The following is a 115,343-nucleotide window of genomic DNA, read 5'->3' as shown; positions in this document are numbered from 1 at the left end:
AACACCCGCAGCATATCCAGGTTATAAGGCCTGTCGGAATTGACTTCCTGCAACATTCCCTCCAATAAAGGCTGAATGTCGGCCATTGCCTGGTTATTGACAGTAATCACCCCTTCAGCGGCCACTCCGCTCAAAAAGGGGAAGCGTTCCACATAATCAGGATCTTTCAGAAAACCAGTAAAAAAACCAGCGGAAACATTGATCACATATCCTTCTGTAGGGCCTTCAAAGTACCATCCATGCACCTGACCAGGTACCATAAAGTACAACTGTCCGGCTTTCACAGGGAAACGTTCGAAATCAATCGTATGCGTTCCACCGCCACTGGTAAAAAGTGCCAGATGATAAAAGGAATGACGATGTGGAAACTGGATGTGACTATGTGCAGCGAGATAGTCCGGAAACCTTGCTATCACTACTTCTTCCTGGGTAGGCTTTCCCATTACCAGGGAACATATATCGTATGTAGGAATCGCTGCCTTTGCCATGATGTTACAAAGGTACTAAGCGGCAGGTTCACCGGGTTGTGGAATTAAGAGCTTTAATGGTACTTTTTACTTATTGGGGACATTTGCCTCAAATCGGGCTAAAAAAGAACTGCGCCCTTTCGAGGCGCAGTTCGTATTATTATTTAACATATTTGGTCAGCCACTGATCCATTTCCCACAACATGTGAAGAATGCTTTCCTTAGCTGCATAACCATGACTTTCCTGCGGCAGGAACACCAGGCGCGCAGTACCGCCATTTCCTTTCAGCGCATTGTATAAACGCTCTGACTGAATAGGGAAAGTACCAGAGTTGTTATCTGCCTCTCCATGAATCAGCAGAATCGGCGTTTTCAGCTTGTCTGCATAAGAGAAAGGAGACATTTTATAATAGATATCAGGAACCTGCCAGTAAGTACGCTGTTCGTTCTGGAAACCGAAAGGAGTCAATGTACGGTTATAAGCGCCACTACGTGCAATACCAGCTTTAAACAAATTCGTATGTGCAAGCAGGTTAGCGGTCATAAATGCGCCGTAAGAGTGACCACCCACCGCTACGCGGTTTTTATCGCCTACTCCCATATCGGAGATCTTATTGACAGCCGCTTCTGCATTCATTACCAGCTGATCCAGGAAGTTATCATTTGGTTCTTTATCGCCTTCTCCAACGATAGGCATTTCTGTAGCATCCATTACCGCAAAGCCACGGGTTACCCAGAAGATCGGAGAACCGTAAGTAACGCGGGTGAAACGGTATTCAGAACCACGTACCTGCGCAGCATCGCTGGCAGATTTGTATTCGCGCGGATAAGCCCACATCAATACCGGCAAACGACCATCTTTAGCAGGATCATAACCTTTAGGCAGATACAGCATTGCTGTCAGATCCACGCCATCTTTACGTTTATATTTCAGCAATTGCTTTTGAACGCCCAACAGTTGTGGCTGCGGATGAGGGAAGGCAGTCAGCGTAACAGTTGACTTCTTTTTCAGGTCCTGTAAAATATAGTTTACAGGGGTAGACACGGATTCGCGGGAAGTAACCACTACTAATTTTACCGGATCGATCACATCTTCTACCTGCTCATAATAAGGCGCTTTTGAACGCCAGATGATATCCTGTTTTTTCGTTTTCAGGTTGAACTTAGAGAGGAAAGGTCTGTCGCCTTCAGGGGATGCACCTGCCGCACGCATAAGCATGTCGCCTGCAGGAGAAACATACACCACTGATTTACCGTATTGGTTTTTCACGGTTACAGGAGTTCCCGGGTCATTATAACGATCATTTTCTGATCTGTCGATTACCACCACCGGCGCCTGTGCCACATTAGAAGGATTGAAAGTGCTCACTTTAGTGCGTTGCTGAGAATTATTCGCTTCTGTCAGCAATGCCAGCGTAGCGCTTGACCAGGATATGCCGTAGAGTCTTTCTGGCGTTTGTGCCAGTACCACTGCTTCAGCGGTGAAAGGCGCATCCAGACTTTTCAACGCATCGCGGAAAGGCACCTGTTTTTTAGGATCGCCACCATCGAGGGCTTGAATCCAGGTGATGGTAGCCGGCGCATCTGCTCTCCAGTTGAATCGGCGCGGATAGTTAGAGGTAGCATCAAAACCTTTAGGACGAACTTCATCCAGCGGTTTTTCAGATAATACTTTTACTTTCTCGCCGTTCATTTTCCAGATAGCAGTAGTGGTTGGGAAACGATCTGCCCCTACCAGGTAGGAATATGGGCGATGCATTTCGCTTACCAACAGGTATTGTTTATCAGGAGATGGCGTAGCGTCAGCATAGATAGCAGGTTTACCTACTACTTCTTCTTTGCTACCATCGGTGATTACGAGTTCTGACTGGAAATAATAATCAAACAGTTGTTCATCGAAAGGATTTTTCAGCATATCCTGGTAAGTAACTGCCGGAGCAGCTTTACCGCTGGTTTGCTGTACGGTTGGCCCTTCCGGCGCCAGAGGTTTCTCAGGCGCATTACCGATCGCTGTTGGTACCGCCTGTATCAGGAAACGGTTTTCATCCAGCCAGGTATAAGCTGCGCCATAAGTATTATTCAGTTTTCTGCTGCTCACCTGTTTAGCGGCGCCAGAGGCCACATCCGCTTTCCACAGGGTGATGCTGCTATTATCTGATACAATAAAAGCAATGCTTTTCTCTGAAGGACTCCAGGTTACACTGCTGATGCGTGCATTTGCCGGCAGTCCGGTTACTGCATACTCTTTACCACTGCCAACTTGCTTGATCTTAATAGCAGTTACGTAAGCCGCTCTGCTGGGACCGAAGTTCGCAGGATTAATACGCATGCCCGCCAGGCGATATTCTGGCTGCGACAATTCTTCAATAGATGGATAGCTGGAGCGATCCATAATTAACATCATATCCCCTTTCCCGCTGAAATCAACTGATGGCGAAGGAGCTGCCATGGCCAGTTCCATAATGCTCTGCGGAGGTGTCTGATACTTCAAAGCCTCCTGTGCATACACCCTGAAAGAGATTAACAGGGATAATGACAAAACCAATTTTCTCATATAGCGATTTAAATTAAAACAACAAATATCCAATTACATAGGTCGATCCCGACAAAATAGAACTATTGGGATGGAATCCAAAATGTTTTGTGATAAATGAAATGTTTCCGGTTTAAATGAACAACCTATTATAAAATATTATACCTTCGCAAACATCTGATGATATGATGAATAAAATAGCAGCACCTGTTAAAAGATCGAGTCTTGCCGAAGAAGTAGCAGGACGTCTACAAGACGCCATCGTTTCCGGTAAATATGCCGTGGATCAGCAATTGCCTACAGAGCCTGAGCTCATGGCTCAGTTTGCCGTAGGGAGAAGTAGTATCCGGGAAGCTATTAAGATGCTCGTTAACAGGGGATTTGTGAAGGTGCAGCAGGGACTAGGCACCTTTGTCATATCACAGATGGGTTCCGGCGAGCCTCTGGTGCAACGCCTCCAACGGGCTGATTTCGAAGACCTGAATGAAGTAAGGCTGGTCCTGGAAGTACGCATCGCGGAAAAAGCTGCTATGTCGCGCAACCAGAAAGATATTGAGAAAATGAAGGGCTTTCTGAAAAAGCGCTATGAATATGCGGTCAGCAATCAGCTGGAAGCCTGTATACAGGCGGATATCGACTTCCATAATGCCATTGCGCAGGCCGGGAAAAATGAGATCATGGTAGAATTATATGGCACAGTTGCCGGTATGTTGTTGAAATCATTCGTGCTGCGTTATGGTAATACACAGACGTTTATAGATACACAGCACCTCCATGATGCATTGCTCCAAAGTATCATAGACAAAGATCCGAAGCGCGCATGGAGCTGCGCCACCAAAATTGCAACACACGGCAAATAGCCGTGATTTTTTACCTATAAACATCAGATGATCTGATCTTAAATTCACATCCATCATGTCTACAACATTAGCCGAACAAAAGGAACCGCAGATAGCGGAGAAAGTGGCCCAGCAGACCGTTTTCTCCATTCTGATTGCCCTTAGCTTTACCCATCTGCTGAATGATACGCTGCAATCCCTCATACCCGCCATCTATCCGCTGGTAAGGGAATCGCTGAAATTATCCTATTCCCAGGTAGGTCTTATTACCCTGACCTTCCAGATGTCGGCCTCCATCCTGCAACCCCTCGTTGGTTTGTATACCGATAAGAAACCACAGCCCTATTCCCTGGCCATTGGGATGAGCTTTACTTTGCTGGGACTGGTGAGTTTATCCTTTGCCCATACCTTCGCCATGGTACTGGTTTCCGTAGCGCTTACCGGCGTCGGTTCCGCAGTATTTCATCCGGAAGCTTCCCGACTGGCGCATATGGCGGCTGGCGGCAAACATGGTATGGCGCAATCCTTATTCCAGGTAGGCGGGAATGCCGGCAGCTCTCTGGGACCATTGCTGGCAGCAGCCATCATCGTGCCTTTCGGACAAGGTAATGTGATCTGGTTTTCTCTGGCAGCCTTACTGGCCATCGTGGTGATGTTGAGAATCAGCAAATGGTATAAAGGCAATATGCACAGAGCCAAGCCTAAGAAAGTAGCAAAGCAACTGGAGCAACCGCATCTCCCGAAAGCGACTGTTGTATTTTCTCTTACTATACTACTGGTGCTGATCTTCTCCAAATACTTTTATATGGCCAGTATGACCAGCTATTATACTTTTTACCTCATTAATAAATTCCATGTCAGCGTACAAAGTGCGCAGGTATACCTGTTCATATTCCTGTTTTCCGTTGCTGCCGGTACTTTCATTGGCGGCCCGGTGGGAGATAAAATAGGACGGAAATATGTCATCTGGATATCTATCCTAGGCGTAGCGCCGTTTTCATTGCTGCTGCCTCATGCCAACCTGGCCTGGACAGCCATTCTCAGTGTATTCATTGGCGTTATCCTTTCCTCTGCATTCTCCGCTATTCTCGTGTATGCACAGGAGCTGGTACCCGGAAATGTTGGTATGATTGCCGGATTGTTCTTCGGACTGGCATTCGGGATGGGCGGCGTCGGTTCTGCCCTGCTGGGTAAACTGGCGGATAATACCAGCATCGATTACGTGTATCAGGTATGCGCCTATCTGCCGCTGATAGGACTGTTGACAGGGTTGCTACCCAACCTGGAAAAGCGTAAAAGTTAGCGTTTAACTGATTTCAGTTAGATTCGCACAAAATTGAAAACGACATGTGGAAAGGAATATTGCTGGTATTGTTGGGGGCATGTAGCTTTGGCATATTGTCTTCTATTGTGAAACTTGGCTACCAGCAAGGATTTACGCTTGGAGAACTTTGCAGCATCCAAGCGGGATATGGAATGATAGTACTGTGGTTGATTCACCTGCTTTCCGGGAAAGTCACCTACGGACTTAAATCGAAAGATGCCCGTACCTGTTTTATTTTGGGTAGCAGCACTGGTCTGGTGAGCATTACCTATTATCAGGCGGTTCATTATATCCCTGCGAGTCTGGGTATCATCCTGCTGATGCAGTTTACCTGGATGAGCATGATCGCTGAATGGATTATTTACAAGAAAAAGCCGACAACCATTCAATGGGTAGCTGTAGCATTCATCCTGGCAGGTACTTTCCTGGCGGGAGGAATATTGAACAGCAACCAGACAGAAATCAACCTGAAAGGTGTTGGATTTGGCCTGCTGGCGGCGTTTTTCTATACCATATTTATCGTAGTGAGTGGTCGCATAGGGCGGTCACTCACTCCTGTCCTAAAAAGTGCCTGGATTGTTACTGGCGCATTTATTCTGATTACCCTTATTTTTCCGCCGACATTTATTGTCAACGGGCGTTTTACGGAAACTAGCTTATGGCTTTGGGGTATTCCCCTGGCATTGTTCGGAACGGTATTACCGCCATTCCTTTTCTCCAAAGGCATGCCTCAAACCGGGGTGGCCCTGGGAGCCATTCTCAGCGCAGCAGAACTGCCTGTAGCCACTATTGCCGCCACTATTTTACTGCATGAGAAGATTACGCCCCTCCAGATGCTGGGGGTAGGCGTGATCCTGGGAGCTATAGTACTGGCCAATCTGAAGAAAAAGGTTGCACCGGTAGCAGAGAAGCAGATAAATTAATCTTTTGGGAGACACAGGTCCGGGACTTTAAAGGCACTTTTTTTATTTATCTTTGCTGCCTCGTATTAGAAATAAGTGAATTACGAATAGATTTTCCATGAAAGCATTTAACTTTTTTATTCTATATCGTTTCCCAATAGGTATCGTCCTGTTGATAGGCGGTATTATCCTTGGTGCAACAATCGGCTGGTGGGAAGCTACCATTTTGCTGGTGTTGGCGGTGATTTGCATTGTAACACACCTGATGTTCGGTCCAATGCGTCTGGTACAGGAAGCTGTTGAAGCGGGCGATCTCGAAAGAGCTACTGCCCTGATGAACCAGGTTAAATTCCCTAAACTGCTGTATAAACCTATTCGTTCCGTATATTTCTTCATGCAGAGCAATATGGCGATGTACACCAATGACCTGGATAAAGCAGAAGCTACTATCCGTCAGAGTATTCAGTCCGGTAGCCCGATGAAAGAATACGAAGGCATGCAGTACTTCCAGCTCGGTACCATCGCTTATCAGAAACAAGATCTCAAAACTGCTGATCAAAATCTGAAAAAAGCATTGCGTATGGGCCTTCCTGATAAGGAAAATACCGCTGCTGCCCTGCTGACACTCGCTTCTATCGCTATGTCACGCCGCGACTTCAAATCTGCCAAAGAATACTTCCGCAGAGCAAAAGCGCAAAAACCTACCACTTCCCAGATCGTTAACCAGATCAAGGAAATGGATAAGTATATTTCAAGAATGCCAGGTTGATTGGTCAATCTGTCTTCTATATAAAATATTTAAAGCAGGATAAAACTTTATCCTGCTTTTTTTATTACATATGATCCATCATATCTTTTATTAATTAAGCAAATGTCATCGAGAATCATTTTATCAGCCTTGCTACTATCCGCCACCGCTACGGCCATAGCGCAGGATAGTAGTCGCATCAGCCAATTACAGGGCGTCACTGTTACCGCCACCAAAGGCCCACAGAAAGCCAGCGAAACAGGGAAAGTAGTCACTATACTCTCCCATGAGTATCTTCAGAAAAATAGTGGCAAAACCATTTCTGATATCCTGAATCAACAAACAGGACTCGTTATTAACGGCGCGAATAATACGCCAGGAACCACGCCTATCGTGTATATGCGCGGAGCAGCCGCGGGAAATGTGCTGATACTGGTGGATGGTATTCCTGTAAGCGATGCCTCCCAGATCTCCGGCGCATTCGATCTGAACTTTATTTCGCCGGAAGAAGTAGAAAGGATTGAGATCCTGAGAGGTTCGCAATCCACCCTTTACGGGTCCGATGCCGTAGCAGGTGTGATTAATATTATCACCCGGAAGGCAGGCGACAAACCATTCGGAGCCGGCGCCAGTTTGGGCTATGGCAGCTACAACGACAAGCAGGCAGCCGCCAATGTGCATGGACATCTCCGTAAATTCTCTTACCTCGCCGGTTACAAATATGAAAAAGCTGATGGCTTTTCTGATGCCGTAGACACCACCGGACATGCCAACTACGATAAAGATGGATTCCGCCAGCACAGCGTATTCGCCAAACTGGGACTGGAAGCCGGCAAACGTTGGAATCTCCAGTACCTTTTCAACTTCAGTAATTATCACCATGCCCTCGACGAAGGCGCTTTTGTGGATGATAAAGATTATACCGGGAAGTTCAATTATATGCTGAATGCCATTCACGGCACTTATCAGTTTAAAAAGGGCACCTTGCATTTACTCTATAGCTACCAGTCCAACAACCGGAAAATCGTAAATGATTCCGGATATGTGACCACTACCGGCTATGCGAAGTTCGACAGTACCTTGTTCACCTCCCGCACCCATCAGGCAGAAGCTTATGTAAATGTGGACTTCCTGCCGCAATTACGATTGGTTGCTGGCGCCGCTTACTCCAGATCTACCGACAGCCAGAATGATTTCCTGGTGTTCAATTCTCCAGGCGCTTCCTTATATCATACCCAGTTATCACCAGACAGTGTGAAAGTGAACCAGATCAGCGGATATGCAGACCTGTTATTGCGTAACCTGGGCGGATTCAACCTGGAAATTGGCGACCGATATAACCATCATAGTTTATATGGCGGTAATAACACCTTTACATTTAACCCTTCTTATCTGCTGGATAACAGGCATAAGTTCTTCGCCAATATTTCATCAGGCTATAAGGTTCCCACCCTTTATCAGCTGTATTTCCCGGGTTATGGCAACAGGATGCTGAAGCCGGAACAAACATTGAGTTATGAAGCCGGTTACCAGGTGATGCTGTCTAAATTGAATTTCCGGGCAACTGGTTTCTATCGGAATACCAAAGATTTGGTGATCTTCTATTTTGATCCTGTGACCTATTTCTCTCAGTACCAGAATGCCAACCGTCAGAAAGCATATGGGGCTGAAGCGGAGCTGGAGTGGAATATTACGAGAGACTTGCATCTCACCGTTAACTATACTTACACAGATGGCCGGGTAACGATACCTCAGGCTGGTGGCAAGGATACTTCGTATTATAATCTCTACCGTATCCCAAAAAATGCCGTGAATGCCAGTTTGGGCTACCAGGTAACCAAGGCATTTTATGCCAGCGTAGCTTATAAGTATATCGGACAGCGCTATGAAGGCCCTGTGGCAATGGGAGATTATTACAACCTGGACCTTTACGGTGAATATAAATTTGGTAACTTGCTTAAAATTTTCGCCGTATTCCGGAACATAACAGATTATAAATATTTTGATATTACCGGATTTAATTCGAGAAGGTTTAATTTTAACGCCGGTTTACAGTTTCACTTTTAAATACTAAAACCAACATATGTCTTTAAAGAATCTTAATCCACAATTTGGCTTGCTGCTGTTGTTTATTCTGGTAGCAGGAGTTATCAGAGTTGTGTTGGGGGCAGATGCGAGCATGTCTCCCATTGCGATGTATACGCCAATAGGCGCTATGGCGCTGTTTGGCGGAGCCACTTTTCAGCAGAAATGGAAATCTTTCGTATTTCCTTTGCTGGCCCTGTTTGTAAGTGATGTAGTGCTGATGCAGGTGTTTCACAAAGAATATGCATCTGGTCTGCTTTACAGCGGTTGGTACTGGACATATCTGAGCTTCATTCTTGTTGTAGTGGTAGGTCAGGTAATGATTAAGAAAGTGGCAGTGGGCAATATTGTGCTGGCTTCAGTAGCAGCGGCAGTTGTTCATTGGATTGTATCTGATTTTGGCGTTTGGATTGCCGGCAGCACCGATCTGACTACCGGTAAACCTTATACAAAAGACATGGCAGGCTTTATCAGCTGCTATGCACAAGCTATTCCTTACATGAGGTTCTTCCTCATTGGTACCCTGATCTATTCCGCAGTATTCTTTGGCGGTCTGGTAGCAGTACAAAGCAAAAAACTGCGCACTGCGCATTAATTCCTTATTACTATCAATTAATTTAGAGATTCATTGAGTGCAGAACCCCGGTTTTGCACTCTGGAATCTCTAAGTTATTTTAGGGCCTATCTTCTGGAGATAGTAGCATCAGCAATATATCTGTCAATAGCACGGGACAATCGTAAAATAAACCAATAGCACATGCGCAAATTTTCACGCTCCCTTCAAATGCCGCTTGTACTGGCAGCATTCGCCATGATGGGAATTACAGCCTGTCAAAAAAACGAGGCAGGCGTCACCATTCCTCAGGTTGTTGACCCAGTCATAACGAACGGAAAAGACACCATATATCTCGGAGACAGTCTCAAATTATCTCCAGCGCTCAGTAATATCGCTGGCACCCCTACCTATCAATGGATGGTCAACGGTACCATCGTAAGTACTGATTCCAGCTTCCTTTTCAAGCCAACAGAAAGAGGCGACTATACCATTTCTTACAGGGTGACAGCAGGCAATGCGCAATCTCCTTTGTACTACCGTATTAAAGTACTGGAACCATTTGAAAATGGTTATTTAATTGTCAATGAGGGTAATTTCCCTGGCCTCGGTAGTGTGAATTTCTACCGCAATGGCGACGACACGATGATGCTGAATGTGTATAGCCGCGTAAATCCTGGGAAAACACTGGGAACAACCACTGAATATGGCGCCATTCATAACAACATTTTATACATGGTTTCCAAACAGGGCGCTTTTGTAGCAGCAAATGCTTTCTCCCTGAAAGAAACCGGTCGTATTGCTTCTTTACCGGCAGAAGGTCATGCTTTCCTGGGTGTGGATAACAGTCGCGGTCTCCTGAGTACCGGTGACGGTATTTACCAGGTAAATCTTGCCACTTTCACCCTGGGTCCTAAAGTAGCCGGTATTAGCGGCGAAGCAGGCGGCATGACAAAAACAGATAGTTACATTTTCGTACTGACACAGACCGATGGCGTGGTAGTATTGAATATCAGCGACTTCTCCGTTGTTGCCAAACCAGTGAAAGCGGATGTAGGTTTTGCGAAAAGCCAGGACGGCCGCGTATGGGCAGGTACAGGTACTAACCTCTACTCTATCGATGGCAGCACCCTTGCTGTAAAAGCCTATACTGTTCCTTTCACCATCTACGACAGCTGGGGCTTTTGGAATCCAGGTTCTTTCTCCGGTTCCAGATATGAAAATGCGATTTACTTCGCACAAACCGGCCAGTATGGCGGTGGTACCAATATCTACAAATTTGTACCTGGTATAGATACTACGCTGACTGTACCGCTGGTTAAATTACCGGCAGACAAAGAACTATATGGTGCAGGCGTTCGTTTTAATTCCAGAGATACTACGCTGGTGGTAACTGCCATGAAACCAGGATACGGTACTAACAGTCAGCAGAACACTTTGCTGATTTATAATGCGATTAATGGTACGCTGAAAAAGAGCATAGACTATACCGGTTATTTCTTCCCGGCGATGCCAGTATCCAACTAATCATTTCATATATGATATATTTGATCACAGGCGGTGTCAGATCAGGGAAAAGCAACTATGCGCAGAATCTGGCCTTATCGATGAGTGCACATCCGGCATATGTAGCCACGGCCCGCATCTGGGATGATGATTTCGCAGAGCGGATAGCCAGACATAAATCCGATCGTAGCGCCGCCTGGATCAATTATGAAGAAGAACGTTATGTGAGTAAATTGCCCCTGGATGGGCATACCGTTGTTATTGACTGTGTTACCCTTTGGCTTACCAATATCTTTGAAGAAACCTCTCACGATGTGCAGGCCAGCCTGACCGCCATACAGGCAGAAATTGACGCCTTGCATCAAAAAGCCGGTAATTTTATAATTGTCAGCAATGAAATAGGAATGGGCATACACGGCGAAACTCTCATTGCCCGCAAGTTTGCAGACTTACAGGGTTGGGCCAATCAGTATATTGCCCGTGTAGCCAATACCGTTGTATTATTGGTATCCGGTATCCCCGTTGTGATTAAAAAAGAATAGCAATAAACGATGATTACACCCGTATCTAATGTGCTCAGGGAAGCATTGCAAGAAAAGATAGATCAGAAAACGAAGCCACCCGGTTCATTGGGAAAATTAGAGCAGGTGGCATTACAGGCAGGACTGATCCAGGAAACCCTGGAGCCTAAAATTACCAACCCTGCCATTATAGTATTTGCTGGAGACCATGGAATTGCTGCGGAAGGACTTGTAAATCCTTTCCCACAGGCCGTTACCACGCAAATGGTTTACAATTTTTTAAAAGGAGGAGCAGCCATCAATGTATTCTGCCGGCAACAACAGTTGGCACTGAGAATTGTGGATGCAGGCGTGAATCATGAGTTTGCCGGTCATCCTGGATTGCGCGATCGCAAAATTGCATTGGGAACAAAGAATTATCTGCACCAACCTGCGATGTCATTAGAACAACTGCAGCTTGCACTGGATGCAGGCGCTGCTGAAGTAGCGGCTTTGCACCAGGAAGGTTGTAATACCATAGGCTTTGGAGAAATGGGAATAGGAAATACTTCTTCTGCCGCATTGCTTATGAGCCATTTTACAGGCATCCCCATCGATAATTGTGCTGGAATTGGTACAGGTACCAATCCACAGCAACTGGCACAAAAGAAGGCCGTACTCCGCCAGGTACAAGCCAAGCATGGCGCTCCAGCCTCTCCAATGCAGGCTTTGGCAGCATTTGGCGGTTTTGAAGTAGCCATGATTTGCGGCGCTATTCAGAAAGCGGCGGAATTGAAAATGATTATTGTGATAGACGGGTTTATCGTATCTGCTGCTCTGCTGGCAGCGGCGGCGATGCAGCCTGCGGTTACCGGATATTGCGTTTTCGCTCACTGTTCCAACGAAAATGGCCACCAGGCTATGTTACAACAGTTAAAGGTAGCTCCGTTGTTGCAATTAGATATGCGTTTAGGAGAAGGTACTGGCGCTGCCCTGGCGATCCCGCTCATTCAAAATGCAGTCGCGTTTCTGAATGAAATGGCCAGCTTCAATAGTGCTCAGGTTTCAAATCGTACAATATGAGGGAGCAATGGCAACTATTCCTGACCGCCCTCCAATTCTATACTCGCCTTCCCGTTCATGTACGCGAACCCTATAGTCCTGATTTACTGAACAGAGCCACCAGGTATTTACCACTGGTAGGCTGGGTTACAGGAGGATTTATGTTGCTGGTGGTATGGGCCTTCGGCGACATCGCTCCGCGACCACTGACCGTGCTCTTAGCGCTCAGCGTTAGCATTTGGGTGACGGGCGCCTTCCATGAAGATGGATTCGCAGATATGTGTGACGGCTTCGGAGGTGGATGGACCAAAGAGCGCATCCTGGAAATCATGAAGGACAGCCGGATAGGTACTTACGGCATGTTGGGACTCCTTATGCTGATGGCAGTTAAACTGGTATCGCTGATGTGCCTGCATGTACATATCATGATGCTGGCAATCATTGCCGCACAACCGTTAAGTCGGTTCACCGCACTCACCATCATTTACACCCAACGATATGTAAGAGAAGATGAAGACAGTAAGGCTAAGCCTATCGCCAAGGGAATAAGCACCCAGGACCTCATTTTCGCAGGCGTATTTGGGCTGGGACCTTTCCTGGCAGTGACTTTATATCTCCAGAACTATACATTACTGATCACTGTCCTCGCTTTATTCATGGCCCGCCTGTATATGGCGCGACTAATGCATAAATGGATAGGCGGATATACGGGAGATTGTCTGGGTGCAGTACAACAGGTCTCCGAAACAGTCATATATTTGTGTTTTTGTATTTTGGCATGGAAATATACCTGATCCGGCATACCACGCCGGCCGTAGAACGTGGAATTTGTTACGGTTTTTCTGATATAGACGTAGCGCCAACTTTTGAGAGTGAAGCAGCCCGCATCAAGGGTTTGATGCCAACTAAGCCGATGGATGTATATGCCAGTCCGCTACAACGTTGTTCCAAACTGGCTACCTATCTGTATGGTTCCGGTTTTACTACCGACAGGCGTTTAATGGAGCTAAACTTTGGCGACTGGGAGATGCAGCGTTGGGAGGATATGGGACCTGATGCTTTACAGAAATGGATGGACGATTTTGTGTATACCAGGGTGCCAAATGGAGAAAGTTATGAAGACCTGTATCAGCGGGCACTAGAGATGCTCAATGAGGTGATTTCCAAGGGTCGTGATGCGGTACTTGTTACGCACAGTGGGATCATCCGGGCGTTGCTGGCGCATGTGTCTGGTACGCCACTGGAAAAATCCTTCGACAGAAGAACAGAATATGGTAGAATTGCTTGCCTGGAAGCAGAAAACAATCAGATAGAAATAGTTTTTTATAATTCGTAATATATTTATTTACAATATATTAAGCATATTACATGAAATATGCGGGCAAAAACCTGAAAAAACCGGAATTCGTGCTAACTTTATGTGCTGATTGACCATTTATAAATACAAAGAACACTCTAAAAATCTGTTATAATGACAACATCATTCTTGAATATTCCTTTTTTGTTTCTGCAGGAAATTGGTGGAAAAGAAATACTGCTGATTCTGGTGGTAGTTCTCTTATTGTTTGGTGGTAAGAAAATTCCAGAATTGATGCGTGGTTTGGGCAGCGGTATCCGCGAGTTCAAAGACGCGAAAGATGAGCCAAGAAAAAAACCTGCGGCTGAAACTGATACTAAAGAATAGTTTCTGTTACCTTCTAATAAGAAAAGGTAAATCGTGCATGAATCAATCACGATTTACCTTTTTATTTTTACCTGAATCCTTGTTTCAGGCAGCAATCTGCACTTCTCCTCCACCCATGTAGGGCGTTGTATCACTGTTCATTGTGAGATATTTATTTCTGAAATACCAGGAAGACGCTACCATCAACAATATTCCAAATACGGAACCTGCCAGTACTGCATCCATAAAAAACTGACTCCAGGAAAGGGTTACGCTGCAAAAGTTCTTCGTTAGCATGACCATTACGCTTCCCAGATACCCAAAAGAATCCGCTACATACATAATAAAGCCCACATTGCTGACATATTTGAATACTGCGATCAGTCGCTCAAAGAAGATGCAATTAAAGGGAATATAGCCCATATAAAGCCCAAGACCAGCAAGTGTCATCCAGGACACAGGCCCGATCTGATGTGAACGGAATAATAAGGTACTGATGATGGCTATTCCAAAGCCGGCAACCACGATGAAATGGTTCACCATAAAGGCGATGTAATTATTCTTTATAAATACCAGCAACCCTAATATCAGGATGACTGCTACAGACACCGGAATTTCTGTTTGTGTGAAGATCGCGGAAGTTTCTCCGAAGCCTAAGTCTTTCCAGATATCTGCGGCAAAATTATCCCGCATATCACGCAATACGGTGAGCAGGATGTAACTGGTGATCAGTAGTACCAAACCAGGGAAGAACATCTTCAGGAATTTCTTTCGTTCTTCTTTATTCATGGGCGCTCTGCGGGTACGCAGGCGCTCATCTTCTGCAGATGGCGGCGGTATCTGCTCTAACAACAGGATAAATATCAATATGGGTACAATGAATATAAGGCCGGTAACAAATGGCATCCAGCTTTCGCTAATGCCCCAGTTTAATATAGTGCTCTTTCCCACCGACTTTACAAACCCCGATGAAAATATAAAGCTGATACTGAGTACAGCTCCCATAAACTCTGTGCTGCGTCTGCCTTCCAGGTAGCTAAATACCAGTCCCCAGATCATTCCCAATGGAAAACCGTTGAGAAACATAAAAGGAATATTATAGGGAGACGGCACTATGGCGAATAGCAGTAGCGACATCCAGGATGCGGCTATCAATACGAGGATACTTTTGGCGCGACTGGCGCCTTTCATTTCTGCAATGAACCGGATACCATAGAATTTGGAGCAGGCATATCCAATGGTTTGCGTAATTACTAACCAGATTTTATAGTCGATGCCCAGGAAAGTCATTCCGTCAAAAATGGCTGCTGTGAAGGGTTTCCTAAACGCATACATGCACGAATAGGTACCAAATGCCACCAGGGCGGCATACAGGGAGAAAGTCAGATTATTGGCCTTTTGGAGGCGCTGCTGTATCCACGGAATAGTCACCATCAGTATTCACTGTTTCTCCAAAGGTGATCTTTCAATGTAAACTAAATGTTAAGCATAACTAAACTTATTGTTAAGTATTATTAAACTAAATGAATACTAAATCCCTTGATAATGAGAACGGCCCGACATCTTCGATGTCGGGCCGTTCTCATTATCAAGGTTATCCACTATTTAAGGAGCCACATGGAGGCATTGATATCATCTGTCTGGCTACCAAACTGGCTTTGCAGCGATGCGGTCCAGTTAACGGTATTGGCTGTACGCTCGTTATCAGGATATTTCCAGCGTTTAGGAATGATACCAGAGTTGCCAGTACCGGCACCTGTGCTGAAAGTAGGAATACCTGTACGGCGCCAGTTGAAATAAGCTTCCCAGCCGGAGTTCTCAAAGAATGCCAGGTACTTCTGTCCAATTATCTGGGAAAGTCCCTGGGCATTATTACCCTGATATTTCACCGCTGGTTGCAGGTAATAAGTATCGAAGCTCACCGGGATGGTATCACTGGAACCCTTATACGATTTTACGATATTGCCTTTCGCAGGGATTCCATAATAGTCCATAGATGCATGAATTCCAGCCACGTAAAAGGCCTCCGCGTCTCCACTAATCCAACCGCGGTTAATGGCTTCCGCAATGTTGAAGCATACCTCTGGATAACCGATTATGACACCGGCTTCTCCTGCATAGTTACTGTAATAGCGGGAACGACTTCTCACAGAATAAGCGGCAGTATCCACATTTGACATCAGGGAAGACATATCTTCCTGGCTCTGGCCGGAAGGAGCGCCTACATAAGCAGTGATATCCGCAGGCGTTTTCTTGTTCTTATTGATCTGTAAAGTTGCCGGTTCTGCGGTAATGTACGCCCTTGGATCATTCAACGATACTAATGTATTCAAGTAGGTAGCGGACATATTATAACGCGTAGCATCATTACCCAGGTTATCCGGATTAGATGGATACTTATTGATGTTGTTATAAATGTATTGCAGATTCTGGCTCATATCCTGGATGATAGGATATTTGGCAGGATTGGTATACATGGTTTTGAAAGCGGCTGCCACTTGCAGATCGTTATCGCCAGTTTTGTTACTCAATGCAATGAGTACACGCAGGTGAAAACTATTGACAATGCGTTGCCATTTACCCAGATCATTGCCCAGGTAGAAATCGCCTTTCAATGCCTGTCCTTCTGCCGTGTTACTTTTATCCGGATTGTTGATCAGTTGAGAGAGGTCTGTGTTCGCATCTTCGAGCCATTGCAGGATCTGTACGAATACTTCCTTCTGGCTGGCATACTTAGGAGCTGCGTTATTTAGTCCTTTGTTGGCGTCTTTCAGAGGTAAATCTCCTACCAGGCTTGACATTCTGTAGTAGAAAAATGCGCGGAAGAATTTGCCCAAAGCCGTATAAGGATTGACCGTCTTTCCACCCAGTCTGGCTGCTTCTGCTTCCATTTGCTGCACGTTCGTCAGTGTAAGGTAGCTGTTGAAATCAACGCCACTCCAATCATAACGCTGATCTCCATAGTAGTTATAGTTACAGCAGTCGAACTGATTCCAGCGCATTACATTGCTCCAGGGCTTATCCACGTTGAGATCTGAGAGAATACCGCCAATTACCAGACTTGGAGGTACTTGTGCAGGACGATTCTGGTTTATACCATAATCATCGAATTTTTTATTACAGCTGCTGAATACCAATCCAGTAAGGGCAGCCAGTGTTAATATTTTGAACGATTTCATGATTTGCTGATTAGAAAGTGAGGTTGATGTTGAAACCATAACTGCGGGTAGTAGGCGTTTGCAGTGTAGATGAGCCCTGATCGGAACCAGGGTACTGATCCATATCTACATCCTTATTCTTAGCGAAATACAGGAGGTTACGACCTACAAAAGAGATATTCGCATTACGGATGAAAGTCCGCTGTAACATAGACTGTGGCAGGGAATATCCGATGGTTACTTCGCGGAGTTTAGCGAAAGTCTTGCTGATCAGGTTAGCCTCATTTGTTTTATAGTAAACGCTGATATAGTCTTGCAGGAAAGTTTTGGTGGTATTTGGTGCGAACTGTAATTTATCCGCATTGGTAACGTTACCATTATTATCGTATTGGATAGGTACATTGTTAGCTACCACAACACCTTCGCCCAGCCATGATTTCACGCCTTTATAATCCTGATAACGGGCATCTCCCATGGCTCCTTCAACAGTTTGGATATTACGTCCGCCACGGAAAGTTTGCTGCTGGATGTAATCGATCAGGCTACCGCCTACGCGGCCATCAAACTGGAAGCTGAGTGTAACGCCTTTATAACGGAGGGTGTTATTTACGCCCCAAACCCAGTCTGGGTTAGCGTATCCCAGCAGTTGCTGAGTAGGATTCACGATAGGACGACCATCTGGGCCATTGATAATTTTACCATCAGGAGTTCTAACGAATTTAGTACCATAGAAAACATCTACTCTGTCTCCTACTCCAACGAATGGATTCAGTTTGGTTTGGTCGCCATAGATGCTCACGTAACGCTCTTTAAAGGCAGACCAGTTAGCCGAGATATCCCAGCTCAGACCGTTGCTGGAACGGATCGGAGAGCCATTCAGCGTTACCTCCCAACCTTTCTGGCGGGTGGTTACGCCATTCACTAATGCGCCGGTATATCCGGTGGACATTGGTAAAGGCAACGTATAAATTCTCGGACCATTCAGGTTATTATAGTAGGTAACGTCTAAGCCTATACGATTATTCAAGAAACGTAAGTCCATACCGCCTTCGTAAACCTTACTGGTAAATGGTTGCAGGTTTGGATTAGGAATCAGCTGGGTATAGTAAGCGCCAGCCTGTGTTTGATAAACCGGTGTAACGGTGTAGTTAGCAGAGTTTTGGAAAGTAGGTCCATCGTAGCTCGACTGGTATTCAGTACCATAACCCAGTGGGTAAACAGCCATTGGAGTAGCGCCGATAGTAGGCTGCGTGAGACCGCCTTTCACGTTAGCATAGGAGCCTCTGAATTTCAGGAAGGAGATAAAATCCGGCAGCTTTACGTAGTCAGAAACAACGGTGCTCAATGCTACAGAAGGATACCAGTAGCTGTTATGGCCTGAAGGCAGGCTGGAGTTCTTGTCCAGACGATCGGTGAGAGAAACGGTTGCATATTTTCCCAGATCTATGTCTACATAACCATAAGCGCTCAATACAATCATTTTCGCGATATAGTTAGTTGCGAACAGCGGATCACGGCTGTTAGCAAAGCTGTACCATCCTGGCGCATTCAGGTAGTTAGTAGATACGAAGCTGGAGTTATATTTATAGTTACGGAGGTTACCACCTACAGAAGCGTGCACACCGATTTTATGTGGGAAGATGTTGGTATACGTGATCAAGGCGTCTGTATTGTTTTCGAAGAGTGTGCGCTTATCTTCTCTGTAGTCGCCTTTACCTTCTTCACGACCGTAAGGGTGGGCGGAATAAGGCATTTTCTCATTGCGCATCAGGTCATAACCGGTTACCTGGGTACGAATCAGGGCTTCCAGTTTGTCGGTGATTTTATAGTTCAGTTTCACATAGCCGTTGAGGTCTGTTTTATAGTGACCGCGCAGCCATTCGTAGGTCATGAACCAGGGGTTGTGATAGCGTTGGTATTCCGCATAGATAGACTGGATACCTTCTTTACCAGGCTGCCAGTAGTGGCGCATATCATCCATGCTCCAATCGGCGCCTGCCCAGATGAGGGTATTATAGATAATACTGTTTGGACCGTAGGTAACATCGGGGAAGTTGTCTGTATACTGACGGTTATAATTCAGGTAAGCATCCAGGCGGAGGCGTGGATTGAAGTTATAACCTGCGGAGATATTGAAGTTAGTGATATTCAGCTGGGTGTTAGGTACCAGGCCTTTTTGATAGGAATGGGACAGCGAGAAGCGGAGATCAGCTTTATCTGTATGGCTGGATACAGCCAGGTTATTGGTACTGAGCATACCTGTTTGCAGGAAACGGGTAAGGTTATTTTTACCGCGGGCTACCCATGGCGTACCTGTTCTTTTACCGGTAACCGGGTCAACGGGGCTGTCGTATTGTGGGATCAGTTGACCTTCGAATTTAGGTCCCCAGATGTCATAGTCGGCATCATTTGTACCACCGCCTTTACCATCTACGAATGCGTATTTACCGTGATCGCCGGGGCCGTATTCATCTTGTACTTTAGGGATAGCGATGAATCCCTTATTGAACATGGTGCTGGAGTTGAATTCAATGGAGAAGCCGCGTTTATCTTTAGAACCTCTTTTTGTGGTGATCATGATGGCGCCATTCAGGCCGCGGGAGCCGTATAGAGCGGAGGCGGTTACACCTTTCAGTACGGTATAGCTTTCGATATCGTCTGGAGAGATGTTCCAGGTATCGGAGTTGATGGGTACGCCGTCTACTACATAAAGATTGATTTTATTACCGCGGAGGAGCACCAGTGGTGGGCCGAGGAGTTCGGCAGATGCGCCTACGGTGAGGCCCGCTACTTTTCCTACAAGACCGTTTACGGGGTTTGGTTCGCGGGCTTTTATCAGGTCGGCTCCTTTCACTTCCTGTACGGAGTAGCCTACTCTTTTCACTTCTTTTCGTATACCCAGGGCCGTTACTACTACTTCATTGAGGGCTTTTTTATCGCCTTGTAATTCAATGGTAGCAGTATTTTTTCCGTTCAGGGGGAATGTAGAAGCATTAAAACCGATAAAGCTGACGATGAGGGTAGCATCTGGAGAAGCAGAGAGGATAAAGGCCCCGTTTACATCCGTTACGGTTCCTTTCGGAGATCCTGCAATTTTCACGGAAGCACCGATAATGGGTTGTTTATCATCTGCGTTGATAACCTTACCAGAAATGGTGGATTGGGCAAATACTGTTGCGGCTGAAAGTAACAGCAACAGAAAGGCGCTCAGCCGTTTGACGGCTGATGGTTGTAGATTTAGATACATGGCAATTTAGATTAACGGGGGATTTGTTACCATGCAAAGGTTAGGGTCAAATGTGACCAAAATGTTAACCTATACTAAATTTAATGTTAAGTATTTGTAAATACCCTTTTTCCTTTATTTATCGCTTTCCAGGAAGAAGTAGATGACGAGGATGAGGGCATCTTCTTCGCCAATGTTGGCGGGTTTGTGACCGAGTCGGCCGTCGAAGAAGAGAGAGTCGCCTTCTTCGAGGAGGTGTTTTTCGTTATCGATGAGGTATTCTACTTTTCCTTTGATGATATATTTGTATTCGTAGGCGTCTGTTTTGACGGTATGGGTTCTGCGGGCGCCTTTTTTCAGTTCCAGCAGGACGATATCAACAGGGAAGTTTTTGATGTTTTTAGTGAGTACTCTTTTGTATTGGAATCCTTTTGCGGGTTCTTTTTCGAAGGCTTGGTAGGAGGATTTTTGTTTTACGATGACTTTACCGCCTTGGTTTTGCTGGTCGATTTCGTTGAAGAATTCGTTCATATCCAGGTTTAGGGCGCGAATGATATTAATCAAGACTAGCAGGGAGGGCACGGTGCGATTGTTTTCTATCTGGGAGATGAGGCCTTTACTGACTTCCGCTTTATCGGCCAGTTCCTGGATGGTGATCCCTTTCGCTTTTCTTTTTTCTTTGATTTTATTGCTGATCTGAATAATGATATCCTCTGTCATGACGCGTTTGATAATTAAAACAAATATAGCCAATGCATTCAGCACTTCTGTCTATATTTACGGAATCTAAAATAATCCTGATGTTTAATTTCGGCCAAATTCTGACTATTACCTTTACATTATTTGCTGTCATAGATATTTTGGGATCTATACCTATATTGGTATCACTGAAGGAGAAACTGGGGCATATAGATGCTGGTAAGGCCACTATTGCATCGGGGGTATTGATGATATTGTTTCTGTTGGTAGGGAAGCCATTTTTGCAGCTAATGAGCGTAGACGTGCATAGTTTTGCAGTGGCGGGGTCTATTGTGATCTTTGTTATTGGGCTGGAGATGATTTTGGGGATAGAGTTATTCAAGAGTGAGAAAGATGCCAAGGCGGGTAGTATAGTACCGATTGCCTTCCCTTTGGTAGCGGGTTCCGGTACTTTAACCACGATTATGTCTTTAAAAGCCAACTTCGACGAGGCTAATATTCTGGCGGGGATTGTGCTGAACCTGACCTTGGTATATATTGTATTGAGGAGTCTGAGTTATATAGAACGTTTGCTGGGAAAGGCCGGATTAATGGTGATACGTAAGTTCTTCGGGGTGATTTTGCTGGCGATTGCAGTGAAAATATTCAAGTCAAATATCAATCTTTAATGTAATTTGGGATTGTAAAGCAGAAAATGTAGTTTTGCCGTCCTTTCCGGCCTCGTAGTACAATGGATAGTATAAGAGTTTCCGAAGCTCCAGATTCAAGTTCGATTCTTGACGAGGCTACTAAAAACATATTTCGCCTGAATTTGATTTTATCAGATTCAGGCGAATTTCATTTAGGGATGGGGGGAATCTGGTTGAAAAGCGCTCACCATTTATGATTGGGTAATTCGAGATTTTGGACGTTTCAATGCTATTTCAAAGTATGATTTGGAATTGTTCAAATTATCAAACCTTATCATAAACTAAAGAACAGATTGGGGATATGACCATTCATATTAGATCAATTTGGCATTAAGTTATTAATACATCATGAGTCATAGATAAGCTGCCATAGGCTTAAACCGTATAAATTTGAAGTAAGCTTGCTTACACAAGCAAATAATTATTCCTAATTTAGCCATCTGTTAAAAACGACGCACCTGCAAAACCCATAAATAATGATACCTAAAGTAATAATGCCGTCAAAAACTGAGCATGCAATCAAGCACAGCGAATTTTTGAACAAGGCACACACTTCAAGTTATCGCAAGGACATTGATGGATTGAGAGCCATTGCTGTACTAGCAGTAATTGTATTTCATTTCGGATATCTACCCAATGGGTATCTCGGTGTTGATATTTTTTTTGTAATAAGTGGGTATCTGATTACAAAGATTGTCTATAATGAAACCTTAAAAAACGAATTCTCCGTTTTGAAATTCTATTTAAGGAGAATTAGACGTATCATTCCTTTGGTGCTATTCACCTCGTCCGTTGCACTCATTATTGGTCTCCTGGTAATGTTACCAGATGATCTTGAAAATTTAAGTCAATCTATAGTGGCAACCAATTTCTTTGCCAATAACATATTACTACTTATAACATCAAGGGATTACTGGAACACTGTCAATGAGTTTAAGCCATTAATGCATACATGGAGTCTGGCTGTTGAAGAACAGTTTTACTTATTTTTCCCTGTAATTTTCCTAGTTTTTAGCGGTAAGAAAATCAAATGGATACTACCGCTTCTAATTGGACTTACAATAATTTCCTTAGCATTATATTTGTTTGGTACCGACAGCTCCAAGGCATTCTATTGTATTCAATATCGCTTTTTTGAGTTATCTATTGGAGGGATTGCAGCAATTCTATTCAGCAATAAATCGATTAGTGGTTGGTACAAATTAGTTTTATTTGCTATTATAATTCCAATTCTGCTTTTCGATTTAGGCCTTTCTCAGAAGGTGCAGTTATTACTTATTGTAGCAGCCTCTACGATAATGCTATTGCCATCGGATGGCAAACAAAAGCCCGTCGCATTCTTAATGGAGAATAAAATAATGATGGCCATAGGGAAAATTAGTTTTAGTCTTTATATGTGGCATCAGATCATTATAGCATATAGTCGTTATTTTGTATTTGAAAAAATAACAGTTACTGATACCCTTATTCTTTCTATCATTATTGTTATACTGTCGATATTCTCCTATTATCTTATTGAGCAACCATTCAGAAATAAATCCATAGTCAAGAATTCGACATTATTATTTATTACGGGAACACTGTTTATTATAACAACAGCTAGTTCTCTATTCCTTTATAGAAAGGCTGGCATTATCAGAGATGTACCTGAATTAGATATTTATAGTTCCACAATAACAAACAACTTCAGTTTCTCCGGTTATAAAAGAAACGCTCATATTGAATACAACGCAGCAGTGTATGATTTGGACAAAAACTTCACTCAAAGCGACAAAATAAAAGTCTTGGTTATTGGCAACAGTTTCGCAAGAGATTGGGTTAATGTTTTGCAAGAATCTAAATATGCTGGCAAAATAGAAATTTCGTATGCAACAGACTTTAATTCAGCAAAAGATTTGGCAGCGCGTATTAGTCAATCCCAATACATCTTTTTCTCCTGCCTTCCTAAGAAGGATTTCGACTCCTTATCTCTTCGCTGGAATATCCAAGCATCGAAATGTTGGAACATAGGAACAAAACAATTCGGGGCAAATAACGGTATTATTTATAATAGACGGGGCAATTCTGACTACTGTTCACAACGCATAAACGTTGCCGACGATATTAACCAAGAAAATATTAAATTCAAACAAGAGTGGGGCAATAAGTTTATTGATTTACTTGGGTTGGCGACAGACAGTACGGGGAAAATTCCAGTATTTACTCCCAATTGTAAATTTATAAGTCAAGACTGTGCCCATTTGACAAAAGAAGGGGCCAAGTATTTTGCACAATTACTAAATAACAATCCTACGATAAATATTTTTGAAGGAAAATAAGCAAGAATCATATCGGGATGGAAATATGGGGTCTATGAATAACGGTGTATCCCTAAAAACTGACGGCCCAACTGAATTATTCTTAAAAAATTGATTATTAAATAATTATCCCGGCTAACTTTGGCAGCCGGGATTTTTCTTTCCTGTGAATAGGCTTTCGGAGTCATATGAGACAACGACTCTTGCCCCCAACTCTTACAATTCATCAATGTTCAATTAGTCATCTTCATTATCCATATTTAAACCTCAGAATTATCTTTACTTGGTTGCAATCAATTTGATATTGTTAATCTTTTGTTATTGACAGGAATCTTGAGGTACTATATTAACTTCTAAACCCTTCTTTACTTAATAAAGTAATTGCCAACCTACATTTATCCCCTAGGATAAACCCAGTTGTATCCGTGATCCCTATTACGTTTACAGAACGAAATAGATATAAAACACGCAGCGATACACTAACCCAAAACTTCCACAAATACAACGCTACTATTTGAGTTGTAGGGGAAGCGTTTAATTCAAATTCTTAACATTTAATAAAAAAATGATGCTGAATATTATTAAGCATTTCATGCCACCAGCATGCATTATGCTCGGTGCCGGGCAGTCCTTAAATCTGGGAGAGTATACGCTGTTTATTAAACTAGCATCTCTACCTACGTGTTCCGGTTTATATTTTAGCTTCCCTCATTTAGAAATTATGAAGGGAGAGAAAGTAGCAGTGTATGCCAGTAATGGTAAATATCAAAAAAGGAATATTGATGGAAGGACGATCCATTGTCTGTATTTCGGGGAGGGCAGCAATTTTTGGAACAATCCAGAAATAAAATCAGCCAAAGTAGAGTTGGCTAAGATTGATCTTAACAGTGGTTTTGGTATAAATTAATACCTGTTAGTAGTTCAATTTCCAGGCACTCCCGAGTCAGGAAAGTGGGGTGCCTGGGAATATCTATTATGCAATGATCTTTGGGCTTTTATTGGAGCTCGCTTAATTCGAGCCATCTCATTCCTTTTTCATCAAGAAGTTGCAGTATTTCTCCAATCCTGGTCGTCATGGGTTCGATTTTTTCGAATGCCAGTTCTCCACCAGATAGTGCCGCTTCTATTTCCTTTTTTTCAGCTTCCAGTTTCTCAATGTCTATCTCCAGCATTTCAAACTCGCGCTTTTCCTTGAAGGACATCTTCTTGGGCTTTTCAGCGGGAGCAGTGGGTGTACTAACGCTAGCGGCTATAGGCTTTTCTGTTTTCTGTGCCTGTGTCTTCTTACGTTCCTCTTCTTTTTCCCATTCGCGATATTGGGTATAGTTACCTGGATAGTCACGAATTTGACCCTGGCCCTCAAAAACAAACAGGTGATCTACCAGTTTATCCATGAAGTAACGATCATGGCTCACAATGATAATACAACCCTGGTATTCCTGCAGGAATGATTCCAGGATACTTAGTGTTGGAAGATCCAGGTCATTCGTAGGTTCATCCAGTACCAGGAAGTTCGGGTTTCTGAAGAGGATTGACAGCAAGTGAAGACGCCGCTTTTCACCACCACTGAGTTTGGATATATAGGTATATTGCTTTTCAGCGGGGAAGAGGAATAATTCCAGGAATTGGGCAGCGCTGACTTTTGTACCATCCGCCAGTGGAAAGTTCTCCGCGATATTCTTAACGAATTCAATGACACGCATATCTTCCTTGATCAACAGGCCTTCCTGGCTGTAATCGCCGAAAATGATCGTTTCTCCAACGTTGATTTTTCCAGAATCTGGCTGCTCTTTTCCAAGTAGCATGTTAATAAAAGTAGATTTACCAACCCCGTTTTTACCGACTACGCCTACACGTTCTCCTTTTTTGAAGGTATAATCAAATCCTTTCAGGATGGAGAGATCACCATAGGATTTATATACTTTCTTCAGTTCCAGGATTTTGCCACCGAGGCGGGTCATCTTCACGTTCAGTTCCAACTGCTGGTCCTGAATACGGGTGGTAGCTTTTTCCTTTACTTCATAGAAGTTATCCTGGCGAGCTTTGGATTTGGTGGTACGTGCTTTGGGTTGTTTACGCATCCACTCCAGTTCCTTACGATAAAGGTTTCGGGCCTTTTCTACAGAAGCTTTATCGCTTTCTTCCCGAGCAGCTTTTTTCTCCAGGTAATTTTCATAATCGCCCTTATAGATAAAAAGTTGTTCCTGATCGAGTTCCATTATCTCGTTACATACGCTATCCAAGAAATATCTATCGTGAGTAACCAACAACAGCGTCACTTTTTCCTGGTCCAGATAGTTTTCCAACCATTCGATCATACTTACATCGAGGTGGTTGGTAGGTTCATCCATGATCAACAATACATGTCTGTGTTCAAATCCGATATCTATCAGCACTTTTGCCAGGGCAACACGTTTCTGCTGACCACCAGATAGGCTACCGACAGGTTGATCCAGGCGGTGAATATTCAGCTTTCCGAGGATCTGCTTTACTTTGGAATCAAAATGCCAGGCATTCAGCTCATCCATTTTGGCAATGGCAGCAGCCAGTGCATCATGATCCGGCTCCGCCCCTTCGTCGGTAAGCAGTTCGTATTCCTTTATCGCATTCAGTATGGGATGACTATGATCGAAGATGTTTTCTAATACATTTTTAGACAGGTCAAAGTCAGCCTGTTGTTCAAGCATAACAACGGTAACATCCTTGTGAATCCATACTTTGCCATCATCAGGGCTTTCTTTACCACACAAAATTTTTAGCAAAGTGGATTTACCTGATCCATTGAGCGCCACCAGCGCGATTTTATCACCTTCTTCTATATGAAAAGAAATATTACGAAAAAGTGGTTTGGTTCCGTAAGATTTCGTGAGTCCTTCTACTGTTACATAATGCATTAGGCGAAGTTATAAGGATAATTCCAATTATCCAGCTATCTATCGGGTTGGGAGGTTGCTGTTTTTAATTTCAGGCATTTTTCGTATATTCAAATAGGGTTATGTGAAGATTGGTCGTGAAGTTATCCTGTACCTGCAGCGCACCTCGGCCTTTGTCCATTTCTCTTTACCCCCTTTTACGCATAAAAAAGCCCTTACGCGATATTCCGTAAGGGCTTGCAAGCGGGAAACATCCCATTATTAAAAATCGTAATAGAATTGACGGAAAGTGCTTCTGAGCCCCAGACTGAAAATCAGATCAGTACTTTTGGAGATATCGTTACTTAATCTTCTTGCAGCCAGAGATGTTTCAACCCGTAGATTGTACTTAGGGTTGAGTACATATGCAATAGTGCCTTGCGCATAGAGTAAATTAGTTCTCACTCCCTGTCCTATATAATTCCCATATTCATTAACGCGGGTAGTATAAGGTTTGGAGATATCATGCCCATAGTTGGTTTCCGGGTTCGGATCGTCACCGTACATTGCATACATCAATTCACCACGACCATACCACCTTTTATATTTGTAGGTAACGATACCCAATCCTTCCTGGAAATTGGCTCCCAGAGGATGGGCCAGAGACTGATTATAGTGTTCGTAGTTGATGAGCGTACTTTTATAGCTGTAGGTATAAGGCCTTACAGCATTATACTCTCCCTGGAAATCAAGGTTTTTCACTTTAAAGATGTCAAATGCGCGGAAGCCAAGCTGCCAGGACTGTTTGTTGGCCCACCAGCCTTTACCGCTGGTAACTTCCTTCAGTTTAAATTCATCCAGCACCAACTGACCATACAATGTGACTTTAGGAAACAGCTTAAATTTAGCATTAGCTCCTACCAGGGCGTTATCAGATGATCCTTCGGAGAATTCGGCAGAACGGAGGAAAATGATTGGATTCATGTAGCTCCAGTCGAAACCGCGTTTTCTGCCGGAGGAATCTGCATCTGGCCAGATAACCGCATCAAACAAACCGATCGTCAGTTTTTTGCTAACGTTCCAGTCCAGGAAATGGAAAACTCCCCATTTTTTATAGTATCCAAGATCGTCATAGGCTTGTGCAAAATCTTTACTGTGTTTGTCCATGAATTGCGCCCACATAGCAGTGTATTGGACACTTCCCAGATTTGCAGTTACTTTTAGATAAGGATAACTAAATGTGATATCGGACAGTATTAGTGATCGATAACCATCGCCAATGAAGTTCTGTCCATATCCCATTGTAAAATTCAGGTACTTATTTGGTGTATAGGACAATAAAGCATTGGCGTAATTAAAATCGAAAGCCTTTCCTTCACTATAACTTTTGATTCCTCCCTGACCAGGTACGATATCATTCCGACGAATGTATTGATCCAGATAATAAGGGAATTTGCCTTGATTCTCGTAGAAGGAGGACTCAAAATAAAACTTAGACCCAATATTGGCCTGGATGATGGCGCCGCGAGTATTTAACCAGTTTGTGCGGCCACCTTCGCGACTTTTACCGATTTGAAAATCGGGCAGGAAGTCAATAAAAACGTTGTATTCTTTATTTCTGAATTCCAACAGGTGTTCCTGAAATAATTTTCTATAGATCCAGCTGCGTCTGGTTGTATCCTCTTGGGTGTACATAGCGCTGGTATCTACATGCAGAATGGGCTTGAATGCTGTATGATGATTGCTGGTGTCGAGATACAGTTCCCGGATGTTTTGATAGTTATATGGCAGTATAACTGGCAACTTCTCTTGCGCAAAGGCGGAACCGGTCAGCAATAACAATGCGATGACCTTAACAAGGTGTTTCATTAATTCGATTTTGAGATAAAGGATTGGCTACACATGAACAGGCTACACAAACACTCACTTTACAAATACTGGAGCAGACGGAACAATAAAAGCCTACCAGTAGGCAAAGATAATGTTTTCAGTTTTATCAGTTGCGACAGTGAAGGGATCAAAGCTTACAGAGAAAATCATGCCGGCATTCAGACTATTGCTGATGCCGGCCTAATATTTACAAGTATTTTCCTTGTTGTTGTTCTTTCAGCTTTTCAGTAATCAGCTTGATTTTTTGTTCTTCTGATTTGGGGTATATCAACAACACATTATCATCATCTACAATAATATAGTCTTCCAGTCCTTTGACAACTCCCAATTTTCCAGGAGGTAGATGAATAATGTTATTGCGGGCATTCTCCAGGTGTATACTGGCATTTCCGTAAACGTTATTATCCTCTTTCTTTTCTGCCACCTCATATAAGGAGGCCCAGGTTCCAAGATCACTCCATCCGAAATCCGCAGGTATTGTATATACATTATCTGCTTTCTCCATGATAGCATAATCAATAGAGATATTGGGAGACTTAGGATATTCGGTATCGATGAATTCCTGCTCAGCAGCAGTATTGTACACCGTATTTCCTTTTTCAAAAAGTTGGAAAATATCTGGCGTATATTTTTCAAATACCTGTAAAGCCGTCTTTACATTCCAGATGAAGATACCGCCATTCCAAACATATTCCCCACTGGCAAGGAACTCTTTTGCTTTTTCCAGTTGGGGTTTTTCCGTAAACTGTAATACTTTATGAACGCCTTCCGAACCTGTTCTATCATATCGAATATAACCATATCCCGTATCAGGACGGGTTGGCGTTATGCCTAAGGTAATGAGGTAAGGTTGTTTTTCGGCAGTTTCCAGACCTTTCTTTATGTTCTCCAAAAATATATCTTCATAGAGAATGAAGTGATCCGAAGGAGCTACTACCATGTTGGCATCCGGGTCCGCAGCCGCTAATTTAAAAGTAGCGTATGCAATACAAGGAGCCGTATTATTTCTGGACGGTTCACAGAGGATATTTTCCACAGGAATACCCGGGAGTTGTTCCTGTACCAATGTTTTATAGGCGGCATTGGTAACGATATAAATATTTTCGGGAGGACATAGCCGCAGAAACCGGTTGTAGGTCAGCTGCAACAGTGATTTACCTATTCCAAGAATATCTATAAACTGTTTAGGAAAATTATTCCTTGATTTTGGCCAGAACCGGCTTCCGACGCCGCCGGCCATTATAAAAACATGGTTGCTTCCTGAATTCTTCATAACTATTTTGTGGACGACCAATTATTTTTTTTCACGTCTTCGTATACGGCTGTAATTCCTTCTTCCAATCCAATACTAGCTTTCCAGCCATAGCCAAGGAGTTTTGAAACATCCATTAATTTTCTGGGTGTGCCATCTGGCTTGCTGGTATCAAAACGAAGTTCGCCGGTATACCCAACAATTTTTTTGATCAGTTGTGCCAGTTCTCCGATGGCGATATCTTCTCCTACACCAATGTTGACAAGCCCCTTTTCATTATAATGTTGCATTAGATAATAACAGGCATCTGCCATATCATCTGCATGCAAAAATTCACGTTTAGGCGTACCCGTTCCCCATATTTCCACTGCCGGGAGATTATTTACTTTAGCCTCATGCATTTTCCGCAGCATGGCTGGTAATACATGGGAGTTATGCAGGTCATAATTATCATTAGGGCCATACAAATTTGTAGGCATTACAGAGATGAAATTACTTCCATACTGATCCCTATAGGCATCACACATTTCAATTCCGGCAATCTTCGCGACTGCATATGGCTCATTGGTTGGTTCCAGTGGGCCCGTAAGCAGGTATTCCTCTTTCAGTGGCTGTGGCGCCAGTTTTGGATAAATACAGGAAGATCCCAAAAACATAAGTTTCTTCACACCGTTTATATGCGCATGATGAATCACATTATTCTGGATCATCAAATTCTCATAGATAAACTGTCCGCGATAGGTATTATTCGCCATGATTCCCCCTACTTTAGCAGCAGCCAGGAAAACATAGTCTGGTTTTTCTGTTTCAAAAAATGCTTTTACTGCCGCCTGATCTCTCAGATCCAATTCAGCCGAAGTACGCATAATAATATGCTCAAAGCCAGCTTTTTTCAATCTTCTTACAATAGCAGATCCCACCATTCCACGGTGCCCAGCTACATAAACTTTATCCTGTGGATTCATAACTATTCGAATTGATTTAAAACTTTATAGCCATTGTCTTTCAGGAGCTTTTCCTGGCGGAACAATTCCACATCAGCAGCCATCATTTCTTTTACAAGTGCAGGCAGATCATACTTTGGTTTCCAGCCTAGTTTTGTCTGTGCTTTTGTTGGATCTCCTATCAGCAAGTCGACCTCAGTTGGCCGGAAATAACGAGGATCTATTGCTACAACTTCCTGTCCTGGCTGCAAAGGGCATTCAGGTTTCGAAATTGATTTTACGTATCCTTTTTCATCTACTCCTGAGCCTTTGAATTCAATCTCAACACCAATCTCAGAAAATGACATTCGGATAAAATCTCTTACGGTAGTGGTAACGCCGGTAGCGATGACGAAATCCTCTGGTTTTTCCTGCTGGAGAATTAACCACATGGCCTCCACATAGTCCTTTGCGTGTCCCCAATCCCTTTTGGCATCCAGATTCCCCATAAAGAGCTTATCCTGCATGCCTAAATACAATTTCGCAACTGCCCTCGTAATCTTCCTGGTAACAAAGGTTTCTCCTCTCAATGGGCTTTCATGATTGAACAGAATCCCATTACAGGCATACATATTATAGGCTTCACGATAGTTGACAGTTATCCAGAAACCATACATTTTAGCCACAGCATATGGAGATCTTGGGTAAAATGGCGTATTTTCTGATTGCGGCACTTCCTGCACCAACCCGTATAACTCTGATGTAGATGCCTGATAAATCCTGGTTTTATCCGTCAGGCCGAGGATCCTGACTGCTTCCAATATGCGTAAAGTCCCAACCCCATCTACGTCAGCGGTATATTCCGGAGACTCGAAACTTACCTGTACATGACTCATAGCCCCCAGGTTATAAATTTCATCCGGCTGAACCTGTTGTATGATTCGGATCAGATTCGTGCTATCAGTAAGATCACCATAATGCAGTACCAACTGAACGCCATTCTCATGAGGATCCTGGTAAAGATGATCGATTCTGTCTGTATTGAAAAGAGAAGACCGGCGCTTTATACCATGAACTTCATAACCCTTCTTCAACAGTAAATCTGCCAAATAAGCTCCATCCTGTCCGGTTATACCTGTTATGATTGCCTTTTTTTTCTGCATATATGCTAATTATTTGCCATTCATTGGAAGTAACAAATATACGATTATTCCTTACGGTCCTGAGTGATACTATTGATTGTGAATGTTAGCCCATCCTGTAATGAGCATATTGGCTTATAACCTGTCTGAAAAGCTTTGTCTGCATTAAACACGGTTGTAGCGCAGAATTTCTTAATACGTATAGAACTGATAGGGAATTTTTTACCGGATACTTTTGCGACAATATCCAGGCAAACGCCGCCCATATATCCTACTGCGTAAGGTATTTGTATACTGGAGATCTTTTTTTGTAATGATTGTTCAGCTTCCAGCAGCAGCTCTTTTGTGCTAAGGTCTGGCTTGTCTGCATAATTATAGAGAAAATATCCTTTTGCGTCCTGCTGGAGCAGGTAGGAGATAAACCCTACGATATTATCCACATACGCCATGGATTTTTTATTGTTACCCTTACCAATCATTAAAAATCGGCCTACTGCAATCTGCTTCAGCAAGTTATACACATTTCCCCTGTTGCCGGGGCCAAAAACGACGGTTGGTCTTATGATGACCAGCTTCCTGTTCTCCTTATCTTCTTCATACCATTGTCTTAATAGCTCTTCTGCGTGCCATTTACTTTTGCCATAGTGATTGAATGGATCAACGGCATCCGTTTCTCTAGGCTCAGATTTATTCAGGCCATACACCGCCACCGTACTGGTGAATATAATTGAGTTGATACCTTTTTCCCTCATTACATTCAACACATTCGCGGTACCTTCCACATTTACATCATAATACAATTGCACCGGATCAACATCATCCCTATGTTCTGCTGCCAGTAATACTACAGTACTACCAGCTGGTACAGACTTCCGCAGAGCGTCCATTGACCTCACATCTGCCGATGTAGTAACATCATTGTGAAGCGCAGAAGGGTTTTTATCGATGTTGATAACGGTTTCTTTCTTGTTTTTTAATGATGAAATCAATTTGGTTCCAATAAAGCCGCTTCCACCAATTACAGTAAAACTCATATGTATAAGATGTTTGTATTTTCAGATAAACACACGCTTGTCTACTTAATATCCATTACCTCATTCAACCATCCTTCCAGAGAATATTTCTGATAGATCATGGTTGAAACAGGAGTATATGCCGTTTGTGCAAAACCAGGGGCTATGCTGGAACTGGTTCTGTCCAGTACCAAAATATTCCCGGGATTATAAAAATCATATTTCACAATGTTTCTATTGGTCGTTACAAGTTTCTTACCTGCCCCCAAAGCCTCAATAGTTCTCATTGTAAGCCCGGTCTGATTAGGATGCTGTATATCCACAATTGCCCTGGACTGTGAAACAATATCCAGTACTTGTTGCTTATTTAATTGTGAAAAGCTGATATCCTCCTTCTTTACTTGCTTAAAGCTTTTATCAAAAAGAACACGACCGTAATACAATATTTTGCTTGGGCAGTAAAAGAAAGTAAAAAATCGGTTATCCTTACCGTTCTCTTTCACCAGATTCATTACCCAGTTATATCGATCACTATGCGCAGTTCCAATGAAGGTATAATCGTACTTCGGCGATTGCTGTTTCAGATCTTTGTAGTCATCTATGTAAAAGAGCGGACGAAATTTAATTGCTGGATATTGCTCTGTATCGGACAGATCGAAAGATAGTATCCTGTCGAAATATGGGAAACATGCAATTGCATTCTGATTATTCCGGATACTATCGTATTGGTACATGATTGTCCGGCATTTCGGAAAACGCTGCCTGAATTGCTGCAGGAATTCAGGGGGAATAGTTTCTCCCTTTATCAACAACAGGAAATCATAGCCATTAGTTGCAATAATTTTCTGCAGGATTCCCTCGTAATAACGACGTATCCTGTTCTTAAGTATTTTCTTATTGAGCCTGATTAGTCCTCTAACCAGCACTGAATTAGAGGGTCTGTCATCATAAAAGGTCACGTTTGCCCCAAGGCCTTGCATCTTCTTCAGTATCTCCTTTTCATAGTTGAAGAAACTGGGAGAAATAAATAATATAGACTTACCTTCTAACATTTTGCAGTCGCACCTTTATTTAAAATTATCATAAAAATCTAGTACTTCCTCATAGCAACGCTGCCAGGAGTATTGTCTGGATCTGTCTAATCCCGCATCCATCAATTCCTTCCTCATCGTATCAGACTGCAACATTTTTATCCTGGACGCGAATGCATCAGGATGTATATCTGCTGACAACAATGCCGCTGTTCCAGTAACTTCAGGGATAGAACTTAATGCAGTAGAGACGACCGGACATCCAGCCCGCATTGCTTCCAGCAATGGGATACCAAATCCTTCATAACTACTGGGATATAAGAAACAATATGCCAGATTATAGGCCCAGTTCAATTCTTCATTACACAAACGCCCGAAGGTTAAATACTGTCCTGGGATTTGGCTGTTCAGTAATTGCTCCTCTTCTGGATTCAATGGCGCCCCAACTATTGCCAAGGTGTAATCCTTTCCTAAACGGGCAACGGTTTCAACTGCTACAGGGAAGTTTTTATAGACAGTACGGTGACCTACATATAGAATTATCTTTTTATCCAAAAATGGCTGAAACTTTTCTGGCATAGCAACTTGTTGCTTATCCAGCCTGAAATAATCATCACTAACACCATTCGGGATCACTTTGATCGCAGTCTTAGCCGCTGATGGAATTATATTCAACAGGTCTTTACGAGTATTTTCTGAAATACAGATGATACCCGCTGCTTTACTAACAGCATATCGCTTTTGAGTAGAGTGTACTATGCGAGCAAGGCCTTTAATATAGTGTTCATAAGTAAAATCATGGACCGTCACGATATTACTAATGGACGCCTGATTGGATATGCGATAATAAGAAGAATGGAATATACCAGATCCTTCAATCTTCTTTGTTAATGGGAGGTATCGTACAACAGGCAATGGCAACGCGTCTTCATATATAATATTCGATAGATCCAGTTGCGGTCTGCAAATATTGTCTGAGTTTTTCCTCTGTTCAAAAAATGTGGTATTTTCCTTTACAATTCTTGCAATCAACTCTGTCCAGTACACTGATACTCCACCAGAACGCTGTAGAAAATAAATAATATTATCAAGATAAAGATTCATTCTAGAATATGTTTAAAACTTCAGGATTGGCATATGAGAAAATAATGAATCGATGAGTTTGTTCTGAGTTTACACTCATATCAGTTAACACGTATTTTATCAATTCATATTTTCTAGTCATATCAGGAGCTCTTGAAATTTGGTAACACTTGAAGTGCAGTATTCACATACTCCCTTGCGATACGGGCACAGCTAAATTCGTTTGCCCGTTCTTGCACTGGCCGCATTTCCCGCGGTTGTTGCAATTCTATACGGATAGCTTCCGCCAGGATCTCAGGAGTGGTTCTAACAGGTACCATTCTGCCATACTTTCCATTCTCAAGCACTTCTTTCACACCCGCCGTGGCTGTTGCCACCACTGGTATTCCAAGCGCCATAGCTTCCACTGTTGTAATAGAGAATGTTTCAGAATCAGAAGAGGATACCATTACAGCTGATCTGGACAGATAAGCATATGGATTGGTTTTTTCTCCAGGAAAATCCACCCGGTCTTCAAAACCTGTATTACGGGTTGAATGCAGCAGGTTGTCTCTTTCCGGCCCATCTCCAATAATAATCATTCTTAAGGATGCATCTTCTTGTGCAAGTACGGCAAAAGCCTGAATCAATAATTCAAAATTTTTCACGGATACCATGCGCCCGATAGCGATGATCACTCTTACATCTGCAGTTCGTTCGAGCCATGGATGGCCCGCTTCTGCCTTAGCTAATGAATACAGCAATTCATTCACCACTGGGTTATAGATACGTTTAACCTTTTCCGGAGACAGGCGAATAGATTCAACCAAGTATTGTCTAAGCCCGTCTGAAACTGCCACTACTCGCTCTGCTTTGGGATATAACCATTTCATTAAAGAGCCGGCATACTTTCCCACGATACCCAGGGCTTTCAATTCTGAATCCGGGAAATTATGGTGGGTAGCAATAATGCTACACTTCCGACCAGTCAGCCGATTTGCAGCGATTGCCATAAAGTTGAGATATTGTGGCCCGGTGAAAATAACAGCTCCCTTGTTACCCTTCATATAAGACATAATAGGGAAAAGTGATTTTTTCAATCTGGTATTCAACACTACTTTACTCACCTTACCGGACAACAACGGCTCCAGAATACCGCCACTATGGAATATAACCAGTTCAACAATCAATCCTTTCTCTGCAAGTTCATTGGCAAGATTGACAAATACTTTTTCCCCTCCACCTCCTGAAAGTGATGGCATAAGAAAAACATATTTGATATCCTGTGTTTGTAACATATTAGCTTTCTCTACTACTTGTACAGTCCTTTTTCTTTTAATTCCTGAATAGATTTATCATAGGCACTTTCCTTTACTTCTTGTGTTTGCACCCACTCACAAAAGTGTTTCAAACCTTCTTCAATTCCGACTGCTGGTGCAAAGCCAAGGAGGTTCTTTATTTTGGTAAGATCCGCATAGCAATGTCTAATATCTCCAACCCTGAATTTTCCGGAGATGGCTACGGGCACATTTGTACCATAGTTTTTGATCAGGAGGTCTGCGATCTGCATTACGCTTGTTCCCACACCGGTTCCAACATTAAATACCTGATTTGCCGCAGCCGGATGTTCTATACCAAGAATAGTAGCATTTACTACATCATTGATAAATACAAAGTCTCTGCTTTCTTTTCCGTCTTCAAAAATATTAATAGACTTTCCATTTTTGATAAGTGTACTAAAAATGGATAATATGCCGGTATAAGGGTTTGATAAAGATTGACCTGGACCATATACATTCTGATATCTAAATGCAACACCTTCCAATCCCATGGATTCACAGAAAGTCATTACCAATTGTTCCTGATTCTGTTTGGTGATACCATATATAGAAATAGGATGAATGATGGCATCTTCATCAGTAGCCGTGACTTCCAGATGGGTAGTACCAGGCCATTTCACTTCAAATTCTTCCGCTTCCATATCTGCCGACTGGCGGGAGAGTGGATATACATGTTTCTTTAATTCCGGGCTATAATATTTCCCTTCCCCATATATAGCACGTGAGGATGCCACCACAATACGTTTTACGGAATGTGGATTATTAGCCAGATGATCTAATAAAACAGCCGTTCCCCGGATATTTACATCAGCATATTTTTCTATTTGGTACATAGATTGTCCTGTACCTGTTTCTGCTGCAAAATGCACTATGATCTCATTATCTGCTATGGCGCGTGCAATGTCTGCAGCTTCAGTAACAGAACCATGAATAAAATTTACTTTTCCTGCAATGGATTGATACAAAGCAGAGGTTATAATCGGGTCATGTCCGTGAATCTGGGGGGACAGGTTATCCAATACGGTTATCTGATAGTTTTTTTTAAGGAGCTGCAAACAAAGGTTGCTGCCAATAAAGCCCGCGCCGCCTGTAATTAATATTTTCTTCATTTGATACTGTTTATCTTTTTTGGGTTTTGATATAGCCACTATTTCAAAACATTTAACACCCATTTACTTAACGAATAATCTGCAAAAGGAATGAACGTTGACTCTTCCCGTTGCACCGCTAAAACGCTTTTTATGGTATCTTCCATAGTACCATTCAGAACAGTTATATATTTTTCATCATAGAATGGTTCATTCTTAATATTTACATTTGTAGTAACAAGATGACAGCCTGCAGCAAGAGTTTCAAAAGTCCGAATAGTCAGACCCGTCTGGGTAGGTGACTGTACATCCAAAACCAGTCTAGAATTTATTAGCAACTTACCAAAATCCTCCCTGGCAATTTTTCTGGTACTTACTTCTGTAGACTTGAATTTTCTTTGACCGTTCAGCATATTTAGCCAGAACATCATCTTGGGAGTATACAGATGTGTATAAATATTTGCAGTTGTCCCCGCGACGGCCTGCTTAATTTTTCTAATTATTTCCAGCCTATTCCCATGATTGTATCCTACAAACAGGAGGTCTATGGAAGCTGGCGTAGGTGGACGGTTTTCCCGGAGTTTATAGAAATAGTCCAATGCAAACAAGGGTTGATAGGCATATCCCATGGCCTGGCAATCTGCTGTATCAAAACTATATACCTTATCAAACTGATTAGCAAGGGCGGAATAGTTGAAGTTTTTCAGACTATCCCATTCATACAAGATAGTAGTTGCATCAGGATGTTTTTTTCTAAATTCAGCAACCATCTCAGGTGTCATATCCTCTCCACGAATGACGAATAGACAATCATAATTATTTTGATCTACCAGATCCAGGAACTCTTTATGATATCTGTTCCTTCTTTTTTGAATTAAACCTGGTGATAATCTATGTTTTATCTGTTTAAGCCATGTATTTTCAAATGCGTTATCAGGCAAAAAATCCACCTGTATACCGAGCGCTTCAATTTCTTTTTTTATCTGTTTATAATAGTCAAAGTAAACAGTGGAAACAAATAATATTTTCTTGTACGGTATCATACCAATATATTAATTCAGGTTCATTGTTCCACACTTACCAGCGTGTTTGGTTTTTTCAATCGGTTTATCAGTCGTTTACCAATGTCTGTACCTTTCTGCTCTATCAATTTATACGAAAGAGAAGAAAGGAAATAACTAACAACCAGTGTACATACAAAAACTCCTCCAACCGTTAAAACGGAAGGAAGGTTTAAGCGGGCAAGAAAATGCATCACCACACGGATTACTACGAAATGAATCAGGTAAAGGCTGAAACTAACCTTTCCCAATGATATCATGTATTTATTAACAAATATAGGGAATTGCCAGATGGAGAGCCCTCGAACCAATAACCCAAATCCAATCGCAATGAGAAAGTGCTCCTGATAGTAACCATATGGATTTAGATACTGCCCACCTGTAATGACCAACCCTATCCAAAGAACAGACAAGAGAAGTAATCCAGCAGCCTTGAGCTTAGCATTCTCAGAATTGGTACTCCCTGGCTTTCCAATCAGGAAAAACAGGACAATACCAATAGCAAAAACAGGTAACTGATTGGGAAGCCAGAAATATAAAAACCAAGGGAGCCAGGCAGAATAATCTTGACCACTCATCCGCAAAACGTTTATAGCCAAGTATTTACACAATATACTTATAACCAATGTTGCGAAACCAAACAGGATTGCTGATTTTAAGTTCCGGATTTTACGATAAAGAATTGGAATCAGTAGGTAGAATAACATTTCTACTGCGACAGACCAGCCTCCAGGAGGTACATAATTTATGGCTACATTGGATGGAAATACACCATTCAAAAACAACATTGCCAATATCATATACCCAAAATGAAAATCATTGGGATAAGTTGACGGTGGATTGAATAGGAGAATAAGCGAGTAAAAAATAATCGCAATGTAATACATCGGGGCAATACGAAAGAACCGGCGTAAGAAGAAAAAGGGAACTGTCTGTTTGCCATCCAGCTGTTCACGTTGTCCGTATGACATAAACAGTGTCAATGCGCTGGCGATGAAAAACAATTGCACTCCATATTGTCCTTTTGAAAAGAGACTGGCTGCAAGGGGAGATAAACCCACAATGCCCTGAGCGGAGTGCACCAGCACTACAGCAGCAACTGCCAAACCTCTTACTGCATCAATAAAGTCAAAATGTCTTATACTGTTATTTTCTCCCATGTTTTTCGCTTCCTGATAAAGTAGTAAATAAAATATGGTATCACAAAAAAATCAGCGAACGAGAACATTCCACTTGCAAAGGTGATGATAGTCGCATAAATCAGAAATAGAAATGCAGCCGCAGCATACGTGTCTTCCCTATTCTTGTAATAATAAATACCAAGACTTATGGCCAGCATTACATAAAAAAACGTCCCAACAAAGCCTAAACGCAAAAAGAGGTTAGGCCATGCAATATCACCCTGATCAAGCTGGACTGGCTCTCCTTCTTCATTCAGATGCCCTACTATAAATGGTTGTCCTCCGAAATCCTTCTCATGAATAAACCCTATACCAAAAATTCGAGATTTTGTATCATTACTGACATACGCAGCCCTTTCCGCTGTCAATGCCATTCTCCAAGTAAATGTAAGGTTATTGTCATCAGGCTTTTCAAAGTTACTGGAAAAGCCGCCGCCCAAGTCGCTAAAGGAACTCATCACCCTGGCTCCTATAATAGGAAGCGCACATAATGCAATAAAGACAAAGACAGGAATGACTTTCTTTCCGGCTTTTAGCAAACCCGCGAGCATAGCTACAAAAACCGTAATAAACAACCCAAGAATCAGGGTACGGGTCAACGTCAGCAATATTGCCAGCACAAAAAGGATAAGCAACTGATTCTTATATTTCAGTTTTTCTTTCGGTAGCAGTAATGTTATAAACAGAAATATGTAAATAAAATAAGGGAGGTTCGTTGGTCGATACCATAGGAAGCCTGGTTCATAAGACTCCGATAAACCGCCCATTGTCAGTAACCGGACTCCGGTTACCATCTGTGACATGAAAAGTATGGTCTGGAATATAGTGAGTTTGAATAAACTTCTTCCTAACCTATAAAAGAGTGGCAGTGGGATATCCGGCAGTATAAAAAATATCAACAGGTGAAAATACTGTCGAACCATCAAAAGAAACCCAACAATAGAGGGATTACGTTGTAAATCCACTACAATTGCGATAAAAAGAAAAACATAAAACAGATAAATCCATACTCTTACATTATCCTTTTTATATGCTGTTATTCTTCCTGTGATCAAATAAGAAAGAAACACCACAATGGTAAATATCAATGCATAGTCCTTCCCATAATAATTCAATCCGAAAAGCATTATTTGCTCCGGAACAAACTGGAATCCATCTGTTAACAGGAAAAAGTAGAGCATCAGCCCTACATATTTCCTACCACTCAGGTATAACAGAATCGCTATGATGGTAATTACAAAAAACAAGTGCTATTTGTATATATTATAATAAATTATAAAATCAATTTAAGCTTCTGCATACCTTTCAACAGGAATGGAAGAGAAACTATTCCAGTCAATGCCACTGCAATGGCAGATTCCGCATAAATAGAAAGATGCCATGCATCCTGAATATACTTACGGATGATACATTGATATAAGACTGTAAATAATCCGATTGTCAGAATCGGTATCAACTGGCGGGTTTTATAAGCAATCAGCTCTCCAAAACTCCGTTGCATTTGCTTAAATACACTACCAATCATCAGTATATCAAACAACCAGTAAGCGACCAAAGTGGCACCCGCAATACCGCTAATACCAAGTTTCAATCTAACAACCACCAAACAGAGCACTGTATTTACTACGCCAACTATGAAAAAAATCAGGGCAGAAATTTTCTGTTTATTTAATACGAACATGGCATTTGCAGAGAACCCAGTCAAAAGATAGAAGTAGGTGGCAAATACAGAAATCTGTGCTGCCGGTACTCCATCAGTATATTTAGGCAGGAAAATAGTTACCGCCGGTAATAGTAATGCTATCACCACTCCTATAACAGGTGGTATGATCTGACATAGCACCTCTTGGGGGAGAATAACATGTTTCTTAATGACATCGTCATTCACCGTAGATCCGAAGGCAGCATTCAGGTGAGTAAATAATACTATGCTGAGGGAGTTGACAAATAATTTGAGTGGTAAATTGATGAAGCTGGCAAGACTATAAAGTCCTACTTCTTTAAAATCGAGGTATTTGGCAATGATCAGCCTATCTATTCCTTCAAATATAGTGGCACTAATATCCTGCAGATATAAGGGAATAGTTACAAATAGTAGTGACTTGAATAACGTATTATTCCAATATAATTTATAGGCAATGGGCCTTTTTATGAAATAGTACAGGGAGTTAGCCACAGCAATCAGCAATGTAGTAATCAACAGGGCGGTATACCCCCAGAAGTAAACCACTGGAATGCTTACCAGGGTGAGAATGCCCGAAAGTATACTGGCATTTCTTAATACCTTATAATTATTTAGTCCTTTTGTTAGGATATTTCCATATGCGCCTACTATCTGTGCTATATAAATCAGCGCTACAGTCACAACCGACAACTGTAACAAATGGTTTGTGATAGAAGTAAAAGCATAAATCAACAGACCGATAGATACTAAGGGCGTGATGATCAGCTGATAGGTAAGTACAATATGTGCAATTCTATGTGCTTCTTCTGTTTTTCCATCCGCCTGCAAGGTGATAAAATCACGACGCATAACGAATGGAAGGCTCAGGCTAAAAACAGCCGAAAGATTGATGAATACCTTTGCCGTCTGCCAGATACCATATGTTTCCGGCCCCAGGAAACGCGCATAAAAATACCCTGAAATAAATGCAACCAGGAGAGTTACTACCTCTCCTGTAAACATTTTATAAAAACTACTTTTAACCTTATGGACAATATTCGCGCTCATTTGTTAACTCACCAGTTTCGGATTGGGATCAGTCTCATACACTTCTTTATAAATAGCTTCCGAAAACGGCGCTACTTTCTCATGAAAATTCTCCGCATTGAAATTGAACAGATCAATATCATACGTACTTTCCTTTACTCTCCAGAGGAAGTTCAGAATTTTCTCATCAGTCAGTTCGAATGACTTCAATTTCGACAAAAGCGTTTCCAGCTCGTAGAGGGAGTGGATATCAATGGTTACGCCATTCTCCCTGTAAAAAGATCTACCAAGCGCTACTACCTTCTTTTTATACATAATTGCCTCAAAGCCTACGCTGGAATTAATAGCGATAATAGCGTCTACTTTCGGAATAATGCCATGTGAATTCATGTGAGGAGGCACTAATATCACATTGGGTAATCTGGAAATGCGTTTTAATTGATCTAGTTTATATTGTCCTCTACCATAAGGATGCTCCTTTACAATTAATTTGTAAGGATATGGAATATAGGAAGACAAGGTCTCTACCAGTGCTGCCTGGTTTACAAAGGGCAACCCTCTTTGGGTAAGCTGAGAATCGTTTGGTACGTGTAATGGGAAATAGAAGTATTTTTCCTTTTCAAAATCCAGTTTTCCGTCATAATACACAGTGGCCATCTGTCTCCTGTAGATTCTTTTCACATATCTGGATAATGAATTCCGGAAGTTGTGTTTTTTGTCGCCAGTAGTATCTTTGATTTCCCGTTTAATTTTGTTCACCGCCTTGGAAAAGTAATTCCATTTGAACTTCACATCAAAGATCTTAGGATCGCCCCACAGTCTTGTCTGAGAGGTGGTATATTTATTTACATATTGCAGAATCCAGTCTCTGTCATCCTTTGATATTACGGGATGCAGCGGCTCCGATGGGGTTGTCTTGAAGCGTTTTTCATCTTTATGGAAATGAGTACGCAGGGCAAAACTGGAATACCCGAAATAATTCATATGTCCACCATGCAGTCGACACAATAACCGGAATGCATTGTGGTCGAATTCATCGCCTTCATAGGTCAGATACCTTTTTGCCTTTGGACCATCCTTCAATGACCAAATAGCATGTATATACTTACATGCCTGTCGACGCCAATAGTCATCCCCCAGATTGAAAAAGATCTGTTCCGTTCTGTAGAAGGAGTTAATGCTTTCAAACTTCATTTCCTCCATCAGTTGTACACAGAAAGACTCATCGACCTCTGCAGGCAGTTCCGGCAAAAGAATGTAGTCTGTAATACCTTTGGTTTTCCAGACATTGGCAACGTCCTTTACCACCGTAAACAAGAGTACAGTCAATCCCTTCTTTTCCAGGTATTTTTTCACTTCAATATAGAAGTCTGCCACCCAAAGGTCAGCCCCTACATGCAAACATATATCGTACGTTTTATTCAGCATAGTAAGCATTGGCGACAGCATTTTCAACAGCTGCTGTCAGTCAGTTTAATTAATTAAATGATAGTCCATCCACCATCTACCACCAGGTTATGTCCGGTAACATACTTGGCATCATCTGACAAGAGATAGCAGATAGATGGAGCGATATCTTCTGGCAACCCCATTCTTCTCAGTGGAACTTTCTTCTCATAATTATTTACAAAAATGGGATTTTGATTATCAAAAATTCCACCCGGAGAAACGCAGTTTACTCTGACATTAAACGGACCGTAAAATGCAGCAAGATAACGTGTCAATGTAATTAATCCACCTTTAATGGCGGCATAACCAGCTTCATTCAACATAGTAGTACCTTCATAGACTGTAAAGTCTGGGCCAGTAATACCATAAATAGAAGCCATATTGATTAAGGACCCGCTTCCTTGTTTCTTCATCTGATTCAAGGCGACCTGACAACATTTGGTATATCCAATCAGGTGCATATCCACATTAGCTGCCAGGGAGTCCATAGATTCGTCTTCAAATGGCAGCTCCCCCCAATCACTTGTTCTTGGATAAGCATTGTTCACCCAACCATCTATGCGTCCGTACTTTTCAACCATTAGTGCTACTGCCGCTTTAATCGATGTTTCAGCAGTGATATCACAATTAATAAATCCTGCATCAAGGTTCGTTTCTTCTGCAATATCCAGTGTGATAACCGTACCTCCACGCTTTTTAATTTCGCTTACAAAAGCGCTCCCTAACAATCCTTTCCCCCCGGTTACTGCTATCACTTTATTCAACAGTGAACTCATTTCAGACAAATTTTAAGTATTTCAAAAGCTTCATTAATATTATTCATAGGTAAGTCCTGGCCTTTGATATAGGCAAGAAAATACTTCATTTGTTCTATATAGGTATAATATACCTCGGTTTTCTGCTGGAAGATAATTTCACCATTTCTCTTCACGGATCCTCCCACCAGGTCAGCTACGAGAGTGGCATCTTCAAATAAAATTTCCAACTCACGCTTAGTATCTCTTCTGTAATAATTCAACGTAAGATTAGCTGTAAACGCTGGATACTCCAGATTGTAATGTGCAAAATCAATCGCCGGAATATCTAAAGAGGATTTGTTCGTCAGCTTTTTCTGACTGGATAATGGCAAGCCAAATAACCAACATGCATAATCTAGCTCATGAATCAGATCCAGATGTACGCCACCTCCCAATTCAGGAATGGCACTATATATTGTCCTGAAGTCCCGCTGTGGTCGCCAATCTGGAAGATAGGATCCCGTGTAGATATTGACTTCATTTATCTGCGCAGTAGTTTGTCCAAGATATTCCCGTACAAATCGGATTATAGGATTAAAACGCAGATTGCAGGCAACATATGTTTTTATTCCCAGCTCATTACATTTATCCAGTACTTCCTGCCCTTTCTCCAATGTATGGAAAAGCGGTTTCTCAATGAAAAGGGGGATCCCTAATGGCAGCAGCTGTTCAATTGTATCATTATGGGCAGATGTAGGATTTGATATGATGGCAAAGTCAAACTGTACACTGTTATCTGTCAGTGTATAAAGATCAGTAACGCCATCCGTCTTGTTTCCAGTGGCGCCTGACCTGAGCGCATAAATCTCCGTATCAGCAGATAACTGATTTAATGCATATATGTGTTTATGGGCAATGGACCCCAGGCCCACTATCAGGACTCTCATAAATTAAATCCAAGTTTGTTATTCTCCAGCAGGTATTCCATAAACAGAAAATCTATCGGATGATCCAGATCGAAACAGATATGCTTCATTTCATGAATCAATGATCTGCTGGTTATAGCAGAAGGTTCTTTATCTGTAAAGAATGATTTTCTGTATATATAGAAGGAAGCATTCAGGTCATATACTTTGGGCGCCGATTGTCTTGTAACGAAGGTTCCCTTTTTACAGAGTTTGTAAAAACCGTCTGGGTCCTCCTCCACCATATTAAAGTAGGGGTTTCTGTTGGCGGGATTCACAGAAAATATATTCTGTGCATCTTGTTTTGCCAGCAAGGCATCAAACGCCTCATTAATATCGGTTACATTCCGCAATGGTGAGGTTACGTCCAGATCAATCAAAAAATCAAACTCTTTTCCTGCTTTACTTTCTTCATACTGCAGGAGATCATTCAACACAGGAATTTTCCCTGCCTGATCAGTTGCTAGTTCAGCAGGGCGTTTGTATGTGGTCTTTAATCCCAGGCCAGCTGCAACTTCCCTGATTTCATCACTGTCTGTTGATAGTGCAGCTACTGCTCCTCGCTCTTCCACAATTTTAAGCGCATGTTCTATAGAATAAGCGATAAGTGGTTTGCCGGCTATTGATTTTATATTTTTACCAGGAATGCCTTTAGAGCCTCCTCTGGCACAGATGGTTACCAAAGTATTCATAATCAAAGCTTAATATGTTTTATATCCTCCTGAGCTTTTTCATAATCTTCAGGTCTTCCAATATCCAACCAATAACCCAGTATTGGATAATGGGATACTTTTTTGTTGGCAGCAATCAACTCTTCCATAAAGTCGGTTGCATTATAAAATGTGTTCTGGGGCATTACAGTAAGCAGGGATTTCTTGAATAGGTAAATCCCTCCATTTGAGTAATAATTGTAAGTGGGTTTCTCATCGAATGAGATTACATCCCCATTTTCAATTTCCAGGACAGCGTAAGGTACTTTGACCTGGTATGGTATACTGGCGATCATTAGATCGGCGCCCGACTTAATATAAGAACGATAAAAATCGACGAAGTCGATATTGGTTAACAGATCAGAATTCATCAACAGAATATGATCTTCATCAAAATCGTCAATCAGACTCAAAGCGCCGAAAGTACCGAGGGGTGTTGTCTCTTCCACATAATCAATGGTTATTGACTTATCTACTCCATTGCCGAAGTGTTGCTTTATCTGGTCACCCAAATACCTGACAGAGATAATTATTTTTTCAATGCCGCAATTAGCAAGTCTGTCTACATTATGTTCTATAATAGGTTTCTGACCTACTTTCAACAATGGTTTGGGGCAATCCAGCGTAAGCGGTAGCAATCTCTCTCCTTTACCACCCGCCATGATTACAGCATTTACGGGTAGTAGGCTAACTCTTAGTCTGAAATTTAATACATCGATCACCTGTTTGTCATCATTCAGGATCGGAATAATTTTAATATTCCGGTTTCTGTGTTCTTCCAGTTCTTCGATGGAATAGTTTTCCTGATTGATGTATATCGGATTAGGTTGAACAAATGACGTAATGGGTGTGTCAAACGCAAATCCCTGGATAAATCCACGACGGATATCTCCATCTGTTAGTGAACCTATCAGGCAGTCATTTATGTCAGTAACGAACAGGATGGCATCTGGTGCCAGCTGATTAAGTTTGGACAATGCATCATAAACCGTTGCCGTCTCATGAATTAGATGTCTACGAAATTCCATTTTTTGTCGTTATAGTACATTTTATTTCAATACAATAAACATCGCAATATATGATCAATTCCAATAGTATTGCAATATGTGCCTGCTCCTGTCAAATGCTTCCTGTCCATGTCTTTCCACATATTTTTTGCCAATCTCCTCATATGCATGAGGCAGATGAATACGCTTCCCGATATGGAATGCGGTCATCTGCTTTGAAAAATTGGATTTAAACTTAAATAATGGATCTGTTGGTTCATTGGTAAGTCCTCCTCCAAAGTTTATGCATGTGACACCTTTTTCTATTGCTAGTTCTGATACTTTTGACAGCAATAAATTAGATGCCGGCACCTTGGAATACAGCACATTCCTTGCTGAAAGAAAATAGGTCAGGAAACCTGACTGTTCAAAAAACAGTGCATAGGAGTAGGTGATATCTTCTTTATAAACCCTGTACATCGTAACATGATCAGTTAAACGGTTATGCAGGGAATCAAAGTATTTCTTGTCGAAATAATAGTAGTCAGATGCTGCCGCATTAGACATGGTCTGATGATACATTTCAATGAAGCCATCAATATGCTGGAGATAATCCACCTGTTCAAAGCAATATCCGTCTTTCTCCAATTTCCTTACCAGGTTACGATTGGTACTGCTAAATTGTTCCATCCATATGGTCTCCCACGTGGAATTTCCATCCAACAATATGATTGTTCTATTGTGGATGTTCTTAATATTTTGCTGAAAAAACTGCTCTTTGTTATATAGGTAATGGTAGCGAACGAATTCTGTTACAATTTGGTTACTGCTCAGATGGTCCAGTAGAGATGACTCCGCCAGAGAAAAAAAGTGGGGATCATTACAAAACGGTCCGCAATAACCATATGGAGAAGTAATATCCTGGTAATTTCCGAGATATTCGGGTAAGGTTTTCTTTATGTAAGGGTATAAGAAGATGGCATCCTTATCCTTCAGTAAAAATATTTCCGCATTCCCTCCAGCCATTTCTGCTTCATGTTGGAGGAAATCCATGTTATAATAAATATCTAGTTCCAGTCCATAAGTTGACAGCTGTTCCTGATATAAATCCTTCCCTTCATAGCCAAACACAAACTTTTCCATATACTAATTCATTTTCATTAACAGCAAGTAACCTTGCTCTATTGAAATACTGTTCTTTTTAACAGGAGTTGTTCATGATCCATGTTACTTACAATAAAATTGTACATTAACGATGTACTATTCCCTTGTCCATATACATTTTCTATGCCTTCAAATTGTTGTCTGAATTCCAGTGATAGTGCCTCATTGATTCCGATGATAATTTGTTCCACATCTGCTGCAACGTGCAATACATTTGGGTTAGCTAATCGGTTTTGCTGACGCTTGCCTACATTCACCACGGGGATTTGGAATGACTGCACTTCCACCAGTCCGCTGGACGAATTCCCCAGTACCAGACTGGCAAAGCGAAGCATTGAAAAATATTTTATTTTACCCAGACTTGGTACAAACCAGATATCTTTTCTGGCAGCCAGCATGGTATTTATTTCCTGGCCACCGGCATCAAAATTAGCTGCAGTTGCCAACACCTGAACATCTGGGTACGCTACCTTGATTTTATCCAACACAGAAGCAATCAGCGCTGGAGAAATGGTATTCTGGATAGTTTCGGTGTGAAAAGTAACCAGGAAAACCTCTTTGGCGATATCCAATCCAAGGGTAGAAAAAAGGTCTTGTTTGGAAAGAAGTGGCATATGAGGAATTTCATCCAGACACAATTCTCCACAAACTTTTATTCTCCATTCTTCTTCTCCCATTCTCATCAGATTCTCCTTGAAATAGGATGTCGCCACCAGGTGAAGGTGCGCCATTTTAGAAACGGCATGTCTGACCTGATTATCGATAGCTCCTTCTGTTACTTCTCCTCCGGAGATATGCGCAATGGGAATATTTAGAATTAAGGCGGCATTTACAACCGGCAACAACTCAAAGCGATCACCGATTACTACCAAAACATCAGGCTTTTCCCGAAGAAAATAGTCACTGATCTGTTGAGCCAATACCGCTACAGATCTTGTTTCAACATCATGGGTTTTATCAGTAAACAGAAAGGGGAACTTGTGTTTCACTGTAAATCCATCTGCGATAATTTCATTGATGGTCATCCCATAATCTGTCAGGAGGTGTGCTCCGCCTGCCAGAATATCCATATCTGTTTCGTTCTCTTGTAATATTTTGGACAGAAGTGGCTTTAAGGTGCCGTATTCGGATCTTATGGAAGTAAAAACTGCTATTTTCTTTTTAGGTTTATTCAAAGCTGATATCTTTCCAGTTTACAGGACTCCCCTGTTTCAGGGATTTATTCAGTTTTCGGCCAACTATGATATCCGCCTGATCGGCGGCTAGTCCCTGCTGGGGACGTTTATATAAAAACATGTCTTCAGCCAGTATTGTGCCTTCCGGGACTTCATTTTTCAGATAAATACCTTTGGTCACTACCGCTTTTGTATCTCGCTCAGTATCTTGTATTTCCTTTTTACCATTTCCGGATATAGCCATTTCCACCTGCCTGACTCCTATTACCAACTGTTTTAATTCAATTGGATCCATAGACGCTTTATGATCTGGGCCAGGCATATTCCGGTCCAGTGTGTAATGTTTTTCAATTACTTTAGCACCCATAGCAACTGCAGCGAGCGAAATAGCAATACCTTCTGTATGATCTGAATAGCCAATATCGGTCTTAAAAGCATATTCCAGGGTTTTCATCGCCTGTAGGTTGATACTGTCGTATGGGGCAGGATAATTCGAGGTACAGTGCAATATAGTAACATGTTTTGCACCTGCATGCAACAAGGTATTATACGCTCTCTCTACTTCTCCTAATCCTGACATTCCGGTAGAGAGAATAACCTCTAATCCTTTCTGGCCAATTTTGCGTAGAAATGGAATATTTGTTATTTCTCCTGAACCGACTTTGATTACATCCATTTTCAGTTCATCTACGAGGAAGTTTAAGCTTTTCTCGTCATCAGGAGTAGAAAGGAATTTCACACCTTTGGTATCACAATATTCCTTAAGTATCCGAAAGCTGTCGAATGAGAGTTCCAACTTCTTCAGCATTTCATATTGTGATGAGTCTGCACCATCATTTTCTTTCTGGTATGTCGCCTTAGGGGCACTCTGATCAATGATATCGTCGGTGACCCAGGTTTGAAATTTGACATAATCTACACCTGCGGACGCGGCTTCATCAATCAGCTTCATAGCCAGATCTACCTTTCCATTATGATTTACTCCTGCTTCTGCAATGATGCATACCTGATGTTTCATTTAACTATATCTTTTCTACTGCTAATTTGTGTTTAAGCTTTCTTTGATGCAACCACAATTAGCTCGCTGATGATTATACTGCGATTATTAACGGAATATTCCAACAGGTCTATCTGGCGGATATCGAAGCACTCACTATAAAGATCTTTAACGCTGTCTTCATTGGACAACCGAACGAAACCTTTTCCTTTCAATGGGCCATCTGTAATTTCCTGATATTCCATATGCCCTACCATATTTGCATTTTCCCCCATGTACATATTATCGGAAAAAGTCCGGCTGTACAGTAATCCGCCAGGTTTTAATACCCTGCTGATTTCCGGGAGGATATTTCCAAGAGCATCTGCACTGTTAGCGTAGAGGCATTCAACATCCACTACAGCGTCAAAAAAGGAGTCTTCATAAGGCAGGGTAGCGATATCTCCCACTTCCACATTGACAGATAATCCTTCGGATTTCATTCTTTCTCTGGCAATATCAATAGCTACTTTACTACCATCAATGCCATAGGCATCGAACCTTTCTCTTGATATATACCATAAATTCGCCCCGGTACCGCAACCCACCTCCAGAATTTTGACATTCGGGCGGTCGAGTTTATAGAAGTTCCGGGCGATAAATTGTATCAGGCTTTCTCCGGGATATTTACCCCATTCCTGAGATGAAAATACGTGGTCCCAAATAGGGTCCCAAGATGCGACGTCTTGCATATAGGATAAGTTTTTCTCAACTTTCTTTATGCAAATCAAAATAGCTATCCTACTCTTACACTACTCGGTATATTCACAACTCTTTCTTCCAACCACACAGCATTCCTCAACTCATCTCGCTGACAATCCTTGTACATTGGTAAACGGTTCATCAATGTCCAGATTGGTCTTGTCATCACTTTATTTTGATTTGACATTTCCAGAAACTGTTGTTGCTGTTGTTTATCCTCAAAGATGATGGTATTTAACCAAAAATTGGGGATAGTATCTTCTCGTTTTTGGACAAAACGAATATTACTATTTTCAAAAAAATCACTGTATAAATCGGCCAACTGCCGTTTATTTTCAAGGATGTATGGCAATTGTTCTAATTGTGCAACTGCCAGGGCTGCATTCAGGTTAGGCATACGATAGTTATATCCAACCTCATCATGCATAAATTCCCATTGATGGGGTATTTTGGCGGTTGTTGAGATATGTTTCGCCCACTTTCCCAGTTTTTCATCATTTGTAATGACGACACCACCACCACCGCTTGTCACCGTCTTATTACCATTAAAGCTGATGGCTGCAATATCTCCATACATACCGGTATGCTTTCCATGATAGTAACTACCCAGGGATTCAGCGGCATCTTCCACCAAAGGAATATGGTATTCTTTGCAAATAGCAGCGATTTCAGCTATTCTCACAGGAAAACCAAATGTATGCATTGGCAGGCAAGCGCTGATTCGTCTGCCGGTTGATTTATTAATACAGACACCATCCGCATTTAACGTTGCGTTTTTTTGGAGAAATGCCTGCAGGGCATCCGGAGATAATCCAAGCGTATCAATATCTACATCAACAAACACCGGTATTGCACCTGCATGTACGATTGCATTTGCAGTTGCCACAAAGGTCAATGGCTGTGTAATCACTTCTTCACCATAACTCACTCCTACGGCTTTCAATGCAAGGTGTAGGGCAGTAGTTCCATTTACAGTTGCAATAGCAAATTTCGCACCTGTAATAGCACATATCTCCTCTTCAAATTTATTTACATATGCACCAACAGAGGATACATAAGTTGATTCAATAGTATCCAGCACATATTTTTTCTCATTACCGCCAAAAAAAGGAGCGTGTAATGGAATAAACCCTTCCGGTTCGTTAAATACCTCTCTTATGAATGAAATTATCTTTCCTGTTTCCATTTTGACAATCAGATATTATAGATATGCGCTTTGTATTCTCTGAGGTTTTCAGACTTCTTGAACCATTCTATGGTTTCTGCTAAACCATTATCCAGGCTATATTGCTGTTTCCAGCCAGTATATTTTGTGATTTTACCTTTCGCACCAAATAACCGGAATACTTCACTCTTTTCTGGCCTTATTCTTTCCATATCCTGCTTTATCACTGCAGCAGGATTAATGATGTTGATTATTTTCTGGGCTAAATCTCCAATACTTATCTCCGACTCGGTCGCGATGTTACAGTCGTGCCCAATCAATGCATCTGATTTAGCGATTTCAAGGAAGCCCTCCACCGTATCTTTTACATATAACAGGTCTCTGGTTGGCGTAAGATCCCCCAAACTGATTTCTGTTATTCCGTTCAACAACTGACTAATGATAGTAGGGATAACTGCTCTTGCCGATTGTCTTGGCCCAAAGGTGTTAAAAGGTCTTACAATGGTTAACGGTAGATTAAAACTTCTGTAAAAAGACTCCGCTATACAATCTGCTCCGATTTTGGAGGCAGAATAGGGAGATTGTGGTTGACGGGGATGTGCTTCATCAATGGGAACATATTGCGCAGTTCCGTATACTTCCGAAGTGGAAGTAACGAGAACCCTCTTGGTATTCAGGTCTTTTGCAGCCTGAATGATATTCAATGTCCCTTTGACGTTTGTGTCTATATAACTATCAGGAGAATGATAACTGAAAGGAATGGCAATAAGTGCTGCCAGGTGGAAAACAACATCCACTCCCGTCATTGCGGTTCTTACTCCATTGGGATCACGGATGTCTCCACTGAAAATTTCCAGTCTATCTAACTTCTCTTTTTCCAAAGTGTCGAGCCATCCCCAGCTATTGAAGGAATTATAATACACGAAAGCCTTTACAGAGCAGCCTTCGGCCAACAATCGTTCTACGAGGTGGCTTCCAATAAAGCCATCTGCTCCAGTAACCATTACTTTCAAATTCCTAAGATCCACGTTTATGTCTATTTAGTTTTAATTATTGATTCTTTAAGAAGCCATAATCAGCTTAATAATTCTCCTGATAATCAGATAGACCGTTATCAGTATACCGCCAATTATTCCACCGACGATAATAGAGATTGCCTTACCTGTTTTTTTCGTTTGCAAGGGCAAGGTGGGCGTATCCACTATCTGAATCAGTGGGGCTTCCTGAGCCATCGTCACCCTGCACAGTTCCAGGTTTTTCACCACTTCCGCATACATCGTCTGAAGCACTACTTTATCTCTGGTTACCACTTCAGCGCCTACACCTGCAGCTCGCCTTGCCGGATTCATATTCAAATCCTGAATAGTAGCTGCAGCGTAAGTTTTTCTATTTAACGCCGCTTCCAGTGAATCAGCCTGATGTTGTAAACGATCTACATTCTCTCTGTTTCTCTGTGTTTTGGTTCGGAGATAAAAATCAGTAGCAACATCTACCAATTGCTCTGAAAAATACTTTGAAAATGTTTCACTTACAGAGGTACATTTAACAGAGACGAAGGCTAGTTTTTTATCAGGTTTTGTAACTTGTATATTTTGTGTCAATAGCCGCTGATATATCACACCAAGCAGGCTATCCTGAAATCTGGTGAATTGCTGTGGGTTACTATCAGGAGAAAAAATCACATCCCCTTTTGGGTTTCCGGCCTTTTTCAGTAGCCCTTCTGTTTTCATTCGATTCGTATCCATGTAAAGCTCTGCCAGCGATAAAGTACGACCATCTTCCTTAACAGACTTCAACAATGCCTTTTGTACTACTAATCTGGTTTTAAGAAACTGTACAATATTCTCACCGGCAAATAATCCCTTATCAGAAGAACCTCCAAGATCAAATCCAAAACTGCTGGCTAAGCCCATTAAAGATCCCATCGAACCCTTACTATCCTCTAACACGAAAGTCAGTTCAGCTTCATATTGTTTTTTCGACAAATAGGCCTTTGTAAAACCTAAAGCGCCACCTATTATTCCGAAGAGCAGGATAAGCCACCATTTACTGCACAGATATTTCCACCACTCCTTTATTTTCAGAAATATCTCCTTTAAGGAAATTTCCTCCTCCATGTGCGTATTCTTATCCATGCTTATTTTACTATTAGTTATAGGATTATTCAAGTATATGAGGAAATTTAAGAATCGCTTATTTAACTGTGTTCATAATAGTAACCACTACAAGTGCTATCGAAGCAAGTCCACTCGCTATGGCAATACCTTCCTGTCCAGTCAGTCCCTTCCTTTCTTTCCTGGTAGGTATATAAATTTCCGCACCTGGTTTGACTTTCGGATAACTATTAAAGAACATGACCTTTTTCGTGTTCTTCACTTCTCCATTTGCATATACTATATAACTCCTTCTTCTCAGTGCCTGAGCAGTGAAGCCTCCAGCCCCATGAACATAATCCCTGAATGTATATCCACCGTCATACCGTACTTTTTTAGGGAAATATACTTCTCCAAATAATTGCACGGTCTGTAACTTTTTAGGCACCCTGATCACATCGCCTTCTTCCAGCAACAGATCATATTTGGATCCTGGATTTTTCAGAATCTGATCCAGGTTGATTCCCAATAATTGCTCATGACGATTCACAGACTGCTTCACACGAGCGATATCTGCACTATCCTGTAGCTTATTGATGAATACTTCCAACTTGTTAGCAAGAATCAGACTATCTCCTTCATTGATAAATGTTTTTCTCAGCATCACCGCTCCTGCTGCATAAGCTTCCGGACGTAGCCCTCCAGTACGTTTAATCAAATCTGAAATTCTCTCCGAACGAGTATTAATGGTATACTCCCCTGGATACACCACTTCTCCTCCAATAGATACATTGGACTGAGAAGTATATGCTGGAGATTTACGAACAGATACTTCATCGAATGGCATCAGTTCAAATCCTTGTGCCTCAGAATTAGCACTCAAATCTGCATTAATATCAAAATACTTAACGATAGACTTAACCGTATCTTCCGGACTATATTTGCCGTTCCTGATTCTGCGTGAAACTTCGATTCGTTGGGTAGATGCCGCATCTCTTAATCCTCCTGCCAGTAATATAAGGTCCTCCAGATGCATTCCATCTCCATAGGTAAAATAGCCCGGCTTATTCACCTCTCCATCAATACGAACTTCATAATCCTCACGCAGCTGCAGTTTCGAATAAATCACTACGCTATCTTCTTTTTGTAATGTTGCAGTGGATCTTCCTGCAATGGCATCCTGCACATTGAAATTGATATATGCAGGGGTAAAATCTGCTTGAAGGCGACGGATAAGACCACGACTCAAAGATGCCTCTTCTTGTACGCCGTCTGCTCTTTTAATCAGGTCAGAAATAGTCATTCCTGGTTCCAGTGCATAATTGCCAGGATGGAAAACGGCTCCTGTTATGGTCACTCTGTTGCTAAACCTGTTCAAAATGGAGTCCACAAAAAACTGATCACCAGATTTTAATCTGAAACTACCGATGTCTGTAGATGTTATATTTACAACTTCTCTTTCTTTATTATTAATTCTGTATCCACGGATAACATCAGTGAATGCTCTGTCAGTATATCCGCCAGCAAAATCGATGATTTGCTTCAACGATTCATTTTCCTTCGCCTCAAATATTGCCGGACGTTTTACCTCGCCGGTTAGCTCTACCCGGGTTTTATATGGGTTTACTTTTACGATATCCTGATCCTGCAATACAATGTTATTTGACAGATCCCCATTAGCCAGAAAATCATATAAGTCAAACGTCACCACGGAAACTCCATTTCTGATAACCTGGATATTACGAAAGCTACCATTCTCATTAGGTCCACCCGATACATACAATGCATTGGCAACTGTTGCCAGTGATGGAATAGTATATGATCCGGGTTTCTCTACTTCCCCAATCAATAACACGCGAATACTGCGAATATTACCAAGAGACACCTGCACATAGGTATTACCAGATTTAATACCAGAGTATATAGTAGCTAACTGTTTAGTGATCCGGGTTTTCGCCTCTTCCATTGTTAGGCCATTTACATAAACAGGACCTAAATTCGGGATTCTAACATATCCTTCAGGAGTAACTTTCAATCGGTGCTGTACCTCAGAGTAACCATAAACATCTATCAGTAATTCATCATTGGCAGCCAGACGATAATTGGGTGGTGTCGCCATGCGAAGATTCGGCTCAAAAGTCAGGTTCTTATTACTGAAAAGCTCTGAACCAAAAATACGTTTCCTCCTCTTCTCTTTCTCCCGCTCCTCTTTCGATAACTTTTTGTTTTCGTCGCTGGTAGATTTGGAAGTATCCTTATCCTGTTCATCTGTATCAACCTTACGGTCTTCATAGAGGTCACTCTGATCCTTATTTTTAGACTTAGGCTGTAATTCCTTATCAAGCCCCATCTGTCGGATCCTGTCTTTTAATTTGGAAACTTCAATATCCGGAATTCCCTTCTGCTGTGCATAAGTATCAATATCGTCAAAAGCGACTCCATTCTTTTTCATTTCCGCCACAAGTTGCCTTACCTGATCATCACTCAGATTTTCAACTTTTATCTGCTTCATTTGCTCCTTGGAAAAGGATGGAACCTGGGCACTTACACTATAAACAACAAACAGGAACAGCTGGATTAGCAATAACTTTCTTAACATGAATTAATAGGATATATACTTTCTCGAATTCATTTCAGGCTTCAATATCGAACTTATTTGGCCGTTTTTCAGCCAAATAAGCTGCAAATCTATACAAAATAACACACAAATGTTAATGAACCTAAAAACAGTTTGACGCCCGTTATAACACATATTTTGGGAGATTGTTCCCTTAATACGCATAATAATGCCAGAAAACAGAACAACATTCCGAAACGCCATTTTTAAGGAGAATATAATGTAATACAGCCATCATATATATAAGAATATATATTCGTAGTAGTTAACAAACCGTTTTGCCTTCTTATCCGTTAATATATTAGAACGTCCTGCTTCCGGAGTCAGTCAGGCATTATAACCATGTAACCAAATGAACTGTATCCTTCCCTGCCTGAGGCCGAGGATGTTGTGATGAAAGATCCTGTTGTTTTATTATTTATTGATTGTCAAGAGAATGTGACTGGAAACCCTTTGTTCCGAATGCTATTTTGTTTATAACTCAAAAATTAAACAATTATGTCATCTGTTGAATTTAACACCTTACTGGTCGGAAACGCCGACTTCCTGAAACCCTTCGCTTATACCCTGACGAAAGACAACGAACAGGCTAAAGATCTATACCAGGAAACGATCTTCAGGGCCCTTACCAACCAGGAAAAATACCTGGAAGGGACCAACATTAAAGCCTGGCTGTTTACCATCATGCGCAACATCTTTATCAACAACTACCGGAAAAAGACCAAAAACCGCATGATCACAGAACCAGTTATCAGCGACTTCTTTATCAACTATCAGCGAGGCGTTGTCGGCAATAATGCAGAAACCACCATGCGTACCAAAGATGTACACCTGGCCATGTACAAACTACCGGCAATCTTCAAACAACCGTTCCTGTTATACCTGGAAGGCTATAAATATTATGAAATCGCCGCCATCCTCCAGGAACCATTAGGTACCATTAAAAGCCGCATCCACTTCGCACGCAAAATCCTTAAAACACAGGTACAACGCTAAGTATCCGTCGCTAGCCCCTGTAAACAAACCTCAAATAACGCTGCCGCAATGCAGTATGATAATAAAATGCCCCGGCCATTACTACCGCAGCCCCTATCAATATCACCGGCTGCGGCCAACAGTAAAGTATTCCGGAAACCAATATCACATACCGCGCATACTCCAGGTAGAACACCCACTGCTTCTGCTCCAGTATAGCGCCACAGTTGATTAATGTAAGCACTATCAATATGGTAATACCTATCTGTACAAACACCGGTACATAATGCTCCAATAACAAAAACGTAAATAACACCAGGAGCGTTGTCCCAACCTGCCAAACTACATAACTATTTAACTTAGGCGTCTCCGTTACCACATCCCTTTCCGCCAGATACCGCCCCTCCAGTACCTCCCTGGCAGCCGGGTCCACATTGTCAGGCTTCCCAAAAACAACCCTCCACCGATCCCGCCACGTCCTTGCATGCTTCAGAGAATACAGCATCTCCAGAAAAAAATGAAAATGCTGCCATAGAAAACTATTACTATTCAATGGTTTAGTCAACCCGTATACCGGCTCCTCCCCCTCCGCTGTAAACGTTCCAAACAACTTGTCCCAAATAATAAACACATCCCCGTAATTCCTATCCAGATACTGCGGGTTACTGGCATGATGCACCCGATGATGAGAAGGCGTCACCAAAATATATTCCAGTACTCCTAACTTCCCAATCGTACGAGTATGAATAAAAAAAGGATACAACCCATGCACCAACAACATACTCGTAATCATCCCCGGCGGAAACCCTATCACCGGCAATATTGACCAGAACCCCGTCCGCAAAAATGCCTGGAAGACTGTAATCCTCGCCGATACCGTATAATTAAACTCCTCACTCTGATGATGCACCACATGCGCACACCAAAACAACGTGACTTCATGCGCCAACCGATGATACCAATACCACACAAAATCTGTACATAATAATAAAGCCACCCACATCAACACCCCCGGCCGTATCTCCAGCAACGCATATCTCTCATACAAATACGTATACACGAAATAAAACAAGCCCACCGTAAACGTATCAGCCAGCCGCTCCGCAATTCCCACACTGATATTCAACACGGTATCATTAAACCGGAAGTAGGTCTTTCCCTGCTTACTCGCCACCAAATACTCCAATCCCATAAATGCCAGAAATAACGGGACCGCAAATGCCAGATAATTTAAATGCACTATTATGCTTTTTAGAATTAGACATAACACAACTACTACGTATAGCCGGAACCATACGCAAATACATTGCTGATGATAAACTGGTGGTGGTAAATCGAAACAATATTAAACAATATATTTTAATTATCCTACCAATCAAGTAGACTAATTAGATGCAAAAAAAGTGCACCGCCTTACGGCAAATGCACTTTATAACCAACCCTCACAAGGTTTAATCTTCAGACTGCCCAGGATCAGCCATACGCACGATCTTCGGAGTAAAACGACCCAGAATATCCACCAACTCCTGCTGTGCAGCCATCACTGTATTGATATCTTTATACGCCATAGGAGCTTCATCCAATCCGCCTCCAATCAGCGTTACGCCATGCTCTTTCAATACGTTACGCATGTCATGGCCAGTAATGCTTTTCATAGCTGCGGAACGCGACATCTGCCGCCCGGCGCCATGACTCGCAGAAGAAAGCGACTGCTCCTCTCCACGCCCCCGAACAATAAATCCAGGCGCCGTCATCGATCCGGGAATAATCCCTAACACTCCCTTACCAGCCGGCGTAGCTCCCTTCCTATGCACAATCACCTCCCGCCCTTCATACATTTCTTTCCAGGCAAAATTGTGATGATTCTCTACCCGCGCCAATAAATTCCCACCTACAGCTCTGATCAACCGCTTATGAATCAAATGATGACAAGCAGACGCATAATCGCCAGCCAAATTCATCGCCAGCCAATATTCCTGACCAGCTTCACTATTCAAATCCAGATACGCCAAATGCTGCACAGGCGATGGCAAAGGGCATAATTCCCGGGCCAGTCGCGTATACTCACTCGCAATCTGTCCGCCAATACCACGAGATCCAGAATGCGACAACAACGCTACATATCGCCCCGGCGCCAAATTCCATTCATTATCCGCAGCAACAATATCTATCAACCCCCACTCCACAAAGTGATTCCCCGAACCAGATGTCCCTAACTGAGCCACTGCCTTATCCTTTAAGCGACGAAGGAATGGAATCTCCATAAACTCCTTTCGCTCCAATACCGGGTCATCCTTCTCTATATCCAGCTCTCCTCCTACGCCAAAGACGGTATTCTTTCCCAGCTCCTTCTTAAACTTCTCTACCTGCCCATCCAATACATTCGCTGGCAAATCAAGAATACTCAGACACATCCTACATCCAATATCCACACCTACTCCATAAGGAATAATACTGTTCTCCGTAGCCAATACACCTCCAATAGGTAATCCATACCCCTGATGTGCATCTGCCATTAAAGCACCGGCTACGGCAACGGGCAAACGCATAGCGCTGTCCATTTGCTTTTTCGTCCCCTCATCAATAAATGAGGCCCCATAAGTATGATAGGGAACCGCGTCTGCCAATAACTCGGCCTCCTTACGCTCCGGCGCTTCTTCTTTATGCAACTTCACCGCCACCTTATCCAGATACTCATGATCCAGAAATTGATCCGGCGATTCCAGTACCTGCTGTAGTAATACTTTTACTTCCGCTTCACTGGAATACTTATAATGCATATTAATAACGGTCATGGCTACACTAATAGCAGGTCCTTGCGGATAACCAATGCCCAGTAACCACTTTCCACTGATTTTAAATTTTCCCATTTCTTTTTTCAGGGTTTATTAATTAACCATTTCCTCCATCTCCTGCCTGCGAAACCCAATCATTCTTGGCTTGGTTTCCGGCGTCAATTCGTGTGGATTAGTAATCTCCGCCACACTCATCGGACGAGTAATCATTTGTTTGTACCCCAGATGATCCGACAAACGCTGTGCCTTTTCCACAGACAATTTACCGAACTCATAACGGGCTATCAGCCTGCCTTTACGCAGTAAGGCAGTGTCTACCGACTTCAAATCACTGTTGAAAGAACAGATCAACTGCACATTCAAACAATCAGATAACAAGCCATCCGATAAATTCAATAAATTAGATACAGATGAGCTCCCTGTGATTTTCCTGTCAAGTATAATATTCTCTGCGTCTTCTATAATCACCACACTGTTGGGGTTCTCCACCAACAGGTTCATAAATGAAGGACTGGTAATATATTCCGCCATATCTGGTGAGACAAACAACACTTTCTTCTTCAATCTTCCAATCAGATAACGGAGATAAGTAGTTTTACCAGTTCCTGGCAACCCATGCAACAGCACAATTCCCTTATCCTTATCCTTCTTCAAACGCTGCTGTATCAACTGATCCACAGCAGTGAAGTCATCTTCATAGTATAAAGACAAATCCAGTTTGGTCCGCTTGATCTCCATATTTTTCAGCACCATTCCTCCATCCTGGGATGATATCAGGTTTATCTCATGCGGCTTACGCTTCGCCTTCTGCTTCAACGGCGATATGGCGGCTGTTATCTTTTCAACAAAGGCAGCATCTCCATCCGGATGCAGTATCTGCATATACTGATATTCTAAATACAGCATACGCTGTCCCTTTAACAGAAAAAATACTTTATCATGACTGTATGATTTCACATTTCTGTCATAATCCATATCTCTGTAAACATGAATAATATCCTCTGCCAGATTGGTTTCTATCCATTTTATGACTTTCTCCTTTTCCAGATTGAACACAGAATGCATACTTGGCAGCCTGTTAAAATGATGCAGATATACATTCATCTTATCCAGGAATCCATCGGAAGTAAGATATAAATTACCAATGTCTGGGTTTCTATATATGTTGTTCATTTCGTTTATACATTTAAGTTAGATAAAGACTAACCGGAGCTCTTGCTCCGGCAGTCATACCTATCGTTAGTGGTCGATACTAAATATGCGACCTGTCGGGGTGATGGGTTAATGCAAACAGAGACGAAAAAAATATTTTTCAAAAGGGCATAAAAAGCCTGGCAGGGCAGGATTACCCCGCCATTGCTGTATTATGTACCTCCTCAATAAGTCATATTCATAAAAAAACCCGGCCTGTAGAACACGGACCGGGCACACTAACGTTAACGTATACACTACGTTATCGCATACCTTGTCCGCTTAGCTTGCTTGGGGGCAAAGCTATCTCCAAACCATTTGCAGTAGCGGGTTTCCGCAACTACCAATCGTTCATGGCTCCAGCGTTTTTGTTCGATTACAGATACAATCATCATCGAAAATGCAATAAAAAAAGCCCGGTTCAAGGAACCGGGCTTATCTTTATCGATAGAAATATTTTGATCTACCTGTAAACATAAAACGCCCGGAACCCGCTCTCAATCAGCACTATGCCGTGATCCGCGAAGCTCATTTGTGTTATATTGCGTTTCATTTTTTAAAGGTTTATTGAATTAATAATTTTGACGATGCAAAGATAATTATAAGTGTTTTGATATTGCAAATTTTTGACAAACTTTTTTTAAAATATTTTTTATGCATCATCAATTTATCTTGATCGCTTGTCCGACTTACGCCTTCTTCAGCAACACCTTCTGCCCCAGAAAATCTACTGCTGCATCTACCATTTCTAACATACTACTCCAACTCTCTGCTTTCTCAAAAGCATGTTTATAAATCTTCTTCACAGAAACATGCAATTTGTTTCCTTCCACAGTACTGCTCACTATAAAAGAACCACAAGTATTATCCACATTACGCACAAGCTTCTCCGCTCCTTCCACTTTATATCCCGCCGGAATATTGATGATAATCTCATGTTCGAAGCTACGCGCAAATGGCTCATACATATCTACCTTACGTTCCCGTTGATTCTGCTTGAGCGTTAATTGCCCTCCTATCAATCTGCCTACGTCAAAAATATAGTTGCTACCTGCTTTCTTCAGAAATCCATCCAGCGTAAATTTAGTGTCATACACGAAATCAGGATTCGTATGACGCATACCCATATTCCTGATCTTATAAGACTTGAGCTCTTTAGGCGCCGCATCAAACTGAGACTTCACCTCACTGTTGAAGGCTTCTTTCTGATCTTTTCTCGCTTGTGCAAAAGCATTAGTATATTCCTCTGCCAACGCTTTGTTTCTGCGACTGTCCGCGAATTTCTCCATAAAAGATTCGCGGATGCCTAACGCTTGTCTCTCTTCTTCATAATAATCTTCAAACAACAACAGGTCTTTCTGTCCGTCTTCTCTGAGTGCACCACGTAAGGTAGTGGTGCGATCTACCACTAGTTGTTCCATATTATTATCCAACGTGATGTCTAGTTTCTCCAGATGACTATTCTTCGAAGCCTCGCTGAATGGGATTTTTACACGGGTTGCAAAAGGAGGATCATCCCTCTTTTGAGGACCGCCTACTTCATTCGTCACAATAGCGTTTTGCCCTTCATGTGCCGCGGAAAAAATATTACAATGCGTAAATACGCTGGCAGATGTAATATAAACAGGGTTTTCTGTTCTTGTTTTTAAGACATATTCAAAATCAGTAGGTTCTAATAATTCACCATCTGCCGGACCGTACTTGTTAGTCACCAATACTACATCGCTTCGTATATCCAGTTCCCGTAAGGTTCTCGCAACAAGGCTAATAAATAATCGGTTATCAGAATCATTTTGATTTCTGGAGAGACCAACATTAATCTTGCTATCAGGGAACACTCTGAAAAACGCCATATACCGCATCGCATAATAAACATAGTAAGGAATACTATCTTTCGGTAATTTACTTCCTCTGTCGCGCTGATAAATCTTAATCATATCACGAACGCCATCCACATAAGACACGGGCCCCGGAGTACCCGCATAACGATAATTACCCAATGCTCCCAATCTGGCGCCAGATACGATTTCCCCATCCAATGGATTCTTGCGGTAACTTCCGGCAGGAACTTCAATATCGCCATATACATAACGACCGTAGTTAACGTTCATACGAATATTAGCCACCTGTCGATATGGCGACATCCACAATTGTGTAGGCAATGCAGGAATATTCCTTACCAGCAAATCAAATACATTACCATCTTCATCTTTAGAGATTTTGAAGTCTGGAGCGCCATTGGCAGTAGTATATCTGATAGCATACTTATCACTTATTTCGCAGTGTACAGACAGCTGTTTAATGGGTTTTTCGTCTCCCAAAACAAAAATTTGCTGATCAATACTTCCACTGGCATCCTTCATTTCTTCTACCAATACAAAATAATCAATGATATCGCCCACTTGCAGATCGGGAATAGCCAGCTTACTTTTCTGTTGTTTATTTTCTTCTTGCTCCGTCACCATTTCCTCATCTACTTTCACTTCTTTCCGTGTACCATCTGCTTTAATAATACGGACGCCAATGATGGTGGTGGCCTTCGCTCTGAAGCCATTTAGCTGGCGGAATTTCTTGAAGCTAAACTGCGAATATTCATCCAATGCTACCTTATCATTTATCTTCACCATTTCCCGCACAGTGGTGGCATAGAAAATATCCCGCTGCACATAAAATCCGAATACGCTGGCCTTCAGTTTTTTAGAACTGGATACTTTCACATCAATATGTTTTGCCAGTATCACAGCAGATTGTGTGGTATCGATATTAGTAAGATCAGGTTGCTTAAAGGCTTTGATATCCCAGGCCCAAACATCCGTACGGGCAGAGACCGCCCGTTCATTATATCTTTCGAGGTCTTTCTTTTTCTGTGCGAATAACAGTACAGATGACAACAGAAAAAATAGCGTTAAATACAGTACTCTCATGATTGTTAGGAATAAACTATTTCTTGTTAAGGGTAACTTGTTCACGATAGGCTTTGTCCAACGCTTTTACATCAGTATTCCACTGATTGAAAGCGGATTTTTCCAACCGGTTGTTTTTGATAATTATTTCTTTCAGGTAGACAACTTTCGCTCCCGATTGTTTATACGCTAGATGAAACGCATAACCATCTCGGTCTATCGTGAGGCCTTCCGGCAATTCTGCTTTGTAGCCGGCAGGAATATCCAGCGTGGTCTCATGTTTCACATGATGCTTGTAGGTAAACAACAGATCTGATGTACGTTTGGCCGTATCTATGGCATAATCGCCGAATTCTTTACGGAAGTCCATCTCTATAAACAAATCATCCCCAAAACCAGCTACTGCATCCTGAAAACGAAGGTCATAATTGATATCCATCGGACGATTCCAATTTTCCATATTGGAACTTACCAGGTTTGTGATATTATATTTTGTGTTCGATTCATTGAGATAGCGCAACAATGCTTCGCTTACTTTTTCTTTGCGAATACCATTTACCTGTGTCAGCATAAATTCTTTACTCTCTCCATCCCACTGATGCCGGGCCTTTCCGACGAGTGAAGTTCCTTCAATACGCAGGGAGCGCGACTCTGTCTCTGTGTTCTGTGAATAGCTGCGTGCAGGCACACGGTCAAGAATATACGAATCGCCGTCTTCAATCATAACCTGACGTCCCTGAATACGTTGCGCATACTGATTCATACCGATATAAGTTTCAGTCGCATCCAGGAAATAGCGTTTTCCTTTATAGTTCAGGGCACATATCATGTGGTTATCCACAGCCATACTGGGAATGGAATAATCATATGCAATATGATCTGTTCCTATCCAGCAAAGACGCGCGTCAAACCCTAAGGATTTGAGTAAGCCACGGGTGAGATTAGCCATGCCTTTACAGTCGCCATACTTATGCTGCAAAACCGACTGGGCGGCTTCTGGTTTGAATCCGGCAATACCATCTTCAAAAGCGATATAGCGTATATTATCCTGTACCCAATTATATACTGCCATAATCTTCGCAGTATCAGCGGTCAGTCCTTTCGTAATCTCCTGTGCTTTTTCTTTGATGATGGCATCATTGTCGCCTATTTTATTCACCAGGGAACGATACCAGGCATAGAGGTCGTCTGTTTTATTGAAGTAGGTGATTTGCTCTCCAGTCTTGGTGGTGGCCGATTGGGACAGCACCAGCAGATGGGGATATTTATAGGAAGGTCCGGGAGACTGCCTTTCTCTTTGTGTGGCTGTGAGACCGATGGCGGTATAGGTATATATATCTGCATCCCGTTTACTGTCGTATGCCGCTGTTTTGGTGATGTTGGCGCCATTAAAATTCATTTCCTTTATCTGGGCTTTCATCCAGCGGGGAATGATGATGGTGACTGTTTTATTGGTAACCGGGAAGTTTTCTGGAAAATAAATGGAGGTAAAGTACCTGGGGTCCAGGATTGTTTTTTCCAGTTCCACTCTGCTTTCTGATCCTTTTTTTATCAAGTCGAGCTGCAGGCCGCATATTTTAGCATCGGAATAAAAGATATCATCCACTGCGTAGTTGGCATATTTAGGTTGGATATCTTTTCGTCTGTCATTATTTATGTAGACACGTACTTCATCTATCTTGCTTTTGTCGTCATAAAACTCCGCGAATGGAACAGTTGTACGGAACTGATTACACAGATAGGTTGTTTTCTGTTCTTGCTTGATATTTACAGGATTCTCTTTATCGTTACTGTAAACGAATTCGTACCGATCTTCCAGGGAACTGATGATAACATTTTTATCCGGATCATCGTAGGCATTAGAAGTGATGGTGCATAGCAACAGGCTGACGCACAGATATAGGTATTTCAGATTTTGGGTCATATTAGGCTACTGATTACCATTAAATATAGATATTAAAAATAATTTTAACAAAAAAGCCGGCAGGGATGACCCTACCGGCTTCATAATCAGCATACCAGGGAATTAACAATAATAGATGACCTGATTGGTCGACCTGTAAATTATATTAATACCGCACTGTCTTCGAACTGTTTTTCCAGTCTTTGCATTTGCCGGATATGGCGTTCGATGTGTTTGGTAAGGAAGTATATATACTGATAGATATCCAGTTTGCCCAATTGGTTGACGGACATGTTGGTGAATACCAGCATACCTTCTCCATTTTTGAGCAGGGATACGTTGTACATGCACTGCGCATATTGCTGTTTGAGCAATGCTTTGATTTCGGACAGATTTTGGAGCCCATTAGGTTCCATGTGTTCTGGTCTTACCCATCCGAATGATTTGCTCCCGATTACATCGATTTGAGCGAATTTCTCTTCGTAATCGGCGGGTACCGCCACGGTGTGTCCGGTTCTCTTACGGTCTAATGCCCGGCGGGTGGATTTGTTAATGATGAGTAACAGAAAATAGTTGGTTAGAGTGATGTGTTCCAACACTTCTCTGATACTCCATTGATCGCGTTCTGGTTTGAAGTTCAGCAATGCTGTGTCTTTTTCAAACCACTGGTCTAACTCCCTGAAATTGGTGAGTAAAGCCTCTCTTACAACTTGAATGACATTCCTCATGGTGCTACGTTTTTGGGGTTATGTACCTCCTGGCTTTTCTGGGTCAGCACATAACTATTTAAAATGGTGTTTCTATCGTTTGACCAGGAAATAAAAAGGCCTGGCCGTAATTACGGGCCAGGCCAAATATTGTAAGGGGTCTTACAACATTACATACGAGGTCCGTATGGCTTTTTTAAGGCAAAGCCATCCCGTTTATACCAGGCACATTTTCGTGTGGTATAAGTATTAAGTTTAGTTATCGATTGAATTTGGCTCAATGTCATCATTACTATCAGCATCAAAACAAAAAGGTCCCGCTTTGTAAGCGGGACCTTTGTTTATATCGTTTGATAACTTTACTATCGTTAACAATCGGTGCAACATGCCCGCATCTTCGTCTGGACCTGCTTTTGCTTGCAGGCCATCGCGATAATCTTGTATGTTGAAAAAAGTTGCACAGTTATGTTTAATTGATGCAAAGGTAGTTTTTATTTTTTATCAATTTAAAAAACTATCCTACTTTTTTTGTAGAGTTAACAATTAATTCAACTACTACCTTGGGAATACGCGATCAAAATAAACTCAACTGTGAAGTGGGCCTGCGAAAAGCGTCGGTATTGAATTCGAAGCGCTCCTGGTTCAGACCATGCTTCTTAGTATATATACGAAATTGTTGTCGGATAAGATCTGCGATATTCCCATCTCCTCTCATTCTTCTTCCAAATTCGCTGTCATTCACATTACCGCCGTGTAAGCCTTCAATCATATGCCATACCTTATCGGCTCGATCAGGAAAGTTTTTATGTAGCCAGTCATGAAAGATGAGCTTTACGGCATCATTCAGCCGAACGACGGTGTATCCTGCAAATTTGGCTCCATTTTCAGCGCTGGCTTCAATCAGGCGGGGTATTTCCTGATCGTTCAGACCGGGAATGATGGGGGCTGTCATCACTCCTACAGGAATGCCTACATCAGTTAATTCTTTTACGATTTTAAGCCTTTGTGCTGCAGTAGTAGTGCGTGGCTCCATTTTCTGACGTAAATCTTCCTGCATGGTGGTTATGGATACATACACGCATACGAGGTTTTCTGCGGCCAGCTTTTGCAAAATATAACGGTCACGTAATACCAGAGAGTTCTTAGTGATAATCCCCACAGGCTGCTTGTACTCCAGGCAAATCTCCAGCAGTTGACGCGTCAACCACATTTTCCTTTCCACCGGCTGATAACAGTCCGTATTTCCTGAAAGAGAAATCGGCTTAGGAACCCAATTCTTATTATCCAGGAACTTGCGTAACAGCTCCGGCGCATTATGCTTGACAATGATCTTTCGCTCAAAATCCAACCCTGCACTCAACCCCCAATACTGATGCGAGTTACGGGCATAACAATAAATACAACCATGCTCACAGCCCTGATATGGATTCATAGAATACCACATCCCCACATCCGGACTATCCACTTTATTCACCAGGGATTTCGCATGCTCCTCAAAAACCTGTGTAGGTACATCTGCCTGCCACCATTCATCAATACCTTCTGTATGTTCCTTCACATACTCATCCGTCAGGAAACGATTCCTCGGATTGATCTGGGCTCCCCTCCCCTTATAGTATTGGTTTTCAGGCATCCCTTCCTGGAATGGCAAAATCATACACTAAATATTTTAGTAAAACTACTAAAATATTTAGTTACTTCATATATTTTTTAGTATTCTTGCTAAATAATCTGCATCTGCTTCATCAGGAAAGTAGCATTCTTATTTCTCGCCACCCCTTCCCTAATCCGATAGTCAAAATATAAGTGATCGTCCTGGATAGTACTCTCAAAGCAATAATTGCGAATCCGTTCAGGATAAGTATCCTCTAAATGCCCTAACTCCAAATCATGCGTAGCCACCATTCCCAAACAAGTATACTGCGTAAAATGCTCTATCAAACTGCGGGAACCAGACAACTTATCCTCAGAATTCGTACCCTTCAAAATCTCATCCAACAACACAAATACTTTCTTCCCTTTCTTCAATCCTTGAATAATATGCTGTAACCGCAACAATTCCGCCTGGAAATAAGAAGTATGACTGGCAATGGAATCCTTAATACGCATAGATGTCATGATATACATTGGCGTAAACACAAATGCATCCGCACATACCGGCGCCCCACACATCGCCAGTAACAGATTACTTCCCACACTACGCAAAAACGTACTCTTACCAGACATATTCGATCCGGTAATAATCAGGAAATCACCCTTACGACCAATACTTCCATCATTCTTCACACACTCCGACTCCGGAATCAACGGATGCCCCAATGCGGTAGCCTCCAATATCAGCCGGCCCTCCTGCGGAACAGGATAACTATAACTGGAATGGTTATACGCAAACGTAGCCAGACTATTCCACACCTCCATCTGCGCTACTACATCCAGCCACTTAGGCAAATCATCCCGGTGACTAACTTTCCATTTCTCCAACTTCACCATACAATGCAGATCATACATCAGCAATGAATTCAGCACTACCGCTACAATCAGGTTCAGTCGCTGATCCAATGCACCGCTGATACGCGCCAATTTATGCAATGCAGTCCCCGCTGAAAGGGCGGTTTGCTGCTGCTCCTGCAGTAATCGCGCATGGCCGAATTTAGCGTCGCGAACGACCTGCAATATGGTATCGAATTTCCCCAGGATGAGCGATTTGTGCGCCATCAGGCCATGTTGCGCCAATACTTTCTTCTGTGCGCTCATCAGCACCAGCCAGTTGATAGTCAACACAATCAATGCCCAAACATATGATCCCGTAAATGCATACACGAAAATGGCAGCAATAATCAACACCGGCAATACCCATCTGGCAACTTCATAAAACTTATTACCCAAAAACTCCAATGGCATCTGCAACCAGAGATTCAATTCTTTTTTGTCCTGCCCTTCTTCCTTTGCCAACGTGGCCGTTGCAGTCAACATCTGACGAAACTCCAGCTCCGGAGATAATACTTTCAGTGCTTCCTGAGTATCTTTTATTAGCGCAATATCCTGATGCGGCGACTTCAACCTATCCGCCAGCAGATTGCTGCCGGATATTGTTCCCGTTCTGTTGATATGTTGATAAATGGAAGAAGCACCAAATACATCCAGGTCACTGGTAAAATCATGACGCTCATCTACATACCTGTTGCCGTCCTCAAAGAGCGCCTTATTGGTAGTTATCAATGTATACTCCTTTTCATTCAGGTCCAGCAGCGCTTTCAGCAACTCCAACCGATCCTGACTTTTAATATGCCGCTTCAACAATGCCAGAAAACCCACTAAACCAACAGCAGCTACTGCCAGCCATAACAGGTCATAGTGAAGGCGCAGGAATTGCAGTATTCCCCATACAGTCACTATAAACGTCAATAGTCTCAGCCAGGCGTATAAGGAAGTCCGGCTCTGCTCACGGTCTCTATCGGCCTTTAATGTAGTTATCCGTTGCTGATATATCTCTTCAGGTGTCATAATTCGAGGGTTGTATGTACAAAAAAGGAGCAAAGAACCAAAGATATCCAAATCTTCGCTCCTTTGCTCCTTATTATCTTACAGGGAAAGATCCTATGCGTACTGACGTTTCAGTAACTCAGGATATTCATTGCTTACTTTCAGAATCAGTTCGCCGAACAAAGTATTCGCCCAGGCAAACCATTTACGGGTAAATTTAGTCGGATCATCTTTCTGATACGATTCATGAATAAACCCGGTATTACCATCTGTATTTCGCAGTGTTTTGATACAAGCGGCAATTTCTTCTTTATCATGACTGGTCAATGCTTTCATGATGATGCTCATCGGCCAGATGTAATTCTCACCAGTATGCGGACTACCAACGCCATCTCCGAATTTACCCTGATAATACCATGGATGGAAAGTGCTCCACACAAAATGGCGGGAAGCCTGATACAACGGATCTTCAGCAGTAGTATAACCCAGGTATGGTATAGACAACAGACTAGGTACATTGGTATCGTCAATGAATAAACGATTACCATAACCGTCTACTTCAAAACCGTACATATTACCCAACTTAGGATGCTCCACAATAGCGTAGGCCTTAATTGCGCGATCTACTTCATCTGCAAGCGTGCGACACTCTTTCGCAAAAGCGGCATCTTTATACACATTTTCACTGATCTCTGCCAACTGACGCAGCGATACTACGGCAAACATATTGGAAGGAATCAGGAATGGAAATACGGTCGCATCATCAGAAGGACGGAAAATACTAACAATCAGTCCTACCGGCAGCATAGGCGCACCCCATCCTGCATTAGGAACGGTGTCCGACTGCCATGCAGTAACACGTTGAAATTTATAAGGACCTTTGCCTTCTTTACGTTGTTGCTCCTTGAAAGTCTTAACAATCAGATGAGCAGCTTTTTTATATTGTTCGTCAAATACCTTGGAATCGTTGGTATTCTTCCAGTAATGGTATGCCAGTCGCACCGGATAACAGAGAGAATCAATCTCCCATTTACGCTCATGCAGTTCTGGTTTCATATCGGTCAGATCTTTCTCCCATTCGCTGCCGGTAGGGCCATCGTTGAAGGCGTTAGCATAAGGATCTATCAGGATACATTTCGCCTGACGATTGATCACACCTGCAATCAGTTGTTGCAGTTTGGTATCATCTTTCACCAGGGCGAGATACGGCCACACCTGTGCAGATGAGTCACGCAGCCACATGGCGTTGATATCTCCTGTAATAACGAATGTATCTGGCTTACCGTCTACCACTTTGTAGTTTACAGTTGTATCCAGTGTGTTAGGGAAACAGTTTTCAAACATCCACGCCAGTTTGCTATCTGCAATCTGTTTCTTTACCGTTAATATTGTTTTCTCTACCGCTTCACTGGTAAACTTGCGCTGAGCAAGTGGCGGACGCTGAGAACTATATCCATCCCATCCAAATACCGTTTTCGGTAAGCCCAGACTAACAGCTCCTGCCAGCAGGGCGCCGTTTTTAAGAAAATCTCTCCTTGCAACCATAACTGTTTGAGTTTATGAAGCTGTAAAATAAAAAAGTTTTCCGGATTTGCTAAATCGATTTGCCTGATGCGGATTTTTTTGCTCGCAGAGCAGCATAGGCAGCAAAGCAGCAGTAAATAAAGATGTGAATATAATTTGCCCGATGCGGATTTTTTGCTCGCAGAGCAGCATAGGCAGCAAAGCAGCAGTAAATAAAGATGTGAATATAATTTGCCCGATGCGGATTTTTTGCTCGCAGAGCAGCATAGGCAGCAAAGCAGCAGTAAATAAAGATGTGAATATAATTTGCCCGATGCGGATTTTTTTGCTCGCAAAGCAGCATAGGCAGCAGAACAGCAAAGAAATATTTTTGTTGTTTGGTAAAACAGGTGTAAATAAAAAGCAGCAAAGAGAGTGTAAATTGTCTAGTGAGATACGTGTCTCCCGAAAACTATACAATTAATCTCCTTTGCTGCTTAAATATTCGCTACAATCCTTTGCTGCTTTGCTGCCTATGCTGCTTTGCGAGCAAAAAATTACATATTTCTTCTATACTGGCCGCCTACTTCATACAGGGCATGTGTGATCTCTCCGAGAGAACAGTGTTTCACGGTTTCCATCAATTCAGCGAAGAGGTTGCCGTTATTCACTGCTACCTGTTTCAGCTGTTTCAACGCCGATTCACGCTTGATCTGATGCCTGTGCTGGAAGGCTTCCAGGGTATTGATCTGGAATTCTTTTTCTTCTGTGGTGCTACGAATAACTTCCGCAGGAATAACGGTTGGTGAACCATTCTTATTCAGGAAAGTATTCACCCCTACAATCGGATATTCGCCAGTATGTTTCAGTGATTCATAATACAGGCTTTCTTCCTGGATTTTATTACGTTGATACATACGTTCCATTGCTCCCAATACGCCTCCACGTTCGGTAATACGTTCGAATTCTGCCAATACCGCTTCCTCTACCAGGTCGGTCAGCTCTTCGATAAAGAAGGAGCCCTGAATCGGATTCTCATTCTTCGCTGTTCCCAGCTCACGGTTGATAATCAACTGGATAGCCATTGCCCGACGTACGCTCTCTTCTGTAGGCGTGGTAATAGCCTCATCATATGCATTGGTGTGCAGCGAGTTACAGTTGTCGTATATAGCATACAGCGCCTGCAGCGTAGTACGGATATCATTGAAATCTATCTCCTGCGCATGCAAACTACGTCCGCTGGTCTGGATATGGTATTTCAATTTCTGTGAACGATCATTTCCTTTGTACTTGTACTTGATGGCTTTAGACCAGATACGACGGGCCACACGGCCAATCACCGCATATTCCGGGTCCATACCATTACTGAAGAAGAAGGAAAGGTTAGGCGCAAAATCATCGATGTTCATACCACGACTCAGATAATATTCCACATACGTGAAACCATTAGCCAGTGTGAAAGCCAACTGTGTGATCGGGTTAGCGCCCGCTTCCGCAATGTGATATCCGGAGATACTCACAGAGTAGAAGTTACGTACCTTCTGATGAATGAAGTATTCCTGTACATCCCCCATCAGTTTCAATGCGAATTCCGTAGAGAAGATACAGGTATTCTGTGCCTGGTCTTCTTTCAGAATATCCGCCTGCACAGTACCACGAACGGTACTCAGGGCATGGGCTTTTATCTTCTCATATACTTCTTTCTCTAATACCTCTTCACCGGAAATCCCCAGCAAAGCCAGTCCCAGTCCGTCGTTACCGGCTGGCAGATCTCCATTGTAATGAGGCAGTGGATGATCCTTGAATTTATCTTTGATGATCGCCTGTACTTTTTCGGTCAGGCCATTTTCGAGGATGTATTTCTCACATTGCTGATCTATAGCAGCATTCATGAAGAAGGCCAGCAGTATAGGCGCCGGACCGTTGATCGTCATGGATACCGAGGTTTTCGGATCACAAAGATCAAAGCCGCTATAGAGCTTCTTCGCATCGTCAACGGTAGCGATACTCACACCGGAGTTACCGATTTTACCGTAGATATCCGGACGAATAGCAGGATCTTCTCCATACAACGTAACACTGTCGAAGGCAGTAGATAAACGTTTTGCCGGCTGATCCAGGGATACATAGTGGAAACGTTTATTGGTCCTTTCAGGACCGCCTTCTCCGGCAAACATACGGGTAGGATCTTCTCCTTCACGCTTCAGCGGGAATACGCCAGCAGCATAAGGGAATTCACCAGGAAGGTTTTCTGTCAGCTGCCAGCGGAGGATATCGCCCCAATCACTGTACTTCGGCAGACTCACCTTAGGAATCCTGCTGTGGCTAAGACTTTCCGTATATAAAGGCAATTTGATAATTCTATCTCTTACCTGGAATTCGTAGAAGTCGGCATTATATTTCTTAACGATGGCCGGCCATTCTGTAATCAAGGTTTTACATTCCGGATGCAACTGCGCTTCCAGCGAGGATTTGATATCCTGTAAAGCGCCTGCTTTCTCCGCATCCAGTTGGAGTTTCATCACACCTTCCAGTTGATACAGTTGTGTAGCCAGTTTGCACTGTTCATCCACCCATTTACTGTAATCGCCGATGGCTTCTGAAATTTCCGCCAGATATCTGACGCGGGCAGGAGGTATGATCTGGGATTTAGTAGTGGTGGCTTTTATGCTTTCATGCTCCAGGGTACCGAAAGACACGCCTGCTTTCTCAATCACTTTTTCCATCACTCGTTCGAAGAGCAGATTGATACCTGCATCATTGAACTGGGATGCGATAGAACCGACTACTGGCAGTTCATCATCTTTGGCTGTCCAGAGGCTGTGGTTACGTTTATATTGCTTACGCACATCATGGAGTGCATCCAGGGCGCCTGCTTTATCAAATTTGTTGATCGCAATGACATCGGCGTAATCCAGCATGTTAATCTTCTCCAACTGTGAAGCGGCGCCATACTCTGGCGTCATCACGTAGAGGGAAACATCGCAATAATCGGTAATAGCAGTATCGCTTTGACCAATACCGGAAGTTTCCAGGATGATAAAGTCGAATGCCGCTGTTTTGCAGATATCTATTGCTTCCTGGATATGTTCAGAAATGGCTTTATCTGATTCGCGGGTAGCGAGAGAGCGCATGTATGCTCTTGGGTGATGAATGGCATTCATGCGAATACGGTCGCCCAGCAATGCGCCTCCGGTTTTTTTCTTGGATGGGTCTACAGAAATTACCGCAATAGTTTTATCTGTAAAACGATTCAGGAATCTGCGTACCAGTTCATCTGTCACGCTACTTTTACCTGCACCGCCAGTACCGGTAATCCCCAGTACCGGAATGTTCTCTGTATCGGGAGTATTGGTAATCTGTGCGCCATCTGCAGCCACTGTTACAGCTTTGCGGGCTTTCGCACCGCTCAGCATAGCCACTGGCATATCATTTTCCGCCAGGGAAATGGCTCTGGCGATTATTTTAGGATTCTTATCTTTCTTCAGCTGTACGGTGTCTTCTCCTCCTGTGCCGGCAGGCAAAGGCTGTACGGCCACATCGCATCTGTTGATCAGATCTTCGATCATACCTTCCAGGCCCATCTGACGACCGTCGTCCGGAGAATAGAGTCGCGCAATGCCATATGCATGCAGCTCTTCCAATTCAGTAGGCAGAATAGTTCCGCCACCACCGCCGAAAATTTTTATATGACCACACCCTTTTTCTTTCAGGAGGTCGTACATGTATTTGAAGAACTCCACATGCCCGCCCTGGTAGGACGTAACGGCAATTCCCTGCGCATCTTCCTGGATGGCACAATCTACTATTTCCGCCGCTGAGCGGTTATGCCCCAGGTGAATCACTTCTGCTCCCTTTGCCTGCATTATACGGCGCATAATGTTGATCGCAGCATCATGACCATCGAATAAGGCGGCCGCTGTTACTATGCGAACCTTGTTTTTTGGTGTATACGACATATAAAATTCTGATTTTACCCGCACCGGCAGGTGCGATTTGCAATTTACGCTTTCTTTTGCTCGTAAAACGCGTAGGGATGCGGAGCCAGACAAACTTTGCCGATTTTCCACCTATTTCCGGGATGTATAGAAAATCGGTGAAGAAAAGCCGGGTTTCATTAAATTTTTTTCGGCAAAAAAAATCCCTTGCACGGGCTGTACAAGGGAAATTAAATTTAAAAAGCACCAGCAAAAATGCAAAGCGGCCTTATTGTTTCATAACGTGGAATTATAAAATCAACTATAGAAAAAATTTAATTTGATATTTAATGTATTGAAAGCTTAGTAAGACAGATTTTTCCTGATAACAAGTCAGATACAAGGTCTTCTACATACTGGTCATTTACTTCGATGCTTATCAATTCTCTATTCGGCAAACAGGCATCGTTTAATAGATGCTTTCAAGGATGTGTATATCTTACACAATCTTAATTAAAATTTTGTTAAAAACAAACTTTTTTGAACCTTTTTTGGAAAATAAAAACGAAAAGAGAGGAATAATGGTAAAAAGAACCCCTAATCCTTTACTGTAAAGGATTTTAAAGAATTTTATTTTAACAAAAAGGGTTAAGAATTAAGGATTAGGGAGATAAAAAACTATTATATTCTGATACTTAAAAACCAATGCCCAGATAGCGCTTTTTCCGCTGATCATACTTATCAAAATTGAATTTATACAGCTTAGCCGGGCGATGAGGAACATCCTCTTCTTCCTCATTTAAATCCATCAACAGATCCATGGACAGAAATTTCTTGCGGAAGTTTCTTCTGTCCAATTCTACATCCAGGATCGCCTCATACAGATTCTGTAGTTCCCGGAGAGAGAATTTCTTCGGCAACAGGTTAAAACCTACGGGTTGTACCATCACTTGTTGTTTCAGGCGTTCATGACATGTATCTAGAATCTGTTTATGGTCAAATGCCATTTCATGCAAATCCTTTATACTGTGCCAATGCAGCTCATTATTGCTCATCTTTAGTTCCACATGTTCAATATTGACCAGGGAATAATAAGCGACAGTGATTACTCGCCCGGCCGGATGCCGGTTAATGGTACCAAAAGTTTGTACTTGCTCCATGTACACATTATCCAGGCCAGTACGCTCTTTCAGCACCCGGTAGGCCGCTTCATCCAGCTCCTCGTCTGGTCGCACAATGTCGCCCAGCAGCGACCATTGCCCTTTAAATTCTTTCAAATCGGATTCAATCAGCAATACTTTCAGTTCATCGTTATTAAAACCGAATATGACGCAGTCCACAGAGATTGCGACCTTGAAATAATCCTTTATTTCAACAAGGTGTGTATTGATGTTCTTAGACATAGATGACATCATAGAAAACGTGGAATTACAGTAAAATTTCTGCTTTGTTTTGGTTCACTTGGCCAAATCAAGCAAAAAAATAGCACATTTTTGAAAAAATTGCCAGTATTTTTTTAGCCAACCCGACGCATGCTTTCGCCGGGCAAAAAGATAAGTTTATTTTTACGCTTCAGTTTCAAAGTTATGTATACAAAAGATATTGAAATAACCCTCTCCCAGCTTGCCAAACAGCTGTTGGAGCATCAGCAGAAAAATGCCCTGCTGCATTCGTCCATTGATGAGACCCTGGAAGGCCTGCGCCGTGTTATCACGTACAACGATTGGCGTTACTATGTCCAAAGCGATCCCGTACTAAGCGATTATGAGTACGATCAATTGTTCGCGTGGCTCAAAAAGCTGGAAACAGCACATCCCGATCTTGTGAGTGCTGATAGTCCTACCCAACGGGTAGCCCGCGGCCTGACCAAGGAATTCCCGACTGTTCAGCACCTGGTGCCGATGCTCAGCCTGGAAAACTCCTACAATGCAGATGACCTGATCGATTGGGACCGTAAAGCCCGCGAAGCTTCCGGCCTCACTGAAATTGAATACTGCATCGAACCTAAATTCGATGGCGCCAGTATTTCCCTGATATATGAAGATGATAAACTGACCCGCGGCGCTACCCGTGGCGATGGGGTTTCTGGAGAAGATATTACCACGAATATTCGCCAGATACGCAGTATTCCTCTCTCAGCCCAATTTGGCCAATACGGTATCCAGCAAATCGAAATCCGTGGGGAAGTTCTTATCAATAAAAATACTTTCAAAGCTTTCAACGAAAAACGTATTGCCGAAAACCTGCCACCACTGGCAAATCCACGCAATGCCGCCTCTGGTTCTCTCCGCATGGTAGATCCTGCGGAAGTAGCCAAAAGAGGTCTGGAGGCTTTCCTCTACCATATGAGCTATCATACCATGGAACCTGGTAAAACAGAACCAGAAGCGCTGCTCACCCATAGCGGCACGCTGGACCTCTTGTCTACACTGGGTTTCAGAAGTCCTGCCAAAGAGAAAAAAGTAGTGAGAGGTATCCAGGAAGTGATCGATTACTGTCTCTGGTTTGAAACAGAAAGAGATAACCTCCCCTATGAAATTGATGGTATGGTGATCAAAGTGAATGATTATGCGCTACAAGATAAGCTGGGCATGACAACACACCATCCTCGCTGGGCCATCGCCTATAAATTCAAAGCCCGCCAGGCTACCAGTAAGCTCCGTAATGTGGAGTTCCAGGTAGGCCGTACCGGCTCAATCACACCTGTAGCGAAAATAGATCCTGTGCATATCGGCGGCGTAACAGTATCCTCTATCTCTCTTTTCAATGAGGAAGTGATCCGGGAAAAGGACCTCAAACTCGGTGATACCGTATTGGTAGAGAGAGCGGGAGACGTAATTCCCTACATCGTGAAATCCAACGCAGATCTGCGGGATGGGATGGAGCAAGACATTGTATTCCCTACTCATTGTCCGGTGTGCCACGACAAACTATTTAAACCTGAAGGAGAAAGCGTTTGGCGTTGTATCAATATCAACTGTGAAGCACAAGTGGTGGAACGCATGATCCACTTTGTAAGTAAAGACGCCATGGATATAAAGAGCTTCGGCGAAAGTAATGTCCGCAAGTTCTACACCATGGGCCTGATGAAAGATATCCCGGGCATCTACACGCTAGATTTTGAGAAAATAGGCACCCTGGAGGGGTTTGGCAAGAAATCGCTTACCAACCTGCAATCAGCTATAGAACAATCGAAATCCCAGCCTTTACATCGCTTGATATTTGGTCTGGGTATCAGATATGTTGGAGAGACGACCGCCAAAACGCTGGCGAATGCTGTTTCCAATCTCATGGATCTGCAACATTTCAGTGAAGAGCAAATCCTTGCTTTGGAAGACATTGGGCCTAAAGTAGCAGGTTCTATCCGCCAGTTCTTCAGTAACCAGGACAACATCGAGATGTTGCATAAACTAGCGGAATTAGGTATCAATCTGGAAAATACCAAAAGTACCGCTGCCGGCACTGGTGAACTGAGTGGTCAAACTTTCCTCTTCACCGGTACGCTCCATAAGCTGAAACGCAGTGATGCAGAGGAAATGGTGGAACAACATGGCGGAAAAATTCTTTCTGGCGTCAGCAGTAAATTGAACTACCTGATTGTAGGAGAAGATGCCGGTAGTAAACTGGAAAAAGCAAAGAAAATTAACACGATCAGAATTCTCTCTGAAGACGAATTCCTGGAGCTGATAAAATAAGAGGAATGGACGATTTACATTTCATGAAACAGGCACTCATAGAAGCACGCAAAGCCTTTGATGAAGGAGAAGTGCCTATTGGCGCCGTAGTAGTACTGAATAACCGGATTATCGGCAGAGGATATAACCAGGTAGAAAGATTGAATGATTGCACCGCTCACGCGGAGATGATTGCACTCACTTCCGCTTTCAATACGCTTAGCAGCAAATACCTGATGGATGCGACCTTATATGTAACCGTAGAACCTTGCCTGATGTGCGCCGGAGCGCTCTATTGGAGCAAAATAGGCCGTATCGTATATGCGGCCCCGGATGATAAAAATAGTTATCGCAGGTCAACCGGAACCACGTCTCCCTTCCATCCTAAAACAAAGCTGGAAGAAGGTCCATGTAAGGAAGAAAGTCTTACCCTCATGAAAACGTTCTTCGAATCCAGAAGAAAATAATAGGCACAAAAAAGCCTCGCCATCCATAACGGCGAGGCTTTTTTTATGTGCATTATTATTTTACTTATGCTCTTCTGGCATCATCAGTTTATTCATCGCCATCATCTGCTTCATCACTTGTTCCATGCCTTCTGCAGATCCATCCAGGAATATCACGTTCCCTTTACCGTTTTCTGCAAAGTTCTTGATGGCTTCTGTCCACATAGAGAAGAGGATCACAGAAGTATCCAGGTTGGCTTGTTGCATTTCTTTAGCAGCGAGACTCATACCTTTAGCCACTTCTTCGCGGAATAAAGCCACACCCATACCGCGCAACTGAGCGGCCTGACGTTCTGCTTCCGCAGCGATTTTTATGGCATTACCTTCTGCTTCTGCCGCTTTGGTTTTAGTAATCAGCAACGCCTGTCCTTCGTTTTCAGCAGCCGCTTTCAGGTTATTGGAAGATACTACCTGCGCCATGGATTTCATAATCGCATCATCGAAAGTGATATCGTTCATCTGCAAATCCTGCAAATGATATCCCCAGTCTTCCAGGGTAACATCAATCTGCTCTTTTACGTGTTCTGTAATATCGCGGCGAAGTCCTAATACTTCTGATTGTCTTTTAGTAGCAACAAATCCGCGGATAGAACCTTCAATGGTACGTACCAGCGCCTGCATGAAACTACGTTCATCCATAAATTTAAAAGCCACATTCTTAATGGTTTCTTCCTGTTGATTCCATACAGAATACAATAACATGGCTTTAAAATATACATTCGCCTGGTCAATGGTGATAGCCTGGAATTCCAGTTCCACAGATCTGTTCTGAATGGAGACTCTTTTAAATACCTTCTCAATTAAAGGAATTTTAAAATTCAGTCCAGGATGAAGTATACGGTTATACTTCCCGAAAATAGTGGTAACAGCAATGGTACCCTGCTGTACAGCTACAAAACAGGATAAGATAACTAATAATACCAGTACCACAAGTACAATACTTACTGCTTGCATAACAATTATGTTTAGGTAGGGTTATGATCCCTAAATATAATAAATAAAACTTTCCCGCCAGGTAGGAATAAGGGCGGGTTACACAGGGTTATCAAGAGGGTTGTTTGTATATGAAGACAAACAATGGATGAAACTGAGCTTAAAAACACAACGAATGAAAATTGTAAAAAGCTAGTCAGATCCTCTGTTTTCTCCTGAAGTATATGAATACATCGTCTAATTCAATTTGTTTCAATTGATATGCAAGCCGGGTTCTCAGATCTTCTGTTTCATCCTTAATTCTCCTGTACTGATCCTTCAGAATTTCATAACGTGCTACAATCTCTTCAGACGTAGCAGATTGTTCCAGTTGCAAAATATAGAATGCTCGTTCCTCGGTTATCATAGTGATAGGGGGTGTTTCAGCCAATAATCATATTATGATGTTTAAAAAACATACATAATATTATTTTACTAAATTAGTGGAGATTCAAAAGCAAGCAAATACCCAACCTTGGGTATTTTTCGGTTTTTTTTAGCAAAGTTTAGCAAAAAATACCGGTCACTCAGGTTCTTAATCTCTGGTTTTCAGAAAATTACATCTTACATTAACTTTTTCTTGCAATTGTTGCAATTTTGCACTGCAAATAGGGCGCAGTTGTTATTTCAGCAAAAACCGATACTATTTTCACCTAATGATTCTTTAGAATCCAATTTTTCTGGCAAGGGAAACCAGCTCTGTACTATTCCTCACTTTTAGTTTCAATCGGATATTCTTTCTGTGCGTCTCAACTGTATAACGACTAAGGTTCAACGAACTGGCTATCTCTTTATTATTTAATCCCCGCACAGCCAGGGCCATTACATCTTTTTCACGAGCGGTTAACTTATTCAACAAGCTTTCATTCTGCCGGCGAAGGATTTCAGAAAGCGCATCAGTCAATGCTGCATTGGTGTCCATCGCGCCTGTCAGATCCAGAAAAGCGCAGATAATCTCTACAACTTCCCCACTGGCATTTTGCGTAAATGGCACTTCCAATCCCAACAACCAACGATATTCTGTTTCACCTTTCCGGCGAATACGGGCCATACCTCCAAACTGTCTGCGATTATTCCGGAAGGCCTGTTGGGCTACAGCGGCCAGTTTGAAATCTTCCGGATGCATGATGTTACTGAAAAATTCCATTCCCAGCCCAATCATCTCTGCTGGCGTGTAACCAAATGCTTCTGCCAATCCCTGATTACACCAGGTTATACTTTTCTTGTTATTATCATAGCTATATAGCATTGCAGGCACATGATGCAAGATACTTTCCAGCCATTGCACGCGATTCTTTAATTGATCATTCTCCTTCTGCAAGGCGGAGAGGGAAAAGTTTTGCCCTAAATCAGAGGCTGTCTGCATACTAAACGTTTTAAACAAACAATAGGTAACTCACAACTATCAGGCATACACGAAAATTGCCTGTTGTTACGTCCTGTTAAACCGAGTACGTAAATTTAAAATAAAAAATCATATGACCAAGCCTATCAGGCTCCTGGGTTATCCATAATATCTATTAAATCGATGTGACTATCGAAATTCTTAATTGATTTTTAGCCAGATAGGCAGTAAATTTGGCGACTATCTCGAAAAAAATATTATAAACCCATAAAAAACAGAATTATGGCATTCACACTTCCGAGCTTACCTTACGCCACTGATGCGTTAGAACCACATATCGACAAACTGACTATGGAAATCCACCATGGTAAGCACCACCAGGCTTATGTTGACAATCTGAACAAGGCTGTTGCCGGTACAGAAAATGAAAATAAATCCCTGGAAGAGCTGGTTGCCAATGCTGGTAAAATCAGCCCTGCTGTTAGAAACAACGGCGGCGGTCACTGGAACCACAGCTTCTTCTGGACTATCATCGCTCCTAACGCTGGTGGCCAACCTACTGGTAAAGTAGCAGACGCTATCAACAGCGCTTTCGGTTCTTTCGATGCCTTCAAAGAAAAATTCAACGCTGCCGGCGCTACACGCTTCGGTTCAGGTTGGGCATGGCTGATCGTAAAAGACGGCAAACTGGAAGTTACCTCTACTCCTAACCAAGATAACCCACTGATGGATGTTGCCGAAGTAAAAGGTACTCCAATCCTCGGCGTAGACGTGTGGGAACACGCTTACTACCTGAAATACCAGAACCGCCGCCCAGAATACCTGGCCGCTTTCTGGAACGTGGTTGACTGGAAAGCAGTTGAAGCTCGCTTCGAAAAAGCTTAATCACCTTTTCCAAATAAAAATCCTCCTGGTATTCCACCTGGAGGATTTTTTTATTTTATCTTGAGCCTCCAGACAAATCCTTTTCATGCAACATCAACCTGCCCGTAATTCCAAACTCAGCAAATTACGCCGGCTACTGAAAAACTTTACGCCGGACAACCTGAGATACAGCGAATTCTCCTTTGCCCAGGAAGGAGAAGATATGATCCTCCGCAGATTCGTCGGCAAGAAAACAGATGGCTTCTTCGTCGATATCGGCGCACACCACCCTATCCGATTCTCCAATACTTATCGCTTCTACCTCGATGGATGGCGCGGTATCAATGTGGACGCAATGCCTGGCAGTATGCTGCCATTCCAAAAAAAACGCCCCAGAGATATCAACCTGGAAGTTCCTGTGTCCGATAAAAAAGAAGTACTCAAGTTCTATATCTTCAACGAACCTGCCCTCAACACTTTCAGCGAAAAAGAAGCACGGGCTAAAGATGGCAAAAACAACTATAAAATCACCGATGTAAAAGAACTGCAAACCGTCACCCTGGAAGATATTCTCCATGAACATCTCCCCGCCGGCCAACAGATCGACTTTATGTCCGTTGATGTGGAAGGACTCGACCTCCAGGTATTACAATCCAATAACTGGGAAAAATATCGCCCGGAATATTTACTGGTGGAGGATTTGATGAGTGATGTGTCCGACTCCCTGGAAGGACCACTCTATAAATTCCTGCAATCAAAAGATTATAAACTGGTAGCAAGATCCTACAATACCGCCTTCTACCACGATAATAGAAAATAACACAATAAAAAGGGCTGACGTCGCGCCAGCCCTTTTACTTTATTTCAACTCTTTTACCTTCACATTCTTAAACCAAATCTCACTACCATGATCCTGTAAGGCAATCTTCCCTTTCTTCGTCATGCCATAACCCTTCGCATCCTTCCATTTACCAGTCTCCTTGTTCTTCTTCCACTCAGGACTACCCATCGTATATTCCGCTGTTTTTTGTCCGTTCAACCAATGCTCCACATGCCCTTTGTTGACAATAATCTTGGTATGATTCCATTCCCCGATTGGATTGGAAGCAGCCACCAACGGTGGATTCATCGCGTAGTTGGCGCCGGTTTTCTGCCAGTCTTCCAACTTCTCCGGAAAGTTCTTATCATCAATGATCTGATATTCAGGCCCACTCAGATAAGGCGCTTCAAACTCTTCAGAAACCAAATACATAATACCGCTGTTTCCTTTAGGAGCAAGCTTCCAGTCTGCATTCAGCTCAAAATTATCATAGCTGCTATCTGATGTCAGATCAGCACGTTTATCACTTTTATCGGTAGCGCTGCCCAAACAATGAAGTAATCCCTTTTCTGCCACCCAGGTATCAGTAGTTTTGCCTTTGTAGCCATGCCAGCCATCTTTGCTGCTGCCATTGAATAAGAGCTTCCATCCGTCTGCTTTTTCGGCATCAGACAAAACGTTGTCTGTATCAGCGGCGATTTCTTTGATGGCCACGGCAGTATCAACTTTCACCACTTCTTTGGTTGTACTCTGACCATTGTTGCAGGAGGTAGCCGCAATAGCTACGACAGATAATACAGGTATAATCAGTTTTTTCATGTTCAGTTATTTTATCAGCTTACTACTTTAAGATTTGTTGGGTCCCACTGTATTATTTTATTCGAGAAGTAACTATCGTTACAAAGCAATGCAGGTGCGGCTGCACGGAAACCAAATAACGGATCTTCCGCTACGGTTCCTTTGTTACGCATCGCATTGAAAAGATTATAGAAGTGATCGAAGTGTGCTCCTTTATAACCTTGTTCTGCCTCATAAATCAGCTTATCCGGCGGCAGCATCGACTTACGGTCATACACATACGATTTTCCGGAATTACCACCGTTATTTTTTGCAGCAGTCAACGGATCATTGGCATCTACTTCGTTCCTGTTTTTGTACAATGTTACCTTATCCCACTCTACCGTCATAGAACCTTCACTGCCCACCATTCTGAGGTAGTTTGTGCCGCCAGTACCGTCTACGAAATTGACACGCAGGGAAAGATTGAAAGCCGGATGAACAGCTGTCTCCGGATAATCAAACATACCTAACATAATGTCTGGTACTTCTCTTCCATCTTTCCAATAACGCAACCCGCCAGTAGCCATTACTTTATTAGGGCCAATGGAATTAGTAACGAAATGTAAGCTGGAAAACAAATGCACAAACAGATCTCCGGAGACGCCTGTACCGTAATCACGGTAGTTACGCCAACGGAAAAAGCGCAGTGGATCGAAATCGCGCTTAGGCGCATTCTTCAGATAGGCATCCCAGTCTACCGTTTTCGTGGAAGCATCAGCAGGAATAGGATACTGCCATGCGCCGGTAGGCGACATACGCGCCCAGAATCCTTCCGCATAGTTAAGATGCCCGATAGCGCCTTCTTTCAGCAACTGTCTGGCCTTCTCATTTCCCAGAGAACTCATCCCCTGGCTACCTACCTGGTATACCACGTTGTTGCGCTTTTGCGCATCCACTACTGCCGGGCCTTCCGTGATATCATGTACCATCGGTTTTTCACAGTAAACAGATTTCCCTTTGTTCATAGCGGCTACAGAAATATCCTTATGCCAGAAATCAGGTACTGCGATGATGACCGCATCAATATCCTTGCGGTCAAGAATTTCATTGTAGTTACGCGTGGTGAAGATGTCGTTGCCCCATTTCTTTTTGGCATCGGCGAGGCGACCATCGTACAGATCGCATGCAGCAACGAGTTTTACACCAGGAACAGTGATAGCGGTGTTGGCATCTGCGGTACCCATACCGCCTGCGCCAATCAATGCAATCTGGATGTGATCGTTTGCGCTGTACTTTTCGTTTAGTCGTGAGAGTGATTGAATGTTCCGCTGTTTATCAGCAGCCGTGAGGATAGTTGGCAGCATAGATGCCCCTACCACTCCTTTGGCAAATTTGCTGATAAAATTCCGGCGGGAGTTTTCGTTGGAATTTACTGGCATGCTTACCCTTTTAGGTGATAAAATGATGATTGGTTAATATAATCACAATAAAGGAATAATGCAAAATAGCGGGACAAATGGCGGAACACGTTAGTGCCAAACGGCCTTGCCCGAATGGCAGAGACTACAAGAAATAAAAAAGCAAACGATGGACATCTGCGACGTCCATCGTTTGCTTTTTTATTTCTTTAGAAGAATTTTATCTGTTAGTTCGCTGTGGAAGCAGATAATATCTTTTTGTAAGAAGGCTGATTCAGCAACAGACTGATAGCCTTATTTACTTCATTATCAGCTGTCAGACTTTTCGCAATGCGACCTTCCTGCATATAGTAACGATTCACGATTTCTTCTTCCAGCAAGCGTTTGATCTCTTCTTTATTTTTCAGGAGATCCTGCTTTTTATCGTGCTTCAGTTTTTGTTCCAATACTTCCAGGTCTTTGGATACTGCATCATAATATTTTTCTTTACGCGCAGTAGTTTTGAAGGATTCCAAAGCGTCTTCACTACGGGTTTTATAACTGTAGTCTTTGTTGTCCAGGAAGTGTTCAAATTCATTGAATTCCTGGTCTGTCAGGCTGAAATTGGCAGCAGTAGCTATTTTCGGATGGCTGTAATAGTATTGTGTAGCGTAATCGAAGATATATTGTTTACGTAACAGGGAGACAGCCACCTGACTGAGATACGTTGGGTCCACTTTCGCATCGGGTTCGATTCCTCCCCCATCTTTCACCACGCGACCGCCAGCGGTTTTAAAGGATTTGCGCAGGGAGTCTGCCACAAAATCTACACTGCCATCTTCATTGCGGTGCGAGTAATCAATTGCCTGAATACAACGTCCGCTGGGCGTGTAATACTTTGCCGTAGTAACTTTCAGCTTGGCATTGTAAGGCAGCGGACGGGTAGTTTGTACGAGTCCTTTTCCGTAGGAACGCTGGCCTACAATGATGCCTCTGTCGAGGTCCTGGATAGATCCGGCCACAATTTCGGATGCAGAAGCAGAAGAATGATTGGTCAGTACTGCCAACGGTATATGATCATCGGCAGGAGCACCGCTGGTTTCATAAGAGCGATCCCAGTTTTTCACTTTTCCGCGGGTACTAACGATCTGTTTATTTTTATCAACGAAGGTATTGGCAACGATAACCGCTTCATCGAGGAGGCCGCCCGGGTTGCCACGAAGGTCCAGGATAACGCCTTTCATGGAAGGGTTCTGTTGTTTCAGTTGTTCAAATGCTTTCCGGACCATGTTCCCACTATTTTCGGTGAACTGGGTCATTTTGATATATCCTATATCGTTTTTAACGAAGCCGGAGTAAGACACGGCTTTAACGTTGATTTCCTGGCGTACTATTCTTTTGGTAGCAACGGCATTGGTAACTGGATTTCTGAAAGCGATATCCAGTGGTGTTCCCGGGGTTCCTTTCAGCATTCTGCTGATGCTGTCCTGGGGAATATTTTTCAGGGAGCGGCCGTCCATGGTTTCCAGGATATCTCCTGGTTTCACGTTGGCTTTATCCATTGGACTGCCGGGGTATACGTCGGTGATGCAGGTCCAGTCTCCATTGGTAGTAATGGAGGCGCCTACGCCGCCGTATTTTCCGGTGGCCATATACTTGAGTTCATCCAGATTATCTTCTGCGATGAAGTCGGTATACGGGTCCGTATCATCCAATATCGCTTCCATGCCTTTACGGATGGTTTTTTCGGGCGGCAAATCATCCACGTAGTAAGTATCCAGTTCGTGGTAGAAAGCGGCGAAAAGGTCCAGGTTTTTGGCTATTAGGAAGTATTTATTGTTTTCGTCGAAGGCGAAGATGCCGGTGGCAGTGATCAGCAGGGCCAGGAGGCCGCCGATAATTTTCTTTTTTCTGGTAAAGAAGTTACCCATACAATATCGTCGAAAGATGAAAAAATGAACGTTGGCAGGTTATGGCACTGGGTCATAACCATGGCCACCCCAGGGATGGCAAGACAAGATACGTTTTATGGTGAGATAGCCGCCTTTGAAGAGGCCATATTTTTTGAAGGCTTCCAGTCCGTAATGGGAACAGGAGGGCGTATAACGGCATTTAGCTCCCAGCCATGGGGAGATGAGCCATTGATATAGTTTGATGAGGAATATAAAGGGATAACTCAACCAACGCACTACACGGATCATAATCAAGAATTATCGAAATTAAGAATGAGTGGCAGTTGGGGGAGCAGGGGGCTCACCGGTGGCTGCCAATTTCTTTAAAATTACCGAAATTTTGCCTTGAATGGTGGAAAAGGGTGCGATATTTTTATCAGTATAAATGAGGAAGACAGCCAGCTTTCGGGACTGAATGCTGAGCTTGTCATGTAGTTCCTGCTTTTGCAGGCGCCAAGCCTCGCGGGAGAGACGTTTCACCCGGTTGCGGTCTGTTGCCCTTGGGAATTTACGGTTAGACACGCTAAAACCCACCTGAATAGGAAATCTATTCACCGGCAGATCATCCACCGGCATATAGACTACCCTGTAGGGAAAAACAGAAAACGCTTTTCCTTCCCGAAAAAGCGTTTCAATAAGTTTTCTGCTTTTTAACCTTTCTTCCTTTTTAAAAGAATAAGTTTTTATGGCAAATAGTATTTATCTACTAATTATTTCAGCTTACGCTCGTCAGAAACAGTCAGCTTCTTACGACCTTTAGCCCTACGGGATGCCAGTACCTTACGGCCATTAGCAGTTTCCATTCTCTTTCTGAAGCCGTGAACGCTCTTTCTGCGTCTGTTATGCGGTTGAAAAGTACGTTTCATTTCTTTTATTTGTTTTTACCTGTACTATACTAAAACCTCCCGTAATGGGAAACTGTTTTTTAAAACGGAAGGCAAAGGTAGCAGTTTTTTTTGAAAAGTGAAAATTTTAGCCAGAAAATAAAAAATGGAATGTGGATAAATACCACATTCCATTCTTAATATGCTAATAATCAACTATTTAATGCCCATTTTAGTTTTTACTGCAGCGAGGATATCATCGCCAGCAGGAGAAACCAGCAGCATACCGTTGCTGTTGTCGATTACATAACCGTAACCTTTTTCTTTAGCTACATCTTCGATGGCTTTACGCGCTTTATCGTAGATAGGTTTCAGCAGCTGAGCTTGTTTGTCCTGGATTTTTTGCTGAGAAGCCTCGCTATAATCCTGGATACGTTTCTGGATATCTTGCAGGTCTTTACCTTTGATTTCTCTTACGTTTTCAGTCATGCTAGCAGCTTTATCATTGAATTCCTGCAGCTTTTTCTGATACTCATCGTACATCGCTTTACCATCCCCTTCGAGGCTTTTTGCGAATGTCTGCAATTCAGTTTCTGCCTTAGCAGTTTCAGGCATAGCCGTCACCAGCGCCTGAGCGTTGATATGCGCTATTTTGGACTGTGCCTTTGCATTTACGCTGAACAAACCGGCTACTGCCACAAAAGCAATAATTACGAACTTCTTCATGATGTTGTCTGTGTTTAAAAAAATTTTAATACTTATAGTTAAAAAATAGGTGCCAGTTATTTCTTTACGCCCAGTGATTTTAATATCTCATCACTTTTATCCAGTTTCGGATCGGAGAATATCACAGTTGCTCCTCCGGATTTGTCCAGCACGAAATCATACATTCTGCCGGCAGCCAGTTTTTGCACTGCATTATAAATCTTATCCTGAATAGGTTTTACTAATTCCTCTCTTTTCTTAAAAAGATCTCCTTCATAACCAAAACGCTTCTTCTGGAGGTCTTTGGCATCCTTTTCCTTCGCCACGATTTCATCTTCCCGCTTATGTTTCAGTTCCTCAGTAAGCATCACCTGCTCCGCCTGATACGACTTATACATCTTATCCACTTCCTGGAATTTCGCATCAATTTCTTTCTGCCATTGATCAGCAATAGCGTCCAGTTTCTTCTGCGATTCCTTGTACTCAGGAATACTTTCGAGAATATATTTTGTATCTATCACACAATAGCGTTGCGCACTTGCACCCCACGCTGCTGCCAGGATAAAGGCAGCGGTAATAAATAGTTTTTTCATGCTACAATGGATTTTTGACTTTCCTGTTTTTGACCAGTTAATTCCTGCAATATATAATTTATTTTCACATTATTCAGGTTCGAAGCCGAGCATAAAGGTAAACTTAGCGGCGTTCTTCAGACCCTGACCTGGCTGCAGTCTGTCAAATCCTATACCATAATCAAACCCAAGCAAACCAAACATCGGCAGATAGAAGCGCATACCCAAACCAGCAGAGCGACGCAGCCTGAAAGGATTGTAATCCTGAATATCGCGATAACCATTCGCCGCCTCAACAAAAGCCAAACCAAAGATGGTGGAGCTAGGGTTCAGACTAAATGGATAACGCAGCTCCATCACATACTTGTTGAATACAGTAAATCCTTCATAACCTGCAGGTTGTCCGCTTTCCGGATTCACACTTGGATTAGAGGTATAATAAACCGGATAACCTCTCTGGGAGATGATATCACGATCGTAGATAGCAAAGTTACTCAGACCATCTCCACCCAGCTCAAAACGACCGAATGGCGACAGGGTAGTACGGTTGTTGTAGCGACCAATATAACCAAACTTAGCAGCCACTTTCAGTACGAACTGTTTGTTATCGCTACCCATTGGCTTACTCAAAGGCACATACCATTCTGCGTTAAAGCGATACTTCTGGTACTCGATAAATTTAAACTGTTCCGCAATAGGCTCCGCCTGATAATTCCTGTCTGGACTAAACAAAGAATAAGGAGGCGTGAACTGTCCGGACAACATGAAGTTGGAACCACTACGTGGGAAGATCTGCTGATCCACAGAAGAACGCGCCAAGGTCAGTTTCAGGTTGACGTTGTTCGCATTACCAGTAGAGAAACCAGGAATACCAAAGTAGTTATAGTTCTTCAGTCTGTACTGCTGATAGTTCACAGAATAAATCAGAGAGAAATAGTCATCTGGCCATTTCAATTGTTTACCCAGAGATACGGACGCACCCAATACGCGGAAACTTCCGTTTGGAGAAGTAGTGGTATCGTTATAAAGACGTTTGTAATAATCATTGTAAGCATAAGGATTCTGGTAGCTGCTATAGAAGCTCACAGAAAACTGGTTTCTTTTCTTACCACCCAGCCAAGGCTCAGTGAAAGAGAAGTTATAAGAACGGTATGCCTTACCATTGGAAGATACGCGGATAGACAGTTTCTGACCATCGCCACTTGGTAAAGGATCCCAAGTCTCTTTCTTAAAGATATTACGTAAAGAGAAGTTGTTGAAGGTAACACCTAAGGTACCGGTCAGACCGATATAACCACCCCAACCTGCGGAGAGCTCCAGCTGGTCGTTTGCTTTCTCTTCCACGGTATAGTCGATATCCACAGTACCATCCTGTACGTTAGGCACTGGGTTCATACCAATTTTTTCCGGGTTGAAGAAACCAAGGTTGGCAATCTCACGGTTAGAACGAATCAGATCCTGACGGGAGAATTTCTCACCTGGAATCGTACGCAGCTCACGACGAATTACGTGTTCGTTGGTTTTTTCGTTACCAGCAATACGTACTTCTTTAATGGTTGCCTGCGGACCTTCGCGCAAACGGATCTCATAATCGATGGTATCGCCGTGGATCGCTGTTTCAACCGGATCAATCTGGAAGAACAGATAACCATAGTCCATGTAAGCACCGGTGATATCGCCGCCTTCCTGAGACATTTGTTTACCTAATCTCTTTTCCAGCAGTTCCAGGTTATAGATATCTCCTTTCTTGATACCCAACATGCGGGTCAGCAGAGAATCGGAATATCTTACGTTACCTTTCCAGGTAATATCCCCGAAATAATATTTTTTACCTTCAGAAACCTGTATTTCTACATTCAGGTTCTTGCTGGCATTGTTATAAGTAGTATCCTTTACGATCAACGCATCCCTGAAACCGTTCTTGTTATAGTAAGCGATGATCTTACCTTTATCTTCAATGTATTTGGCTTCATTGAATTTGGCAGAACTGAACAGTTTGAAGCGGAAATAAGGATCCAACTTTTCCAGTGACCTGGTAGGCTGAAGGAATCCGTAGGTTTGCCAGAAATTATCTGACTCCGGGATAGAATCCTTATAAATTACCTTGGTATCAGGATGCAGCGTGATGCGGGTCATCTCATGTGTCCCTTTCATACGCTTTTTCAGCCTGTTGTCGGCAATATTATAGTTATCAACGATATTGATTTCGCTTACGCGGGTCTTGTTGCCTTTATCAATCGTAAAAACGATAATGGCGCTATTTACCGCTCCGCTGTCAATGCGTTGGTCTACCTTTACAGTTGCGTTGCCGAAGCCTTTATCAGCATAAAATTTATGAACGACCCCGATCACGTTTTGTTTAACGCCTTCACTGAGTACGTTTCCTTTGCGGAGACCAGCTTTACCGGAGATCTCATCTGCTTCAGATTTTTTGATGCCTCTGAAGGAGAAACTACCGATACGTGGCATTTCCACGAGTTCTATTTCCAGCCAGATTTTACCATCTTCGATTTTGGTCACATTGATGCCACCGCCAGCAAACAGTCGCTGAGACCAGAGGTTTTGCAGCGCTTTCGCAAACTGATCACCGCCAGGGTATACGATCTTATCCCCCACATTGAGGCCGGACAGAGACAGCAGCAATGATTTGTCGAGGTATTGTGTACCGGCAATTGTGATATCTGCAATCTCATACTGTTGCGGTGTACCCACATTGCTGGGAAATTCAACTGGTGGATTAGCAGGAGTTGGAGTTGGTGGAACGGTATCTCTCTGCTGAGCAGATACACGCATTCCCGCGCCACAACATAATGCTATAGCCAACAGGCCCTTAGGAAATAATTTCTTCATTCTGCTGAATTTGTTCGCTTGTTTTGCCAAAACGCCTTTCTCTGGTTTGGTAATTTAAGATGGCTTCGTAAAGATTCTCATTGCGGAAGTCCGGCCAACGGGTATCTGTAAAATACAGTTCCGCATAAGCCAACTGGTATAAAAGGAAATTACTGATCCGGCATTCTCCACTGGTACGGATCATCAGTTCCGGATCAGGTAATCCGGCAGTACAGAGATATTTCTCGAACACTTCGGCAGTAACCGTTGCCGGATCCAGAATACCTTTTTGTGCATCAGCTGCAATTTTTTGGGCCGCATTCACAATTTCCCACCTGGCGCTATAGCTAAGGGCCATGATCAGGTTCAGACCGGTGTTATGGCTGGTAAGCGCTATCGCCTCCTCCATTTCCTGCCGGGCCTGGGCTGGCAACATCGCCAGATCTCCAATCACATTCAGCCTGATATTATTTTTAGAGAGGGTATTCACTTCCCTGCGGATAGTGTTTACCAACAATTCCATGATGCCATTTACTTCATAAACTGGTCGGTCCCAGTTTTCGGTAGAAAAAGCGTATAGGGTAAGATAGCCTATTCCTAGTTCTGCACAGGCTTCAACTATATTCCGCACACTTTCTACTCCTTCATGATGCCCATACAGCCTGTCTTGTCCCCTCTCTTTTGCCCAACGACCATTACCGTCCATAATAATGGCGATATGTTTCGGTAGCCGTTGTAAGTCCAATTTATCCTTCAAACTCATTTGTGTCAGGCGTATTATAACAAATTATACAGATTTACTAAAAGTGTGCAAAGATACAAAAATAGAGTAATGACTTTTTTGGCCAAACACGGCAGGGGGTTTTAACGTAGTTTTAACAGCGAAGTCAACACCAGCGGGCATTTTCAGCTTTTCGCAGGTATTGTTCGGCTGTTTAACGGGAAACTTAGTCTGCCGGTAGAAAGCCCGGCAAAGGTATCTAAAATTTACAGTGGTAGGAGGTAAATAATATGCTTATCGAGAGTTCAATGGTTAAGTATTGGTCTTTATCCCTGCTATTCCCACGCTGGCGGCCCTGTACGCCGATCGGAGTACCCATCGCCCCCGACCTGTCCTGCAACTGGTAAGCCACACTTGGCTGCCCATTTATTGCCGGCGGAAACGCAGAAGGCCCCGCATAAGTCGTACTCACATCATCCAAATAATCCGTCCCCGTATACCTATACACCGCCTCTATGGCCACATTCACTTTTTTTGATATATTATACTTGAAGCCCCCGCCAATCAACCAGGCATAAGACAATAAACTATACGGCTTCCGGTCCGGGTATAAAGAACTTCCCTGCCCCTCCGTATGTAACGGCTGCAGGTAATATTTCTTCCCATCCAGGTAAGCGTAAGGATTAAAGTGAAACCCGCTGATCCCACCCGTAAAATAAGGCGAGAAACGCTTATCCAGCGAGCCTGGCTCAAACCGGAAAAAGTTGAAATCCCCTTGTAAGGCCAGTTCGTATAAATCGGTATTAAAACTCAGATTACGCCTGCGCTCAAATTCATTTTTATTATAGGCATCAGAATAACCCAGCTGCATAAACCGGGCATGCAACCGCACCCCGATATAATCGTTCATGTATTTCCGGTAGTAGATACCCACCGAAGGCTTAGGCGTTTTCAAGGCAAACCTCGTATTCAGATCTCCGAAATATTGCGCTCCCCCCACTGATACCCCCAACTCTCCTATATATTCCAGCTCATTCTGCGCTACCACTGTGTCGGACAGTAACAACCCTGCCGCTAACAGCACCGCAAATACGAAGTTTCCAGGATAAAAAAATGTTTTCAGCATAAATCAGTTATACTTAAACGCTACAATGCAGGATTTATTTAATATGTGACGGAGGAATTTTTTGTCGCCGGTTATATTTTAATCATATTCCGGGCGTCAATACCCCATAATAGCTTATTACGCAGGGTATGCAGGAAATTACTATCGTCCAGTCGTAACAGACTCAGTTTAAAAGTCTCTTTACGTATGGCCAGCTGGATATGGTTATCTATCGTTTCCATTCTGGAATCAAGGGTACATAGAAACTGATCGCTGCGACCTTCTACTTCAAAAGAAATCACATTATTATCAGGAACAATGATAGGCCTTACATTCAGATTATGCGGGGCTACAGGGGTGATTACAAAGTTGCCGGCATCAGGGAATACAATCGGACCACCACAACTCAAAGAATAGCCGGTGGAGCCGGTAGGGGTAGATACAATCAAGCCATCCGCCCAATAGGTATTGAGAAACTCTCCGTTCAGATAAGTATGAATCTTCACCATGGCGGAGGTATCCTTCTTGTGAATGGTGAACTCATTCAGTGCATAGGGAATCTCGCCGAACAGCGGAATATTCGCATCCAGATGTAAGAGACTACGCTGATCTACCACATAGGTGCGATGCAACAACGCCTGCACCAGGGTATGAATCTCTTCTTTACCAATACTGGCCAGGAATCCGAGACGCCCGAAATTGATCCCGATCACCGGAATATTCGTATCCCGGACATAGCAAACAGTGTCCAGCAGGGTACCATCCCCACCCAGACTAATCAGAAATTCAATTCGACCAGGTAATTCTTCTGCGCGGGAAAACACTTCCGGAGGGGTCTCAAAAGGGATATGCTGCTGCAGGGTCCGGTAGAATGGTTCGTAGATAATCGCCGAAATTTCTGCGCGATGCAGTTCATCCAGCAATAATCGGATGTTTGAAATGTCTTCAGTAATAAAACCACGGCTATAAAGTGCTACCTGCATACCTGTTAACTTTACATATCTATACTCGTGTGTAAAAATAGTCCTTTTTGGCCTAACTGGTTAACACTGTACTCTATACGCAGACAAGTATCATAGAATGAAACGATATCCAGTCCTGCTCCTCCGGTATATAACATCCGGTTATTTAAATCTCCGTTTCCAGGGAATTTGGAATAAGTGTAACCGGTGTCTCCATAAATTTTCACAAATATGCGCAGGGGTACGGCACTGAATTTCTTGGGTACTACTGGTAGCCTGAAACGCGTGGAAAGCACTTCCTGGCGCAGGGTACTCTTAATTATTCCAAAGCAGGTACCATCAATAACATAATATTCCAGCCCCCGCAAATAATCGTCTGAATACCCCATTGCCTGCCGGTTGATATAGGGCTGTTCTGCCCCAAATTTGAACTGACTACGGAGACCAAGTGCAAAGTAGGTTTTCGAATATAACTGCCAGTATTTAGCTGCATTCAGGCGGATACGCACATCACTGATGTCATTCAGTCCGGCAAATCCACGTTTCCCAATTTCTCCCAGCAAGTGGATACCTCTGAGCGGATATTGCCAGCTATCTGCTTTGGTATAGGTCACATGATACACCAGGTCCAGGAACTGGGCGCGGGTACGACCATTTCCCAGGTAATTTGGGTTGATGAGTGCCACGGAATCAGCCACTTTCTCATAATTATACGTCAAGGTTACCTGGTGCCGGGTATTAATCCCGGGGCGATAACTATACGTCAGCCCAACATTGTACACTTGTCTCACAAAATTATCCTGGCGGAAAAACAATTGCTTATTGAAGGAAGTACTGTCATTTACTTCCCGGTTCCGACTGTAAGAAAACAATATTCCCAGTCCATGCCGGTATCTTTTATCGATATAAGGCACACTGTACTGGAAGGCTAGTTTTTGTGTATAACCAAATTGGATAGCGCCATAAAGGTTGTCGTTACGGCCGGTGAGATTGCTCTGCGTCCCTTTCACGCCAATATTGACGCGACTCAGACTATGTTTCTTTTCCACCCACCACTGGTTGAAATTACGGTCTGCCAGCTTGAGTATCGGCACCGCGATGGTATACCATCTCTCCCAGACATCAAAAGTCAGGTCCGCTTCTTCTCCCTCCCAGTTAACAACATTGGCGGTAACATTAAGGAAAAGAGAGGTATTGAGGAGTTGTTTACGATTTTCTTCGAGGGTTTCAGCCAGATTATTTAGGTAGATGGTATCTCCGGGAACTACATTTAGTTCTCTTAAAATGATAGAGGTACGTGTTTTTTTATTCCCTGTAACGTGAATATGCCCTACAATAAGATAACCGCCTTTTTTAGAAGTGGTGATACTAGTATCCTGAGCTGCCACTGGCAACACATCCCCAAGCAGGCACAATATGACCAGCATAAAACAGCAGCGTCTCAGCATGTAGGCTCAAGCGTTAATGAAGAAAACCAAATATAACGATTTGACAATGGAAATTACATGCCGATATAATTCATCAGCAAATCATAATTCTTTTTAACGAGATCTTCTTCCTGTACTTCGGAAAAGAGATATTTGATGGTGTAGTTAAAGCGCTCGAAAGTGGCTACCAGGGCTTGTAAATCGAGGCGATTGGTTTTAAGCTGTACTTCCAGCCGACCCGTCTGGGGATCGGTATAGGTTTGTACGCTAAGAAGGCTCACATCATTGGATTCGGCAATGCGGGCAATTTCGCTGAGACTGTAATCACGGGCGTCCATGTCCAGTGCGATGAGGCCACCAGGGTCTTTCACGGCATTGAACTGCGCCAGGGCAGCCAGCAGCGTATCTTTGGTAATCAGTCCAAGGTAGTCATTATCCTTATTGACTACTGGCAGGACAGATAATTTGTATTCGTAAAATAGTTTGAGGGCTTCGAGATGGTGAGCCTGTTCAGGAATTGCCGGCTTGACGCCATTAATGGCGGCTGATTCCAGGAGAATTTCCGGATCGTCCCAATCGAGGACGTTATCTTCTTCCAGGAGTGCAGCATACTTGCCATCTATTACCAGTGGGAGTTGCGTCAGATGAAACTCGTTCATCAACCGCAATGCCTCAGCACCTGAATCTGTTTGATGCAGGACGGGTATGGTGGTGGATATGAGTTCTTTGGCAATCATCGTCGTGTATTCTTACTACAATAATAACAAAGAAAATCCCAACAGAAAAAGAAATTCCATGAACAGGCTGTAAATGCCTTACTGCATTATGCTAACAGCGTTACGCTATTCAGTACCAATTAGTTGGCAGATTAGTTCTGGAGGCTCACTAAAAACTTGTGAAGAATTTCATTGAATTCACCAGGAACTTCCATCATAGGAGCATGCCCACACTTGTCGATAAATTCGAGTTGAGAGTTCGGGATGAGTTTTTGGAATTCCTCTGCTACCATTGGCGGGGTGATAGTATCATTCTTACCCCATATCAGCATTGTAGGTTGTTGAATACTCTGCAGTTCTTCACCCAGGTTATGGCGGATAGCCGATTTAGCCAGGGTAATAATTTTAATTACCTTAAGTCGGTTATTCACGATCTCGAACATTTCGTCTACCAGTTCTTTGGTAGCTACTGCCGGATCATAGAAAGTAAGTTCTGCTTTCTTACGGATATATTCGTAATCGCCGCGTTTAGGATAGGTTTCGCCCATGCCGTTTTCGAACAGACCTGAGCTACCGGTAAGAATCAGGGATTTCGCAGGTGCTTCCGGATGTTTCAATAAATAAACGAGTGCTACATGGCCTCCGAGGGAATTCCCCAGCAGGTGAAAGTTGGTATATCCTCTGGCTTCGACAAATTTATGTACGAACTTAGCCAGGCCGCCAACAGATGTTTCCAGGATATTTAAATCATACAGGGGCAGCATAGGGATGACTACCTTATTATATTGCCTGAAATACTCAATCATGTGCGAGAAGTTACTCAACGCACCAAACAAGCCATGCAATAGTAACAACGGTTCTCCCTCACCTTCTTCTATAAAACTAAATTTACCCTGTGTTTTGATTTCGTAATCCATTGCCAAATCTTGAAAGTCAATTTTACGCTAAAATAAATCTTTTTATTAATCTAAATAATCTTTGCAGAGAGTCAACTAGATGGAATATGACGGGCTGCTCCATCAAAGAAAGCTTGCAACTGGGTAAATATATCTTTAAAAATTGGCAGGACCTTTCCGATATTATTCAATACCCATGGGCCTACTTTTTCAATATAGGGATATACTACAGACTGCAGCTTGGTTTCAGGACTCAGCCAGTACAGTTGGTTGGCAATCCACAACAAGACGCTGTAAATTATGATAAAAACCAGGCTGTACAATAAAATACCGCCTAATTTATTCAACCAACCTAATAAAACCATTTCTACCACTCTCTGCAGAGCGGTGGCTCCCAGTCTTACCAGCAACACCACCACGGTAAAGAGGCAAATATAACAAAGTACGGGCAGCCACATAAAATGTACATTCCAGTGGCGCTGCACATACAATGCCGTTGCTGAGCTGAGTTTAAGGGCTGCTGCCATCCCTAAAACCAGGCCTATTACGGAAAACACAGCTACAATAAGGCCCCGTGTATATCCTTTATAGACCGCAAAAACCATGAGGACAGCAAAAACTACATCTATAGGCATGCGTAAAACAACTGGCAGGCGCTGAGGCCTGCCAGATATATTATTTCAGTAATTCCTTTACCATAGCGGAAATAGCTTTCCCATCCGCCTTACCAGCCAGTTGCTTGGTAGCAGCGCCCATTACCTTGCCCATATCGGCAGGAGAAGCAGCGCCTACGCTTTTAATGATGTCTGCCAGTGCAGTACGCAGCTCAGCTTCATCCATTTGTTTCGGCAGGAAACGCTCAATCACTACCAGTTCCTCTTCTTCTTTCACAGCGAGGTCCTGACGGTTCTGCTGCTGGAAGATTTCCAGGGAATCGCGGCGTTGTTTAGCCAGTTTTTGCAGGAGTTTGGTCTCATCTGCTTCGGTCAGTTCTCCGGTGCTGCCCTCTGCTGTTTTGGCCAGCAGGATGGCCGCCTTGATGGCGCGAAGCGCACGAAGATCCGCTTCTTTCTTACCCAGCATCGCAGTTTTAATCTCTGCGTTGATGTTCAGTTCTAATGACATATGGTTAAGTTTAATGGATTATTTAGTTTCTGCGGCTTGTTTCTCCTGGAATTTCTTGAAGAAATCGCGGGCAAATGTTCTCAGTTCCTCTCCCTGATCTTTGTATTGAGTAGCTCTCACATAAGTATCGGCCATGGTCATCATGGTCTGGAAAAAGAAATCGGCCATTTCGTCTACCATCATGTCTTTTGTCCACAGATCAATACGCAGGGCTGCTCTTTCTGCCGGGTCCCAGAAGGATATCATCATCGCTTTGGCTTTCACCATGCGCTCTTCTTTATTATCTGTTGCACTCCACTGAATGGACTCCGGAATCTTATTCTCGTCCAGGCCAACCTGGATCTGTATGGTAGATGTTGTACTCATGATTCTAAAATTAAGGTCACAAAAATAGGCATCATTTAGGGATTTTGCGGCATTGGCCCCGTCATTGCCTGCCAGAGCTCCTCTGCTGCCCTTTCCCAACTGTTGAATGCCCTGCTTGCTGGTATTTTGGATAATAACAAGGATCGGAGCTGCTCATCTTTATAAATCCGGCTCATTTTTTCTGTGAGATCGTCCAGATTGGAGGGATCTGAATACAGGGCCGAGTCGGCGCCCGCTTCCCTCCCAGCCTTGCCATCTATTGCAATCACTGGTACCTGGCACTGTTGGGCTGCATACACCGGTAATGCCAATCCATCCATACGAACGGGATAAATCATAGCATATGCCCCGCCAGTCAACCGGGCCAGCGTCTCTATATCTGCATCCGGTATCCATATGACATCATTTCGGAATTTGTAAGACGGCATAGCATCTACTATCTCCTGTCCTGCTGGCGTAGCGGACCCGGCCAGTACCAGCTTGATACTGGACAGCTGCCTGCGTTTCAAGGCGGAAAAGGCTTTGAATACAGGCATTATATTATTACGGGGATGGATACTCGCAGTAACGAGGAAATATTCCGAGCCATTGGCAAACTCACGTTTCACCGCTTCCCGGTCATCCCATTCCAGCGACTTATACTGATCGCTCAGGCCAATATCCAGCTGACATAATTTTTTCGCTACGGAGGGGGCATAATCCAGAAGCTCTTCCCGGGTGGTTTCAGATAAAATCGCGATGCTGCGGGCTTTCCACAGGTAATCCATCGTATTTTTCTTCAACTGTTTCTGCTGATTGGGCGATTGTAATCCGGCATCGAGCAGGAAAGAGAGATCCCTGATCAAAATGGTTGACGGTAGTTTACTACGCAACGGCAATGTGCCATCCAATCCAAGATACATATCCGGCTTGAATGCCTTCATTGCTCTGGGAAGCTGCCATTCCAGCCACCAGTACAAATGCCAGGCTCTATTACCTCTCAAAGGCAATACCACTGGCGTAACATTCGGCGGAAACTCCATTCCCGCGGGAATATCCCCGTCAAAAAAGAAAGTAAACTGGTGCTCCGGCTGTTGCCGGCAAAGGGTAAATATAATCTGAGTGGCTACCGCACCTGTATCTGCAGGAAGATCCCTGCGCAGGCAAGCAGCATTAACAGCAATTTGCATAAAAGGATATCTTGGTCTGCCAGCCTGCAAACCTAACTCATTTTTCCGTTTTGATACGAATAGCTTACAGCGGCTTCTTGTTTGTAATGTAGAAAATTTTTGGACTGGCTGTATTAGATGTGTTACTCAAAGAGGCCACGTTCACCGTTACCTTATAGGTTTTGAGCTCTTTCAAATGACTCAATGTCACGCTATATAACGCTGTTTTGCTGTCAGGTACTGCTGATTGATCCAACCCCACTCCCGCAGGATCAGATACCACATTCAATTTAGTCCCTACTCCTCCCTGCGGCAATTTGGAGGTTACCTTGATCTGAAAGGTAAAGGTACTGTCCAATGCCTGGTTATAAGCGCCTTCTTCTACTCCCTGAAAACTATACACTAAGGCTTCTTCCTGTGTGGAAGGCTGCGCATCTGTGCCATTATTCTTTTTCTTGCAGGATGTAAGTCCAACTATCGTAAGCAGTAAAAAAGCGGGGAAGTAGGTTTTCAATAACATAACATTAGCGATATACGTAAAATTAGATTTTTTACACATGTAAATCAAATTTTACTTCTAACATCCAGCGCATCCCTAAGGCCATTCCCTAACAGATTGAAAGCCAATACCAGTAACATAATAGCCACGCCTGGCGCCAACGCTAAAGCGGGATTATGGGTGATAATAAAATTATAGTTCTCCTTAATCATTAAGCCCCAGGAAGGCTGCGGAGGTTGTACCCCTACTCCCAGAAAACTAAGTCCGGCCTCCACCACAATAGCCGTAGCAAAATTTCCCGCTGCCACCACCATGACCGGCCCCAGGATATTAGGAAGGATATGACGTACAATGATACGCGTATGACCATAACCCAATGCCCTGGCTGCTTCTACGAATTCCAGCTGTTTCAGGGAAAATATCTGTCCCCGGATAATCCGCGCTACGCCTACCCACATAGTCAGTCCCACCGCAATGAATACCTGCCAGAAACCCTTTCCCAAAGCTAATGTGAGTGCAAATACTACCAGCAAGGTGGGCATCGACCATACCACATTCACTAACCACATTACCAGATCATCTGTACGTCCGCCGAAATATCCGGCTACCGCTCCCAGGAAAACGCCTATCGTTAAGGATATGATTACTGCAATGATACCTACGCCCAGGCTAACACGGGTTCCTATTAACAACCTGCTGAGGATATCCCGGCCAAATTTGTCCGTTCCCAGCCAATAGGTATGTCTGAATAATTGTTGATCCTTTATTTCCTGCGCCAGTTCAGTCCAGGGGGCATGATCCGGGTTACTCACACCATATACGATTACATCCAGAGGATACCGTTCTGGTACAGCTGTTACTTCGTCTACATAATGCTGTACTAACAAAACAGAATCTTTGAACTCCCAGGAACGAACAGGAATCCAGGTATAGGCAGAAGGCCTGCCTGAAAGGAGACGCTGGAAAAAACCAGTAGGAGGAATGGTCTGATCTTTTCGTATAGCCAACATGTTTATACTGAATCCGGGATGCTGTCCTTCTACTTCCAGAACCATGCGATTGGCATCGGGAGTATCATCAGGAGCAATGAAATATGCGCCGATACTAACAAGTACGGAAATAATAACGATCGCCAGACCAGCCACAGCGCCTTTATTGCGCATCAGTCTATGTAATGAAGATTGCGGAGCAGACAATGTCGCGTGATTTTAATTTACCTGACGGCCCTTCCATTGATAAGTGCCAAACTTCCCCAGCCATCCGGCGATTACAATATAAGGAATATGAAATATCTGTCCGGGTATAAACCAAACCAGGAGCCCGCTTTTATTGAAGAAGCTCGCCACTGGCAACAGAAAATACAATTCCATAGTAATTTTAAACAGCAGCAAAATCAGAAGCCATGGCCAGAGTACAGGCATGAACAGGGCTGTTACAGCCATTCCCAATAAGCCCACATTAAAGAAGTACACCAGCATTAATACATAGGTAATACGCTTGTCTTCATATTTATCAGCCTTAGACGACCAGCGAATACGCTGATTCATAAAGCCTTTCAGGGTATCTACCGGTAACGTACGTACGATAACGTCTTCACTTTTCAGATACATCACTCCCTCCGGATATGCGTTGAAGATTTTGTACATCAACAGCATGTCATCTCCGGAAGCAATATTATCAATGCCTTTAAAGCCGCCTACATCATAAAAAGCATCTTTTTCATAGGCCAGGTTAGCGCCATTACACATGGTACCTGCCTGCAACTGGGCAGCAGCGCCAGTAATGCCCTGCATGGTCATGAAGTCGAGCGATTGCAGCGTCTTGAAGAAATTTGTCTCTTTATAAAAACTTACTGGAGCAGCAATGAATTTAGGACGTCTGTCTTCATAAAACTGAACAATCGTTTCTATCCATTTAGGCCCCATTACACAGTCTGCATCTGTGGTAACGATCAGCGAACCAGTCGCTTGCGATACCGCTATTTCAATTGCTTTCTTTTTATAGGAGTTCAGACGTTGTTGTTTATCGAGATGCTGGCTCATCTGCAGTAGATGGATATTTGCCGCACCGCAGTTGCGGACAATATCCGGTGTTTTATCTGTGGAAAAGTCATCTATTACAATCACTTCCAGCAAATGGGCAGGATATGTTTGTTGTTTCAGCGCATCCAGCAATGCGGGCAGGTTATCTTCCTCATCGCGGGCAGGAATGATAACGGTTACAGGGGTAGACAAAGTTTGGGGAACAGGAACAGTGAAGCTTTTCAGTCGCTTCCATCCCAGACTGTACCATAGCATCAGTATGCCATAGCCAAGGGCCAGCCCCACCATAATAAATAAGAAAAAATGCATTTCGGGTTTATAAATTTGATTTAATAACTAGCCCCAATTGTGTTGAAATCAACTGATGTCCTTTGTCCAGAATCAGTGTTTTACAGGGAAATGAACCATCCACAAACCGTTTCCCCAGTTCAGGGGGAATTACACGGTCATACTTCCCGAATATCAGGAGGGTATTAACGTTATATCGGGACAATAATTGTTTGCAAAGCTTTTTGTTCGGCATCATATGACGAAGAATCGTCCATACCTCATACACCTGTTTCCGTTTTTCAGGTTGATCCATGCGATGCAACACAAATTTGTAAATACTTTCATTCAGTAATCCCAGTTTGCGCCAAACCTTTATCAAAGAAAAGAAAAACTGCGGATGATACGTGTTGTATTTAAAAATTCTATTGCCGATGGAAGTCTGCGTGACAAACATATGCCATGGATTATTGCGCAGGCCATCACCTGCAACCATCATCAGGTTATCCAGTTTTTCCGCCATTTTCTCCACGGTACATAATGCCAGTCGCCCACCCATGCTATATCCTAGCAGTGAAAACCGGGTGAACTTATATTGCGTCATCAGTTCCTGAATAACGGCAGCAAGATCATTTTTCTCCAATCCTCTCTTTTCCTGCCACTCCGTCTTACCATGTAAGGGCATATCAATTGCGATAATGGTGAACTGGTGACCCAGTTCCTGTATCAACGGCCGGAAATGCATAGCCGACTCACCAAATCCATGCAGGCATACAAGCAACTGATTTCCATCGCCTTCAAGCGTATAATGGAAACGGCTGTTCATATATGGCAGATAAAGTTCAGACATAATCTAAGAGGGAACAATGATAAGCAAATTTACAGCTACTTCCGAATGTTAAGGACAAGCTAAGATTACTTTAAACCGCATTTATAATTCGCAAGTTTTTAGTTAAATTACAGAACTACCAAAAACCAGATATCATGGACGCAACAGTTGAAAATAAGCAGGCGCTGAAAGGCGCAGAATTCCTTGTAAAGGAGAGTACTCCTGAAGATGTATTTACTCCGGAGGATTTTTCAGAAGAACAGTTGATGATTAAGGATATGGCCGATCAGTTCATACTGAAGGAGGTCACGCCAATAGTGGAAAGATTGGATCACCAGGAAGAAGGGCTGATGCAGTCCTTACTGGAAAAAGCCGGTGAACAGGGATTATTGGGCGCCGCATTTCCGGAAGAACTGGGCGGATTAGGTAAAGATTTCGTTACTGCAACCATCATCAACGAAGGATTGGGCGCCGGTCACTCTTTCTCCGTTGCCATGGCTGCACATACTGGTATTGGTTCACTTCCAATCCTTTATTTCGGAACTGAAGAACAAAAACAAAAATATATTCCCAAACTGGCCTCCGGTGAAATGAAAGGCGCATACGCCCTCACAGAGCCAGGCTCCGGGTCCGATGCGTTAGGCGCTAAAACCACCGCCAAACTCACTGACGATGGAAAATTTTATCTCCTCAATGGCCAGAAAATCTGGATCACCAACTCCGGCTTCGCAGATGTATTCACTGTATTTGCAAAAATTGATGGCGATAAATTCACCGCTTTCATCGTAGACAAAGGTACTCCTGGGTTCACCCTCGGCCCTGAAGAACATAAAATGGGTATTAAGGGCTCCTCTACCCGCCAGATCTATTTCCAGGATGCAAAAGTACCTGTGGAAAACGTACTGGGCGTAATTGGTAAAGGCCACCTGATCGCCTTCAACATTCTGAATATCGGCCGTCTTAAACTTTGTGCTGCCGCACTGGGCGCCGCTAAGAAATGTATCAATACCTCCGTACAATACGCCGTTACACGCGAACAATTCAAACAACCTATCTCCAATTTCGGCGCTATCAAGCACAAACTGGCAGAAATGGTCATCCGCACCTGGACCAGCGAAGCAGCACTGTATCGTACGGCCCAACTGATTGATGAAAAGGAAAAAGAATTGCTCAATGCCGGCAAACCATTCAATGAAGCCCTCCTCGGCGCCGCAGAAGAATATGCAGTAGAATGCGCTATTCTGAAAGTAAACGGCTCCGAAGTACTGGACTTCGTAGTAGACGAAGGCGTGCAAATCCACGGTGGTAACGGCTTCAGTGATGAATATATCATCTCTAAAGCATACCGCGATTCCCGCATCAACCGCATATTCGAAGGAACCAACGAAATCAACAGGCTCCTCACCCTCGATATGACACTGAAACGCGCCATGAAAGGAAAACTAGACCTCATGAATCCTGCCATGAACGTCATGAAGGAACTAATGAGCATTCCTGACTTTGGCAACGATGACGAAACGCCTTTCAGCAAGGAAAAGAAAATGATTGCCAACTTCAAGAAAGCAATCCTCATGACCGCCGGCGCCGCCGCTCAGAAACTCATGATGAAACTGGAAACAGAACAGGAAGTACTCATGGATATCGCAGATATGGCCATCGAAACATTCGTAGCGGAAAGCGCTTTACTGCGACTGATCAAAATCAGCCAGTCTAAAGGCGAAGAAGCGGCCGCTCTCCCTCGTGATATGGTACAAACCTATATCTACGATGCTGCAGACCGTATCAATAAATCCGGTAAAGACGCCATCAACGCCTTTGCTGAAGGCGATGAACAACGCATGATGCTGCTCGGCCTGAAACGCTTTACCAAAGCAGAACCTTTCAATAGCAAAGAAGCTCGCAGACGTATCGCTGACAAACTGATCGCCGAGAACAAATACATTTGGTAATCTACCAATATCCTAAGCCCCGCTTCCCGCGGGGCTTATTTTTATCTTCCCCTATTTGCCCCACCTTGTTATCTTTACAACTGATATACAGAAAGGTGCATGAAGCAAGCAACAAAAATTATTACTATTCTAACGGTTCTATGTTTTCCATTACTGGCCCAAAGTCAGGTCTCCATCAAGCTTAGTCAGCCTTCCAGGGAACAGAACAACGTTAACACCAGCAAACAATTTATCGCCGGACGTACCTGCATCGGCTGCAAACTGACGATCAACAACGACAGCGTTTATGTATACCCAACAGGAACTTTCGCGGTAAAAAAAGAACTTGTTCAGGGGAAAACCACGTTCGTACTCCATGTACGCGATTCTACCGGTGAAAGCTATACGAAAACGATTGTATACTACTACAGCCCCGCTCCCGCCCCCCGGCCAACAGAAACCTTTAAGATAGATTTCATAGAGGTCTCGCCAAAAGGAAACCTGGAAGTAACGGAAGGGGATACACTAAAAGTGAAAGTAAAAGCTTACCCAGGCCAAAAAGCATTCTGGTTCAACGATACGCCACTTACCGAATTACCCGCCGCCCAATCCAGTGGCGTACCCGGGTACTATGTAGGCAGCTATATCATTACACCAAACGACTCTCTTCTAAACGGTAAACTAACGGTATCCCTGAAAGGACGAAACGGGCAAACTGCCTACCTCACCAGCCCTAACAGATACCGCTACATGCGCATGGAATCTCCCCGTACAGGCCGTACCATCGACAATATGACCTATATCACCAGCGCTACGGAAGGCGACAGACTTGGCCCCGAAAAATTGGGATATCTCGATAAAGGCGTACTGCTACAGATTATAGGCCGGCAAGGCGAATATTACAAGGTGAAACTCTCTTCAAAGAAAAATGCTTACATCCCGGCTGCCTTCCTCGATACAGAAATTCCACAGGAAGGCGTTCCCGTGAGTATTGTTTCGGATGTACAGATTTATGGAGACGACAAATACGATTACGTGACAGTGAACCTCTCCGACAAGTTGCCTTACATCTCTACCCAAACTAATGATCCGGGGAAAATCATCATCGATATACACGGGGCATACGCAGAACAACGCATCAACAACCAATTGCGTAATACTGCAGAGATCACACAAGCATCCTGGGGCCAGCCTACACATGATGTTTTCAGAATGATTCTTTCTTTGAAACATAATGTCTGGGGCTATAAGATGTATTACGAAGGCAATAAACTGGTAGTAAGAGTGAAACGCGTTCCTCCCAATCTAGCACTGAGTAATATGACTATTGGCGTAGATCCCGGCCATGGTGGCAGCAACTATGGCGCTACCGGTCTTACCGGCGCTATAGAGAAAAACCTCACATTGGGAATGTCTCTCCTGCTGAGAAATGCCCTGGAAAAAGAAGGCGCCAAAGTATTGATCACCCGTACCAGCGACCAGTTTGTGAATAACGAAGAACGCTTATCCTACTATCGTCAGGTAGATCCGGATATACTCCTCAGTATCCACATGAACTCGTCTGCAAATCCAGTAGATGTTTTTGGTACCGCCACATATTATCGGCTGCCATTCTGCGAACCTCTCAGCGCCGCTATTCACAAACGCTTACTAGAAACAGGTCTCGCCGATTTTGGCAACAATGGCAACTTCAACTTTATCCTAAACAATCCAACAGAGTTCCCGGATGCATTGATAGAAACCCTGTTCATCAGTAATCCCGGCGATGAAGCCGCCATACTGGAACCTGCATTTCAACAGGAACTGGTGCAGAAAATAATTCAAGGTCTGAAAGACTATATCATACAGGCGAAGAAATAAGTTAAAAGCAATGGTATAAAAAAAGGCAATGACGTCTGAGACGTCATTGCCTTTTTGGTTTCAGAACCCTTTACAATAAGTTTGTTTGCAAATATTTACTTAGCCTTTCAATGGCTGCAGCCACAATTTTAATCTGTTCATCTGCTTCCTTCCAACGACGCTGTTCAATAGCCTCTCTCACACCAGGAATTGTTTTCACGCCATAACCTGTGTAGAAACCAGGCGCATACAACGTATGCTTATACCAGGCTCGATTCGGTAATCCCCCATCGTTCAGTAATTGTTGTTCTGCCTGATAGATTAGCTTATTCACCGCCGCTGTGTTAACTATCTGTTTTTTGGAAGACAAACGCTGGGTAATAGTGTCCAGTCCTGCGAGCGCATTTTGTAATGGAGAGAAATCGATATAAGGAACTGCATCTTTCATCGACGGAGGCGCCAGATGTTTGGCCGTATCTGTAGCCAGCTCGTATTTATGTCCTGCTATCATTTGGTTTTCCACTGCCGTGTTCTCCCGCAGATTGTTTGTCATCTCCTGTAATTCCGTTGCGTAGGTATTCACCGTTTCATAGAGTTTTCGAAAGTCGAAAGGCAGATTAACGGCATTGGCTATACGTAAAACGGTATGTCCCGCTGTTTTTGACAAGGCTACGCCATAGTCAAATGTTGGGTCCTTGAATCTTCTGTAGTCATCAAAGGAATCGTAAATGGAGTGATACTCGCCCCCTGCATCCTCGCCACCGAAGCCGTAATCCAAGGATGGTACGCCAAGATGTTGCAAGAAGGAAGAATAATCAGAGCCAGAGCCCATGGCATTGATATTAATCGTCTGCCGAGCCAGTTTTTCTTTTTTCAACTTTGGAGTAGCCGCTCTCATGGCGTCTGCTGCGAGTCGACGGTCCAGGATGCTCACTTTTGTTTGTGGATCTGTGATATCCCTGCCTACTTCATTGACAAGGGTTTCCAGGGCATGGGAACCGCTGGCATTCATGAAGCCGCGACCATTGTTATCAGAGTTGATATATACTACTGCTTTCTCTTGTAATTCTTTAGCATGATCTTCCACCCATTCTGTGGAGCCCAGCAGCCCTGGCTCTTCTCCGTCCCAGGCGCAGTATACGAGGGTTCTGCGCGGTCTGTAACCTTGTTTTACCAGCTCCCCAATGGCTTTGGCTTCTTCCAGCAATGCCGCCATTCCACTGATAGGATCAGCTGCTCCATTCACCCATGCATCATGGTGATTACCACGAACCACCCACTGGTCGGGGAATTCGCTTCCTTTTAAAGTAGCTACCACGTTATTGCAGGGGCGTATTTGCCAGTCGAATTTCAGCTTCAGATGTACAGGCGCATTTCCGGGGCCCACATGATAAGTAAACGGCAGACCGCCTCTCCACTCTTCCGGTGCAACGGGCCCCTGGAGGGATTGCAGCAATGGCGCTGCATCATGGTAACTGATGGGCAACACAGGTATTTTCAGCAAATTGGTGGCCTCCTCACGGGAGATACGCTTCGCATCTGCGGTAGCGCCGATGTTGGGGGTTAACGGGTCTCCCGGATATATTACCATATCCATTATTGATCCCCGCTGTACGCCATATTCATTCTTAAATGCTCCTTTGGGATATACATCTCCACTCACATAACCGTCGTCTTTAGGATCAGAATAGATCAGACAACCGATAGCCCCGTGTTCCTGGGCTACTTTGGGCTTGATCCCTCTCCAGGAACGGCCGTATTTCGCAATCACTATTTTCCCTTTTACACTGATACCCAGGCGATCCAGGTAATCGTAATCTTCCGGCAGGCCATAATTGACAAATACCAGCTCTCCGCGCACATCTCCGTCCGGACTCCAGCAGTTATACGTGGGTAGTTGTCCATCCTGGCCGGAAGTGGCATCTTCCGGTAATGCAGGCTCTTTCAGCACAGCTTTGTAAGGCTTTGCTCCGCCCATTTCCAGCACCCGTTCCTGCGGAATCGGGAATAATACCTGGTAAGTCACCAGCGAGGCATCCCAACCATAGCTGATAAATCTGCGCCGGATCTCTTCCGCCACGGCTTTTCCCCTGGCAGAACTGATATGATGCGGCTGGGAAGACAGCTCCTTTATGGTTGCGCCGATATTGGCACTACTCAGGTGCTGGTCAAATTGCTCTTCCAGTTTTAACTGGCGGTTGGCAAGACTATCCGGGAAACCTGATAGCTTTTTTTGCTGGGCGCTGGCTAGGCTACTAAACAGCAAGATGGCTGTCAGCAGGCGATTGAAGGGAGAATTGGTCATAATAGGTTCAGATCTGTTGGTTGATGAGATTGATACTTTAAGATACAAATAGTCTATTATTTCGATGGACTTTTTTCACCCCAAAATGATCCGCATAACTTTTTGTTATGATGGATAAGTATAGGTTATAGGCCAAACAGTCTACTTAACCAGTAGATTAATCTATATTTGTAAATCCTTTCATAGCTTTAGAGCTGAATTAAATTTTATCACATTATAAAACAGCATATTATATGGGAAAAGCAATAGAGGAGTTTAATGATTACCGGGCGAAGATGAATGAAGTAATCCTGGGTAAGCAGAATAAAGTGATTAACCGCCTGTTCAACCTGGATACCAACACATATGCTGAAGGCGCGTTGAGTACTAAGACTAAGGAAATGCTTGGACTGGTAGCCTCAATGGTGCTTCGTTGCGATGATTGTATCAAATACCACCTGGAGAAATGCCATCAGCAAGGGATCACGACGGAAGAAATGTATGAAATCTTTGCTGTAGCCAATATCGTGGGTGGAACCATTGTAATCCCGCATACACGCAGGGCTGCAGAGTTTTGGGAAGAATTGATAGCGCAGTGATAATGTATTTACAGCGATCTGTTGTAACTTTACAATCTATATAAATATATCTTTAATTCGATCAAATGTCAACAGCAACTATAGCTCCGCAGACCTTAACGGCAAAAGACTTTGCGACAGACCAGGAAGTACGCTGGTGCCCTGGCTGCGGCGACTACTCTATATTAAAACAGGTTCAGACCATCATGCCTTCACTGGGAGTACCCCGTGAAAACATTGTAATTGTTTCCGGTATCGGATGTTCTTCCCGTTTCCCATACTACATGAATACCTATGGTATGCACTCGATCCATGGTCGTGCTACTGCCATTGCTTCCGGCCTGAAAGCTGCCCGTCCAGAACTGAGTGTTTGGATTGTAACAGGTGATGGAGACGGATTGTCTATCGGTGGTAATCATACTATTCATCTACTCCGCCGTAATTTCGACGTGAATATCATGCTCTTTAACAACCAGATTTATGGTTTAACAAAAGGTCAGTATTCACCTACTTCTGAAGAAAATAAAGTCACAAAGTCCACTCCATTCGGTAGTATCGACCATCCCTTCAACCCTATGGCGCTGGCCCTGGGTGCGGATGCCACCTTTATTGCCCGCAGTATGGACCGTGATCCAAAACATCTGCAGGAAATGCTGAAACGCAGCCACGCTCACAAAGGCGCGTCTTTCCTGGAGATATACCAGAACTGTAACATCTTCAATGATGGCGCTTTCGAGGCGTTTACAGAGAAATCCACCAAACTGGATGAAACCATCTTCGTAGAACAAGGACAACCGCTCATTTTCGGAGCACAGAAGAATAAAGGTATCCGTCTGGATGGTTTAAGACCAGTAGTAGTGGAATTGGGAGATGAATACTCCGCCAATGATCTGTGGATTCACGATGAAAACGATTTCTACAAGGCACAACTGCTGACGCGCATGTTTGATGATCCTCGTATTGAAGGACATCTGCCTCGTCCTTTCGGTGTGTTCTATCAGGCACATCGTCCTACCTACGAAGACATTATGTCCTTCCAGTTATCCGATGTCCTGGAGAAAAAAGGTGCTGGAAACCTGGATAAACTCTTCGCAGGAAACGAAACCTGGACAATTAAATGATGCTGCTTTATTCATAATACCCAAGGTCCTGTAGCTTAGGCTACAGGGCCTTTTTAAGGGCTCCTGCCTGATATAAAAAGCAAGGACCGCACCTAGGTGCGGTCCTTGCTTTTTAAGTATATGTAGTCTCTTTAATGACTTAATGGTCCTACGTGAAACAGCACCTGGTAAATCAACACCATTCCAAATACAATCATACTGGCGCCTGCAATTCTGTTTAGCCAGCTCACATTGGTCAGGGTGAGTTTATGCCTGATCTTATCTGCGACAAATACCTTCATGATATCTGCGGATAAAACAATCAGCAGACAGGTACCATACATTACCACCCGATCAGATACCGCCGTAGCCGCTGATGCAATACATACGGGCAGCCAGAAAATAATTACGCCGGGATTCAAGGTATTCATCAGAAAGCCAGCCAGCCAGATTTTCAAATAATCATGGGTCCGGAACATTTCAGGTTTTTCCTCTCCCGTACTGATTTTCACCTTCTTGAACAACAAACCGTATAATCCCATCCCAATCAGCAGTATACCACCACAGATCCCGATAGTACGGTTATAGCCCTCCAGTCTGGATATAAATGAAGTGGAAAGATTCCCCACTGTCACATACATAATATCGCTGAAAGACACGCCCAACGCGAAGCTGATGCCTGCCTTAAAGCCGTTATTAATGCTGTATTTAATAATCGCGAAGATCACGGGGCCTACCGATAGCGATAGGAATAGTCCAAGCCCCAGACCGGCTACAATTGCTGCTATCATGCTTTAAAATTCCTGGTACTGTTTGTAGTTAGTGCTTAACGGTTTTTCCCTGAAGGAATTTCTCCCAGTCTTTCAGCTTTTCGCCTTTCATGACACGGGGGAACTTGTTCATTGCCCCTTCTTTGCCTTTGCAACGGAGGTAGTCGATGAACACATCGTTAGGCATTACTTCTACAAACACTTCTTTCAGGGCGGAGGTTCTCTCCACTGCATAGTCGTCATTCACTTCAGCCAGGGTTTGGTCAATGATCTCCCTCACCTTGGCAGCATCCACATTTGCATTATCGGTACCAATATACCAGCGGTGCGCAAACAGATTCTCATATGGGAATCCTGCTACCGTAAACTCTCTGATAGTAATACCCATTTTCTTCTGCACATTGTCGATCGCCTTGTTCATGTTGTCGATACTCATGTGTTCCCCACAAAGAGAAAGGAACTGCTTGGTACGACCCACAATCACGATCTCATGCTCCTTCACGGAAGTAAACTTCACCACGTCTCCAAT

At 43.1% G+C, this 115,343-nt stretch carries 97 protein-coding genes and 1 tRNA gene (2 of these 98 cut by a window edge); 25 read left to right on the top strand and 73 right to left on the bottom strand.

What is annotated here, in order from left to right; genetic code table 11:
* Together CLV59_RS07935 and CLV59_RS07930 are read right to left on the bottom strand one after the other, a co-directional pair.
* On the bottom strand, positions 1–488 hold the 5' portion of the coding sequence (locus CLV59_RS07935) for a helix-turn-helix domain-containing protein (protein ID WP_111591474.1). 391 nt of this gene lie to the left of the window's left edge; only the first 488 of its 879 coding nucleotides appear in the window; the start codon lies at positions 486–488; its stop codon lies off the left edge, out of view.
* Between the two features lie 139 nt (positions 489–627).
* Positions 628–3,021, bottom strand: coding sequence for a S9 family peptidase (locus CLV59_RS07930; RefSeq protein ID WP_111591473.1), 2,394 nt, complete (start codon positions 3,019–3,021; stop codon positions 628–630).
* Between the two features lie 164 nt (positions 3,022–3,185).
* Here CLV59_RS07930 and CLV59_RS07925 point away from each other — a divergent pair, with 164 nt between their 5' ends.
* The 12 genes from CLV59_RS07925 to CLV59_RS07870 all read left to right on the top strand — a co-directional run bounded on the left by CLV59_RS07925 (position 3,186) and on the right by CLV59_RS07870 (position 14,203).
* A complete protein-coding gene (locus CLV59_RS07925) occupies positions 3,186–3,860 on the top strand; it encodes a FadR/GntR family transcriptional regulator (RefSeq protein ID WP_245950827.1) in 675 nt (224 codons plus the stop codon).
* Positions 3,861–3,915: 55 nt separating this feature from the next.
* Positions 3,916–5,142, top strand: coding sequence for an MFS transporter (locus CLV59_RS07920; protein WP_111591472.1), 1,227 nt, complete (start codon positions 3,916–3,918; stop codon positions 5,140–5,142).
* A 44-nt stretch (positions 5,143–5,186) separates the two neighbouring features.
* A complete protein-coding gene (locus tag CLV59_RS07915; protein ID WP_111591471.1) occupies positions 5,187–6,086 on the top strand; it encodes an EamA family transporter in 900 nt (299 codons plus the stop codon).
* A 97-nt stretch (positions 6,087–6,183) separates the two neighbouring features.
* Complete coding sequence (locus CLV59_RS07910) at positions 6,184–6,834, top strand: tetratricopeptide repeat protein (protein WP_111591470.1); 651 nt, start codon at positions 6,184–6,186, stop codon at positions 6,832–6,834.
* 102 nt (positions 6,835–6,936) lie between these two features.
* Positions 6,937–8,880: a TonB-dependent receptor plug domain-containing protein gene (locus CLV59_RS07905; protein WP_111591469.1), complete on the top strand. Its 1,944-nt coding sequence runs from the start codon at positions 6,937–6,939 to the stop codon at positions 8,878–8,880.
* Positions 8,881–8,896: 16 nt separating this feature from the next.
* A complete protein-coding gene (locus tag CLV59_RS07900; RefSeq protein ID WP_111591468.1) occupies positions 8,897–9,493 on the top strand; it encodes a DUF6580 family putative transport protein in 597 nt (198 codons plus the stop codon).
* A gap of 162 nt (positions 9,494–9,655) precedes the next feature.
* Positions 9,656–10,978 carry a DUF5074 domain-containing protein gene (locus CLV59_RS07895; RefSeq protein WP_111591467.1) on the top strand — a complete coding sequence of 441 codons (1,323 nt, stop codon included), beginning with the start codon at positions 9,656–9,658 and terminating at the stop codon, positions 10,976–10,978.
* 11 nt (positions 10,979–10,989) lie between these two features.
* Positions 10,990–11,499, top strand: coding sequence for a bifunctional adenosylcobinamide kinase/adenosylcobinamide-phosphate guanylyltransferase (locus CLV59_RS07890; RefSeq protein ID WP_111591466.1), 510 nt, complete (start codon positions 10,990–10,992; stop codon positions 11,497–11,499).
* A 9-nt stretch (positions 11,500–11,508) separates the two neighbouring features.
* Positions 11,509–12,540 carry a nicotinate-nucleotide--dimethylbenzimidazole phosphoribosyltransferase gene (gene cobT, locus CLV59_RS07885; protein ID WP_111591465.1) on the top strand — a complete coding sequence of 344 codons (1,032 nt, stop codon included), beginning with the start codon at positions 11,509–11,511 and terminating at the stop codon, positions 12,538–12,540.
* Positions 12,537–13,313 (top strand): adenosylcobinamide-GDP ribazoletransferase, encoded by a 777-nt coding sequence (locus CLV59_RS07880; protein WP_111591464.1) that lies wholly within the window; start codon positions 12,537–12,539, stop codon positions 13,311–13,313. Before cobT ends, CLV59_RS07880 begins: the two co-directional genes overlap by 4 nt.
* Positions 13,298–13,855 carry an alpha-ribazole phosphatase gene (gene cobC, locus CLV59_RS07875; RefSeq protein WP_170137672.1) on the top strand — a complete coding sequence of 186 codons (558 nt, stop codon included), beginning with the start codon at positions 13,298–13,300 and terminating at the stop codon, positions 13,853–13,855. Before CLV59_RS07880 ends, cobC begins: the two co-directional genes overlap by 16 nt.
* Positions 13,856–13,990: 135 nt before the next feature.
* Entirely contained in the window at positions 13,991–14,203 is a 213-nt protein-coding gene (locus CLV59_RS07870) for a Sec-independent protein translocase subunit TatA/TatB (RefSeq protein WP_111591462.1), read from the top strand.
* Positions 14,204–14,287: 84 nt separating this feature from the next.
* Here CLV59_RS07870 and CLV59_RS07865 read toward each other — a convergent pair whose 3' ends face one another.
* From CLV59_RS07865 to CLV59_RS07850, 4 genes are all read right to left on the bottom strand, one after another.
* On the bottom strand, positions 14,288–15,616 hold the full coding sequence (locus CLV59_RS07865; protein ID WP_111591461.1) for a DUF5690 family protein: 1,329 nt from the start codon (positions 15,614–15,616) through the stop codon (positions 14,288–14,290).
* Positions 15,617–15,783: 167 nt separating this feature from the next.
* The gene (locus tag CLV59_RS07860; RefSeq protein ID WP_111591460.1) at positions 15,784–17,361 is read right to left on the bottom strand and encodes a SusD/RagB family nutrient-binding outer membrane lipoprotein; all 1,578 of its coding nucleotides are present in this window, start codon (positions 17,359–17,361) and stop codon (positions 15,784–15,786) included.
* 10 nt (positions 17,362–17,371) lie between these two features.
* Complete coding sequence (locus CLV59_RS07855; RefSeq protein ID WP_111591459.1) at positions 17,372–20,587, bottom strand: SusC/RagA family TonB-linked outer membrane protein; 3,216 nt, start codon at positions 20,585–20,587, stop codon at positions 17,372–17,374.
* Positions 20,588–20,701: 114 nt separating this feature from the next.
* The gene (locus CLV59_RS07850; RefSeq protein ID WP_111591458.1) at positions 20,702–21,286 is read right to left on the bottom strand and encodes a helix-turn-helix domain-containing protein; all 585 of its coding nucleotides are present in this window, start codon (positions 21,284–21,286) and stop codon (positions 20,702–20,704) included.
* Between the two features lie 80 nt (positions 21,287–21,366).
* Here CLV59_RS07850 and CLV59_RS07845 point away from each other — a divergent pair, with 80 nt between their 5' ends.
* The 4 genes from CLV59_RS07845 to CLV59_RS07835 all read left to right on the top strand — a co-directional run bounded on the left by CLV59_RS07845 (position 21,367) and on the right by CLV59_RS07835 (position 25,158).
* A complete protein-coding gene (locus CLV59_RS07845; protein ID WP_111591696.1) occupies positions 21,367–21,933 on the top strand; it encodes a MarC family protein in 567 nt (188 codons plus the stop codon).
* Positions 21,934–21,981: 48 nt separating this feature from the next.
* Positions 21,982–22,053, top strand: a tRNA-Arg gene (locus tag CLV59_RS28860).
* A 377-nt stretch (positions 22,054–22,430) separates the two neighbouring features.
* Complete coding sequence (locus CLV59_RS07840; protein WP_111591457.1) at positions 22,431–24,272, top strand: acyltransferase family protein; 1,842 nt, start codon at positions 22,431–22,433, stop codon at positions 24,270–24,272.
* 544 nt (positions 24,273–24,816) lie between these two features.
* Positions 24,817–25,158, top strand: a complete 342-nt coding sequence (locus CLV59_RS07835; RefSeq protein WP_111591456.1) for a hypothetical protein — start codon at positions 24,817–24,819, stop codon at positions 25,156–25,158.
* A gap of 88 nt (positions 25,159–25,246) precedes the next feature.
* Here the strand turns inward: CLV59_RS07835 and CLV59_RS07830 are convergent, their stop codons facing one another.
* From CLV59_RS07830 to CLV59_RS07700, 27 genes are all read right to left on the bottom strand, one after another.
* Positions 25,247–27,145: an ABC-F family ATP-binding cassette domain-containing protein gene (locus CLV59_RS07830; RefSeq protein ID WP_111591455.1), complete on the bottom strand. Its 1,899-nt coding sequence runs from the start codon at positions 27,143–27,145 to the stop codon at positions 25,247–25,249.
* A 240-nt stretch (positions 27,146–27,385) separates the two neighbouring features.
* Complete coding sequence (locus CLV59_RS07825; RefSeq protein WP_111591454.1) at positions 27,386–28,972, bottom strand: hypothetical protein; 1,587 nt, start codon at positions 28,970–28,972, stop codon at positions 27,386–27,388.
* Between the two features lie 208 nt (positions 28,973–29,180).
* Positions 29,181–30,266: a mannose-1-phosphate guanylyltransferase gene (locus CLV59_RS07820; protein WP_111591453.1), complete on the bottom strand. Its 1,086-nt coding sequence runs from the start codon at positions 30,264–30,266 to the stop codon at positions 29,181–29,183.
* 2 nt (positions 30,267–30,268) lie between these two features.
* Positions 30,269–31,210 carry a GDP-L-fucose synthase gene (fcl, locus tag CLV59_RS07815; RefSeq protein WP_111591452.1) on the bottom strand — a complete coding sequence of 314 codons (942 nt, stop codon included), beginning with the start codon at positions 31,208–31,210 and terminating at the stop codon, positions 30,269–30,271.
* Positions 31,211–31,212: 2 nt separating this feature from the next.
* On the bottom strand, positions 31,213–32,331 hold the full coding sequence (gmd, locus tag CLV59_RS07810; RefSeq protein ID WP_111591451.1) for a GDP-mannose 4,6-dehydratase: 1,119 nt from the start codon (positions 32,329–32,331) through the stop codon (positions 31,213–31,215).
* 44 nt (positions 32,332–32,375) lie between these two features.
* Positions 32,376–33,344: an NAD-dependent epimerase/dehydratase family protein gene (locus CLV59_RS07805; protein WP_111591450.1), complete on the bottom strand. Its 969-nt coding sequence runs from the start codon at positions 33,342–33,344 to the stop codon at positions 32,376–32,378.
* Positions 33,345–33,385: 41 nt separating this feature from the next.
* Positions 33,386–34,375, bottom strand: coding sequence for a CgeB family protein (locus tag CLV59_RS07800; protein ID WP_111591449.1), 990 nt, complete (start codon positions 34,373–34,375; stop codon positions 33,386–33,388).
* Positions 34,376–34,390: 15 nt separating this feature from the next.
* Entirely contained in the window at positions 34,391–35,458 is a 1,068-nt protein-coding gene (locus CLV59_RS07795; RefSeq protein WP_111591448.1) for a glycosyltransferase family 4 protein, read from the bottom strand.
* Between the two features lie 122 nt (positions 35,459–35,580).
* Complete coding sequence (locus CLV59_RS07790; RefSeq protein WP_170137671.1) at positions 35,581–36,678, bottom strand: glycosyltransferase; 1,098 nt, start codon at positions 36,676–36,678, stop codon at positions 35,581–35,583.
* A gap of 50 nt (positions 36,679–36,728) precedes the next feature.
* Positions 36,729–37,865: an NAD-dependent epimerase/dehydratase family protein gene (locus tag CLV59_RS07785; RefSeq protein ID WP_111591695.1), complete on the bottom strand. Its 1,137-nt coding sequence runs from the start codon at positions 37,863–37,865 to the stop codon at positions 36,729–36,731.
* Positions 37,866–37,903: 38 nt separating this feature from the next.
* Entirely contained in the window at positions 37,904–38,887 is a 984-nt protein-coding gene (locus CLV59_RS07780) for a CgeB family protein (protein WP_111591446.1), read from the bottom strand.
* 20 nt (positions 38,888–38,907) lie between these two features.
* Positions 38,908–40,065 (bottom strand): acyltransferase family protein, encoded by a 1,158-nt coding sequence (locus CLV59_RS07775; protein ID WP_111591445.1) that lies wholly within the window; start codon positions 40,063–40,065, stop codon positions 38,908–38,910.
* Positions 40,044–41,201 (bottom strand): hypothetical protein, encoded by a 1,158-nt coding sequence (locus CLV59_RS07770; RefSeq protein ID WP_146616145.1) that lies wholly within the window; start codon positions 41,199–41,201, stop codon positions 40,044–40,046. The genes CLV59_RS07775 and CLV59_RS07770 overlap by 22 nt, the downstream gene beginning before the upstream one ends.
* Before the next feature lie 158 nt (positions 41,202–41,359).
* On the bottom strand, positions 41,360–42,772 hold the full coding sequence (locus CLV59_RS07765) for an oligosaccharide flippase family protein (RefSeq protein WP_170137670.1): 1,413 nt from the start codon (positions 42,770–42,772) through the stop codon (positions 41,360–41,362).
* A 48-nt stretch (positions 42,773–42,820) separates the two neighbouring features.
* A complete protein-coding gene (locus CLV59_RS07760; RefSeq protein WP_211323766.1) occupies positions 42,821–44,224 on the bottom strand; it encodes a capsular polysaccharide export protein, LipB/KpsS family in 1,404 nt (467 codons plus the stop codon).
* Between the two features lie 53 nt (positions 44,225–44,277).
* On the bottom strand, positions 44,278–45,021 hold the full coding sequence (locus CLV59_RS07755) for an SDR family oxidoreductase (RefSeq protein WP_111591441.1): 744 nt from the start codon (positions 45,019–45,021) through the stop codon (positions 44,278–44,280).
* Positions 45,018–45,929: a Gfo/Idh/MocA family protein gene (locus CLV59_RS07750; RefSeq protein ID WP_111591440.1), complete on the bottom strand. Its 912-nt coding sequence runs from the start codon at positions 45,927–45,929 to the stop codon at positions 45,018–45,020. The genes CLV59_RS07755 and CLV59_RS07750 overlap by 4 nt, the downstream gene beginning before the upstream one ends.
* On the bottom strand, positions 45,926–46,639 hold the full coding sequence (locus tag CLV59_RS07745; RefSeq protein ID WP_111591439.1) for an acylneuraminate cytidylyltransferase family protein: 714 nt from the start codon (positions 46,637–46,639) through the stop codon (positions 45,926–45,928). Before CLV59_RS07745 ends, CLV59_RS07750 begins: the two co-directional genes overlap by 4 nt.
* A gap of 2 nt (positions 46,640–46,641) precedes the next feature.
* Positions 46,642–47,685, bottom strand: a complete 1,044-nt coding sequence (locus tag CLV59_RS07740) for a nucleotidyltransferase family protein (protein WP_111591438.1) — start codon at positions 47,683–47,685, stop codon at positions 46,642–46,644.
* Between the two features lie 54 nt (positions 47,686–47,739).
* Positions 47,740–48,786, bottom strand: a complete 1,047-nt coding sequence (locus CLV59_RS07735) for a peptidoglycan bridge formation glycyltransferase FemA/FemB family protein (RefSeq protein ID WP_111591437.1) — start codon at positions 48,784–48,786, stop codon at positions 47,740–47,742.
* 38 nt (positions 48,787–48,824) lie between these two features.
* Positions 48,825–49,982: a UDP-N-acetylglucosamine 2-epimerase gene (neuC, locus tag CLV59_RS07730; RefSeq protein WP_170137668.1), complete on the bottom strand. Its 1,158-nt coding sequence runs from the start codon at positions 49,980–49,982 to the stop codon at positions 48,825–48,827.
* Positions 49,975–51,000: an N-acetylneuraminate synthase gene (neuB, locus tag CLV59_RS07725; RefSeq protein WP_111591435.1), complete on the bottom strand. Its 1,026-nt coding sequence runs from the start codon at positions 50,998–51,000 to the stop codon at positions 49,975–49,977. The genes neuC and neuB overlap by 8 nt, the downstream gene beginning before the upstream one ends.
* Positions 51,001–51,032: 32 nt before the next feature.
* Positions 51,033–51,710, bottom strand: a complete 678-nt coding sequence (locus tag CLV59_RS07720) for a class I SAM-dependent methyltransferase (protein WP_111591434.1) — start codon at positions 51,708–51,710, stop codon at positions 51,033–51,035.
* A gap of 44 nt (positions 51,711–51,754) precedes the next feature.
* On the bottom strand, positions 51,755–52,906 hold the full coding sequence (locus CLV59_RS07715) for a LegC family aminotransferase (protein ID WP_111591433.1): 1,152 nt from the start codon (positions 52,904–52,906) through the stop codon (positions 51,755–51,757).
* An 8-nt stretch (positions 52,907–52,914) separates the two neighbouring features.
* Positions 52,915–53,913 carry an NAD-dependent 4,6-dehydratase LegB gene (locus CLV59_RS07710; protein ID WP_317048644.1) on the bottom strand — a complete coding sequence of 333 codons (999 nt, stop codon included), beginning with the start codon at positions 53,911–53,913 and terminating at the stop codon, positions 52,915–52,917.
* A gap of 33 nt (positions 53,914–53,946) precedes the next feature.
* Positions 53,947–55,020 (bottom strand): GumC domain-containing protein, encoded by a 1,074-nt coding sequence (locus CLV59_RS07705; RefSeq protein WP_111591432.1) that lies wholly within the window; start codon positions 55,018–55,020, stop codon positions 53,947–53,949.
* Between the two features lie 58 nt (positions 55,021–55,078).
* On the bottom strand, positions 55,079–57,577 hold the full coding sequence (locus CLV59_RS07700) for an SLBB domain-containing protein (RefSeq protein WP_111591431.1): 2,499 nt from the start codon (positions 57,575–57,577) through the stop codon (positions 55,079–55,081).
* A 516-nt stretch (positions 57,578–58,093) separates the two neighbouring features.
* Between CLV59_RS07700 and CLV59_RS07695 the strand changes: the two genes are divergently transcribed.
* Positions 58,094–58,591, top strand: coding sequence for an RNA polymerase sigma factor (locus CLV59_RS07695; protein WP_111591430.1), 498 nt, complete (start codon positions 58,094–58,096; stop codon positions 58,589–58,591).
* A 10-nt stretch (positions 58,592–58,601) separates the two neighbouring features.
* Here CLV59_RS07695 and CLV59_RS07690 read toward each other — a convergent pair whose 3' ends face one another.
* From CLV59_RS07690 to CLV59_RS07630, 12 genes are all read right to left on the bottom strand, one after another.
* Positions 58,602–59,810, bottom strand: coding sequence for a sterol desaturase family protein (locus CLV59_RS07690; RefSeq protein ID WP_111591429.1), 1,209 nt, complete (start codon positions 59,808–59,810; stop codon positions 58,602–58,604).
* 211 nt (positions 59,811–60,021) lie between these two features.
* The gene (locus CLV59_RS07685) at positions 60,022–61,440 is read right to left on the bottom strand and encodes an RtcB family protein (RefSeq protein ID WP_111591428.1); all 1,419 of its coding nucleotides are present in this window, start codon (positions 61,438–61,440) and stop codon (positions 60,022–60,024) included.
* Between the two features lie 18 nt (positions 61,441–61,458).
* A complete protein-coding gene (locus tag CLV59_RS07680) occupies positions 61,459–62,538 on the bottom strand; it encodes an AAA family ATPase (protein ID WP_111591427.1) in 1,080 nt (359 codons plus the stop codon).
* Between the two features lie 707 nt (positions 62,539–63,245).
* On the bottom strand, positions 63,246–65,480 hold the full coding sequence (locus CLV59_RS07675) for a DUF3857 domain-containing protein (protein ID WP_111591426.1): 2,235 nt from the start codon (positions 65,478–65,480) through the stop codon (positions 63,246–63,248).
* A gap of 16 nt (positions 65,481–65,496) precedes the next feature.
* A complete protein-coding gene (locus tag CLV59_RS07670; protein WP_111591425.1) occupies positions 65,497–67,383 on the bottom strand; it encodes a transglutaminase-like domain-containing protein in 1,887 nt (628 codons plus the stop codon).
* A 140-nt stretch (positions 67,384–67,523) separates the two neighbouring features.
* Positions 67,524–68,090 (bottom strand): DinB family protein, encoded by a 567-nt coding sequence (locus CLV59_RS07665; RefSeq protein WP_111591424.1) that lies wholly within the window; start codon positions 68,088–68,090, stop codon positions 67,524–67,526.
* 553 nt (positions 68,091–68,643) lie between these two features.
* Positions 68,644–69,726 (bottom strand): PA0069 family radical SAM protein, encoded by a 1,083-nt coding sequence (locus CLV59_RS07660; protein WP_111591423.1) that lies wholly within the window; start codon positions 69,724–69,726, stop codon positions 68,644–68,646.
* A gap of 65 nt (positions 69,727–69,791) precedes the next feature.
* Positions 69,792–71,573: a MutS-related protein gene (locus tag CLV59_RS07655; protein WP_111591422.1), complete on the bottom strand. Its 1,782-nt coding sequence runs from the start codon at positions 71,571–71,573 to the stop codon at positions 69,792–69,794.
* A gap of 93 nt (positions 71,574–71,666) precedes the next feature.
* Entirely contained in the window at positions 71,667–73,097 is a 1,431-nt protein-coding gene (locus CLV59_RS07650; RefSeq protein WP_111591421.1) for a glycoside hydrolase family 125 protein, read from the bottom strand.
* 49 nt (positions 73,098–73,146) lie between these two features.
* Positions 73,147–73,485 (bottom strand): hypothetical protein, encoded by a 339-nt coding sequence (locus CLV59_RS07645; protein WP_146616144.1) that lies wholly within the window; start codon positions 73,483–73,485, stop codon positions 73,147–73,149.
* A 127-nt stretch (positions 73,486–73,612) separates the two neighbouring features.
* Positions 73,613–77,014, bottom strand: coding sequence for a methylmalonyl-CoA mutase family protein (locus CLV59_RS07640; RefSeq protein WP_111591419.1), 3,402 nt, complete (start codon positions 77,012–77,014; stop codon positions 73,613–73,615).
* Positions 77,015–77,667: 653 nt separating this feature from the next.
* A complete protein-coding gene (locus CLV59_RS07630; RefSeq protein ID WP_111591417.1) occupies positions 77,668–78,387 on the bottom strand; it encodes an NUDIX hydrolase in 720 nt (239 codons plus the stop codon).
* 171 nt (positions 78,388–78,558) lie between these two features.
* Here CLV59_RS07630 and ligA point away from each other — a divergent pair, with 171 nt between their 5' ends.
* Positions 78,559–80,667 (top strand): NAD-dependent DNA ligase LigA, encoded by a 2,109-nt coding sequence (gene ligA / locus CLV59_RS07625; RefSeq protein ID WP_111591693.1) that lies wholly within the window; start codon positions 78,559–78,561, stop codon positions 80,665–80,667.
* 5 nt (positions 80,668–80,672) lie between these two features.
* Entirely contained in the window at positions 80,673–81,113 is a 441-nt protein-coding gene (locus CLV59_RS07620; RefSeq protein WP_111591416.1) for a nucleoside deaminase, read from the top strand.
* 60 nt (positions 81,114–81,173) lie between these two features.
* Here the strand turns inward: CLV59_RS07620 and CLV59_RS07615 are convergent, their stop codons facing one another.
* Both CLV59_RS07615 and CLV59_RS07605 read right to left on the bottom strand, forming a co-directional pair.
* Positions 81,174–82,106 carry an SPFH domain-containing protein gene (locus CLV59_RS07615; RefSeq protein WP_111591415.1) on the bottom strand — a complete coding sequence of 311 codons (933 nt, stop codon included), beginning with the start codon at positions 82,104–82,106 and terminating at the stop codon, positions 81,174–81,176.
* Positions 82,107–82,788: 682 nt separating this feature from the next.
* Entirely contained in the window at positions 82,789–83,490 is a 702-nt protein-coding gene (locus tag CLV59_RS07605; RefSeq protein WP_111591413.1) for a LuxR C-terminal-related transcriptional regulator, read from the bottom strand.
* A gap of 261 nt (positions 83,491–83,751) precedes the next feature.
* Here CLV59_RS07605 and CLV59_RS07600 point away from each other — a divergent pair, with 261 nt between their 5' ends.
* Entirely contained in the window at positions 83,752–84,354 is a 603-nt protein-coding gene (locus tag CLV59_RS07600; protein ID WP_111591412.1) for a superoxide dismutase, read from the top strand.
* Positions 84,355–84,439: 85 nt separating this feature from the next.
* On the top strand, positions 84,440–85,153 hold the full coding sequence (locus tag CLV59_RS07595; RefSeq protein ID WP_211323764.1) for an FkbM family methyltransferase: 714 nt from the start codon (positions 84,440–84,442) through the stop codon (positions 85,151–85,153).
* Positions 85,154–85,192: 39 nt separating this feature from the next.
* Here the strand turns inward: CLV59_RS07595 and CLV59_RS07590 are convergent, their stop codons facing one another.
* The 23 genes from CLV59_RS07590 to CLV59_RS07480 all read right to left on the bottom strand — a co-directional run bounded on the left by CLV59_RS07590 (position 85,193) and on the right by CLV59_RS07480 (position 106,312).
* Positions 85,193–85,972 carry a 3-keto-disaccharide hydrolase gene (locus tag CLV59_RS07590; RefSeq protein ID WP_111591411.1) on the bottom strand — a complete coding sequence of 260 codons (780 nt, stop codon included), beginning with the start codon at positions 85,970–85,972 and terminating at the stop codon, positions 85,193–85,195.
* Positions 85,973–85,986: 14 nt separating this feature from the next.
* Positions 85,987–87,372 (bottom strand): Gfo/Idh/MocA family protein, encoded by a 1,386-nt coding sequence (locus CLV59_RS07585; RefSeq protein ID WP_111591410.1) that lies wholly within the window; start codon positions 87,370–87,372, stop codon positions 85,987–85,989.
* A 206-nt stretch (positions 87,373–87,578) separates the two neighbouring features.
* Positions 87,579–89,261, bottom strand: coding sequence for a S41 family peptidase (locus CLV59_RS07580; RefSeq protein ID WP_111591409.1), 1,683 nt, complete (start codon positions 89,259–89,261; stop codon positions 87,579–87,581).
* A 39-nt stretch (positions 89,262–89,300) separates the two neighbouring features.
* On the bottom strand, positions 89,301–89,531 hold the full coding sequence (gene yidD, locus CLV59_RS07575) for a membrane protein insertion efficiency factor YidD (protein WP_111591408.1): 231 nt from the start codon (positions 89,529–89,531) through the stop codon (positions 89,301–89,303).
* Positions 89,532–89,549: 18 nt separating this feature from the next.
* Positions 89,550–89,969: a ribonuclease P protein component gene (locus CLV59_RS07570; RefSeq protein WP_111591407.1), complete on the bottom strand. Its 420-nt coding sequence runs from the start codon at positions 89,967–89,969 to the stop codon at positions 89,550–89,552.
* A 23-nt stretch (positions 89,970–89,992) separates the two neighbouring features.
* Positions 89,993–90,148 (bottom strand): 50S ribosomal protein L34, encoded by a 156-nt coding sequence (rpmH, locus tag CLV59_RS07565; protein ID WP_012788729.1) that lies wholly within the window; start codon positions 90,146–90,148, stop codon positions 89,993–89,995.
* Positions 90,149–90,322: 174 nt separating this feature from the next.
* Positions 90,323–90,832, bottom strand: a complete 510-nt coding sequence (locus CLV59_RS07560) for an OmpH family outer membrane protein (RefSeq protein ID WP_111591406.1) — start codon at positions 90,830–90,832, stop codon at positions 90,323–90,325.
* A 56-nt stretch (positions 90,833–90,888) separates the two neighbouring features.
* On the bottom strand, positions 90,889–91,404 hold the full coding sequence (locus CLV59_RS07555; RefSeq protein WP_111591405.1) for an OmpH family outer membrane protein: 516 nt from the start codon (positions 91,402–91,404) through the stop codon (positions 90,889–90,891).
* Between the two features lie 69 nt (positions 91,405–91,473).
* A complete protein-coding gene (locus CLV59_RS07550) occupies positions 91,474–94,233 on the bottom strand; it encodes a BamA/OMP85 family outer membrane protein (protein WP_111591404.1) in 2,760 nt (919 codons plus the stop codon).
* A complete protein-coding gene (locus tag CLV59_RS07545) occupies positions 94,214–94,975 on the bottom strand; it encodes an isoprenyl transferase (RefSeq protein ID WP_111591403.1) in 762 nt (253 codons plus the stop codon). The genes CLV59_RS07550 and CLV59_RS07545 overlap by 20 nt, the downstream gene beginning before the upstream one ends.
* A 217-nt stretch (positions 94,976–95,192) precedes the next feature.
* Complete coding sequence (gene porG / locus CLV59_RS07540; protein ID WP_111591402.1) at positions 95,193–96,059, bottom strand: type IX secretion system protein PorG; 867 nt, start codon at positions 96,057–96,059, stop codon at positions 95,193–95,195.
* A gap of 71 nt (positions 96,060–96,130) precedes the next feature.
* Entirely contained in the window at positions 96,131–97,021 is an 891-nt protein-coding gene (locus CLV59_RS07535; protein WP_111591401.1) for an NAD kinase, read from the bottom strand.
* A gap of 11 nt (positions 97,022–97,032) precedes the next feature.
* Entirely contained in the window at positions 97,033–98,448 is a 1,416-nt protein-coding gene (locus CLV59_RS07530; protein WP_111591400.1) for a POTRA domain-containing protein, read from the bottom strand.
* 53 nt (positions 98,449–98,501) lie between these two features.
* Positions 98,502–99,164: a CBS domain-containing protein gene (locus CLV59_RS07525; RefSeq protein ID WP_111591399.1), complete on the bottom strand. Its 663-nt coding sequence runs from the start codon at positions 99,162–99,164 to the stop codon at positions 98,502–98,504.
* 131 nt (positions 99,165–99,295) lie between these two features.
* Positions 99,296–100,060 (bottom strand): alpha/beta fold hydrolase, encoded by a 765-nt coding sequence (locus CLV59_RS07520; RefSeq protein ID WP_111591398.1) that lies wholly within the window; start codon positions 100,058–100,060, stop codon positions 99,296–99,298.
* 71 nt (positions 100,061–100,131) lie between these two features.
* Complete coding sequence (locus CLV59_RS07515; RefSeq protein WP_111591397.1) at positions 100,132–100,674, bottom strand: CvpA family protein; 543 nt, start codon at positions 100,672–100,674, stop codon at positions 100,132–100,134.
* A 40-nt stretch (positions 100,675–100,714) separates the two neighbouring features.
* Entirely contained in the window at positions 100,715–101,164 is a 450-nt protein-coding gene (locus CLV59_RS07510) for a GatB/YqeY domain-containing protein (protein WP_111591396.1), read from the bottom strand.
* A gap of 18 nt (positions 101,165–101,182) precedes the next feature.
* Positions 101,183–101,530 carry a gliding motility protein GldC gene (gene gldC, locus CLV59_RS07505; protein ID WP_111591395.1) on the bottom strand — a complete coding sequence of 116 codons (348 nt, stop codon included), beginning with the start codon at positions 101,528–101,530 and terminating at the stop codon, positions 101,183–101,185.
* Positions 101,531–101,565: 35 nt separating this feature from the next.
* Positions 101,566–102,699, bottom strand: a complete 1,134-nt coding sequence (locus CLV59_RS07500) for a glycosyltransferase (RefSeq protein ID WP_146616143.1) — start codon at positions 102,697–102,699, stop codon at positions 101,566–101,568.
* Between the two features lie 64 nt (positions 102,700–102,763).
* On the bottom strand, positions 102,764–103,237 hold the full coding sequence (locus tag CLV59_RS07495) for a hypothetical protein (protein WP_111591393.1): 474 nt from the start codon (positions 103,235–103,237) through the stop codon (positions 102,764–102,766).
* Between the two features lie 5 nt (positions 103,238–103,242).
* Positions 103,243–104,373, bottom strand: a complete 1,131-nt coding sequence (locus CLV59_RS07490) for an ABC transporter permease (RefSeq protein WP_245950826.1) — start codon at positions 104,371–104,373, stop codon at positions 103,243–103,245.
* 12 nt (positions 104,374–104,385) lie between these two features.
* Entirely contained in the window at positions 104,386–105,528 is a 1,143-nt protein-coding gene (locus tag CLV59_RS07485) for a glycosyltransferase (RefSeq protein WP_111591392.1), read from the bottom strand.
* Between the two features lie 7 nt (positions 105,529–105,535).
* The gene (locus tag CLV59_RS07480; protein ID WP_170137667.1) at positions 105,536–106,312 is read right to left on the bottom strand and encodes an alpha/beta fold hydrolase; all 777 of its coding nucleotides are present in this window, start codon (positions 106,310–106,312) and stop codon (positions 105,536–105,538) included.
* 158 nt (positions 106,313–106,470) lie between these two features.
* Here CLV59_RS07480 and CLV59_RS07475 point away from each other — a divergent pair, with 158 nt between their 5' ends.
* Positions 106,471–108,264 carry an acyl-CoA dehydrogenase family protein gene (locus CLV59_RS07475; RefSeq protein ID WP_111591390.1) on the top strand — a complete coding sequence of 598 codons (1,794 nt, stop codon included), beginning with the start codon at positions 106,471–106,473 and terminating at the stop codon, positions 108,262–108,264.
* 99 nt (positions 108,265–108,363) lie between these two features.
* Complete coding sequence (locus tag CLV59_RS07470; RefSeq protein WP_111591389.1) at positions 108,364–110,103, top strand: N-acetylmuramoyl-L-alanine amidase; 1,740 nt, start codon at positions 108,364–108,366, stop codon at positions 110,101–110,103.
* Positions 110,104–110,173: 70 nt separating this feature from the next.
* On the opposite strand, the gene CLV59_RS07465 is transcribed toward CLV59_RS07470, so the two are convergent.
* The gene (locus tag CLV59_RS07465) at positions 110,174–112,387 is read right to left on the bottom strand and encodes a transferrin receptor-like dimerization domain-containing protein (protein WP_111591388.1); all 2,214 of its coding nucleotides are present in this window, start codon (positions 112,385–112,387) and stop codon (positions 110,174–110,176) included.
* Positions 112,388–112,620: 233 nt separating this feature from the next.
* Here CLV59_RS07465 and CLV59_RS07460 point away from each other — a divergent pair, with 233 nt between their 5' ends.
* Together CLV59_RS07460 and CLV59_RS07455 are read left to right on the top strand one after the other, a co-directional pair.
* A complete protein-coding gene (locus CLV59_RS07460; RefSeq protein ID WP_111591387.1) occupies positions 112,621–112,965 on the top strand; it encodes a carboxymuconolactone decarboxylase family protein in 345 nt (114 codons plus the stop codon).
* A 65-nt stretch (positions 112,966–113,030) separates the two neighbouring features.
* Positions 113,031–114,065, top strand: a complete 1,035-nt coding sequence (locus tag CLV59_RS07455; protein WP_111591386.1) for a 2-oxoacid:ferredoxin oxidoreductase subunit beta — start codon at positions 113,031–113,033, stop codon at positions 114,063–114,065.
* A 131-nt stretch (positions 114,066–114,196) separates the two neighbouring features.
* Here CLV59_RS07455 and CLV59_RS07450 read toward each other — a convergent pair whose 3' ends face one another.
* A complete protein-coding gene (locus CLV59_RS07450; RefSeq protein ID WP_111591385.1) occupies positions 114,197–114,835 on the bottom strand; it encodes a LysE family translocator in 639 nt (212 codons plus the stop codon).
* A gap of 28 nt (positions 114,836–114,863) precedes the next feature.
* Positions 114,864–115,343: the final stretch of a GH3 family domain-containing protein gene (locus tag CLV59_RS07445; protein WP_111591384.1), read on the bottom strand. The gene runs 1,059 nt beyond the window's last position; 480 of the gene's 1,539 nt are visible here — the last part of the coding sequence; its start codon lies beyond the right edge, outside the window — the gene reads right to left on this strand; it ends in the stop codon at positions 114,864–114,866.

It is taken from the genome of Chitinophaga dinghuensis, assembly GCF_003259435.1.
Classification (GTDB): Bacteria; Bacteroidota; Bacteroidia; order Chitinophagales; family Chitinophagaceae; genus Chitinophaga; species Chitinophaga dinghuensis.
This window is presented reverse-complemented; position numbering and strand designations above follow the sequence as displayed.

Coding starts and splice junctions, on each gene's coding strand:
- CLV59_RS07930 (WP_111591473.1), bottom strand. CDS start 3,021: ATGAGAAAATTGGTTTTGTCATTATCCCTGTTAATCTCTTTCAGGGTG.
- CLV59_RS07925 (WP_245950827.1), top strand. CDS start 3,186: ATGATGAATAAAATAGCAGCACCTGTTAAAAGATCGAGTCTTGCCGAA.
- CLV59_RS07920 (WP_111591472.1), top strand. CDS start 3,916: ATGTCTACAACATTAGCCGAACAAAAGGAACCGCAGATAGCGGAGAAA.
- CLV59_RS07915 (WP_111591471.1), top strand. CDS start 5,187: ATGTGGAAAGGAATATTGCTGGTATTGTTGGGGGCATGTAGCTTTGGC.
- CLV59_RS07910 (WP_111591470.1), top strand. CDS start 6,184: ATGAAAGCATTTAACTTTTTTATTCTATATCGTTTCCCAATAGGTATC.
- CLV59_RS07905 (WP_111591469.1), top strand. CDS start 6,937: ATGTCATCGAGAATCATTTTATCAGCCTTGCTACTATCCGCCACCGCT.
- CLV59_RS07900 (WP_111591468.1), top strand. CDS start 8,897: ATGTCTTTAAAGAATCTTAATCCACAATTTGGCTTGCTGCTGTTGTTT.
- CLV59_RS07895 (WP_111591467.1), top strand. CDS start 9,656: ATGCGCAAATTTTCACGCTCCCTTCAAATGCCGCTTGTACTGGCAGCA.
- CLV59_RS07890 (WP_111591466.1), top strand. CDS start 10,990: ATGATATATTTGATCACAGGCGGTGTCAGATCAGGGAAAAGCAACTAT.
- cobT (WP_111591465.1), top strand. CDS start 11,509: ATGATTACACCCGTATCTAATGTGCTCAGGGAAGCATTGCAAGAAAAG.
- CLV59_RS07880 (WP_111591464.1), top strand. CDS start 12,537: ATGAGGGAGCAATGGCAACTATTCCTGACCGCCCTCCAATTCTATACT.
- cobC (WP_170137672.1), top strand. CDS start 13,298: ATGGAAATATACCTGATCCGGCATACCACGCCGGCCGTAGAACGTGGA.
- CLV59_RS07870 (WP_111591462.1), top strand. CDS start 13,991: ATGACAACATCATTCTTGAATATTCCTTTTTTGTTTCTGCAGGAAATT.
- CLV59_RS07865 (WP_111591461.1), bottom strand. CDS start 15,616: ATGGTGACTATTCCGTGGATACAGCAGCGCCTCCAAAAGGCCAATAAT.
- CLV59_RS07860 (WP_111591460.1), bottom strand. CDS start 17,361: ATGAAATCGTTCAAAATATTAACACTGGCTGCCCTTACTGGATTGGTA.
- CLV59_RS07855 (WP_111591459.1), bottom strand. CDS start 20,587: ATGTATCTAAATCTACAACCATCAGCCGTCAAACGGCTGAGCGCCTTT.
- CLV59_RS07850 (WP_111591458.1), bottom strand. CDS start 21,286: ATGACAGAGGATATCATTATTCAGATCAGCAATAAAATCAAAGAAAAA.
- CLV59_RS07845 (WP_111591696.1), top strand. CDS start 21,367: ATGTTTAATTTCGGCCAAATTCTGACTATTACCTTTACATTATTTGCT.
- CLV59_RS07840 (WP_111591457.1), top strand. CDS start 22,431: ATGATACCTAAAGTAATAATGCCGTCAAAAACTGAGCATGCAATCAAG.
- CLV59_RS07835 (WP_111591456.1), top strand. CDS start 24,817: ATGATGCTGAATATTATTAAGCATTTCATGCCACCAGCATGCATTATG.
- CLV59_RS07830 (WP_111591455.1), bottom strand. CDS start 27,145: ATGCATTATGTAACAGTAGAAGGACTCACGAAATCTTACGGAACCAAA.
- CLV59_RS07825 (WP_111591454.1), bottom strand. CDS start 28,972: ATGAAACACCTTGTTAAGGTCATCGCATTGTTATTGCTGACCGGTTCC.
- CLV59_RS07820 (WP_111591453.1), bottom strand. CDS start 30,266: ATGAAGAATTCAGGAAGCAACCATGTTTTTATAATGGCCGGCGGCGTC.
- fcl (WP_111591452.1), bottom strand. CDS start 31,210: ATGAATCCACAGGATAAAGTTTATGTAGCTGGGCACCGTGGAATGGTG.
- gmd (WP_111591451.1), bottom strand. CDS start 32,331: ATGCAGAAAAAAAAGGCAATCATAACAGGTATAACCGGACAGGATGGA.
- CLV59_RS07805 (WP_111591450.1), bottom strand. CDS start 33,344: ATGAGTTTTACTGTAATTGGTGGAAGCGGCTTTATTGGAACCAAATTG.
- CLV59_RS07800 (WP_111591449.1), bottom strand. CDS start 34,375: ATGTTAGAAGGTAAGTCTATATTATTTATTTCTCCCAGTTTCTTCAAC.
- CLV59_RS07795 (WP_111591448.1), bottom strand. CDS start 35,458: ATGAATCTTTATCTTGATAATATTATTTATTTTCTACAGCGTTCTGGT.
- CLV59_RS07790 (WP_170137671.1), bottom strand. CDS start 36,678: ATGCCATCACTTTCAGGAGGTGGAGGGGAAAAAGTATTTGTCAATCTT.
- CLV59_RS07785 (WP_111591695.1), bottom strand. CDS start 37,865: ATGAAGAAAATATTAATTACAGGCGGCGCGGGCTTTATTGGCAGCAAC.
- CLV59_RS07780 (WP_111591446.1), bottom strand. CDS start 38,887: ATGATACCGTACAAGAAAATATTATTTGTTTCCACTGTTTACTTTGAC.
- CLV59_RS07775 (WP_111591445.1), bottom strand. CDS start 40,065: ATGGGAGAAAATAACAGTATAAGACATTTTGACTTTATTGATGCAGTA.
- CLV59_RS07765 (WP_170137670.1), bottom strand. CDS start 42,772: ATGTTTACAGGAGAGGTAGTAACTCTCCTGGTTGCATTTATTTCAGGG.
- CLV59_RS07760 (WP_211323766.1), bottom strand. CDS start 44,224: ATGCTGAATAAAACGTACGATATATGTTTGCATGTAGGGGCTGACCTT.
- CLV59_RS07755 (WP_111591441.1), bottom strand. CDS start 45,021: ATGAGTTCACTGTTGAATAAAGTGATAGCAGTAACCGGGGGGAAAGGA.
- CLV59_RS07750 (WP_111591440.1), bottom strand. CDS start 45,929: ATGAGAGTCCTGATAGTGGGCCTGGGGTCCATTGCCCATAAACACATA.
- CLV59_RS07745 (WP_111591439.1), bottom strand. CDS start 46,639: ATGAATACTTTGGTAACCATCTGTGCCAGAGGAGGCTCTAAAGGCATT.
- CLV59_RS07740 (WP_111591438.1), bottom strand. CDS start 47,685: ATGGAATTTCGTAGACATCTAATTCATGAGACGGCAACGGTTTATGAT.
- CLV59_RS07735 (WP_111591437.1), bottom strand. CDS start 48,786: ATGGAAAAGTTTGTGTTTGGCTATGAAGGGAAGGATTTATATCAGGAA.
- neuB (WP_111591435.1), bottom strand. CDS start 51,000: ATGAAACATCAGGTATGCATCATTGCAGAAGCAGGAGTAAATCATAAT.
- CLV59_RS07720 (WP_111591434.1), bottom strand. CDS start 51,710: ATGCAAGACGTCGCATCTTGGGACCCTATTTGGGACCACGTATTTTCA.
- CLV59_RS07715 (WP_111591433.1), bottom strand. CDS start 52,906: ATGGAAACAGGAAAGATAATTTCATTCATAAGAGAGGTATTTAACGAA.
- CLV59_RS07705 (WP_111591432.1), bottom strand. CDS start 55,020: ATGGATAAGAATACGCACATGGAGGAGGAAATTTCCTTAAAGGAGATA.
- CLV59_RS07700 (WP_111591431.1), bottom strand. CDS start 57,577: ATGTTAAGAAAGTTATTGCTAATCCAGCTGTTCCTGTTTGTTGTTTAT.
- CLV59_RS07695 (WP_111591430.1), top strand. CDS start 58,094: ATGTCATCTGTTGAATTTAACACCTTACTGGTCGGAAACGCCGACTTC.
- CLV59_RS07685 (WP_111591428.1), bottom strand. CDS start 61,440: ATGGGAAAATTTAAAATCAGTGGAAAGTGGTTACTGGGCATTGGTTAT.
- CLV59_RS07680 (WP_111591427.1), bottom strand. CDS start 62,538: ATGAACAACATATATAGAAACCCAGACATTGGTAATTTATATCTTACT.
- CLV59_RS07675 (WP_111591426.1), bottom strand. CDS start 65,480: ATGAGAGTACTGTATTTAACGCTATTTTTTCTGTTGTCATCTGTACTG.
- CLV59_RS07670 (WP_111591425.1), bottom strand. CDS start 67,383: ATGACCCAAAATCTGAAATACCTATATCTGTGCGTCAGCCTGTTGCTA.
- CLV59_RS07665 (WP_111591424.1), bottom strand. CDS start 68,090: ATGAGGAATGTCATTCAAGTTGTAAGAGAGGCTTTACTCACCAATTTC.
- CLV59_RS07660 (WP_111591423.1), bottom strand. CDS start 69,726: ATGATTTTGCCATTCCAGGAAGGGATGCCTGAAAACCAATACTATAAG.
- CLV59_RS07655 (WP_111591422.1), bottom strand. CDS start 71,573: ATGACACCTGAAGAGATATATCAGCAACGGATAACTACATTAAAGGCC.
- CLV59_RS07650 (WP_111591421.1), bottom strand. CDS start 73,097: ATGGTTGCAAGGAGAGATTTTCTTAAAAACGGCGCCCTGCTGGCAGGA.
- CLV59_RS07640 (WP_111591419.1), bottom strand. CDS start 77,014: ATGTCGTATACACCAAAAAACAAGGTTCGCATAGTAACAGCGGCCGCC.
- CLV59_RS07630 (WP_111591417.1), bottom strand. CDS start 78,387: ATGATGTCATCTATGTCTAAGAACATCAATACACACCTTGTTGAAATA.
- ligA (WP_111591693.1), top strand. CDS start 78,559: ATGTATACAAAAGATATTGAAATAACCCTCTCCCAGCTTGCCAAACAG.
- CLV59_RS07620 (WP_111591416.1), top strand. CDS start 80,673: ATGGACGATTTACATTTCATGAAACAGGCACTCATAGAAGCACGCAAA.
- CLV59_RS07615 (WP_111591415.1), bottom strand. CDS start 82,106: ATGCAAGCAGTAAGTATTGTACTTGTGGTACTGGTATTATTAGTTATC.
- CLV59_RS07605 (WP_111591413.1), bottom strand. CDS start 83,490: ATGCAGACAGCCTCTGATTTAGGGCAAAACTTTTCCCTCTCCGCCTTG.
- CLV59_RS07600 (WP_111591412.1), top strand. CDS start 83,752: ATGGCATTCACACTTCCGAGCTTACCTTACGCCACTGATGCGTTAGAA.
- CLV59_RS07595 (WP_211323764.1), top strand. CDS start 84,440: ATGCAACATCAACCTGCCCGTAATTCCAAACTCAGCAAATTACGCCGG.
- CLV59_RS07590 (WP_111591411.1), bottom strand. CDS start 85,972: ATGAAAAAACTGATTATACCTGTATTATCTGTCGTAGCTATTGCGGCT.
- CLV59_RS07585 (WP_111591410.1), bottom strand. CDS start 87,372: ATGCCAGTAAATTCCAACGAAAACTCCCGCCGGAATTTTATCAGCAAA.
- CLV59_RS07580 (WP_111591409.1), bottom strand. CDS start 89,261: ATGGGTAACTTCTTTACCAGAAAAAAGAAAATTATCGGCGGCCTCCTG.
- yidD (WP_111591408.1), bottom strand. CDS start 89,531: ATGATCCGTGTAGTGCGTTGGTTGAGTTATCCCTTTATATTCCTCATC.
- rpmH (WP_012788729.1), bottom strand. CDS start 90,148: ATGAAACGTACTTTTCAACCGCATAACAGACGCAGAAAGAGCGTTCAC.
- CLV59_RS07560 (WP_111591406.1), bottom strand. CDS start 90,832: ATGAAGAAGTTCGTAATTATTGCTTTTGTGGCAGTAGCCGGTTTGTTC.
- CLV59_RS07555 (WP_111591405.1), bottom strand. CDS start 91,404: ATGAAAAAACTATTTATTACCGCTGCCTTTATCCTGGCAGCAGCGTGG.
- CLV59_RS07550 (WP_111591404.1), bottom strand. CDS start 94,233: ATGAAGAAATTATTTCCTAAGGGCCTGTTGGCTATAGCATTATGTTGT.
- CLV59_RS07545 (WP_111591403.1), bottom strand. CDS start 94,975: ATGAGTTTGAAGGATAAATTGGACTTACAACGGCTACCGAAACATATC.
- porG (WP_111591402.1), bottom strand. CDS start 96,059: ATGCTGAAAACATTTTTTTATCCTGGAAACTTCGTATTTGCGGTGCTG.
- CLV59_RS07535 (WP_111591401.1), bottom strand. CDS start 97,021: ATGCAGGTAGCACTTTATAGCCGTGGTTTTATTACTGAAGACATTTCA.
- CLV59_RS07530 (WP_111591400.1), bottom strand. CDS start 98,448: ATGCTGAGACGCTGCTGTTTTATGCTGGTCATATTGTGCCTGCTTGGG.
- CLV59_RS07525 (WP_111591399.1), bottom strand. CDS start 99,164: ATGATTGCCAAAGAACTCATATCCACCACCATACCCGTCCTGCATCAA.
- CLV59_RS07520 (WP_111591398.1), bottom strand. CDS start 100,060: ATGGATTACGAAATCAAAACACAGGGTAAATTTAGTTTTATAGAAGAA.
- CLV59_RS07515 (WP_111591397.1), bottom strand. CDS start 100,674: ATGCCTATAGATGTAGTTTTTGCTGTCCTCATGGTTTTTGCGGTCTAT.
- CLV59_RS07510 (WP_111591396.1), bottom strand. CDS start 101,164: ATGTCATTAGAACTGAACATCAACGCAGAGATTAAAACTGCGATGCTG.
- gldC (WP_111591395.1), bottom strand. CDS start 101,530: ATGAGTACAACATCTACCATACAGATCCAGGTTGGCCTGGACGAGAAT.
- CLV59_RS07500 (WP_146616143.1), bottom strand. CDS start 102,699: ATGCAAATTGCTGTTAATGCTGCTTGCCTGCGCAGGGATCTTCCTGCA.
- CLV59_RS07495 (WP_111591393.1), bottom strand. CDS start 103,237: ATGTGTAAAAAATCTAATTTTACGTATATCGCTAATGTTATGTTATTG.
- CLV59_RS07485 (WP_111591392.1), bottom strand. CDS start 105,528: ATGCATTTTTTCTTATTTATTATGGTGGGGCTGGCCCTTGGCTATGGC.
- CLV59_RS07480 (WP_170137667.1), bottom strand. CDS start 106,312: ATGAACAGCCGTTTCCATTATACGCTTGAAGGCGATGGAAATCAGTTG.
- CLV59_RS07475 (WP_111591390.1), top strand. CDS start 106,471: ATGGACGCAACAGTTGAAAATAAGCAGGCGCTGAAAGGCGCAGAATTC.
- CLV59_RS07470 (WP_111591389.1), top strand. CDS start 108,364: ATGAAGCAAGCAACAAAAATTATTACTATTCTAACGGTTCTATGTTTT.
- CLV59_RS07465 (WP_111591388.1), bottom strand. CDS start 112,387: ATGACCAATTCTCCCTTCAATCGCCTGCTGACAGCCATCTTGCTGTTT.
- CLV59_RS07460 (WP_111591387.1), top strand. CDS start 112,621: ATGGGAAAAGCAATAGAGGAGTTTAATGATTACCGGGCGAAGATGAAT.
- CLV59_RS07455 (WP_111591386.1), top strand. CDS start 113,031: ATGTCAACAGCAACTATAGCTCCGCAGACCTTAACGGCAAAAGACTTT.
- CLV59_RS07450 (WP_111591385.1), bottom strand. CDS start 114,835: ATGATAGCAGCAATTGTAGCCGGTCTGGGGCTTGGACTATTCCTATCG.